Source organism: Kitasatospora herbaricolor (genome assembly GCF_030813695.1).
GTDB classification, from domain to species: Bacteria; Actinomycetota; Actinomycetes; order Streptomycetales; family Streptomycetaceae; genus Kitasatospora; species Kitasatospora herbaricolor.
In genome coordinates this window covers 3,535,446-3,650,788 of the sequence record NZ_JAUSVA010000002.1, presented here as the reverse complement: position 1 = coordinate 3,650,788, position 115,343 = coordinate 3,535,446, and the positions used below count along the sequence as shown (strand labels likewise).

Here is a 115,343-nt window from a genome sequence, read left to right as displayed (position 1 = left end):
ACGGCAACCAGTGGGCCTGGCTGGGCGACCCGGAGGCCGGCGACGCGGTTGTCACCGGCTCGCACCTGGACTCGGTGCCGGACGGCGGCGCCTACGACGGCCCGCTCGGCGTGGTCTCCTCCTTCGCGGCGGTGGACGAGCTGCGCTCGCGCGGGGCGGAGCTCCGCAGGCCGCTGGCCGTCGTCAACTTCGGGGACGAGGAGGGCGCGCGGTTCGGCGTCGCCTGCATCGGCTCCCGGCTGAGCGCCGGCGTGCTCTCGCGGGAGCAGGCCTTCGAACTGCGCGACGCCCGGGGCACCCGGCTGCCGGACGCGATGGAGAAGGCCGGCTACGACCCGGCCGCGATCGGCGCGGACACCGATCGGCTCGGCCGGGTCGGCGCGTTCGTCGAACTGCACGTCGAGCAGGGCCGCTACCTGACCGAGGACCAGCCGGTCGGCGTGGCCGGCGCGATCTGGCCGCACGGCCGCTGGCGGTTCGACTTCCACGGCGAGGCCAACCACGCCGGCACCACCCGGATCGAGGACCGCCGCGACCCGATGCTCAGCTACGCGAGCACGGTGCTGGCCGCGCGCGAGCGGGCCCGCTCGGCGGGTGCGCTGGCGACCTTCGGCAAGGTCGCGGTCGAGCCGAACGGCACCAACGCGATCGCCTCCCTGGTCCGGGGCTGGCTGGACTCCCGGGCGGCCGACGAGGCCACCCTGCAGCGGGTGGTCGAGGAGATCACGGCGGCGGCCGTCGAGCACGGCGGGCGGGACGGCGTCCGGGTCGAGCTGACCCGGGAGTCGTTCACCCCGGTCGTCGAGTTCGACCAGGCGCTGCGCGACCGCCTGGCCCGCACCCTCGGCGGGGTGCCGGTACTGCCGACCGGCGCGGGACACGACGCCGGAATCCTGGCATCGGCCGTGCCGACCGCCATGCTGTTCGTACGTAACCCCACGGGCGTCTCGCACTCCCCGGCCGAGCACGCCGAGGAGGCCGACTGCCTCGCCGGGGTGGCCGCGCTGGCACACGTACTGGAGGACCTGGCGTGTCGGTAACCTTCTGGGCGCAGTACGCCTGGCTCCCGCACGTCAACGGCCCGGTGGTCGAGCGGGACGTGCTGATCAGCACCGTCGACGGCGGCCGGATCGCCAAGGTCACCCCGGACAGCGGGCCCTGCCCGTCCGGGGCCGTCCGGCTGGAGGGGCTGCTGGTGCCCGGCCAGGCGAACGCCCACTCGCACGCCTTCCACCGGGCGCTGCGCGGCACCGTCCAGGTCGGCTCCGGCACCTTCTGGACCTGGCGCGACACCATGTACAAGTTCGCCTGCGCGCTCGACCCGGACAGCTACCTGGCGCTCGCCACCGCCGTCTACGCCGAGATGGCGCTGGCCGGGATCACCGCGGTGGGGGAGTTCCACTACCTCCACCACGCGCCCGGCGGCGACCGCTACGACGACCCCAACGCGATGGGCGAGGCGCTGATCGAGGCGGCCGCCCGGGCCGGCATCCGGATCACCCTGCTGGACACCTGCTACCTGGCCTCCGGCTTCGGCACCGAGCCGACCAAGCCGCAGCTGCGGTTCAGCGACGGTGACGCGGACGCCTGGGCCGCCCGCGCGCAGGCGCTGAAGCCGCGCGAGCACGCCAGGATCGGCGCGGCGGTGCACTCGGTGCGGGCGGTGCCGGCCGACCAGCTGGGCACCATCGCGCACTGGGCGTCGATGCGCCGGGCGCCGCTGCACGTCCACCTCTCCGAGCAGACCGCCGAGAACGACGCCTGCCTCACCGCGCACGGCGTCACCCCGACCCGGCTGCTCGCCGACCACGGCGTGCTCGGCCCGCGCACCTCGGCGGTCCACGCGACCCACCTGACGGACGAGGACATCCGGCTGCTGGCGGACTCCTCCACCACCATCTGCATGTGCCCGACCACCGAACGGGACCTCGCGGACGGCATCGGCCCGGCCCGCCGGCTCGCCTCGGCCGGCTGCCCGGTCAGCCTGGGCAGCGACAGCCACGCGGTGATCGACCCGTTCGAGGAGGCCCGCGCGCTGGAGCTGAACGAGCGGTTGCGCACCCGGACCAGGGGCCACTGGACGGCCAACGCGCTGCTCCGGGCCGGCAGCGAGGACGGTCACGCCTCGCTCGGCTGGCCGGAGGCCGGCCGGATCGAGGTGGGCGCCCTCGCCGACTTCACCGTCCTCGCGCTCGACTCGGTCCGCACCGCGGGCCCGCCGGCCCGGCTCGGCGCCGAGACGGCGGTCTTCGCCGCCTCGGCCGCCGACGTCCGGCACGTGGTGGTCGGCGGGCGGCAGATCGTCCGGGACGGCGTGCACCAGCTGGTGCCGGACGTCCCGGCGGCGCTGCGCGACTCGATCGCCGCGCTGAGCTCCTGAAGACGCCCCGGGGCCGGGGGCGGGGGCCGACCCCGCCGCCCGCCCCCGGGGCCACCACCTCGAAAGGGCTCCTGTGAGCACCCAGAGCACCTCGACCGCACCGGGCTCCCCGGCGGCGCCGAGCACCCTGATCACCGGCATCGGCAGCCTGGTCACCAACGACACCGCGCACGGGACGGGCCCGCTCGGGCTGCTCACCGACGCGGCCGTGGTGATCGACGCGGGCACCGTCGTCTGGGCCGGCCCGGCCGGCGCGGCGCCGGCCGCGGACGAGCGGTTCGACGCGGGCGGCCGCGCCCTGCTGCCCGGCTTCGTCGACTCGCACGCGCACCTGGTCTTCGCCGGCGACCGGACCGCCGAGTTCAACGCCCGGATGTCCGGGCAGGCCTATTCGGCGGGCGGCATCCGCACCACCGTCGCCGCGACCCGCGCGGCCACCGACGCCGAGCTGGACGCCAACCTGGCCCGCTTCGTCCGCGAGGCGCTGCGCCAGGGCACCACCACGATCGAGTGCAAGTCCGGCTACGGCCTGACCGTCGAGGACGAGGCCCGGGCACTGCGGATCGCGGCCGGGCACACCCCGGAGACCACCTACCTCGGCGCGCACGTGGTCGCGCCGGAGTTCGCGCAGGACCCGGCCGGCTACGTGGACCTGGTCACCGGGGAGATGCTGGACGCCTGCGCCCCGTACGCCCGCTGGGTGGACGTGTTCTGCGAGAAGGGCGCCTTCGACGGGGACCAGGCCCGGGCCGTCCTGACGGCCGGCGTGGCGCGTGGCCTGACCCCCCGGGTGCACGCGAACCAGCTGTCGTACGGCCCCGGCGTGCAGCTCGCGGTGGAGCTGGGCGCTGCCTCCGCCGACCACTGCACCCACCTGACCGACGAGGACGTGGCCGCGCTGGCCGGCTCGGCGACGGTGGCCACGCTGCTGCCCGGCGCTGAGTTCTCCACCCGCGCCGCCTACCCGGACGCCCGCCGGCTGCTGGCCGCCGGCGCCACCGTCGCGCTCTCCACGGACTGCAACCCGGGCTCCAGCTTCACCAGCTCGATGGCCTTCTGCGTCGCCGTCGCCGTCCGTGAGATGGGGATGACCCCGGACGAGGCCGTGCACGCGGCGACGGCCGGCGGCGCCCGGGCGCTGCGCCGCTCGGACGTCGGCCTGATCGCCCCGGGCGCCCGGGCCGACCTGCTGCTGCTGGACGCGCCCTCGCACGTCCACCTGGCCTACCGGCCGGGGGTGCCGCTGACGGCCGCCGTCTGGCGGGCCGGGGTGCGCGAGCTATGACCCGCGGCGCACCGCCGCGGTACGCGGGAGGGCCGGTACGGACGGATCCGTACCGGCCCTCACGCGTGGGTGCGTGCACGTGCCGTCAGTGCACGTCGCCCATCATCCGGACCACGTTCTTGCGGTACATCGTGAGCGCGATGCCCGCGATCACCGCGAGCACGCCCTGCGAGGCGAAGTACCAGGTGGAGCCGGTCGCGTCGCCGACCAGCAGCTGCATGATGGCGGCCATGCAGTCGCCCGCGGTGACGGCGAGGAACCACAGGCCCATCATCTGGCTGCCGTACTTGGCGGGGGCCAGCTTGGTGGTGACGGACAGGCCGACGGGGGAGAGCGTCAGCTCGCCGACGGTCTGGATCAGGTAGACCATCGCCAGCCAGAGCGGCGAGACCTTGGCGCCGCCGGCGGCCGCGCCCATGGCCAGCATCATGACCAGGAAGGACGCGCCGATCAGCAGCAGGCCGAAGGCGAACTTCATGGTGGTGCTGGGGTTCTTCCCGCGGCGCGAGAGCCAGACCCAGAGCCAGGCGAAGACCGGGGCCAGCGCCATGATGTAGAGCGGGTTGAGCGACTGGAACCAGCTGGACGGGAAGTCGAAGCCGAACAGCGTGGAGGCGGTCGAGTCGGTCGCGAAGATGTTGAGCGTCGAGCCGGACTGGTCGTAGATCATCCAGAACACGGCGGCGGCCACGAAGAACCAGATGAAGCCCTTCATCTTGGACTGCTCGGCCTCGTCGAGGTCCTTGTCCCGCTTGATCCGGGCGAAGTAGAGCACCGGGACGGCGATGCCCGCGATCGACAGCGGCCAGATCACCCAGTCGACCGACATCCGGCCGGACAGCGTGACGACGCCGAAGAACACCACGGCCAGGGCCGCCCAGAGCGCCGCCTTGCGGAACACGGCGGTCTTCTCGGCGGGCGTGATGGGCGAGGCCACCACGTCGCTGCGGGCGCTCAGGTGGCGGGTGCCCAGCAGGTACTGGCCCAGGCCGAGCGCCATGCCGACGCCGGCCAGCGCGAAGCCGAAGTGCCAGCCGATGTTCTGGCCGACGGTGCCGATCACCAGCGGGGCCAGGAAGGCGCCGAGGTTGATGCCCATGTAGAAGATGGTGAAGCCGCCGTCACGACGCGGGTCGTTCGGCCCGTCGTACAGGTGGCCGACCATCGTCGAGATGTTGGCCTTCAGCAGGCCGGAACCGACGGCGATGAGGGCCAGGCCGGCGAAGAAGGACGCGGTGGACGGCACGGCCAGCAGGAAGTGGCCGACCATGATGATGCCGCCGCCGACGGCCACCGTCCTGCGGGCGCCCCAGAAGCGGTCGGCGAGCCAGCCGCCGGGCAGGGCGAGCAGGTAGAGCATCGCGTTGTAGACGCTGTAGATCGCGGCGCCGACGGCGGCGGTGTACCCGAGCCCGCCCTCGGAGGTGCCCGCGACCAGGTAGAGCACCAGCAGGGCGCGCATTCCGTAGAAGCTGAAGCGTTCCCACATCTCGGTCATGAAGAGGGTGGCAAGGCCTCGGGGGTGGCCGAGGAAGGTCTTGCCGCCGGGGGACGTCGGGCGCTGTACGCCGACGTCCAGGGTCGATGACGCCATGAGTAGAGGTTCCTTGCTGCGGGGGACCCGTCCGCCGAGGGTGGTGGACTGGACGGGGACCAAACCACTGTACGTGTGCGTTTTTGGCGACATCGGCTGACAAATCACACCGGAAAGGTATGGAGAAGGCAAAGTCCCCCACCGCTTCGCCTCGTCTATCGATGGTAAACGCGAGAATCTTCCTTGGAAATCAAGATCAAATAGTAAAATGTTCGATGAAGGGCCGAAGGGTGCCGTCAAGCCCGATCATGCGCGGACTCCGGGAGATGATCACTCTCTGTGAAACACCTCACAGGGTCAACGCGGAGTGCCGGGCGGACTACGATCGCCCCATGACCTGTGTGCTTCTCGCCGAGGACGATCCGGCGATCTCCGAACCGCTGGCCCGGGCCCTGCGACGCGAGGGCTACGAGGTGCTCGTCCGCGAGGACGGCCCCGCCGCGCTGGCCGCCGGCCTCACCGAGGAGGTCGATCTCGTCGTCCTGGACCTGGGCCTGCCGGAGATGGACGGCCTGGAGGTCTGCCGCCGGCTGCGCGCCGACGGCAAGAGCTGCCCCGTGCTGGTGCTCACCGCGCGCGCCGACGAGGTGGACACCGTGGTCGGCCTGGACGCCGGCGCGGACGACTACGTCACCAAGCCGTTCCGGCTCGCCGAGCTGCTGGCCCGGGTACGGGCCCTGCTGCGCCGCGGCAACGTCGACCAGCTGACCACCGGCGCGCACGGCGTCAAGATCGACATCGAGTCGCACCGGGCCTGGCTCGGCGAGGAGGAGCTGACCCTCTCCGCCAAGGAGTTCGAGCTGCTGCGGGTGCTGGTCCGGGACGCCGGCCGGGTGGTCACCCGCGAGGAGATCATGCGCCAGGTCTGGGACACCACCTGGTGGACCTCCACCAAGACCCTCGACATGCACATCTCCTGGCTGCGCAAGAAGCTGGGCGACGACGCGGCCAACCCCCGCTACATCGCGACCGTCCGCGGCGTGGGCTTCCGGTTCGAGAAGAACTGACCGCCCGCCGGGGCCCGGCGCCGGGCCCCCGCCCCGCAGGACGGGGACGACCGAGTACGAGCCCGGGCCGGCCGGCCCGGACCACCCCAGGAGCAGCAGCGTGAAACGCCGGATGATCAACTCGCTGCTGGGCGTGGTCCTGGTGGTGGTCGTGGTGTTCTGCGTCCCGCTCGCACTGGTCGAGAAGCGCACCATCGTCAACTCCGCCCAGGACCGGGTGGAGGCGACGGCGGCCCGGGTGCTGGCCCTGGTCGAGGACCGGCTGGCGGCGGGGGAGCCGGTCTCCGGCGACAAGTTCGCCAACCAGGTCACCGACGGCAGCTACGTCGAGGTGGACATCCCCGGCCAGGCGGTGGTCTCCACCGGCACCCGCCCGGCCGGGGACCACGTCCTCAAGGCCGTCGACAAGGGGGCCAGTGGCGAGACGGTGATCGTCGAACAGTCCCGCGCCGACGTCGACCACGAGATCGCCAACATGCTGCTGCTGCTCGGCGTGGTCGCCCTGCTGGCCGTCCAGGCGGCCGTCGCCCTCGCCGTCTGGCAGGCCAAGCGCCTGGCCCGGCCGCTCACCGACCTCGCCGAGACCGCCGAGCGGCTCGGCTCGGGCGACCCCCGCCCCCGCGACCGCCGCTACGGCGTGCCCGAGCTGGACCGGGTGGCCGAGGTGCTCGACCTCAGCGCGGAGCGGATCGCCCGGATGCTCACCGCGGAACGCCGGCTCGCCGCCGACGCCTCCCACCAGCTGCGCACCCCCCTCACCGCGCTCTCGATGCGGCTGGAGGAGATCACCGCCGTCGCGGAGGACCCGGAGACCGTCAAGGAGGAGGCGACCATCGCCCTCCAGCAGGTCGAGCGGCTCACCGACGTCGTGCAGCGGCTGCTGACCAACCAGCGCGACCCGCGCAGCCCGGCCGCGGTCTCCTTCGACCTGGACGAGGTGATCAAGCAGCAGGTCGAGGAGTGGGCGCCCTCCCTGCGCGGCACCGGCCGGCTCCTGGAGATTGACGGCCTGCGCGGGGTCGCGGCGGTCGGCACGCCGGGCACGGTCGCCCAGGTGCTCGCCACGCTGATCGAGAACTCGCTGATGCACGGCGCGGGCACGATCACCCTGCGGGTCCGGCCGTCCGGCACCACGATCGTGGTGGAGGTCCAGGACGAGGGACCCGGTGTCCCGCCGGAGCTCGGCAACCGGGTCTTCGAGCGCGCGGTCAGCGGCCGCAACTCCACCGGCATCGGCCTGGCCGTGGCCCGGGACCTCGCCGAGGCGGACGGCGGCCGGCTGGAGCTGCTCTCGCTGCGGCCGCCGGTGTTCGCGCTCTTCCTCGGGCGCAGTCACAAGGAGGACGCCTAGGGCTGTCGGAGACAGCCCGGGCGGATCCGGGTGCAGGCCGGGTCAGACCCGGCCCGCTGCGCGCGGACACCGGACCGCAGGTGCTCCTGGTGCCGGGCCGCTCAGCGCGCCGCGAGCCGCTCGGCGGGGGCGGGGGCGGGGGCGGGGGCGGGTACGGGACCGGCGGCGACCGGGCCGGCCTGGCCCTCGGCGCCCAGGTCACCGGGTTCGCCGAGCTGCGGGCGCGGCAGCGCCACCTCCTCGGGCTTCGGGATCTCGGGGATCGCCTTGAAGACCCAGGTGCGGTACGAGAAGAACCGGAACAGCGTGCCGAGGCCCGTACCGACGACCTTCGACAGGTTGAAGGCGAGAATGCCGGTCAGGCCGAGGGTGTACCTGGTGAACCAGCCGGTGCCGACCTCGATGGACATGCCGATGCCGCTGAAGATGAGGAACAGGGTGATCTCGCGGCGGCGCGAGGCCGCGTCGCTGTCGCGGTAGACCCAGTAGCGGTAGCCGAGGTAGTTGGTGGCGATGGCGACGGCGATGCCGATGGCCGAGCAGCGCACGGGCGCCCAGCCGGTGAGGTGCAGCACGGCGTTGGAGACGCCGAAGTTCACGACGACGCCGACCAGTCCGACGATGCCGAACTTGACCACTTCACCTGAGATGCCGCTCAGCCGTTGGCTGAGGGAAGGTCGCGAGGGGGCGGTCGTCGTCATACCCGGCTGTCTCCTGTGCCTGCGGACGAGAGGTACCTGCGCGGTCGCGCAGCACTCCGTGAACCCACCGCACACATGATCCGATCAGCGTGCTCCGGGACCCAGCGATCCAGGCTACTCGCTTCAGCCATGTGGCTCAGCAGGGCCTCGGCCGGGGAACGCCCGGCCGCCCGGCCGCCGGGGCCCGCGGGAGACCTGTCCATCGGTCCTCACCGGCCCGGATATCCTTGCAGGGTGACTTTCCCGGGCAAGGCGAATTTTCCAGTGGTGGGCGTGATCGGCGGCGGGCAGCTGGCCCGCATGATGCACCAGGCGGGCATCCCGCTCGGTGTGCGCTTCAAACTTCTCGCCGACACCCCTCAGGACTCGGCCGCGCAGGTGGTCTCCGACGTCGTCCTCGGTGACTACCGCGACCTCGACACCCTGCGCCGCTTCGCGGCCGACTGCGACGTGGTCACCTTCGACCACGAGCACGTCCCGACCGAGCACCTGCGGGCGCTGCAGGCCGACGGCATCGCCGTGCGGCCCGGCCCCGACGCGCTGGTGAACGCCCAGGACAAGGGCGTCATGCGGGCCAAGCTCGACTCCATCGGCGCGCCCTGCCCCCGCCACCGCCTGGTCGCCGACCCGGCCGACGTGACCGCCTTCGCGAACGAGGGCGCCGGCTACCCCGTCGTCCTGAAGACCGTCCGCGGCGGCTACGACGGCAAGGGCGTCTGGGTCGTCGACGACGAGGAGCAGGCGCACGCGCCGTTCCTGGCCGGCGTTCCGGTGCTGGCCGAGGAGAAGGTCGACTTCCTGCGCGAGCTGGCCGCGAGCGTGGTGCGCTCGCCCAGCGGCCAGGCCGTCGCCTACCCGGTGGTGGAGAGCGTCCAGGAGAACGGCGTCTGCGCCGAGGTCACCGCGCCCGCCCCGGACCTCGACCCTGCGATGGCCGCCGAGGCCCAGGCGCTCGCCCTGCGGATCGCCGGCGACCTGGACATCACCGGCCACCTCGCGGTGGAGCTGTTCCAGACCCGCGACGGCCGGATCCTGGTCAACGAGCTGGCGATGCGCCCGCACAACTCCGGCCACTGGACCCAGGACGGCTCGGTCACCTCGCAGTTCGAGAACCACCTGCGGGCCGTCCTCGACCTGCCGCTCGGCGACCCCCGCCCGCGCGCCCGGTGGACCGTCATGGTGAACGTCCTCGGCGGCGACTACCCGGACATGTACCACGCCTTCCTGCACTGCATGGCCCGCGACCCCGGGCTGCGGATCCACATGTACGGGAAGGACGTGAAGCCCGGCCGCAAGGTCGGCCACGTCAACGTCTTCGGGGACGACCTCGACGACGTCCGCGAGCGCGCCCGCCACGCGGCCGCCTACCTGCGAGGAACGATCACCGAATGAGCAACCCCGCTGCTCCCGTCGTCGGCATCGTCATGGGCTCGGACTCCGACTGGCCCGTCATGGAGGCCGCCGCCCAGGCGCTCGACGAGTTCGAGATCCCGTACGAGGTGGACGTCGTCTCCGCGCACCGGATGCCGCGCGAGATGGTCGCCTACGGGGAGAACGCCCACACCCGCGGCCTGAAGGCGATCATCGCGGGCGCCGGCGGCGCCGCCCACCTGCCGGGCATGCTCGCCTCGGTCACCCCGCTGCCGGTGATCGGCGTCCCGGTGCCGCTGCGCTACCTGGACGGCATGGACAGCCTGCTGTCGATCGTGCAGATGCCCGCCGGCGTGCCGGTGGCGACCGTCTCGGTCGCGGGCGCCCGCAACGCCGGCCTGCTGGCCGTCCGCATCCTGGCCGCGTTCGACCCCGAGCTGACCGAGCGGATGACCGACTTCCAGGCCGAGTTGAACAGCCAGGCCACCGAGAAGGGCAAGAAGCTGCGCGCCAAGGTGGCGGGCTCCACCGCCTTCGGTTTCGGGAAGTAGCTCTTCGGGATACAAGAGGTCATATGACTTCTGAGCAGATCCCTGGGCAGGCCGACGGGCAGAACGACGGACCGGCGCCGGCCGGCGGCCGGGCTCCGACGCCCGGCACCGCCCCGGCGGGCCCGCCCGCCCCGGAGCTGGTCGAGCAGGCCAGGGCGCTGCTCCGCGAGACCCCGGTGGTGGACGGTCACAACGACCTCCCCTGGGCGATGCGGGCCCAGGCCGGCTACGACCTGGACGCCATCGACCTGGCCGCCGACCAGCGCGTCCGGCTGCACACCGACCTCGCCCGCCTCGCCGCGGGCGGGGTCGGCGCCCAGTTCTGGTCCGTCTACGTCCGCTCCGACCTGGCCGGCGACCACGCCGTCAGCGCCACCCTGGAGCAGATCGACTTCGTCCGGGCGCTCACCGACCGCTACCCGGACCGGCTGCGGCTCGCCCTCACCGCCGACGACATGGAGACGGCCCGCGCGGAGGGCCGGATCGCCTCGCTGATGGGCGCCGAGGGCGGCCACAGCATCGACTGCTCGCTGGCCACCCTGCGCGCCCTGCACCAACTGGGCGTGCGCTACCTGACGCTCACCCACAACGACAACCTGCCGTGGGCCGACTCCGCCACCGACAAGCCGGTGGCCGGCGGACTCACCCGCTTCGGCGAGGAGGTCGTCCGCGAGATGAACCGCCTCGGCATGCTGGTCGACCTCTCGCACGTCTCGGCCGACACCATGCGGGACGCCCTGCGGGTGAGCGAGGCGCCGGTGATCTTCTCGCACTCCTCCGCCCGCGCGGTCTGCGACCACCCGCGCAACGTCCCCGACGACGTGCTCGCCCAGCTGCCCGGCAACGGCGGCCTGGCGATGGCCACCTTCGTCCCCAAGTTCATCCTGCCCGCCGCCATCGAGTGGACCCTCGCCGCCGACGAGAACATGCGCGCCCACGGGTTCCACCCGCTGGAGACCACCCCGGCCGCGATGGACCGCCAGCGCGCCTTCGAGGCGGCCAGCCCCCGCCCGGTCGCCACCCCCGCCACCGTCGCCGACCACCTGGACCACATGCGCGAGGTGGCCGGCATCGACCACATCGGCATCGGCGGCGACTTCGACGGCACCGCGTTCGTCCCGGCCGGCCTGGACGACGTCGCCGGCTACCCGAACCTGATCGCCGAGCTGCTCCACCGGAGCTGGTCGGCGGCCGACCTCGCCAAGCTCACCTGGCACAACGCCGTCCGCGTCCTGCGCGACGCCGAGGACGTCGCCCGCGGGCTGCGGCGCACCCGCCGGCCGTCCATCGCCACCATCGAGCAGCTCGACGGGCGCGCGGCGGCCTGAGGGCGGCGCGGCGGGTCGTACCGCCGTTGCGGCTCCGCCCGGGCCGCTGCCCCGGAGTGCGTCCCCGTCCCCGGACAGCCGTCCGCCCCGGGCCGGCGCGGGCCGACGTGGTGTCGGGGTGCGCCGTCCTGGGGCGGGGTCGGGTGGGGTGCGGTGTGGGGGAGCGGGAGAGGCCCGCGTCGTCACCGTGGTTACTTGGGGTCGCGGTTGAAGGTGGTGGTGGACCAGCGGTAGCCGAGGGCGGTGAGGGTGAGGGACCAGGCGATGGTGAGCCAGCCGTTGTTGCCGATGGGGGTGCCCAGGAGCAGGCCGCGGAGGGTTTCGATGGCGGGGGTGAAGGGCTGGTACTGGGCGATGGGTTGGAACCAGCCGGGCATGGAGTGCAGGGGGGTGAAGGCGCTGGAGATGAGGGGCAGCAGGATCAGGGGCATGGCGCTGTTGCTTGCGGCTTCGGCGTTGGGGCTGGCGAGGCCCATGCCGACGGCGATCCAGGTGAGGGCGGTGGCGAAGAGGATGATCAGGGCGAGGGCGGCGAGCCATTCCGGGGCGGTGGCGTGGGTGGGGCGGAAGCCGATGGCGAGGGCGACGGCGCCGACGAGGACGACGCCGGTGACGGACTGCAGGACGCTGCCGGTGACGTGTCCGATCAGGACGGAGGGGCGGTGGATGGCCATGGTGCGGAAGCCGGCGATGATGCCCTCGTTCATGTCGGTGGCGACGGAGACGGCTGCGCCGATGACGCTGCTGCCGATGGTCATGAGCAGGATGCCGGGGACGACGTAGGCGATGTAGGCGGAGCGGCCGCCGCCGCCGGGGCCCAGGCCCGCGCTCATGGTGTTGCCGAAGATGTAGACGAAGAGCAGGAGCAGCATCACGGGGGTGAGCAGCAGGTTGAGGGTGAGGGAGGGGTAGCGGCGGGCGTGCAGGAGGTTGCGGCGCAGCATGGTGCGGGAGTCGCGGACGGCGAGGGTGAGGGTGCTCATCGGGCGTTCTCCTGGGTCTGGTTGTCGCGGCCGGCCTGGCCGGGGACGGTGGGCTTGGGGGTGTTGGGGGTGTTGGGGGTGGTGTCGGTGAGGGCGAGGAAGACGTCGTCGAGGTCGGGGGTGTGGACGGTGAGTTCGTCGGCCTCGACGGCGGCGGTGTCGAGGTGGTCGAGGAGGGTGCGCAGGTGGCGTTGGCTGCCGTCGCCGGGGTTTCGCAGGGTCAGGGCGTCGTCGTCGCGGGCGGCGTCGGGCAGGGCGAGGGTGGCGCGCCGGTAGGTGTCGGGGTCGGTGAAGCGCAGGCGGACGTGGCCGCCGGGGATCTGGCGCTTGAGTTGGTCGGCGGTGCCTTCGGCGGCGATCTTTCCGTTGTTGAGGACGGCGATGCGGTCGGCGAGCTGGTCGGCCTCTTCCAGGTACTGGGTGGTGAGCAGGACGGTGGTGCCGGCGGCGACGAGGTCGCGGATGATCTGCCACATGGTGTGGCGGCTGCGGGGGTCGAGGCCGGTGGTGGGCTCGTCCAGGAAGATGATCCGCGGGTTGCCGACCAGGGTCATGGCGATGTCCAGGCGGCGTTTCATGCCGCCGGAGTAGGTGGAGGCGGGCTTCTTCGCGGCGTCGGTGAGGTCGAAGCGCTCCAGGAGGTCGGCTGCGGTCCGGCGTCCTTCGGTCTTGGTGAGGTGGTGCAGGTCGGCCATCAGGAGCATGTTCTCCTCGCCGGTGATGAGGCCGTCGACGGCGGAGAACTGGCCGGTGACGCCGATGGTGGCGCGTACCGCCTGGGGGTGGGTGGTGAGGTCGTGGCCGCCGACGTGGGCCTGGCCGCCGTCGGCGGTGATGAGGGTGGAGAGGATGTTGACGGTGGTGGTCTTGCCGGCGCCGTTGGGGCCGAGCAGGGCGAGGACGGTGCCGCGGGGGACGGTGAGGTCGATGCCGTCCAGGACGGTCTTGTCGCCGTAGGACTTGCGCAGCCCGTTCGCCGCGATGGCCAGGTTGGTCATGAGAAGTCGCTCCTTCGGGAGGCTGGGGGCGGGCGGAGACTGCGGGTTCAGAGGCTGCGGGCGGTGATGTCGCCGTAGGCGGTGGTCGCGTGGACGGTCAGCTCGGGGGCGCCGGTGTTCTGCAGGGCGTTGTGGATCCGGCCGGAGGAGGTGCCGGCGTCCAGGGCGGCGCTGACCCCGCGGGCGGCGCCGATGGTGATGTCACCGGCCTCGGTACGCAGTTCGACGGTGCCGCGGACCGCCTCGGTGATCGTGATGTTGCCCTGCTGGGTGCTGATCCGGGCGGGGTCGCCGAGGCGGCCGACGGTGATGTCGCCGGCCTGGAGGGTGAGGTGGGCGCCGGCGGTCTCGTCGAGCTTGAAGGTGCCCTGCGCGCCCTCGTAGGTGACATCGCCGAGGCGTCCGACGCCCCGCAGCTCGCCTGCGGCGGTCTTCGCCCGGACGTGGGAGCCGGCGGGGAGCTGCACGGTGACCTCCACGGACCCGGAGTTGCCCACGATCCGGTTCTTCGCCGGGGCGGCCTCGATGTGCAGGGCGCCGTCGGTGTAAGTGACGGTGACCTGCTCGGCGGCCTTGACGTCCCGGCTCTTGCCGGGCTCGGCGGGAAGGACCTCGACCGTGGTGTCGGTGCGGTCGGCGGCGATGAAGCGGATCCGTCCGGCGGGGATGTCGAGGGTCGCGGTGATCGGGGCGGGGGTGTCGAACTTCAGCATCTCGCTGTCTCCTTCGTCAGGCGGGCTCTTCGTCGACCCGCTGTTTCCGATGAAGGAAAAGCTACGTTGCATTCACGGACCTGGCAACACAGTCGTTGCGCAAAAAGCCCATCACTGCAGGCAGATGCCGCTATTTCATTGCAATGGTCTCGCGGATAATGCAACGCACCCCGGCCGTTGCGTTGCAATGGAATGGACGTGAACGCTAAGCGCGGGTATCAAGGGAGCTGGAGGTTCCCCTGCATCACTCGTTACCCGGTGCCCGTCGTCGACCGTGGAGGACGGAGCCTCGATGGGCGCCGTCTGCCCTGCTCAGGGAACCGCTCGGCACCGGTGGTGCGTCCACCGGTCCGTGTCCCAAGCGCTCTCTCTGCTCCAGACGGCTTCCGTCGACGACGACGCCGGCGCGATCGTCGGCTGCCTCGCCTTCGTCGGCCCGGTTGTCGCACCGGTCCTCTTCCTGATCGGTGCCCTCGTGGTCGTGCGCCGGGTACTGCGTGCCCGTGGCGAATCGCGGCCGCCCCTCGACGCCGGAACGCTCCTCCGACTGTCCCTGCTGGGGCTCACCGCGGCGTACTGGGCGGCCAGCACCGGCCTGATGTCAGGTCCCGGGTGGATGTCAGCCAGCGAGTACTGCAACGCCCGAGGCTTTCCAGCAGATCGGATCACCACCCGGACTTTCCCGCTGAGCATGCGCTGCGGCCCAGGCGGCGAGCTGGTCCCGTCCTGGGTCAACCCGATGCTGGTGGCCGGTCTGACTCTCGCCTCGGCTGCCCTCGCCGCCGCCGCCCTCAGGGCGTACCTGGGCCTCCTGAGCCGCGCTCGCCTCCACCGCGACCGGTCGGTGTCACCCTTCGGGCGCCTCGGAAGGCGGTGACGTTGCTCCGCCGGGCGAGTGGCTGGTGCCGCCGGCTCAGGTGCCCGCCGGGGCCACCGTCGGGGGCGATCCGGGTGCGGAGGTCCAGGGCTTCCTGCCGGCATCGCAGTGGTAACAGCGGGCGGTCACGCCGTCCCGGTTGTACCACTCGTGCGCGCCGCAGTCCCGCTTCCCCTTCGCTGCGAACCCGCGCTCCAGCAGGAACCACGGCAGGGCCCTGCGCAGGCGCGTACGCCACCGGTATCTGCCCGTCCGCATCAAGAGGGGCAGGCTGGCGCGACCGGCGCGGGCTTGATGCCGAAGACCGGACATCGCGCCGCCCTGCACGGGCCCCGTGGGCCGTGGCGGGGGTCTGCCTCGCTGCCTCCGGGCGCCATCCGGCAGCGTGTCGAGTCCAATCATGCCTTGTCAGCGGGGTCTTGCGGTAGGACCGAGAGCACGTCGGTCCGATCTTGTCCGGGCTCTCGCCGGCCCTCAGACTCGACCCATCCACCTCGATCCCACGTGCCGCCTTCTCCTCCCGGAGAGGCCGGTGCGTCCGTCGCGCTGCCCTGGCGTCGGCGGGTACGGCCTCGGGGTGGGGGCGACGAGGGGGATGAATGAATCACGACATGGTGCTGCGGACCCGGGTGCTGCTGCTGGACGAGGGCCGGCTCAGCCCGATGGTGGAGCTGCGGGCCTTCCGCCTGATGGCCTCGGTGAGCCCGGCCGCCTACCTGCCGAAGCTCTCCCGGGCACTGGTGGCGTCCAGCAGCGGCCTGAAGCGCTGGGCGCGGCCGGAGCAGTGGCCGGCGTTCCTGGAGGAGGCCGTGGCGGTGGCCGAGCGGATGGACGTCTCCGATCCGCTGCGCGCGGACGTCCTCTTCGAAGCCCGGGACGCCCACCAGGCCCACTTGCGCGCGGTGGGGCGGTCGTCGGAGGGTCTCCCGGCGGTCGTGACGGCCACCGGGGCTGGCCGGACGGAGAGTGGCGGGCAGTAGGGCTACCGGCCGGCGGGGAGGGCGGGCCTCCCCGCCGGCCCGCTGCCCTGCTAGGCCCGGGTCGGGCTGACCCGGACCGCGTGCAGGCGGCCCTCCATCCGGAACGACAGGACCAACTCGCCGTCCCGGTCGAGGTGTTCGGTGACCCGCTGGACGGCGTTCGGGCGGGTCAGGAAGTACTGGTAGGCGTCGTACTGGGTGGCTCCGAGCGGCAGCGTACGCAGCGAACTCCACAGCGCGGCCAGGGCGTCGGCGAGATGCTCGAAGGTCGCGGGCGGCGTCACGTCCTCGATCTCGACGGTGACGGGCGCCGGCGGCGGGACGCTGTTCCTGCTCACGGCCGGCCCCCGGCGGTCGTCGCCCTCGCTGTCGCCACCCAAGCCTTGCACCGGTACCGGCCGAGGGGCGGGAGGTGGCCGCCGAGATCGCCGACGCCGGGTCTGGGCCTGAGCGCACGGATGCGGTGGTCGAGGAGCTGCGACGGTAGGCGGTCGGGAGGATCGGCCGGCCCGGGAAGGGAGTTGGTGGCCGGACGCGGGACGGCCAAGGCCCGGAGCCGGGTCGCGCTCTCCTTTGCCAACTGCACTTCCACCCACGTCTTCTTCCCGGAGTTCAGCCGGATGGAGCCCCGTCGCAGCGCCAACGCGTCGACCAGGAGCAACCCGCGTCCGCCCTCGTCCTCCGCCTCGGGCTCGCGCTGCTGCGGTTCGGTCGGATTGGCGTCCTCGACCGTGAGGACGACCGTGCCGTCCTCGGTGCCGATGAGTTCGACGGTGGTGGTCTCCGCCTTGCCGTACCGCACCGCGTTGGTCACCAGTTCGGAGACCAGCAGTTCGATGACCGCCCGGTCGTCCGGATCCAGTTCCCCCAACCAGGTACCCAGTTGGGCCACGGCGAGTCTTCGGGCGACGGCGACGGACGACTCGGACGCGGGTAGGCGGAAGCGGTTCTGGGGCATGGCGGATCCTCCTGGCCGGTGGCTGGTGGGGTGAATGCTGGGCGCGAAGTGCCAGTACGAGCAGCAGCAAGCGGTCGCCTCAGTCGTAGGCAAGCAGGCGCGGCAGAGCGGCACCTGCTCAGTCACTGTGAGCAGTTCCTTGGTTACAGGAAGCATGGGGCCTGGTCACCCTTGCTCGCAACATAGTCAGCGAAACTTGAATATATTCAAATCGAACCTCATTTCGGCTTCCCGAGAGGTCAGTTGTCGGTGGCGCGCATGCCTGTGTGCCGTGCAGACTGGTCCACTGACAGACCAGGAGGGGCAGAGTATGGCGCTGACGCCGACCGTTCGCCGGAGGCGACTCGGGATCGAACTTCGCCGTCTCCGAGAGAAGCAGGGGCTGACGGCCGAAGCAGCGGCCGAGGCCACGGGGATGAGCCAGCCAAAGATCGCCCGCATCGAGAACGCTCGTGGGGCCGCGAAAGTCGAAGACGTCATCAAGCTGCTGGATCTCTACGCGTGCGATGACAAGAACCTTCGAGCCGGCCTGATCGAGATCACCAAATCGGGCAGCACTCGCGGCTGGTGGCTGAGCTACCGCGACGCGATCACTCCAGTTGCGACTGATCTCATCACCTTGGAGACGGAGGCGGCCACCTTCAAGACGTACGAGGCCGCGTTCATCCCTGGGCTGTTCCAGACCGCCGAGTACGCACGCTTGATCATCGAACGGTTGCGTGCCCAGGTAGTAGGCACTGTCGAGGACCTCGTCCAGGTGCGGATGGCTCGTCAGTCCGTTCTTACTAAACCGAACCCTTTGGAGGTCTGGGCGGTTGTGCATGAGGCGGCCTTGTGTGCTTTCGCCAGAGAGCCCGACATCATGCGGCCTCAGCTTGACCGAATCCTGACGCTCGCGCGGCTGGCCAATGTGAATGTGCAGGTCATGCCCATCGGCGCGTCTGCTCATCCGGGCATGGCCGGGTCCTACTCGCTGATCGGATTTCCGCGGCGACCCGAGCTGGATGTCGTTCTGCTCGAAGGAATGATGAGCAGCTTCTGGGTGGAGGAGCCGCACGATGTCGACTACTACAGGGCCAAGTTCACGGAGATCACGGCTGAAGCCATGAGTATCGACGACTCGATCGCCTTCATCACCGCACAGAGAGACAAGATCAATGACCTTCTACCGCAACGCTGAGGCCACCGGATTCGCCTTCCGTTCGTCCACATACAGCGGCGGCAACGGCGACAACTGCCTCGAATGTGCTGTCGGCATGCCGGGTGAGACGGCCGTCCGCGACAGCAAGAACCCCGACGGCCCCGCGCACCGCTACCCCGCGCAGGTCTTCGCGGACTTCGCGCGGGCCGTCGGCACCGGGGTGCTCGTCCGGGTCGACAGCTGAGGGCAGTGCTCGCGGAGGTGGCCCGGCACCGGAACCTCCGGCGCGGGGCCGCCTGCCGCTGAATCGTTCCTCCGGCTGTCGTCTCAACCCTCGCCGGTGGTCAGGCTCCTGGCGTCCGGCACCTGCTCGACAGGCAGCCGGACGCCCCGCCTGCCGTCGTGGAGCCAGTCGAAGGCCCATTCGGCGGACATCAAGGCGCCCTCCTGCCAGCCGGGGAGGGCGGAGACCTGGTCGCCGATCACCATGAAGGTGTCCCGGCCCTGCGGGTAGATCAGCGTCGAGTACAGCGCCTTGTGCTCCACGACCCTGGGGTTCCAGTCGGCCCAGGCGCCCAACTGGTACGGGACCTTGTGCCAGGCGACCGACAGGCCCAGGGCGTCGGGCACGATCGCGTTGCTCGCGAACTCGTCGTGCAGCTTCGTGGCCGCGACCCGGGCCACGCTCAGCCGGTCCTCGTGCGGGCGGTCGCCGAAGGTGCGGGCGCTCCCGTACGAGTTGTAGGCGCCGATCAGGATGCCCTTGTCGGCGGGCGAGAAGTAGTCGTGGGACGGGTACCAGATCTGCGAGATCTCGTGGTCGATCCAGCTGATGCCGCCGAAGATCTGGTACCGCTCGCCCTCCCAGAAGCGCCGGTCGGCCTGCCAGCCGAGCTTGCAGGCGGCGGCGAAGGGGGTGTCCTGGACGGCCGACCGGAAGTCCTCCGAGAAGCCGTGCAGGGTGACCTTCCGCCGCAGCACCGGGATCGGGATGCCGCTGAGGCAGAGGTCGAACCGTCCGGTGCGGGCCGCGCCGCCTTCCGTCCAGCCGACGATCACCCCGTCGCCGTCCAGTTGGATGTCCGAGACCGGCGCGTCGGTCCTGACCGTCCCGCCCGGCAGCGCGGCGGCCGCGTGGCGCCAGACCGTGTCCATGCCGTCGACCGGCTGGAACGAGGTGGTGTGGCAGTACAGGTTCGCGTCCTGCTGGACGCCGTGCTTCCAGAACTCGCTGGCCAGCAGGTCCGCCAGGGGCAGCGGGTCGGCGGGCTCCTCCATCTGCCGGACGGTCAGGGGTTTGGCCAGGCCGGAGCGGGTGGAGCCGGTGTACGTCCGGTCGGCCCGGAGGGCGCCGAACTGGGTGAGCAGGCCCACGTACTGCGTGCGCTGCTCGGAGGTGAGCCCGTCCCCGGCCTCGGTCCCCTGCTGGACGACGGCGGCGAGGGCCGCGGCGAGGTGCCCGCGGGTGTCGTTGACGATCCGGCGGTGGTGCCGGGGGCCGCCGCGCCACGCCCTGTCGGTCTGGTAGAGGTTGGCCGTGCTGGTGTGGATGTAGGGCTCCAGCGGCACCCTGAGCCGGCGGCAGAGGTCGATGACCCGCTGGTGCATGTAAGGGATCCGGCCGGCACCGAGGTTGACGTAGAGGCCCTCGTCGAAGCCGCAGGTCTGGTGCCGGACCGAGCCGTCGGCCCATTCCTCGGTGCGCCGGTCGCCCCGGCGGGCGGTGAGGGTGCGGCCGCCGACCCGGCCGGTGGCCTCCAGGACGGTCACCCGATAGCCGGCCTCGGTGAACCTGAGCGCGGCCGCCAGGCCGGCCGGGCCCGCGCCGAGGATCGCCACCGTCCTCCCGTCGCCAGCCCTGCTCGCGGACGGCGCAGCCGCCGCTGCGCCGGGGACGGGCCCCGCGGCGGTGGCGGGCACGGCCCCGAGCATGACCTGCTGGAGCAGGTTCGCCGAGGCGGCGGCCCCGGCCGCCGTCAGGAAGGTGCGGCGGGACGTTCCCGGCTCCGGCTGGTCCATCGGATGCTCCTTCGGTGAGTGCCGATCGTTCGGGTGCGAGGAGAGTGCGGGCCGAGTACGCGAACGGGCGGGTGCGGGTGCGGGTGCGGTGCGGGTGCGGGTGCGAGCGCGCGGCGGACCGCGGCCAGGACCGACCAGGCCTCATCCGCGTCCCGCGGGCCGGCCGGGCGCGCCTTTCACTCAGCGTGACGACTCGGTTGCATCATGACAGGCGAGGGCGCAGTCACAGCGGCTCCGACGGGGCGGGCTGCGGCCGGATCGGAGCATCGAGATGCCGAACGAGATCAACCGAGGGCCGCTGCCGGACCCGTGGCGGCCGGTCAACATCACCGTGCCGGTGACGGTCGCCAACGACTTCGACCAGATGCAGAGCGTCATCAAGGACGTGATGACGCAGCTGGGCTGCCCGACCTGTCACTCCGGCCGTGACCTGCGGATCAACATCGCCACGGACTTCGTGGTGAACCCGGCCGGCCAGGTTCATCAGGCCGTCGGCTTCTCCTTCGGCGGCTAGCCGGCCATGACGCGTCTCGGCGTGGGACTCACCTACGTACCCGGCCTCGACCGGATCACCGACGCCTGCGCCGACCTGCTGGACGTCGTCGAGGTGGAACCGCAGACCCTCTGGCGCTCACGCACCGACGGCGGCATCACCCTCGACGAAGAGGCACTGCGCAGGATCGCCGACCTGCCCGGTGCCCGGCTGCTGCACGGCGTCGGCAACCCCGTCGGGGGCTGCCGGCCGCCGGACCGCGGGCACATCGCCCTGGTCGGGGAGCTGGCCGAGCGGCTCGGCGCGCCCTGGGTGAGCGAGCACCTGGCGTTCAACCGGGTGGGTGGCCCGGGGGAGGGGTTCCGTACCGGCTTCATGCTGCCGCCGTGCCCGACCCCGGGCGGCAGCCGGCGCGGGATCCGGTCGGTCCGGACGATGGCGGCGGCGCTCCCGGTGCCGCTCGCCGTCGAGATCGGCGCCAACTACCTGCGGCCGCGTCCGGGGGAGCTGTCCGACGGGGAGTTCGCCAGGCGGGTGGCCGAGGGCAGCGGCTGCGGGCTGCTGCTCGACCTGCACAACGTGCTGGCCAACGAACGCAACGGCCGGGGCGGCGTGGACGAGGTGCTGGCCGCCCTGCCGCTGGAGCGGGTCTGGGAGGTTCACCTGGCCGGCGGCACCGAGTACCGCGGGTACTGGCTGGACGCCCACAGCGGCCTCCCCGACGAGGAGCTGACCGCCCTCGCCGAACGGATCCTGCCCCGGCTGCCCGCGCTCCGGGCCGTCCTGTTCGAGGTGACCCCCTCGGCGGTGCCGCAGCTCGACCCGGCGGCAGTCCGGGAGTTGCTGGCCAGGATGCGCGCGATGTGGCCGGACGGCGCCCCGCTGCCGCCGCTGCGTCCGCTGCCGCCGGTGCTGCCCGGGCAGTCCCCCCGGTCGCCGGCCGGCCCGAGCCCGGGCGGCGCGTACGGCTCGTACGGCGGCCCGGCGGACCGTGTGGACCCGGAGGAGTGGGAGGAAGCCCTGGGCGGCCTGGCGATCGGGCGCGAGCCCGGCAACGCGCTGGCCCGGGAGTTGGCCGAGGACCCGGCGATCGGGCTGATCCGCGACCTCGTCACCGAGTTCCGGGGCAGCGCCCTGGCCGGATCCCTCCGCTGGACGGTGCGACTGCTCCTCCTCAGCGTCGGCGGGCCCGGGACGCGCGAGCTGCTCGACGGCTATGTGCTCGCCTGCCCGCCGCAGCTCTTCGCCACCGAGGAGGCCTTCGCCTTCGCGGCCCACCTGCGCCGGCTCCGGCCCCGGGTCCGCTGGCTGGAGGACGTCCTCGAACTTGACCTGGGCCTGATCAGGGCTCAGATCGACGGACAGCCGTGCACCGTCCGCCTCGGCACCGATCCCACCGCCCTGATGGCCGACCTGGGGGCCGGCCGGCTCCCGGTCGACCCCCCGCGCGGCACCTTCCGGGTGCGACTGGTGGACGACAGCCGCCCCGCCGCCGGTGCGGCCTCCGGGTCGGTGGACCCGTCCGCCCCGGCACTCCCCGGCTGACCGCCCCGGCACCCCTCCGAGGAAGCCCCGGGCCACCTCGGGGCGGGCGGGCCCGGCCGGGTGGAGCCTACGGCTGGTAGCCGATGTCGAACTCGCCGTCGGCGGCGCCCAGTCGGAACGCCTCCCACTCGCCCTGGGTGAAGACCAGCACCGGGCCGTCGGGGTCGGCGCCGTTGCGCATCGCGATGTGGTCGTCGACGAAGGCGATCTGCGGGCCGTCCGACTGGCCGGGGGCGGCGAGCCAGATCGCGTCCGTCAGGTCGAGCGTCGGCTTCGGCGAAGTCGCTTCCGTCATCGTGCTGGTGCTCCTGGTGGTAGGTCCGAGGGCGGGCGAGGCGCCGGCCTCAGAGCAGCGGGATCTCGATCGCGGGGCAGCGGTTCATGACCATCTTCAGACCGGCCTCGGTGGTGCGAGCGTAGGCGGCCTCGTCCACCACGTCGAGCTGGAACCAGACGGCTTTGGCGCCGGCGGCCACCGCCTCGTCCGCCACCGCGCCGGCCAGCGAGGAGTTCACGAACACGTCCACCACGTCGACCGGGAACGGCACCTCGGCGAGGGTCGCGTAGCCCTGCTCGCCGAGGACGGTCTCGGCCTTGGGGTGCACCGGCACGACCCGCTTGCCGTAGCGCTGCAGCACCCGGGCCACCCCGTACGCCGCGCGGGCGGTGTTGTTGGACAGGCCGACCACCGCCCACACCTCGCCCGTGCCGGTGAGGATCTCGCGGACCGTCGCGTCGTCTCCGTAGCTCGTCATGCCTGCTGCAACGGACCGGCCGCCGTGGCAATTCCGGCTCCGGCGAAGAGGTCCCCCTTACGGGGGAAAGGACAGGAGAGCCCGCCCCGACCCGGTCGGGACGGGCTCTCCCCGCTCACCCACGAGTTCCTCGCGGCGTGCTCGCGACGGCTACGCCGTGACCGCCTCGACCCCGAGGGCGCCGCCGAGCAGCTCCAGGTCCATGGCACCGATCCGCAGCCGCAGTTCGGTCTGCGCGCCCCGGACGGTGATCACATCGGTGAACCGGCGGGTGAGGGGCGGTGCGACCTGCTCCCACACCAGGCCGACCGGGCCTTCCAGCGGCTGGGACTTCCCGGCCAACGGGCGGTACGCCAGCAGGGCGCCGCCCGCACCGTCCGGACGCAGCAGCAGGAACCCGGGAGCGGGACGGGCGCCGCCCTCGAACTGGACCATCAGGTGCAGCCCGGCGCCCCCGCGCAACCGCGCCAGATCCTGCCCGGCGGTGTGCGGCCGGGCCAGGCCGAGCAGCCGGGCCAGCCGGTCGAAGCGCCCCTGGCGGGCCGCCGCGGTCGGCTGGGTGCCCTCGACGTGCGGCATCGCGCTCGGGGGGAGGGTGGCCTTGCCGAGCGAAAGGGCCGGCATCCACACCAGGACGAACAGCAGGGTGAGCACGACGCCGAGCCCGTAACCCTCGATCGCCTCACCGACCCCGAAGCCGAGCGCGGCGACGATCAACGTCCCTACCAGTGCGACGAGTTGGAAAAGTCTGCCGTTCGCCATCGAAATCTCTCCAGAAGCCTGACGCCGTCGTGCGTCGCAGATCACAAGAGATTACGCGGCCCCGTTCCGCCGATCGTCGGGGGCCGGGCCGTCCCACGGGACGGCCCGGTGCCCGGCCGACGACGCATGATTCACCCGGCCGGCTCCGCCGGACAGCCCTAGCTCGGGCGCCCCATCGCCCGGTACGTCCAGCCGGCCGCCCGCCAGGCGGCGCCGTCCAGCACGTTGCGGCCGTCCAGCAGGCGGCGCTCGGCGACCACGGTGCCCAGCTCCGCCGGGTCCAGCTCGCGGAACTCCTGCCATTCGGTCAGGTGCAGCACGACATGGGCGCCGTAGGCGGCCTCCATCGGGCTGTCCGCGTACGCCAGGCTGGGGAACATCTTGCGGGCGTTGTCCATCGCCTTGGGGTCGTAGACCGTGACCTGGGCGCCCTGGAGCTGGATCTGCGCGGCGACGTTCAGCGCGGGGGAGTCCCGGATGTCGTCCGAGTTGGGCTTGAAGGCGGCCCCGAGGACGGCCACCTGGCGGCCCAGGAAACCGCCGCCGCACTGCTCGCGGGCCAGCTCCACCATCCGCGAGCGGCGCCGCATGTTGATCGAGTCGACCTCCCGCAGGAAGGTCAGCGCCTGGTCGGCGCCCAGCTCCCCGGCCCTGGCCATGAAGGCGCGGATGTCCTTGGGCAGGCAGCCGCCGCCGAAGCCGAGCCCGGCGTTGAGGAACTTGCCGCCGATCCGCTCGTCGTAGGAGAGGGCCTTGCTGAGCTGGGTGACGTCGGCCCCGGCGCTCTCGCACACCTCGGCCATCGCGTTGATGAACGAGATCTTGGTGGCCAGGAAGGAGTTCGCGGCGGCCTTGACCAGCTCCGCCGTGGCGAAGTCGGTGACCACGAACGGGACGCCCTCGGCGATCGGCGTCGCGTACACCTCGCGCAGCAGCTCCTCGGCCCGCTCGCTGCGGGTGCCGACCACGATCCGGTCCGGGTGCAGGGTGTCGCCGACGGCGAAGCCCTCCCGCAGGAACTCCGGGTTCCAGGCCAGCTCGGCCCCCTCCCCGACGGGGGCCAGCGCGGCCAGCCGTTCCGCGAGACGGCTCGCGCTACCGACCGGCACGGTGGACTTGCCGACCACCAGGGCGGGGCGGGTGAGGTAGGGCGCGATCGAGTCCACGGCGGCGTCGACGTAGCTCATGTCGGCCGCGAACTCCCCCTTGCGCTGCGGGGTGTTCACGCAGATGAAGTGGACGTCGCCGAACTCGGCGGCCTCCTGCGGCGAGGTGGTGAACCGCAGCCGCCCGGACGAACCCTCGTGCCCCGCGACGTGCTTGAGCAGCAGCTCGGACAGCCCCGGTTCGTACATCGGGATCCGGCCGGCGGTCAGCGTGGCGATCTTGTCCGGGTCGATGTCCAGGCCGAGCACCTCGAAGCCGAACTCCGCCAGGCAGGCGGCGTGGGTGGCACCGAGATAGCCGGTGCCGATCACTGAGATGCGGAGGGCCACGGGTTCCCCTTTGCGGAATTTGGGACCTGTCGGGTGTCGCTGAGCGCGGGACGCAAGGACCGATGCTATCCGCACGCGGAAGCGGCGGAGCCGGCCGTGTCGCGGCGGGGACAAAACCGGGAAATCCGCCCGTTCCGTTCACCCGCTGTACGCCCCGCGTACCGGCGCGGTGACGAAGGCCCGTGCCGGTCGGGCCCGGTGACGCGGCCGCCGCACCGCCGCAGGACGGTCGGGCCTCACCGGTCCGGCGGGATCCACACCGATTCCCACCCCGATCCTCACCAGGGGCGCCCATGGGCCTGCTGTGCGCCGCCCCCGGTGCCACGGTGCGCCGCCGTCCCGGTACGGAGTGTCGCGCATGTCACGTGCGGCCTGGGCAAGGGGCAACCCTAGAATTAGGATCTACTTAACGGTAATTAACTAAACGAGCGAGGCATCATGGCGAGCAGCGCAGGAGCGGACTTCGATCTCTTCCGGACCACCGAGGAGCACGACATGCTCCGGGAGGCGGTGCGCTCGCTGGCCGAGGCGAAGATCGCTCCGTTCGCGGCCGAGGTGGACGAGCAGGGCCGGTTCCCGCACGAGGCGCTGGAGGCGCTGCAGGGCAGTGACCTGCACGCGGTGCACGTGCCGGAGGAGTTCGGCGGTGCGGGGGCGGACGCGCTGGCGACGGTGATCGTGATCGAGGAGGTCGCGCGGGTCTGCGCGTCGTCCTCGCTGATCCCGGCGGTCAACAAGCTCGGTTCGCTGCCGGTGCAGCTGTCCGGTTCGCCGGAGCTGAAGGCGAAGTACCTGGGTGCGCTGGCGCGCGGGGAGGGCATGTTCTCGTACTGCCTGTCGGAGCCGGACGCGGGCTCGGACGCGGCGGGGATGAAGACCCGTGCGGTGCGCGACGGTGACTTCTGGGTGCTCAACGGTGTGAAGCGGTGGATCACCAACGCCGGCGTCTCGGAGTTCTACACGGTGATGGCGGTCACCGACCCGGAGAAGCGCTCCAAGGGCATCTCGGCGTTCGTGGTGGAGAAGGGCGACGTGGGCGTGACCTTCGGCGCCCCGGAGAAGAAGCTCGGCATCAAGGGCTCCCCGACCCGGGAGGTGTACCTCGACAACGTGCGGATCCCCGCCGACCGGATGATCGGCGAGGAGGGCACCGGCTTCGCCACCGCGATGAAGACCCTCGACCACACCCGGGTCACCATCGCCGCGCAGGCGATCGGCATCGCCCAGGGCGCCCTCGACTACGCCGCCGGCTACGTCAAGGAGCGCAAGCAGTTCGGCAAGCCGATCGGCGACTTCCAGGGCGTGCAGTTCATGCTCGCCGACATGGCGATGAAGCTGGAGGCCGCCCGCCAGCTCACCTACGCCGCCGCCGCCCGCTCCCAGCGCGTCTCGCACGGCGGCGCCCACGAGGACCTCACCTTCTTCGGCGCCGCCGCCAAGTGCTTCGCCTCCGACGCCGCGATGGAGATCACCACCGACGCCGTCCAGCTCCTCGGCGGCTACGGCTACACCCGCGACTACCCGCTGGAGCGGATGATGCGCGACGCCAAGATCACCCAGATCTACGAGGGCACCAACCAGATCCAGCGCATCGTCATGGCCCGCAACCTCCCGTAACCGGGCCCGAACGGGAACCGGAACCGGAACCCGAGCCGCAACCGGCGACGGAACCGCACCACCGCACCCCAACGCCCGAGGGCGCCTCCACCAGGAGGCGTCCTCGGGCGGGTTCGGAGACCGTCCGGGCTACTTGGTGTCCGGCACCGCCGTGTCGTTCTTGAAGGCGTCGAAGACCTGCTTGGCCTTCGCCGAGTCCCACTTCACCGCGGACTCGCCGGTCGGGGTGCGGAAGTCCGGGTTGGCGATCGGGACGGTGATGCTCTTCCCGCCGCCGCCGTTGACGTCCTTCATGGCCAGGAACAGCGAGCCGAGGTCGGTCAGGCCGGCGTCCTCGTCCACGATCAGGGTGCCCAGGCCCGAGCTCACCAGCGGGTAGAAGGTGAACGGGTTGAGCAGGGTGGCCGGCGAGGCGGCCTGCTTGGCGAGCGCGCCGAGGAACTTCTGCTGGTTGCGCATCCGGCCGAGGTCCTGGTCGGCCATCTGGTGACGCTGCCGGACGAAGGCCAGCGCCTGGGTGCCGGTGAGGGTCTGCCGGCCCGCCTTGAGGTCGAGGCCGGAGTCCTTGTCCTTGACGTCCTGCTCGATGGTCATCTCGACGCCGCCGACGGAGTCCACGATCCCCACGAAGCCGGCGAAGCCGATCTCCGCGTAGTGGTCGATCCGGATGCCGGTGTTGGTCTCCACGGTCTGCGCGAGCAGCTTGCCGCCGCCCGCCGCGAAGGCCGCGTTGATCTTCGAGGTGCTGGCCTTGACCGTCTTGCCCTTGTCGCCGGGGTGCTCGGGGATCGGTACCCAGGAGTCGCGCGGGATGCTCATCAGGGTGTTCCCGTTGTCCCCGACGTGCAGGATCATCATCGAGTCGCTGCGCTTGCCGCCGGCGTGGCCGGTGTGCAGGTCGTTCTCCTGCGAGTCGCTCAGCCCGTCACGGCTGTCCGAGCCGACGATCAGCCAGTTGGTGCCCTTCCCGGCCGCGGGTCTGCCGGGGTAGTCGGTCAGCACGTTCTCGTGGTTGAGCTTGGAGTCCGCCCAGAACCACGTCCCGACGGTGGTCACCATCAGGGCGACGACCAGCGCGAGGACCGTCACCTTGATCTTGCGGCGACGCGGCCACCGGGAGCGGGCGGCGGACGGCTGCGCGCCGCCCGGGCCTATCGGCCCGCCGGACCCGCCCGGACGCTGCGGCGGCACCCCGCCCGGCCGCGGCGGCTCGGCCCCCTGGCCCTGCGCCGGGCCCTGGCCCTGGCCGGAGGGCGCACCGTACCCGGACGGCGGCCCGTACGACGGCGGCGGGCCGTACCCGGCCGGCTGCGCCGGACGCTGCGGCGCGGCCGCCCCCGGGCCGCGCGGGTTCAGCGAGGCCGGCAGCGGCGGCTCGGCCGCTCCGCCACCCTGCCCCTGCGGGCCGTTCCCGTTGCCGTACGGGGTCCCGCCACCGCCGCCCGGGCGGCCCTCCTGCCACGTGTTCATGTGGGAGAGGATGCCCGAACCCGGGGCGGTGGACTCCCCCGGGGGGCCCGACCAGGCCTCTTGTAGCCGATTTGATGCAGATCCCGGATCGTCCCGGCGTATGTTCACCAGCTGGAACGAACCTTGACCGGTTCGGACGCTGCGTGTTTGCATGAGTGGCATGGAGCAGCGATGGACCCTCACGCGTCGGCGGCACGTCGACCTTCAGCGTGTGTCCTGTTCGCTGTGTCGTGGCTGACCGCTCGCCACCGTTCAACCCTCTCGCAACCCTCTGATCCCGCCACCGTGCGCCCTCGGCCCTGAGTCGTCGACGGGCCGGTGCGCGGTCCCGCTTCCCACCCGGTGCCACCCCACGGCGCCGCCCTGCCCCGAGGTGAACTCCATGGCCGTCGTCCTGTCCGTCTCCGGTTCCCCGTCCCGCACCTCCCGCACCACCCGGCTGCTCCGGCACGTCGACGCCCGCCTCGCCGGCCGCGGCCACGAGGTGGTCCCGTTCGAGGTGCGCAGCCTGCCCGCCGAGGCCCTGCTGGCCGGCGACACGTCCCGTCCCGAGATAGCCGCCGCGCTCGAACTCTTCGCCGCCGCGGACGGCGTGGTGATCGGCACGCCGGTCTACAAGGCCGCCTACTCGGGCCTGCTGAAGACCCTGCTGGACGTTCTGCCGCAGTACGCGCTGGCCGGCAAGGCCGTCCTGCCGCTCGCCACCGGCGGCTCCACCGCGCACGTCCTCGCGGTGGACTACGCGCTGCGCCCGGTGCTCAGCTCGATGGGCGCCGGCCACATCACCCAGGGCTGGTTCGTGCTGGACCGCCACATCACCGTCCGCGAGGACGGCACCACCGCGATCGAACGCGAGACGGACGTGCTGCTCACACCGGTGGTGGACGGCTTCGCGCGGGCGCTGGAGCAGCGGGTGGAGCCCGCACTCACCCACTGACGCACCGTCACCGGCGCCGCCCGCCGGGGCCGGACCCTGAGCCGGGAGGCGGGGACCCCTAGGGGGAGGGGCCCCGCTTCCCGTACATCTGAGGTTGGGCGGCTTCCTCCCGGCGGATGACGAGACGTTCCCCGAGAACTCCTAACGTGGTCCTTATCCCCACCCGGTACCGGAAACGGCACCACCGAGGTGGGGCTAACCCCCGGTCGCACACACCCCCTGCCACCATGTCCGCGGACATCCGGCACGGGACAGACTCGGGGGCAACGGGCGGGCACACATCTTTAGGAGAACCCAGTGACGACGGCAGCAGCGGCCGTGTACGACCCCCAGATTCCCGGCGGAGCGTCCGCCGTCGCCGCGTCCGCGCGGCAGGTGACCAAGGCGTACGGAGCCGGGGAGACCCGGGTCACCGCACTGGACTCGGTCGACGTGGACATCCAGCGCGGCAGGTTCACCGCGATCATGGGCCCCTCGGGCTCCGGCAAGTCGACCCTGATGCACTGCCTGGCCGGGCTGGACACCGTCTCGGAGGGCCGGATCTGGATCGGCGACACCGAGATCACCGGCCTGAAGGACAAGCAGCTGACCAAGCTGCGCCGGGACAAGATCGGCTTCATCTTCCAGGCCTTCAACCTGCTCCCGACGCTCAACGCGCTGGAGAACATCACGCTGCCGATGGACATCGCCGGCCGCAAGCCGGACGCCGCCTGGCTCGACCAGGTCGTGCAGACCGTCGGCCTGGCCGACCGCCTCAAGCACCGGCCGACCCAGCTCTCCGGCGGCCAGCAGCAGCGCGTCGCGGTCGCCCGCGCACTGGCGGCCCGCCCCGAGATCATCTTCGGTGACGAGCCCACCGGGAACCTCGACTCCCGCTCCGGTTCCGAGGTGCTGACCTTCCTCCGCCGCTCGGTCGACGAGCTCGGCCAGACCATCGTCATGGTCACCCACGACCCGGTCGCCGCCGGCTACGCGGACCGCGTGCTCTTCCTCGCCGACGGCGTGATCGTCGACGAGATGCACGCCCCGACCGCCGACTCCGTCCTCGAACGCATGCGCCGCTTCGACGGCAAGCGCACCAGCTGAGCCCGGGGGATACGGACCGATGCTTCTCAAGACCTCACTACGGAGTTTCCTCGCCCACAAGGGGCGCATGATCCTCTCGCTCATCGCCGTCGTCCTGTCGGTGGCCTTCGTCTCCGGCACGCTCGTCTTCTCCAACACCGCCACCAGCACCTTCGACCGGCTGTTCGCCTCGACCGCCTCCGACATCTCCGTCCAACCGCCGAAGAGCCAGTTCGGCGCGGACGACGAGGACCAGCGCGGCAGGGCGTCGACCGTCCCGGTCGACACCCTGCAGAAGATCACTGCCACGCCCGGCGTGAAGCAGGCGGTCGGCCAGGTCTTCGTCCAGAACGCCGTCCTGGTCAATCCGACCACCAACAAGACGGTCGGCCCGACGACCGGTGCCCCCACCCTCACGGGCAACTGGGCGGACACCCCGCGCAACTCGGTCGAGATCACCTCCGGCCACGTGCCGCAGGGCGCCGACCAGATCGTGCTGGACGCCGACACCGCCAAGAAGGCGGGTCTGGGCCTTGGCAGCTCCCTGCGGGTCATCACCACCGACGGCAAGCACGACTTCACCATCGCCGGGATCGCCACCTTCAAGACCACCAACCCGGGTGCCGCGCTGGCCTTCATGGACACCGCGACGGCGCAGAAGGTGCTGCTCGGCGAGACCGCCTACACCTCGGTCGAGGCGTACGGCGACGGCACCCGGACGAATGAGCAGCTCAAGGCCGATGCGCTGGGCACGCTGGGCGGCAGCTACCAGGTGAAGACCGCGGCCGAGCAGAAGGAGGAGAACAACAAGGACGTCGGCTCCTTCCTCGGCTTCATGAAGAACGCCATGCTCGGCTTCGCCTTCGTCTCGGGCGGGGTCGGTCTGTTCCTGATCGTCAACACCTTCTCGATGCTGGTCACCCAGCGCACCCGGGAGATCGGGCTGCTGCGCGCCGTCGGCGGCAGTCGCAGTCAGGTCAACCGCTCGGTGCTGGTGGAGGCGCTGATCCTGGGTGTGCTCGGCTCGACGATCGGCATCGGGGCGGGCGTCGGCCTGGCCGCCGGCCTGATCCAGCTGATGAAGGCCGTCGGCATGAACCTCAGCGCCGCCGACCTGCAGATCACCGCCGAGGTGCCGATCTACGGCTACGGACTCGGCGTGATCGTCACTCTGGCGGCGGCCTGGTTCCCGGCCCGCCGGGCCAGCAAGATCACCCCGATCGCGGCCCTGAACGACCACGGCACTCCGACCGAGGGCCGCTCCAACATCGTCCGTACGATCATCGGCCTGGTGCTGACCGTCGCCGGCGGTGGCCTGCTGGTGCTCGCGGCCCAGGCCGAGAAGGCGGCCACCGGCGGCCAGTACCTGGGCCTGGGCGTGCTGAACACGCTGGTCGGAGTGATCGTCCTCGGCCCGCTGCTGGCCACGACCGTGGTCCGGGTGCTCGGCGCCCTGCTGCCGATGCTGTTCGGTCCGTCCGGCAAGCTCGCCCAGCGCAACGCGATGCGCAACCCCCGCCGCACCGGCGCCACGGCCGGCGCCCTGATGATCGGTCTGGCGCTGGTGATCGGCGCCTCGGTCTTCACCTCGTCGGCGATCAAGTCCACCAACGACCAGATCGACACCTCGGTCGGCGCGGACTACATCATCTCGGGCGGCCGGACCGGCCTCAGCGCCGAGATGGTCGACGCCGCGAAGAGCACCCCCGGCCTGGATCACGTCACCCGGCAGAAGTTCCTGCCGGCCCGCTTCACCACACCGGACGGCAAGACCAAGGAGGACGGCGTCTCGGCGGTCACCGCCGCCTTCACCGACGATTTCCGCCTCCCGGTCAAGTCCGGTGAGCCGAACTCCGTCAAGCAGGGCTCGCTCGCCGTCGGCGAGGACTACGCCAAGGACCACGGCCTCAAGGTCGGCGACCGGATCACCGTCGACTACGGCAAGGGCCGCACCCAGTCCCTGCCCGTCGGTGTCATCATGACCAAGGGCAACTCGCTCTTCGACGGTGCCACCTTCGCAAACCTCGACACCGTCGCGCAGGCCGTGCCCGCCGCCGACCAGCCGCTCGACGCCGTCATCTTCGGCAAGGCCGCGCCCGGCGCGGACGTCGCCAAGACCCTGACTGCGCTGGAGGACTCCCTCAAGGACTACCCGCAGCTCACCGTCAAGGACCAGGCCGGCTACAAGGACCTCGTCCAGGGGCAGGTCAACACCCTGCTCTACATGATCTACGGCCTGCTCGGCCTGGCGATCATCGTCGCGGTGCTCGGTGTGGTCAACACCCTCGCCCTGTCGGTGGTCGAGCGGACCAGGGAGATCGGACTGCTGCGGGCGATCGGGCTCTCCCGCCGCCAGCTGCGCCGGATGATCCGCCTGGAGTCGGTGGTGATCGCCGTGTTCGGTGCCGTCCTCGGCACCGGCCTCGGGCTCGCCTGGGGCATCACCTCGCAGAAGGTGCTGGCCAGCAACGGCCTGGCCACCCTGGCCGTCCCGGCCGGGACGATCGTCGCCATCCTGCTCGCCTCGGTCCTGGTCGGTCTGATCGCGGCCCTCGTCCCGGCCTTCCGGGCCGGTCGGATGAACGTCCTGGCGGCCATCGCCACAGACTGACCCGTTGTCAAAAAGGGGCCGGGTGCGACGCACCCGGCCCCTTCGCGTGCTCCGGCCCGCATCGCCGTCCGCCCGACCCCTTCGCCGGGACCGCCCGGCCCGCCTGAGAGCATCGACGCATGCCCAGTCCCGACATGAGCGACCCGGGCCTGCCCGGCCCGGGCGGGCCGTCCCCGGCCCTGCCGGCCGCGCCGCCGCTCACCTCCGCCGCCGCCGCCCGCTGGCGGGCCGCCCGGACCTCCTGGCCACCGGAGCGGCGACGACTGGACAGCCGCCTGCTGGCGCTGGTGCCCGTCGCCTTCATCGTGCTGGCCACCGCGCTGGAACCGGTCGCGAGCGCCTGCACCGCGGCGCAGCCCTGCGTGCAGTCCTGGTCGAGCGCCCTCGCGACCTTCTCGGTGTTCGCGGAGGTGGTCCTGCTGCTGGCCCGGCCGCGCGGGCTGGCGCTCGTCCCGGTCGCGGTGGCGGCCGGGCTCTGGTACCTGCCCGGCGGCCTGGAGAACGAGGTCTGCCGCTGGACGGCGCTGGCCTGCCAGGGGTTCCTGGCCCTCGTCCTGATCGGCGCGGAGCTGGGCCGGCGGCGGGCCCGGCACCAGCTGGACGTCCTGATGGGCACCCCCGAGCCCTACCCCTGGACGCTGGCCGGCGTGCCGTCCCCGGTGCCGCCGCCGGCCCGCCGCGGCGGGCGGCGCCTGCTGGGCCGGCTGCTGGTCGCGGCCGGTGTGCTGCTGGCGCTGACCGGGCTGGTGCGCCAGGCGCAGAGCGACCACCGGGCGGACGGCGCGGCGCGTGTCCCGGGCACCGTGCTCTCCGTCGACGAGCCGTCCGGCACGGCCCGGATCGGCTACCGGCTGCCGGCCGGGGACGCGGCCCGGGCGGAGGCGGCCGCGGGCGACGCCGGGCGGTCCGCGGGCGGCCGGCCGGACCGCGAGTTCGAGGCGGACGTCCTGTGGAGCCCGCTGCCCGTGGCCGGCGAGGCGGTGCCGCTGCTGGTCGACGGCGAGGACTGGGTGAGGATCGAGGGCCAGCCCTACGACCCGACCGACCTCGCCTTCGCCGGAGCGCTGCCGGCGCTGCTGGGCGCCCTGCTGCTGGGCTCGGCGAGCCGCTGGGTGCGGATCCGGCGGGGCCTGGGGGAGCCGTGCGCGCCGGCCCTCGCGGTACTCGTCCAGCCGGACGGCAAGGGCAGTCTGCTGGTCGGGCCGGTGGACGGCGACGGCACGGGGGAGGGCCGGCCGCTGTGGCGGCTGCGGGCCGCCGAGTCGTACGCGTGGAGCGAGCGCCGCGGCTGGCGCGAGGACGAGCCACGCGACGGCGGGGACGACGAGGACGGCGAGAAGTACGACGAGTACGAGGAGGAGTACCCGCAGGAGCCGGGGGAGCAGGTGCCGGCCGCGCTGCCGGAGCACGCCGCCGCCGTCTTCGAGGCCGTCAACCGTCCCGTGCCCGCGGTGCTCTACCGGGGGCCCGACGGGCCCTACGCGCAGCTGCTGGTCCGGCCCGGGATGGCGCCGGACGGGCCGGAGCCCGGCTGGCTGGCCGTGGTCTGCCGGGAGGGCGTGCTGGCGCCGCGGCGCGGCCCGCGCCACCGGCACTACCTGGAGGACGAGCTGGCCGTCCCCGCGCTGGCGGCGCGGACGATCGCGGCCGCCCCGGCGGACGGGCCGCCGCTGCCCGCGCAGCGCTGGGAGATGCCGCTGGCCCTGCGGCTGGCGGCCGGGCCGCTGGTGGCCCTGGCGATGGCCGCACTGGTGGACCTGCTGGGCTCGCGCTCCTGGGGCACCGGGCTGGTGCACCCGCTGCTCGCCGGCATACCCGTCTTCCTGGCCGCCGCCGGCGCGCTGACCTGGCAGGCGGCGATCGACGGGCGCGGGGTCGCGGTGGTCTCCGGGATGACCCGCCGGTTCGTCCCGTGGGACCAGGTCAACGCGGCGGCCGTGCACCGGCACCGGCTCGCCGTCCAGCTCACCGACGGCCGGGAGCTGCGGATCGGCAGCCGGCCGGCCCGGCTGCTCAGCCGCCACCTCGGCGGCCCGTACGACCCGGAGGCGGTCGCCACGGCCATCGCCACCGCGGCCCACCGGCCGGCCCGCCGTCCGGGCGCGGCCCTGCGCGAGCGGCTGGTCAGCCCGCAGCTGCTGGTGAACAGGGCGGCGCTGACCGGGTACATCGTGTTCGTGATCGCCCGGTTCGCGTTCTGAGCGGCTGAGCGGCTGCCCGGCTGAGCGACTGCCCGGCCGTCCGGCTGCCCGGTCGGGCGGCTGTCCGGCGCTGCCGCAGGTCGCCGCGGGCGAAGGCGCCCCCGGAGGCTCAGGGGCAGGTGATCTCGGCGGCCGTGGCGGCGCCGCCTGCGGCGGAGGGCGCTGCGGCTGCGGCTGCGGGGGCGGTGGCGGCCGGCGTGGCCGCGGCGGGAGCCGCGGCTCCGGGCCCGGGGGGAGCGGCCACGCCCTGGTAGTCGCTGCCCGCCACCACCTGAAGAGTCCCGCCCAGCCCCGGGACGGCGACCAGCTCCGCGCCCGGCAGCGCGGCCGCCAGGGTGCGTGCCGACTCGTCCCAGCGCGGGTCGTGGCGGACGACCGTCCGGGCCGCCGTCTCACCGGCCGACGCGTTGGCCGGGGCGCCGGTGGTGGCGAAGCCGGCCCGGCGCAGGTCGGCGTCCACCCGCGCGCCGAGCCCGGCGACCCCGGCGCCGTTGAGCACCTGGACGTGCACCTGTTCGGGCGGAACGGCGGGCGCGGGGGCGGCCGGCGGAGCGGCGCCGGCGGGGGCCGGGGCCGCCGCGGCGGACGGCGGTGCGGCGGGGGCGGCCACCAGCGGCCGCCCGGCCCGGACGGCGTCGAACAGGGCCTTGGCGCCCGCCTGGTCCCAGAGCACGGTCGATCCCCAGCCCGGCACCTGGTGGTCCAGGACGCCCAGCGGGACGGTCGCGAAGTCGGTGTTCCCGGCGGACAGCCCCCGCAGCCGGGTGGCCAGCGTGACCAGCTCGCCGACGTCGAGGTCCTTGTCGGCCTTGACGGAGCCGAGCACGCCGTCCGTCAGCCGGGCCAGCTTCACCGGGTTGAGGAGGGTCCCCGAATCGGTCGCCCGGTGCAGCAGCTGCGCCATGAACCGGTGCTGCCGGTGCATCCGCCCGAGGTCCGCGCTGCCGTCCACGTACCGGGCCCGGACGTACTTGAGCGCGCCCGCGCCGTCCAGGGTGGTGGTCCCGGCCGGCAGGTCCAGGCCGGAGTAGTCGTCCTTGAGCGGCTTGGAGGTGCAGACCGGCACCCCGCCGAGGGCGTCCACGGTGGAGACGAAGCTGACGAAGTCGAGCTGCAGGTAGTGGTCGATCCGCAGGCCGGTGTTCTGCTCGACCGTCCGCACGGCCAGCTGCGCGCCACCCATCCCGTACGCCGCGTTGATCTTGCCCTTGCCGGCCGGGACCTCCTTGTGGGTGCTCTGGTCCTGGTGCGCGGGGATGTCCACGTAGGAGTCGCGCGGAAGGCTGATCACGCTGGCGCGGCCGCCGTCCCCGGCCAGCTGGACGATCATCATGGTGTCCGTGCAGTGGCAGGACTTCCCGCCCGCGTGCAGGACGTTCTTGAGCGTCTCCTCCGGGATGCCCTCCCGGTCGTCGGTGCCGACCACCAGGAAGGTGGTGGCGCCGTCGTCGGCCGGGCGGGCCCGGTCGCCGCTGAAGGCGTCCACCCGCTCCACGGCGGAGCCGAGCCCGTTCAGCACCGCCCAGCCGCCGCAGGAGGTGGCCAGCACGGCCAACGCGGCGCCGCCGGCCAGCCGCCGGGTCCAGCGGCGGTGCGGCACGGGCGAGGCGGGGTACGGGGACGAGGGCATCCTCCCGATGGTATGCGTGCGTGCGGCCGCGTCCGGTGAGGGCACGCCGGGCTCGCCGGGGCGGGCAGGCACCTGCCGGAACCCCGGATCTCGGGCGGGGTTCGCAGGAGTGCCAGGACCGGGACGAGACTGGGACCCACCTGCACCGGTACGGTTGGCCTCGATGAACACCAAGGCTGCTGAGGAGCTGCCGGCGGTCTCCGTGATCATGCCGGTGCTCAACGAGGAACGACACCTTCGCACCGCTGTCCGGCACATCCTGGAACAGGACTACGCCGGCCCGATGGAGGTGGTGATCGCCCTCGGTCCGTCGAGCGACCGGACCGACGAGATCGCCGCCGAACTCGTCGCGGAGGACTCCCGGGTCCGTACGGTGCGCAATCCCACCGGACGCACCCCGGCGGGGCTGAACGCCGCGATCCGCGGGTCCAGCCACCCGATAGTGGTACGGGTCGACGGTCACGGGCTGCTCACGCCCGGATACATCACCACGGCGGTGCGGCTGCTGGGCGAGATGGAGGCCGCCAACGTGGGCGGCATCATGTTCGCCGAGGGTGAGACGGAGTGGGAGAAGGCGGTCGCCGCGGCCATGACGTCCAAGATCGGCGTCGGCAACGCGGCGTTCCACACCGGCGGCCTGGCCGGCCCGGCCGACACCGTCTACCTGGGCGTCTTCCGGCGCGAGGTGCTGGAGCGGCTCGGCGGCTACAACGAGGAGTTCGTCCGCGCCCAGGACTGGGAGCTGAACTACCGCATCCGCCAGGACGGCGGCCTGATCTGGTTCACCCCGCAACTGCGGGTCACCTACCGCCCGCGACCGTCCGTCCGGGCGCTGGCCAAGCAGTACAAGGACTACGGCCGCTGGCGCCGGGTCGTCACGCGCTACCACCGGGGCTCGGTCAACCTGCGGTACCTGGCCCCGCCGGCCGCCTTCCTGGCGGTGGTGCTGGGCCTCGCGCTGAGCGCCGTCCACCCCGCCTTCCTGGCGCTGCCGGCCGGCTACCTGCTCGGCATCCTCGGCGGAGCGGTGACCGAGGGCCGCGGCCTCTCCTTCAAGGCCCGCGCGCAGCTGCCGGTGGCCTTCGCCACCATGCACCTCAGCTGGGGCTTCGGCTTCCTCACCTCGCCCCGGTCCCTGGCCCGCAAGGTCATCGGGAGCCGCCCGCCGGCCAGTACGGCGACGACGGTCCGGCCGGCCGAGACGGGCTGAGGCCCGGCCGTCCGGGTTGTTGCAGGGCCGCTGAAGGGCCACCGACGGTCGCTGCGGGGTCCTTGAAGGGCCACCGAGGCCCCTCCCGGTCCGTTCCCGGGCCGGGACGCCTCAGCGGACGAAGGTGCCGAACCTGGCGCCGCCCGAGCAGGCGGTCTCGTCGCCGGTGTGCACCGAGGCGTCGCCGGGCACGGCGGTCGGCACCGGGGCCGGCCCCGCCCCTGCGCCCGGGGCGCCGGCCCGGTAGTCGGCGCCGAGGGTGACCAGGACGCTCCGGCCGCCGCCCTCGGCGGCCACGGCGGACTCCGGCAGGCCGAGCGCCCGGGCGACGGCCTCGGCGGCGCCCTTGCGGTCGGCCTGGCCGTACCGCACGGTGCTGGCGGCGACCGGCTGAGGTGTGTTGCGGCCGAGGGCGGCCGGGTAGCCGAGCCCGGTGAGGGTCTTCTGCGCCGAGGTGGCCAGTCCCGGGGTGCCGACACCGTTGACCACGGTCACGGGGACCGTGGACGGAGCGGCGGGCGGTGCGGCGGGCGGTGCCGAACCGACGGGCGCGCCGGGGGCCGGTGCGGTGGCGGCGGCTGCGCCGGCGGCCGGTTCCGGTGCCTGGTCGGGGCCGCCGGTGAGCGACTTGTCGGCGCGGATCAGGGCGAACAGCTGGTCGGCGGCCGGCTGCGCCAGGCGGTCCTTCTGCCGCAGGTCCCGGTCGGGGTCGTCGGCGGTGTACTCGACCGGCGGCTGGGCGAAGGCGACCTCGGCCGGCTTGATGTTCTTCAGCTCGGAGGCCAGCCCGACCAGCTTGGTGGTGCCGGCTATCGCGTCGTCCACGGTGATCGACCGGGCGGCGGCCTCGATCACCGGGAAGGCCTTGGTCGGGTCGAGCAGGGTGCCCCGGTCGGTCAGCTTGCGCAGCAGCGAGGAGAGGAAGTCCCGCTGCATCGAGAACCGGCCGACCGCGGTGCCGTCCTGCACGGCGTGCCGGGTCCGGACGAACTGCAGGCCCTGCTCGCCGCTCAGGTGGCTGCGGCCGGCGGGCAGGTCGAGGTGCGAGTCGCCGTCCTTGATCGGCCGGCAGAGGGTGACGTCCACGCCGTCGACGGCGTCCGTGAGGTCCTTGACGCCCTGGAAGTTGACCACCGCGAAGTGGTCGATCTTCAGGTTGGTGACGGACTGCACGGTGTCCTGCACGCAGCCGGGGCCGCCGCGGCCCATGGCCTCGTTGAGCGGGCGGTGCTTCACGGCCGGGGCGGTCAGGCCGCTCTGCGGGTCCTTGCAGGCGGGCAGGTCGATCAGGGTGTCCCGGGGGAGGTCGAGGGCGACGGCCGAGCGACGGTCCGGGTAGACGTGCAGCACGATGTTGACGTCGTTGTTGCCCCGGCCGACGTTCTGCCGGTCGCCGTAGGCGCCGCCCAGGTCCTTCCGGCTGTCGGTGCCGATGATCAGGATGTTCATCGCCGTCCGGCCGTGCTCGTCGGCGGCGCCGCCCGGCGGCGGCGCGTTGCCGGCGCCGAGCGGCGCGTGCTGGATGTTGGCGTCCAGGTGCCGGATGTAGAGGTAGGCGCCGGCGCAGCCGCCGACCAGGGTGAGACCGGTGACCAGGGCGACCGGCCGGAGCCAGCGGCGGCGCGCGGGGCGTTCGGCGGCGGGCCTGCGGCGGTGGCCCGGCCTGGCCGGTGCGTGTACTGCCATGGCGGTGCGCCACCCCTCGCGACCGTGGCCCCTGATGGGCCGTCCGGAGGGGAACCTACCGGAGGTCACGACAGATGATCGGATGTGTTACATAGTCAGAACAATTCCCGGAGGGCTACTTCGCGCAGAGGCCGGCGTCGTCCGCCTCGACCCGCTGCAGGTCCTTGGGGGCCTCAGCGGGTACCGCGGCCGCCGCGGTGGCGGCCGTAACGTCCTTGCCGAGCAGCACGACCAGCGGGTCCTTCGCCCCGGCCCCCGGCTCCTCCTTGAGCGCCGTCGCCGGCAGGCCGAGGGCGGTGGCCAGCGCGGCCGCCTGGCCGGCCCGGGCGGCCGGGTAGCCGATCGAGCTGGCCGACGTCGCGCCGGCGTTGGCGGCGGTGGCGGCCCTGGTGAAGCCCGCGGCCCGCAGCCGGTCGACGGCCTGCTGCGCCTGCCCGGGCGTCCCGGTGCCGTTGCGCACGGTGACCGGAACGGTCTTCGGGTCCACCACCGGTGCGGCGCTCGCCGAGGGCGTCGGGGCGGCGGCCGGGCCGGTGGCCGGGGGCGCGGCCGGGCCCTGCGCGGCCGGGGCGTCCGTCAGCGAGCGGTCGCCGGCCACCATGGAGAACAACTGGCCGGCGTCCGGCTGCTTGAGCGCCAGCCGGTTCTTGTCCTGCGGGTCGTCCAGCACCGGCACGGTGGCGAAGGTGATGTGCTTGGTGTCCACCTTGCTCACGTCCAGCGCGAGGTTCTTCAGGTGGTCGACGGTGTTCAGCCCCGAGTCGACCGTCAGCGCCTTGGTGGCGGCGTTCGCCAGGTTCCACAGCTTGGCCGGGCTGGTCAGGGTGTCACCGCTCTTGACCGCGCGGATCATCGAACTCAGGAACTGCTGCTGCAGCGGGATGCGGGTCAGGTCACCGCCGAGGCCCACGGCGTGCCGGGTGCGGACGAAGGCCAGTGCCTCGTCGCCCTGCACCAGGTGCTTGCCCTTGGTCATCCGCAGGTGGGAATCCGGGTCGTTGATGTCCTTGGCGGCGCAGACCTCCACACCGCCGACGGCGGTGGAGAGCGTCTTCACCGCGTCGAAGTTGACCATGACGAAGTGGTCGATCCGAATGCCCGTCAGCTTTTCGACGGTTTTCCAACTGCAACCGGGATCGCGGCCGTCCTGCCCGAGACTCGTGTTGAACATCGCCCGGGCCTCGCCGGGAATCCGCTTGTCGCCGCTCTGGCAATCGGGGATCTGCACCATCAGGTCGCGCGGGATGCTCATCACGGTCGCGTTGCTGCGGTCCTTCGCGATGTGGAACAGCAGCGTGGTGTCGGCGTGCCCGGCACTGCCCGCGTCGCCGTACGAACTCCCGAGGCCCTCGCGGCTGTCGGTGCCCAGCACCAGGATGTTCATCGCGTCGCCGGCCGGCTGGGGGCGCTCGGCCTCGTCGCCCAGCTGGACCTTGACGGCGGTGATGTTGTTGTTGAAGTGCTCGTACAGGTACAGCGCGCCGCCGCAGCCGGCCACCAGGACGAGCGCGGCGGCCCCGGCCGTCCACTTCAGCGCCCGGCGCCGGCGGCTCCGGGCCGTGCCGGCCCCGCGGCGGCGGGCGGCCCGCCCGCCCGGCGGCGGGGCGTCCGGGAGCGGCCCGGCGGGCGCGGCGCGCGGTCCGGGCACCCGCGGGGCCAGGTCGAGCCGGTACTGACCGGTGTCCGGGTCCAGCACCCACCGGTCCGCGGGGTCGACCTCCTGCGGGGTTCCCTGCACGACTGTCTCCCTCCCCGGGCGCGGTGGACGGCACGTGGTTCGTGGCCGACCCGGACACCCTAGACGAGCCCGGCGGGGGGTTTGAACAGACTGTGATCTCTGCCATGCCCTTTATTACGGGCATTCACGGACAAAGCCCTGAACATTCCGTCCGGCCGCTGCCCGCGACTTCAGGAATTGGACTCTTTCGGGGATTTCCGCCCGCCGGGCTGACGAACTCCTGGCGGGACCGTTCCGGTACGGAACGTGGTCAGTGCATGACGCAGCCGTCCGCGTCCGCCGTCCTGCCCTCGAAGACGGGCGGGGCGCTCGGGCTCGGGCCCGGTGAGGCGACCGACCCGAAGGCCGCCCGGTCGGGCGGGCCGCCGGCGGCCTGGGCGCCCGGCGAGGCCCCGGCGTCAGAGCCCGGCGGCCGGACGGTGAGCAGCCGGTCCTCGCGCAGCTCGGTGAAGAGCTGGGCGGTCTGCGGCTGCACGAACTCGTCGCGGTCCGGATCGGGCCGGTAGGGGCGGCGCGGCGCGGTCAGGAAGACCACGTTCGCGGGTTGCATCGAGCGCAGGTCCCAGGTCAGGTCGTACAGCGCCCCGAGCGAGGACAGGCCCTCGTCGGCCTCGACCGACGAGGTGGCCGCGTCCAGCACCGGCCAGAGCCTGGCCGGGTTCAGCAGCACCCCCTGCGACTGGACCTTGCGGATCAGCGAGGCCAGGAACTGCTGCTGACGCCCCATCCGCTGGGTGTCGCTGCCGTCCCCCAGGCTCTCGCGCGCCCGTACGTACCCGAGGGCCTGCTCGCCCCGCAGGGTCTGCCGACCGGCCGGCAGGTCGAGCTTGGCGTCCTTGTCGTGGATCGCCTGCGGGACGCAGACCTCCACCCCGCCCACCGCGTCGACCATCGCCTTGAAGCCGGTGAAGTCCAGGATCATGTGGTGGTCGATCCGGATGCCGCTGAGCTGCTCCACGGCGCGGATCGAGCAGGCCGGCCCGCCGGTCTCGAAGGCCGCGTTGAACTGGACCAGCCGGGTGCCGGTCCGGGTGCCGTCCGGCAGCTCGCAGGACGGGACGGTCACCATCACGTCGCGCGGGATGCTGACCGCCGTCGCGTGCCGGCGGTCGGCCGCGATGTGCAGCAGGATCGTGGTGTCGGAGCGCCGGCCGCCGGCCGAGCCGTACGCGGCGTTGGCGCCCGTCCGGTCGTCGCTGCCGATCAGCAGGATGTTCTCGGCGCCCCGGGCGCCGGCCGTGCGGCTCGGACGCTCGGCCTCCAGCTTGGCCAGCAGCCGCTGGGTCGCGGTGTCCGTCCTGATGTTGCCGTCGAGCTTGCGGTACGCGATCCACACCAGGGCGCCGCAGGCGAGCAGGACGAAGGCGAGGGCGCCGGCGATGATCAGCAGCCATCGCCGGCGCCCTCGGCCGGGCTTCCTCTGTCCGGGTGCAGTCGGGGAGTCCTGGGTGTGCTCGTCCTCGGCCATGGCAGGGATGCCTACCCGCCGGCCCGGGGGCGCCGGGTCACCCCAGGCGCAGAGTCACCCGTTCGGAGTCGGTCCGCTTCTCCCACTGATCGGCCGTCAGCGACCCGGAGTTGCGGCACAGCACCACCGAGGCGCCGACCGCCAGCGGGGCCAGCAGGCCGGCCTCCAGGCCGGACCAGTCCTCGTAGCTCAGGGTGGAGAGCACCCGGTCGCCGGGGCCGATGCCGAGCCGGGCCGCGCCCTCGCGGGCCAGCTGGACGGTCTGCTCGCCGGTGAGCTTCAGCGGCAGGCCGTCCACCGTGGTCTCCAGTGCGGGGGCGTCCGGCGGCACGGGGGAGTACGGCGCGAAGCGGTCGCCCTGACCGGGGACCTCGGCGGCGTAGTCCAGGAACCCGTCCGGCCGCTGCGGGAAGCGGCCGCCGAGCGGGCGCAGCGCCAGGGCCACCCGTTCGCCGGTGCAGGCCTGGGCGGCCTCCAGGCCGTCCGGGCCGCTGACCACCAGGTCGGCGTCGGCGGGGTCGCCGCCGGGGGCGGCCGTCACCCCGACCGACCAGCAGGCCAGCAGCCAGACGGCGCTCTGCCAGTGGGCGGGGAGGAGGAGCGCGGCGCGGTCGTCGGGCCCGGCGTTCAGCTCGTCCTGGAGCAGGTTGGCGGTCTTGGCGACCCAGTTGTCGAAGGTCCGGGCGGAGAGTTCGACTCTCTCGCCGGTCGCGTCGTCGTAGAAGGTGACCAGCGGGAGTGAGGGATCCGCAGCGGGAGTGCCACCTCGCAGATATGCGTGCAGCAGCTCGACAGGGGTGCGGGCATCGGCAGCGAAAGGCGCAGTCATGGTGCGCCCCAGCCTACGGCCTAGGGGGGCGCCACCGGGAGGGGTGACGGGCCCCCCGGGAGGCGGCGTCGCGTCAGGAACCGGTGCCCGGCCCGGCCCGGGGCGCCCTCCGGCGGATGTGATCTTGGGCACCCGGTCGCCCCGGGGCGTGCCGGGCGGGCGGACCGGCGGCGCGAAGGCCGCCGTGGACGGCGCGCGTCCGCTCCGCGCGCCGAGGAACGCCGCTCGACGCCGCCGCTCGACGCTCGACGCCGCCGCCGCTCGACGCCGCCGCGGGCAGCCGCCCGCCCGCGCGCTCCTCCCGCGCCCGGTGTCCGGCACCCCTCCGGCCGGGACCGCCGGGACGGCACCCCTCCGGCCGGGACCGCCGGGACGGCTCAGCCGACCGGGCCGGGGGTGCGGGCGGCCAGCGCCCGCAGCTCCGCGGTCAGCGCCGCCGCCAGATCGGGGCGCCCGCCGAAGCGGGCCGGGGTCTGCTGCAGCAGGGCGATCCGCCAGCCGGCGCCCCGGTTCACGGCGATCACCGTGTGCAGCGCGTTGAGCGCCGGATCGATGTCCTCCGCCTCCGGCGGCACCAGGCCCGCCACCGCGTCCAGCAGCGCCGCCCCGGGGGCCAGCGGGCGGACCCTGCGCACCCTCGCCACGTACTCCGCCGGCTCGCGCTCGGCGAGGATCCGGCCGAACTCGGCGGCGATGGCGGACCTCCCCACGTACCGGCTCCCGTCCGGGCCGATGGCCTCGCCGTCGCCGGCGAAAGGGCCCGCGAAGGCCGATCCGTCGCCCGTGTTCCAGCCGTCCAGCATCCGGTGGTAGAGCCCGCGGACGGCGCTCTCGTCGGCGTGGGACAGCTCCGGCAGCCGCGTATCGTTCATAGGTCCATGGTCGGCGAAGGTGACCCGGCGGGACAGCGGAGCGGGGGCCGGCGGACGGCCCGGCACACGGGAGGCGGCTGCGGTGACGGAGGAGGCGGTACGGCGCTGGCGGCCCGGATTCCCGGTCGACCCGGTCCGCGCCCTGCTGCCGCTGCGCCGCGGCCCGGCCGACCCCTCGTACCGCCGGACCGGCGACGGCGCCGTCTGGCGGGCCTCCCGCACCCCGGCCGGGATCGGCACCCTACGGGTGCTCGGCCGCCCGACGGCCGGCGAGGTCGAGGCGCGGGCCTGGGGGCCCGGCGCCGGGTGGCTGCTGGAACAGCTGCCCGCGCTGCTCGGCGCGGAGGACGACCCCGCCGCCCTGGTGCTGCCCCCGGGGCCGCTGCGCGACGCCCAGCGCCGGCTCGCCGGGGCCAGGCTGGGCCGGACCGGGCTGGTGATGGAGTCGCTCGTCCCGGCGGTCCTGGAGCAGAAGGTCACCACCGACGAGGCCTACCGCGCCTGGCGGGTCCTGCTGCGCGACTTCGGGACCCCGGCCCCCGGGCCGGCCGAGGGCATGCGGGTGCCGCTGTCCGCCCGCGAGTGGGCGATGCTGCCCAGCTGGGAGTGGCACCGGGCCGGCGTCGACCCGAAGCGCTCCGCCACCGTGGTGCGGGCGGCCCGGCTGGCACCCCGGCTGGAGGAGGCCTCCGGCCTGGCCCACCAGGAGGCCTTCGCCCGGCTGACCTCGGTGCCCGGCATCGGGGTCTGGACGGCCGCCGAGACCCTGCAGCGCAGCAACGGCGACCCGGACGCCGTCTCGGTCGGCGACTTCCACCTGCCCAACCTGGTCGGCTGGGCGCTGGCCGGCCGCCCGCGCAGCGACGACACCCAGATGCTGGCGCTGCTGGAGCCCTACCGCCCGCAGCGCCACCGGGTCTGCCGGCTGCTGCTGGCCACCGCCGGCCACGCCCCGCGCTACGGCCCGCGGCTGGCGCCGAACGACCACCGGGGCCGGTGAGGCGGCCGCACCGACCCCGGGGCCCCCGCTCGCCGGCGGGCCCGCCCGGGGTCAGCGCACGGTGACGAAGGCGTCCGCGCTGCGGGCCGGCCGCTCGCGCGGGGCCTCGGCGGGGCGGCCGACGGCGACGGCGCCCATCGGGTCCCAGTCGGGGGGGAGGTCGAGGACGGCCCGGACGGTGTCCCGGCAGAACATGGTGGACGAGACCCAGGCCGAGCCGTAGCCCTCGCCGGTGAGGGTGACCAGCAGGTTCTCCACCGCGGCGCCGATCGCGACGGTGAACATCTCTCGTTCGGCGGCGGCCCGGCGCCGGTCCGGGTAGGCGTGCGAGCCGTCCATCACCAGGCAGGGCACCACCAGGTAGGGCGCGTCGCGCAGGACGTTGCCGCGGGCGGTGCGGCGGGCGATCCTCGCGTCGTCCCAGCCGTCGAGTTCGCGCAGGTCCTGCTGCCAGGCGGCGAGCATCGCGTCCAGCAGCCGGGTGCGGACCTCGGGGCTCTCCAGCAGGACGAAGCGCCAGGGCGTGGTGTGGTGCGGGGCGGGCGCGGTGACGGCGGCGGCCACCGCCCGGCGGACGGCCGCCGGGTCGACCGGCTCGGCGGTGAAGGAGCGGATGGTGCGCCGCAGGGTGACGGCCTGGCGCAGCGCCTCGGAGGTGCCCAGCCGGAACATGTCGTCGGCGGCCGCCCGGACCATCGGGCGGGCACCCGCGCCGTCCTCGGCGGTGACCAGGCCGGCCAGGCCCCGGACGACGGCGACCGGCGTCCCGGTGGCCTTGCCCTTGACCAGGTCGCCGGCGGCGGCGAGCTCGTCGGCGGTGGCGGTGACGGTCAGTGCCAGCTCGTTGCCGTGGCTGTCGGTGCGGCCCCGGTGGTCCTCCAGGACGGGCAGGCCGGCGGCCCCGATCGCGACGTCGGTCAGGCCGTTGCGCCAGGGCCGGCCGAAGGTGTCGGTGACGACGACGGCGAGCCGGCGGCCGGTCAGCTGCTGGAGCCGGGCGCGCAGGGCGCGGGCGGAGGCGTCCGGGTCCTCGGGGAGCAGCAGCACCGTGCCGGGCGCGGTGTTGGAGGCGTCCACGCCGGCGGCGGCCATCACCAGGCCGTTGCGGTTCTCGACGATCCGGGCGGGGCCGCGCCGGGCCACCACCCGGACGGTCTCGGCGTCGATGGCGGCCTCGCGGTCGGCGGCGCGCAGCAGCCGGCCCTCCGCCTTGCTGACGATCTTGGAGGTGACGAGCAGGATGTCGCCGTCCTCGAAGTCACCGGCCTTGGCGATCAGTTCGGCGAGGTCGGAGTCCGTGTCGATCTCCGGCAGGCCGGTGACGGGCAGGACGTGCAGGCTCACCGGCGCACCGACTCGGCCAGCGCCAGCGCCTCGCGGGCCATCGCCGCCGTCGCCCCGGTGTCGGTCATCAGCAGCGGGACGGCCCGGCAGCTGATGCCGGCCGCCTCGACGGCGGCCACCGATCCGGCGTCGGCGGTGTCGACCAGCCAGCCGTCGATCAGGCCCTCGGCGGCCCGGGCGCCGTAGTGCAGCGCCACCGCGTCGGCGGTCGCCTCGACGCCGACGGCCGCGAGCACCTTGTCGGCCATGCCACGCACCGGGGCCCCGCCGATGATCGGGGAGAGCCCGACGACCGGGGCGGACGCCGCGCGGACGGCCTCCCGGATCCCGGGCACGGCCAGCACGGTGCCGATGCTCACGACCGGGTTGGACGGCGGGAAGAGGATCACGTCGGCGGCCGCGAGGGCCTCCAGCACACCGGGCGCGGGCTTCGCGGTGTCGGCGCCCACCGGGACGATCGCCTCGGCGGCGACGGCGGCGTGCAGCCGCACCCAGTACTCCTGGAAGTGCACCACCCGCGGGCCCTGCTCGTCGGTGATCCGGACGTGCGTCTCCACCCGGTCGTCGCTCATCGGCAGCAGCCGCACGCCGGGCTGCCAGCGGTCGCAGAGCGCCTCGGTGACGGCGCTCAGCGGGTAGCCGGCGCCGAGCATCTGGGTGCGGACGATGTGGGTGGCGAAGTCACGGTCGCCGAGCCCGAACCACTCGGGCCCGACGCCGTACGCCTTCATCTCGTTCTTGATCGACCAGGTCTCGTCGGCGCGTCCCCAGCCCTGTTCCTCGTGGATGCCACCGCCGAGGGTGTACATCACGGTGTCCAGGTCCGGGCAGACCTTCAGCCCGAAGAGGTGGATGTCGTCGCCGGTGTTGCCGATGACGGTGATCTCGTCCGCGGGGGAAACGATCTCCTTGAGGCCGCGCAGGAAGCGCGCTCCGCCGATTCCGCCTGCCAGTGCCACGATGCGCATGCGCCCATCCTGCCAGGCGGACGGGGCGTCAGTGGGCCCCGGCCGGGTCCGCGCTCTGCTGCGCGGGCTGCTTCACCGGCTGCGTCTCGGGGACGACGGGCGCGCCGTACTGGTGCATCTCGGTCAGACCGGGCGAGTAGAGGTGGATGCTGACGGCGGGTTCGAGCGAGGCGTTGACCACCTCGTGCAGGTAGCCGGAGGAGAACACCCGCTGCCCGCCCGGGCGCAGGGTGCGCGCGCCCTCGCCGGCGTGCGTGAGCGAGCGCTCGACGAGCTCGCCGCCGACCACGCTCATCACGCCGGAGGAGTCGCCGTGGTCGTGGAAGCCGCTGCTCTGGCCGGGCAGCCAGCTGAGCAGCCAGACCTCGTAGCCCGGGCCGGTCTCCAGCCGGGCGTACCAGCGGGTCAGCGCGTCGTAGCGGACCAGCGGCTCCCAGCGGGCCCGGTCGGCGGCGATCTCGCGGACGAGCTGCGCGTACCCGGCGACGGTGGTGGGGTGCTGGGGCAGGTCGGTGCGGGCCAGGTGCGGGAAGGCCAGCGGGTCGCCGGCGATGGAGACGTCGCTCAGGCCGTCGGCCCAGGGGCGGACGGGCTCGGCGGCGGGGGAGGGGAGGAGGGCGGCGAGGGAGGCCCCGGGTCGGCGGGCGTGCTTGTTGCGGTCGCGGTTCCGCTTGCGGATGCGGTTCATTCGCATGGGATCGTCCTCGGAATGCGGCTGGTTCGAACGGGGATCAGCCGGTTCCGCGGGGGTCCTGGGGCGGGAGCGCGCGGGCGGCCTCTGTGGTCCTGGGCGGCGCGCGGTGGGACGCGAGCGCCTAGATACAGCAGGAACAGAGGCGACAACAGTGGGAAGAGTTCGCGGCACGGCGGAGCTCGGCCTGGCGGCTCCGGGGGGCGGCGGACTCTGACATGGGAGCAAGCAGACCGCAAGAGGGGTGCGTGTGTCAACCTGCGGGACCGGACATTGGGTGGGCATAGCCCATGAACCACCGAATGGGGTGATAAATCACCCTCTATGTTTCGATGTGAAGATCGCCGGGAAGGCAGCCCGATGACCGGTTCGGACGGGTACCCGCACCCGGAGCCGGTCCCCCGGAACCCTTGCCGGCCGACGGACGTCCCTCCCCGTGAGGGATGGTCAAGATCGAGGCTGCCCCTGGTGACCGGGGCCCAGCGGGTCGACGGTTGCGGATGGTTCGGCGGCATCCGGGCGACATGTTCCCTATGTCCGGATATGTACACTATTCGTAACGGCTTGGTGCCGGGGAGTGAATCCTGGACCCAATACCAGAGCTCGGCTTGACTGGGCCAGAGTGACGCAACTGTAATTTCACTCGTGTCGTTCAGCCGCACTCAGCAGCGGCAACACGGGGACGCCAAGAGGGGCAGAGGAGGCGCGCCACATGAGCGAGCTCTTTGAGCTGTTGATCGGTGAGGGCATCGAGGAGGAAGAGGAGGAGTTCGGTTGGCAGGAGCGCGCTCTGTGCGCGCAGACCGACCCCGAGTCCTTCTTCCCGGAGAAGGGCGGCTCCACCAGGGAGGCCAAGAAGGTCTGCCTCGCCTGCGAGGTCCGCTCCGAGTGCCTGGAGTACGCCCTCGCCAACGACGAGCGGTTCGGGATCTGGGGTGGTCTCTCCGAGCGCGAGCGCCGGCGGCTCAAGAAGAGCGCGGTCTGAGCCGACCCGGCCCCGGACCCGGCGGCGTCCACCGCCTCCAGCGGCCCGCCGACCACCACGACAGTTGCGCCGGCGCCCCACCACATGGTGGGGCGCTCCTGCGTTCCCGGCCCCCTTTGCACGGACACCGCTGACACCGGCGCCGGCGAGAGCCGTTAGTGTGGTGCGCCATCCGGGTGCCTCTGCTCCCGGCCCGCGCACCGCCGCCCGCCCCGGCCGTCGAACGGCTCGCCCGGACCGGTACCGCGCACCACCTGCCGTGCACCGGCTGCATCCACCGGCTGCATCCACTGAAAAACTGGGGCCAGCGCACTCGATGACTGTCTACAGCCACCAGAGCGGCTTCTCAGCTGCCAGGCCGCCCGCGTACCCGCGCCACCTGGTCACCGCCGTGATCGTCTCCCACGACGGCGCCCGCTGGCTGCCGCAGGCCCTGGCCGGCCTGCTCGGCCAGGACCGTCAGGTGCAGCGCATCCTCGCCGTCGACACCGGCTCCACCGACGCCTCCCCGCAGCTGCTCGCCGACACCCTCGGCGACTGGCTCCCGGAGAGCGGCCCGCTGATCCTCGGCCGCCGGGCCGGCTTCGGCACCGCCGTCGCCGACGCGGTGTTCAACAGCCCGCCGCTGCGCCCCGAGGACCTTCCCTACAGCCTGGACCCCTCCGGCTACGACCCCGTCACCGGCGGCTGGGACGACTTCGGCGACCCGCTCGGCACCGAGGACGAACTCGGCCGCGGCGGCCCCCGGGAGACCCAGCCGGTCGAGTGGCTCTGGCTCCTGCACGACGACTGCGAACCGCAGACCGACGCCCTGCGCCGGCTCCTCCAGGTCGCCGACTCCACCCCCACCGCCGCCGTCGTCGGCCCCAAGCTGCGCAGCTGGTACGACCGCCGCCAGCTGCTGGAGGTCGGCGTCAGCATCGCCCGCTCCGGCCGCCGCTGGACCGGCCTCGACCGCCGCGAGCAGGACCAGGGCCAGCACGACCAGGTCCGGCCCGTCCTCGCCGTCTCCACCGCCGGGATGCTGGTGCGGCGCGACGTCTTCGAGGACCTCGGGGGCTTCGACAAGGCGCTCCCGCTGATGCGCGACGACACCGACTTCTGCTGGCGCGTCAACGCCGCCGGCCACCGGGTGGTGATCGCCCCCGACGCCGTCCTGCGGCACGCCGAGGCCGCCAGCCGCGAGCGCCGGGCCATCGACTGCGCGTCCGCCCACCCGCACCGGGTCGACAAGGCCGGCGCCGTCTACACGCTGCTGGCCAACTCCAAGGGCCTGCTGCTGCCCTACGTCCTGCTCCGGCTCGTCCTCGGCACCCTGCTGCGGGTCTTCGCCAACCTGGTCGGCAAGGACCCCAAGCAGGCCTTCGACGAGATCGCCGGCCTGGGTCACGAGCTGATCCGGCTGCCCCGGCTCCTGCTCGCCCGCAAACGCCGGGCCAGGACCAGGGCCGCCGAACCCGGCGACGACCGCACGCTGTTCCCCGCCCCCGGCGCCACCGCCCGGCTCGCCGTCGAGGGCGCGATCAGCTCCCTCGGCATCGGCGGCGCCGACGACTCCGGCGCGGGCCGGCACGGCTCGGTCGAGGCCGGCCCCGGCGACGAGGACTCCGAGGACCTGGTCGTCGAGCAGTTCGCCCTGATCAAGAAGCTCGCCCGGCGCCCCGCGCCGGTGCTCTTCGCCGGACTGCTGCTCTTCGCCCTCGCCGCCTGCCGCCCGCTGTTCGGCAGCGGCTACCTGCTCGGCGGCGCCCTGCTGCCCGCCGCCGACGGCGCGTCAGGCCTCTGGGGCATGTACGCCGGCTCCTGGCACCCCGTCGGCACCGGCTCCACCGCCACCGCCCCGCCCTACCTCGGCGTCCTGTCGGTGCTCTCCTGGCTGCTGTTCGACCACGCCGACCTCGCACTGACCCTGCTGGTCGTGCTGGCCGTCCCGCTCGCCGCCGTCAGCGCCTACCTGGTCTCCCGACCGCTGCTGGACTCCAAGCTCGTGCGCGCCTGGGCCAGCGCCACCTACGCCCTGCTGCCCGCCGCCACCGGCGCGCTCGCCCAGGGCCGGATCGGCACCGCCGTCCTCGCCGTGCTCCTCCCGCCGCTGGCCCGCGCCGCGGCCATCACCGTCGGCCTCGGCATCCGCGCGGAGACCGCCGCCAAGGGCGCCCGCCCCGGCTGGCGCAGCGCCTGGATGACCGTCCTGCTGCTCACCCTCGCCACCGCCTTCGTGCCGCTGGCCTGGGCCCTGGCCGTCCCGCTCGGCCTGGCCGCGCTCGCCACCGCGGTGGCCCGCGGCGGCGCCTTCGGCTCCGGCCTGGACGCGCTGCGGCTGCTCGGCCTGCGGGTGCTGGTCATCCTCGGGATGCCGGTGCTGGTGCTCGCGCCCTGGTCGCTGCACGTCCTCGCGCACCCCTCGCGGCTGCTGCTGGAGGCCGGGCTGCCCGGCCCGAACGGCCACGCCGCGACGCCGCTGGGCCTCGTCCTGGCCAACCCCGGCGGCTCCGGCGTCCCGCCGGTCTGGCTGTCGGCCGGCGTGGTGATCGCGGCGCTCGCCGCGCTGCTGCGCGCCGACCGCCGCCGGGCCGTGCTCGCCGCCTGGGGCGCCGCCGCCGCCGGCATGGTCTTCGCCGTCGCGGTGGCCGGCAGCGCCGTCACCCCCGCCTCCGGCGGCGCGGCGGTGCCCGCCTGGGCCGGACCGGCCACCCTGCTCACCGGGCTCGCGCTGCTGGCCGCCGCGGCGATCGGCGCGGACGGCGCCAACGCCCGGGTCGCCGGCATCGCCTTCGGCTGGCGCCAGCCGGTCGCCGCGCTGGTGGTCGCCGCCGCCGCGCTGGCCCCGCTCGGCACCGGCCTCTGGTGGGCCGTCACCGGCGCCGACGGGCCGCTGCGGCGGGTCGCCGCGGCCGCCCAGGTGCCCGCCTTCATCGCGGAGGAGGCCGGTACCACCGACCGCTCCCGCACCCTGGTGGTGACCGGTGACGCCGACGCCGCCGCCGTGCGGTTCGCGCTGGTCCGCGGCGCGGGCCTGAGCCTCGGCCAGGCCGAGGGGACGGTCGCGGCGGGCTCGCCCACCGGCAACGGCCTGAACACCGTGGTCGGCAACCTGCTCGCCGGCTCCGGCGCCGACCAGGCGAGCGCACTGGCCGGCTACGGCATCGCGTACGTCCTGGTCGAGGACCCGATGATCGCCAAGGCCAGGGAGGTGCTGGACGCCACCCCCGGTCTGACCAAGGTCAGCCAGGACGCGGGCACCGCGCTCTGGCAGGTCGGCGGTGTCCCCGCGACCCGCGCCGTGATCACCGCGCCCGGCACCGTCCCGGTGGCGGTCCCCTCCGGCGAGCGCGACATCGCCACCACCGTGCCGTCCGGCCCCGAGGGCCGGGTGCTGCGGCTCGCCGAGCAGGCCGACCCCGGCTGGACGGCCACCGTGGACGGCAGCTCGCTGGAGCCGGTCACCGTGGACGGCTGGGCCCAGGGGTTCAAGCTCCCGGCCGGCGGCGGCAAGCTGTCCGTCACCCGCGAGTCGAGCCTGGCGCACACCGGCTGGATCTGGGCGCAGCTGCTGATCGGCCTGACCGTCCTGGTGCTCGCCCTGCCCGGGCGCCGCAACCACAACGACGACGACCTCCCCGAGGAGGTGGTGGCCGCCGCCGCGCTGGCCGCCGCCGCCCAGGCGCAGGCACCCGCCCCCGGCAGCCGCCGGGCCCGCCGGATGGCCGAGCGCGGCGAGGGGGGCGACGGGGCCGGGGACGACACCGGCGTGTACGAGGGCGGTGCCGGCATCCCGGCGCAGCCCGCCGGCGCGCCCGAGCCGTTGCGCGCCGCCGAGGTCGCGGCCCAGCAGGGCGGCGATCCTTACACCGACGCCTACGCCGACCCCTACCAGGAGCAGGCGTACCAGCAGGCCGACCCGTACAGCTGGGACCCGTCCCAGTCCGCCGGGCCCGGCCGGCAGGGCGGCGGCTACTCGTACGACCAGCAGCAGCCGGCCGCCGCGCCCTACGGGGGGCAGGACGGCTACCAGCAGCAGCCCTACCAGCAGGGCGGCTACGACCAGTACCAGCAGCAGTACGGCTACGACCCCTACCAGCAGCAGCCGGGCGACCAGCAGCAGCCCTGGGTGCCGGGCCAGCCGCAGGGCGATCCCTACTACGACCCCAACGACCCGGACAACCGGGACCACCAGGGCCGCCCCTACCCGCACCACAACGGATCGGGGAGCTGACCCGCGATGAAGAAGCCCACCTTCAAGACCTCTTCCGCCAAGACCCCTTCGGCCAAGGCCTCCCCGGCGCCCGCCGGCGGCCCGGACGCGCCGGACGGCGCGGTGCCCGCCCCGGCGGACGGCGCAGCCGGCGTCACCCGCACCACGCAGTCGCTGCTGGCGGCCGCCGTGGTGCTGGCCGCGGTGTTCGGCATCGCCGAACTGCGCCCGCCGGCCGTCGCCGAGGGCGCGGCCGCCTCCGCGAGCAGCGCGCAGGTCGAGCGCACCGCGCTGGTCTGCCCGCAGCCCCTGCAGGGCCTGACCGGCACCACCACGCTGACCGCCTTCACCCCGCCGGGGGCCACCGCCGCCGGCGGCAACGGCTTCGCGGCCGACCTCGTTCCGCCGCCGGCCGCGCCGACGGCCGCCCCGTCCGCGTCCGCCCCGGCGACCCCGGCCGCTGCCCCGGCCGCGCCGGCCGCCGCCCCGGTCACCGACGCACCCCCGGCCGACGCCCGGCTGGCGCTCGCCAAGCCCGGCGTCCCGGTGGCGGCCCCGGCCGCCAACGGCGACACCGCGCCCGGCAGTTCCGCCACCGCGACCGGCGGGTACGCCCCCGGCTTCACGGTCGGCCAGACCACCACCGTCACCGACCAGCGCGGGCTGGGCCTGTCCGGCGTCACCTGCGGCGTGGCCGGCACCGGCTTCTGGTTCGCCGGCGCCAGCACCCTCGACGGCCGGACCGACTACGTCAGCCTCACCAACCCCGGTTCGGTCGCGGCGGTGGTCGACCTCAAGCTGTACGGCGACAAGGGCAAGATCGACAACGAGGCGGCCACCGGCCTGACCCTCGCCCCGGGCGCCTCGCAGTCCGTGCTGCTCTCGACCCTGAGCAAGGGGCCGGTCGCCGACCTCGCGGTGCAGGTGGTCGCCCGCAGCGGCCGGGTCGGTGCCGCCCTGCACGCCGCCGACGGCAGCAAGGGCGCGGACTGGGTGCCGGTCTCGGCGGCCCCCGCGCCCGTCCAGGTGCTGCCTGGCCTGCCCGCCGACACCGCCTCGGCCCGCCTGGTGGTGGCCGCCCCCGGTGACGACGACGCCGACCTGAAGATCGAGCTCTCGGGCAAGAACGGCTGGTTCACCCCGGCCGGCAACGAGTCGATCCACGTCAAGGCCGGCATGGTGGCCGCCGTCGACCTCGGCAGGGTCACCCGGGACGAGGTCGCCTCGCTGCGGGTGTCGCCCAGCGACGAGAAGCACCCCACCCCGGTGGTGGCCGGACTGCGGGTGGACCGCGCGGACAAGGGCAAGTCGGACGCCGCCTGGCTGGCCGGAGCGGTGCCGGTCGGCAAGCGGGCCACCGTCGCCGACAACCGGTCCAAGGCCGGCACGCTCTACCTGACCTCGACCGGCGAGGCCGCGACCGTCCGGGTCACCTCCTCGGCGGGCAGCGGCGGCGGCACCCCCGCGACCCAGGACGTGCAGATCCCGGCGGGCGGGACGGTCGGCCTGCCGGCCCCCGAGCCGGCGGGGCTGAACGGCACCTTCGCGATCACCCTGGAGACGGTCTCCGGCGGCCCGGTGGTCGCGGCCCGGATGCTCGCGCTGCCGCTCAAGGACGTGCCGATGTTCACCATCCAGTCCTTCGCCGACGACCGCAGCACGGTGAGCGTGCCGCGGGCCGCCCAGGACCCGGGCCTGCTGGTCCGCTGACGTCTCCGGCGGACGGACCTGGTGGGGCCGCCCGGCCGGGCGGCCCCACCCGCGTCACCCGGGCGCTTGCGCCCGCCCGGGCCGACGGGTCATTCCTCGTCGTAGCGGGGGTCGATGGCGTCCGGCGACATCCCCAGCAGGTCCGCGACCTGCTCGATCAGGATCTCGTGCACCAGCGCCGCCCGGTCCTCGCGCGACTTCGCCCGGATCTCCACCGGCCGCCGGTAGACCACGATGCGGCTCTTGCGCCCCTGCTTGGCCGGCTGCAGCCGCCCGAGCGGCACCCCGCCCTCCGGGTCCGCCTCGCCCTGCCCGGGCTGCGGCACCTCCTGGACGGCGAACTCCACGTCGATCAGCTGCGGCCAGCGCCGCTCCAGCCGCTCCACCGACTCGCGCACGTAGTCGTCGAAGAGTTCGGATCGGGTCAGCGAGATCGGCACCTGAGGCGGCGCCAGCGGGCCGCGCAGGCCCCGGCCGTGCCGGTCGCGGTGCCGGGGCCGGCGCGCGGGGCCCGGTGATGACTGAGGTGCGGAGCTCTCCATATCACCGTCGAGCGTAGTCCTTGCACGCTCCGAAGTGGACCACCTCGGCGGCAACTCACCGCCGCGCCCGCCACGACACGTGGTACTCGCCGGGGGCGGGTCTTCGCTCCCCGGCGGCGAGTGCGGTACCGTCCACCCTCGTGAGCTCTGTACGTCGTTGTTCGCGGACCGCGTGCGGCCGACCGGCCGTCGCGACGCTGACGTACGTCTACGCGGACTCCACGGCCGTCCTCGGCCCGCTCGCCACCTACGCCGAGCCGCACTGCTACGACCTGTGCGCCGAGCACGCCGAGCGCCTCACCGCCCCACGCGGCTGGGACGTCGTCCGCCTCGCCGCCGAGGCCGGCCCGCTCCGCCGCAGCAGCGACGACCTGGAAGCCCTCGCCAACGCCGTCCGCGAGGCCGCCCGCCCGCAGGAGCGCACGCCCCGTCAGGGCCGCGGCCCCGAGGGCGATCCCACCGAGGCCGGCCGCCGCGGCCACCTGCGGGTGCTCCGCTCGCCCGAGAACTGACCGCCGGCCCTACCCCGCCCGCTCCGGCCGGAAACCTCCCGGCCACCGTGTCCCGGTACGCTGCCCTGACCCAGTACCCGCTACCCGCGGCGACCGGACGTATCGTGACCAGGGGCCGAGCGGCCCGCAGACCGGAAAACTCAGGGTGGAGCCGTAGTGCGTGACCTCAAGCAGCTCGTGAAGGCGTACGACGTCCGTGGCGTCGTGCCGGACCAGTGGGACGAGAGCCTGGCACGCGCCTTCGGTGCCGCATTCGTCCGGGTCACCGAGGCGGCCGCGATCGTCGTCGGCCACGACATGCGCCCCTCGTCCCCGTCGCTGAGCCGCGCCTTCGCCGAGGGCGCGGCCGCCTACGGCGCCGACGTCGTCGAGATCGGCCTCTGCTCCACCGACCAGCTGTACTACGCCAGCGGCAAGCTCGACCTGCCCGGCGCGATGTTCACCGCCAGCCACAACCCGGCCGAGTACAACGGCATCAAGCTGTGCCGCGCGGGCGCCGCCCCGGTCGGCCAGGACACCGGGCTGACCGAGATCCGCGAGCTGGTCGAGTCCTGGACGGCCGAGGACGACACCGTCACCGTCCCCGCCGTCGACGTCAAGCCCGGCGCCCTCTCCACCCAGGACAGCCTGCGCGGCTACGCCGACCACCTGCTCGGCCTGGTCGACCTCACCGCCGTCCGCCCGCTCAAGGTCGTGGTGGACGCTGGCAACGGCATGGGCGGCCACACCGTCCCCACCGTCTTCGACGGCCTGCCGCTGGACCTCGTGCCGATGTACTTCGAGCTCGACGGCACCTTCCCCAACCACGAGGCCAACCCGCTCGACCCGAAGAACCTGGTCGACCTGCAGGCCAAGGTCCGGGAGACCGGCGCCGACATCGGCCTGGCCTTCGACGGCGACGCCGACCGCTGCTTCGTCATCGACGAGCGCGGGGAGCCCGTCTCGCCGTCCGCGATCACCGCCCTGGTCGCGGCCCGCGAGATCGCCCGCGCCCGGGCGGCCGGCGAGGAGAAACCGACGATCATCCACAACCTCATCACCTCCTGGACCGTCCCCGAGGTGGTCCGCGAGCTCGGCGCCGAGCCCGTCCGGACCCGGGTCGGCCACTCGTTCATCAAGCAGGAGATGGCCGTCACCGACGCCGTCTTCGGCGGCGAGCACTCCGCGCACTACTACTTCCGCGACTTCTGGCGCGCCGACACCGGCATGCTGGCCGCCCTGCACGTGCTGGCCGCGCTCGGCGGGCAGGACGGCACCCTCTCCGCGCTGACCGCCGAGTACGACCGCTACGCCGCCTCCGGCGAGATCAACAGCACCGTCGCCGACCAGGCCGACCGGGTCGCCGCCGTCCGCGCCGCCTACAGCGAGCTGCCGGGCACCACCGTCGACGAGCTCGACGGCCTCACCGTGGCCGGCCCGGACTGGTGGTTCAACCTGCGCGCCTCCAACACCGAGCCGCTGCTGCGCCTGAACGCCGAGGCCAAGGACGCGGCCAAGATGGCCGAGGTCCGCGACGCCGTGCTGGCCATCGTCCGGGCCTGACCGGGACCCGTGGGGCGTCCGGCACCGGGCGCCCCCGGTCCTCCGGCGGCCTGACACCGCGACGGCTGACACCGTCACGGCCTGGCCCCGGCTCTGACCTCCCAGGTGCCCCGGCCGGTAGGGTTGCTACCGGCCGGGGCACCGCTCTGCCGCCCCTCCCCGCGAGATCTGGAGCCTGACGCCCAATGAAGCTGGAACCCTTCCTGCTGGAGATCCTGGTCTGCCCCGAGTGCCGGGCCCCGCTCACCGAGGGCGGCACCGAGGAGCAGCCCGAGCTGCTCTGCACCGGCGACAGCTGCGGCCTGGCCTACCCCGTCCGGGACGGCATCCCGGTCCTGCTGGTCGACGAGGCCCGCCGCCCGGCCTGAGGCCGGCCCGCAGGCCCTCATCCGGAGATCCGGGCGCCCCGCGCCCGACACCGGGCCGCCCCACCCCGTCGGTAGCACCACGTCCTCGGCCGGAGGCCAGCGCATGCTCGACGACACCCTGCTCGACGACCCGGACGCCCTCCGGCGAGCCGACCGCGACCACGCGCTGCTCGCCCTCGCCGGGGCCGGCGCCCGGGTGCGCACCGCCCTGCGGCTCGCCGACGCCGCCGGGGTCGCCGCGCTGCGGCCCGACGGCCGGCCGCGCGGCGTCCTGGTCGCCGGCCACGGCAGCGCCCTGCTGGCCGGCGAGATCGTGGCGGCCCTGGCCGGCACCGCCTGCCTGGTCACCGGCCTGCCCCCGGCCGACGCCGGGTCGCTCGCCCGCGAGGACCGCCGCCTGCGGGTGCCCGCCTTCGCCGCCGGGATGACCTGGCAACTCCCCGGCTGGGCCGGGCCGATGGACCTCCTGGTGATCGCCTCCGCCGACGGCGGCGAGCGCGGCCTGATCACGCTCGCCGAGCAGGCGTACGCGCGCGGGTGCTCGATCGTGGTGATCGCCCCCGAGGGCAGCGGCCTGGCCGACGCCGCCCTCCAGGTCCGCGCGCTGCCGCTGCCGTACGTCCGGCCGTCGCTGCCCGAGCAGGAGGACCCGGCCACCGGTCGGCCGACCGCCGAGCCGGACCTGCCCGCCGAGGACCCGGGCGCCCTCTGGGCCTTCCTCGCGCCGCTGCTCGCCCTCACCGAGAAGACCGGCATCACCCAGCTGCCACCCGGCTCGCTGCCGGCCACCGCCGACCGCCTGGACGAGAGCGCCGTGCGCTGCCGTCCGGACGCCGCCGCCTACACCAACCCGGCCAAGAGCCTGGCCGCCCGGCTCTCGGGCACCGTGCCGCTCCTCTGGGCGGAGGGGCCGCTGGCCGGCGCCGTGGCGGCCCGGTTCGCCGCGCTGCTCGCCGACCGGGCCGGCCGCCCGGCGCTCGCCGGGCTGCTGCCGCAGGCGCTGCTCGCCCACCGGGGTATGTTCGTCGGCCAGTTCGGCGGCGGCTCCGACCCGGACGACTTCTTCCGCGACCGGATCGACGAGCCGGACCCGCTGCTGCTCCAGGTCCTGCTGCTGCGCCACACCCCCGGCCGGTCCGGTGCGCCGGCGGAGCCGGGCGAGGGCGCCGACGACGAGGCCCCGTACGAGCAGCCCGCCGACGACGAGGCCCCGCGCGGCGTCGCCGTCTCGCGCGCCCACCGGCTGGCGGCCGCCCACGAGGTGCGGCTGACCGAGTACGCCAGCGGCCGCACCGACCCGCTGCACGCCCTGGCCGACCTGGTCGCGCTGACCGACTTCGCCGCCGTCTACCTGGGCCTGGCCGCCACCCGCGGCTGACCCGGCCGGGGCCGGCCCGCCCCGGCCGTCCGCCGCCCCCGGTGGCGCAGGCGCGGCCCGGCGTCCGCCCGGTGCGGCCCGAGGGGCGAACCAAAGCCCGGCCGCCGTACCCGGGCGGGATACCGTATGCGCTCGACAGCAGAGCAGCGCAGGCCGTAGCACCGGCCCCGTCGGAGGGAACGAACCCGAGCATGAGTACCGAAGGCGGGACCAAGGCACTGGTGGCGGCGCTGTCCGCGAACCTGGCGATCGCGGCGGCCAAGTTCACGGCCTTCGGCTTCACCGGCTCCTCCTCGATGCTCGCGGAGGGCGTCCACTCGGTGGCCGACTCCGGCAACCAGGTGCTGCTGCTGATCGGCGGTAAGCGGGCCCGTCGCGAGGCGGACGAGGAGCACCCCTTCGGCTACGGCCGCGAGCGCTACATCTACGCCTTCCTGGTCGCCATCGTGCTGTTCAGCGTCGGTGGCCTGTTCGCCGTCTACGAGGGCTACGAGAAGATCCACGACCCGCACGAGCTGCACGGCTGGTACTGGGCGGTCGGCGTCCTGGTCTTCGCCATCCTGATGGAGGGCTGGTCGTTCTGGACGGCCATCAAGGAGTCCGACAAGGCCAAGGGGAAGCTCGGCTGGGTCGAGTTCGTCCGCCGGGCCAAGGCGCCCGAGCTGCCGGTCGTCCTGCTGGAGGACACCGGCGCGCTGATCGGCCTGGTGCTCGCGCTGTTCGGCGTGTCCCTCACGGTGATCACCGGCAACGGCGTCTGGGACGGCATCGGCACCCTCTGCATCGGCATCCTGCTGGTGGTCATCGCGGTGGTGCTGGCGATGGAGACCAAGTCGCTGCTGCTCGGCGAGTCGGCCGACCGGGAGAGCGTGCAGCGGATCCGCGAGGCGCTGGTCGACCACGACTCCGTCACCCGGGTGATCCACATGCGCACCCTGCACCTCGGACCCGAGGAACTGCTGGTCGCCGCCAAGATCGGGGTCAACGCCGAGGACAGTGCCGCCCAGGTGGCCGAGGCGATCGACGCGGCCGAGGCCCGGGTCCGGCGCGCCGTCCCGATCGCCCGGGCGATCTACCTGGAGCCGGACGTCTACGACGCCGCCAAGGCCGCCGCCGGTGACGACCCGCTGGCCACGCCGGGCGGCCCGGGGCCGGACACCACCCACTGACCCACCGCCGGGCCGCCGCCGCACCCCCGCCGCCGCACCCCCGCCGCCGCACCCCCGCCACCGTCCGTCGGCGGCGCCCGTCAGCACCACCCGAACCGGCCCCCGCGGCCGGGTTCCCCGGCCGGATCCGGCCGTACGGAGCCCGGTCGCGGGGGCCGTCGGTGTAGATTCGTCACAGTGCCAAACGTCGCTGCTGATGGCGGTCGATCGGTCACGGCGGTCCAGCCGCCCTGTCCGGTCGAGGGAGAGAGGTCCTCCGACGGATTGTGCCGCGCAGCAGGTCCGGCCCGGCCGGTGCCTGTGGCGATGCCGCGCACCCGTGGCCCCGCCGTGCCGCGACGCACACCGGACCTTGGCCCGCATTCCCCCATCCACGCAGCGAGGAGCAGACGCATGTCGTCGAACACCACCGGTGACTTCAAGGTCGCCGACCTCTCCCTGGCGCCGTTCGGCCGCAAGGAGATCCAGCTGGCCGAGCACGAGATGCCCGGCCTGATGTCCATCCGCGCGGAGTACGCCGCCGCGCAGCCGCTGGCCGGCGCCCGGATCACCGGTTCGCTGCACATGACCGTGCAGACCGCCGTCCTGATCGAGACCCTCACGGCGCTCGGCGCCGAGGTCCGCTGGTGCTCCTGCAACATCTTCTCCACCCAGGACCACGCGGCCGCGGCCATCGCGGTCGGCCCCGAGGGCACCGTCGAGAACCCGGCCGGCGTCCCGGTCTTCGCCTGGAAGGGCGAGACCCTGGAGGACTACTGGTGGTGCACCGAGCAGGCGCTGACCTGGCCCGACGGCCAGACTCCCAACATGATCCTGGACGACGGCGGTGACGCCACCCTCCTGATCCACAAGGGAGTCGAGTTCGAGAAGGCCGGCTCCGCGCCGGACCCGTCGACCGCCGACAACGACGAGTTCCGGATCATCCTGGAGCTGCTCAACCGCACCCTCACCGAGTCGCCCAGCAAGTGGACCGAGGTCGCCGCCACCATCAAGGGCGTCACCGAGGAGACCACCACCGGCGTCCACCGCCTGTACGAGATGCACCGCGACGGCAAGCTGCTGTTCCCGGCCATCAACGTCAACGACGCCGTCACCAAGTCGAAGTTCGACAACAAGTACGGCTGCCGCCACTCGCTGATCGACGGCATCAACCGCGCCACCGACGTGCTCATCGGCGGCAAGGTCGCGGTCGTCTGCGGCTACGGCGACGTGGGCAAGGGCTGCGCCGAGTCGCTGCGCGGCCAGGGCGCCCGGGTGATCATCACCGAGATCGACCCGATCTGCGCCCTGCAGGCCGCGATGGACGGCTACCAGGTCACCACCCTGGACGAGGTCGTCCCGATCGCCGACATCTTCATCACCACCACGGGCAACAAGGACATCATCCTTGCCTCGCACATGGAGCAGATGAAGCACCAGGCGATCGTCGGCAACATCGGCCACTTCGACAACGAGCTGGACATGGCCGGCCTGGCCAAGCTCCCCGGCGTGGTGAAGACCGAGGTCAAGCCGCAGGTCCACGAGTGGCGCAAGGCCGACGGCCGCACCATCATCGTGCTCTCCGAGGGCCGCCTCATGAACCTGGGCAACGCGACCGGCCACCCGTCCTTCGTGATGTCCAACTCCTTCGCGAACCAGACCATCGCGCAGATCGAGCTCTTCACCAAGACCGCGCAGTACCCGGTCGGCGTGTACGTGCTGCCGAAGCACCTGGACGAGAAGGTCGCCCGCCTGCACCTGGACGCGCTGGGCGTCAAGCTCACCGTCCTGACGCAGGAGCAGGCCGACTACATCGGCGTCCCGGTCGAGGGCCCGTACAAGGCGGACCAGTACCGCTACTGATCGAGGCGGACCGGTACCCCTGCTGATCACGGCAGGCCGGTGCCCCCGCTGATCCCCGGGCCCCGACGTCCCGCCGCGCGGCCGCGGGCGTCGATCAGCCCCGACCCGTCCGGCCGGTGCCCCAGTGGGCGCCGGCCGGACGCGTTGGCGGGCGGTGCGTGGTGCGCGGCGGGCGGTGGTCCGTGGCCGGTGGGCGGCCCGCCGCGGCCCGCGACGTAGGCTTCGGTCCATGCCCAACGGCCGGTACTCGCTCCACACCTCCGCAACCCCTGGCCACGACCACGTCCTGCTCGGCGAGGAGCGGTTCAGCTGCGCCCCCGGCCCGGCCGGCTGGCGCTACGTCTCCAAGACCTACGGCCCCGACGGCAGCACCCTCGGGACCGTCGACCTCACCCTCGACTCGCGCTGCCGCCCGCTGCGGCTCGAAGTCCGCGCGGGCGGCTGGCAGGTGCGCGGCGGTGCGGTGGACGGCGTGGCCTGGGTCCGGACCGACGCCGCCGACCCCGCCGGCCGGCACGCGGTCGAGGGGCACGACCGGGCGCACGGCTTCGCCGGCCGCTCGCCCGCCTTCCTGGTCGCCACCGCGCGGATGCTGCGGCTGCGGGAGGGCGCGAGCACCCGGGTCCGGCTGGTCGGCTTCAGCGACCCGGTGCTGGCTCCGCGCACCTTCGACCAGGGCTGGCTGCTGGAGGGCACCGAGACGCACCCGACCGACTCCGGCCCGTTGCTGGTCGAGCGGTACCGGGTCAGCGACCTGGAGACGGGCGAGCAGCAGGTGGTCCACCTGGCCGGTGACGTGGTGCTGGCGGCCCCGGGCATCGAACTGGAGGAACTGGCCTCGCCGCCCAACGCGTGGCCGGCCGAGTTCACCGGCTGACGGGCCGACCGGGCGACGCGCTGCCCGCGGGCCGGGCGGGACCCGGAGGAGACCGGGCGGGACCAGGGCGGGAGCGGGGGAGCGCTCAGGCTGGCGGGGCGAAGCCGCTGTCCGTGGCCGGCCGGGAATCCGGGGCCGGCGCCGCCGGCTGCGGGGACGCGGTCACGGGTGCGGCCAGGGGTGCGGCCAGGGGTGCGGTCACGGGTGCGGTCACGGGTGCGCTCGGGGCCTGCTGGGCGGGGACGGCTGCCTGTCCGTACGGCGGCTGCCCGTACGGCGGAGGTGCGTACTGCGCGTACTGGGGTGCCGCCGGCTGCCCGGGCAGGGGCTGCGCGGCGTACGGCGGCGCGCCGTGGGGCTGGGGGGTGTGGTGCTGTGCGCCGTACGGCTGTCCTGCGAACGGGGGCGCGGGGAAGGGCTGTCCCGGGTAGGGCTGCCCGCCGGGGCCCGCACCCCAGGGGGACGGCTGCGCGGCGCCCGGACCGGTCGCCCGGGCCCACTCGCGGCGCTGCCGCTCGGCCAGCACCGCACCGAGATAGGCCGCCGGATGCACCCCGACGGGGGCCGGGTGCCCGGTGCTCGCGACGAGGTCGGCGGTCAGCCGGATGGCCATGGACTGCGCGATCTCCGGGTCCAGCTGCGTCAGCCGGCCCAGGAACTGCCGCACCGCGAGCCAGAGGCCCTCCGGGACGGCCGACAGGTCGAGCGCCACCAGCTCGCCGCCCAGCGCCTGCATCAGCTGCGGCGGCAGCGGCGGCAGGTTGACCCCGCCCCGGCCCGCCCCGGGCACCCGCTCACGTACCACCAGGGTGCCCGCGAAGACGTCACCGAGCCGGCGCCCGTCCTGGGACACCAGTGAGCAGACCACCGCCGGCACCCCGCTGAGCGAGACGATCTCGAAGAAGCCGATCAGGCCGCGCACCAGCGCGTGCCGGAACCGCACCGGACCGCCGTCCCGCCGTACCACCCGCAGGCCGAACGCCAGCTTGCCGAGCGAGCGTCCGCCGGACAGCGTCTCGATCATCACCGGCAGCCCGACCAGGAAGAACACCGTCATGGCGAGCATCGTCGCGACCGCGGCCGCCGTGTCGAGGTCCGGCGCGACGAAGGCGAGGACGAAGATCGCCAGCAGCAGGCCGCCGCACTGCACCAGCAGGTCGAGCGCGACCGCCAGCGCACGACTGGGGAGCTTCGCCGCCCGCAGGCCGAGGACGACCGCCTCACCCGTCACCAGGTCGCTCACAACACCCGTCCGTTCCACTGCGTCGCCGACGGGGACGAGGACCGTCCGAGCGGCCCGCGCAGACCGGCCCCCGAGATCCCTTGGTCTGACGCCCGCCAACATACGGGGAGCCGTGGCCGCCCGGGAAGTGCGATTCGCCGCCCCCTGCGGACGCCGGGCCGGCCTCTGGCAAGCTAGCCCCCGCCCGGCCTTCTTCACCGCAGCACCAGCACCGCCCGGGGGCGGGCCGTTCCGCGGCCCTCCCCGTCCCGGCCCGGGCTCGCGCCCCGCCCGTCATCCCCGTTCTCCGCCTCCTCCCGCCGAACCTGGAGCGTGCCGCATGGACCTGGACGTCTTCGTCACCACCCACCAGGGGGAGTGGGCCCGACTGGACGCCCTCAGCCGGTCCCGCCGGCTCACCGGGGAGCAGGCCGACGAACTGGTCACCCTCTACCAGCGGGCCACCGGGCACCTGGCCAAGGTCCAGGCCGCTGCGCCCGACCCCACCCTCGAAGGGCGGCTCACCACCCTGGTCGCGCGCGGCCGCGACGCCGTGACCGGCAGCCGGAGCAGCGGCTGGCGCGACGTCGGCCGCTACTTCGTGGTCAGCTTCCCCGCCACGCTCTACCGCTCGCGCCGCTGGTGGGTGCCGGTCGCCCTGGTGTCCCTGCTCGGTGCGGCCCTGGTCGCCTGGTGGGTGGCCAACCACCCCGAGGTCCGCGACAGCCTCGCCGCGCCCGCCCAGCTCCACGAGATGACGAAGCCCGGCGGCGCCTACGAGGCGTACTACTCGGACCGCCCCGCGAGCTCCTTCGCCGCGCAGGTCTGGACGAACAACGCCTGGATCGCCGCGCAGTGCCTGATGTACGGCATCTTCTTCGGCGTCCCGGTGCTCTGGGTGCTGGCCGGCAACGTCGTCAACCTGGGCCTCGGCATCGGCCTGATGGCCTCGGCCGGCCGGCTGGACCTCTTCCTCGGCCTGCTGCTGCCGCACGGCCTGCTGGAACTCACGGCCGTCTTCGTGGCCGCCGGCCTGGGCCTGCGGCTCGGCTGGACGATCATCGACCCCGGCCCCCGGGACCGCCGGACCGCCCTCGCCGAGGAGGGTCGGTCCATCATCGGCGCCGTCATCGGCCTGACGGTGGTGCTCTTCGTGAGCGGTCTCCTGGAAGCCTTCGTCACTCCTTCCGGGCTGCCGACCTGGGCACGCATCACCATCGGAGCCGTCGCCGAGGTGCTCTTCCTCGCCTATGCGCTGGTACTGGGCCGCAGGGCCGCGGCCGACGGCGAGTACGGCGACGTGGACGCGGCCGACCGGGCGGACCTGCAGCCCGTGGCCGCCTGAGGCGGATGTGCTGATCAGCCCTCTGACCTGCTAGTCTTCCTGCATCCCGCACGAACCGTTGACGTGGTCCATGGGGGCTAGTAGACTCAAACGGTTGCGTCGGACTGGACAAAGGTCGGGCGCGGGCGCTAGTGTCCACGACACCGCCAATTCGGGCCAGAATCCATTTACGGATGCCTGCTCGATTCGGTAAATCCCGGAACTGAGCACACCGAAACCTTTGATAGGCTTCGGAGCGAAGTTGAAGGAAAGCCCCCTCAGCGGGAATTCGGAGAAACAAGCGCCGGTCAAACCGGCCGAGCGGATCTGATAAGCTGAGAACACGAAAGAACGAAGCGCCCGGAGAGTTCACGAGAGTGGCTCGAAGGAAGTGTCCGTTCCTTGAGAACTCAACAGCGTGCCAAAAGTCAACGCCAAATATGTTGACATCCCCGGCCTCGATCTCTGATCGGGGTTGGAGATTCCTTTAGTAACAAAACACTAGCGAGGACGCAGTGCGCGGGGCCGCCCTATTCCGGTGGTTGCCGTGCCGCTCAACGCGAGTGGCTCGCCGGATTACCGGCAGACATTCACGGAGAGTTTGATCCTGGCTCAGGACGAACGCTGGCGGCGTGCTTAACACATGCAAGTCGAACGGTGAAGCCCTTCGGGGTGGATCAGTGGCGAACGGGTGAGTAACACGTGGGCAATCTGCCCTGCACTCTGGGACAAGCCCTGGAAACGGGGTCTAATACCGGATATGACCTTCCTCCGCATGGGGGTTGGTGTAAAGCTCCGGCGGTGCAGGATGAGCCCGCGGCCTATCAGCTTGTTGGTGGGGTAATGGCCTACCAAGGCGACGACGGGTAGCCGGCCTGAGAGGGCGACCGGCCACACTGGGACTGAGACACGGCCCAGACTCCTACGGGAGGCAGCAGTGGGGAATATTGCACAATGGGCGAAAGCCTGATGCAGCGACGCCGCGTGAGGGATGACGGCCTTCGGGTTGTAAACCTCTTTCAGCAGGGAAGAAGCGCAAGTGACGGTACCTGCAGAAGAAGCACCGGCTAACTACGTGCCAGCAGCCGCGGTAATACGTAGGGTGCGAGCGTTGTCCGGAATTATTGGGCGTAAAGAGCTCGTAGGCGGCCTGTCGCGTCGGATGTGAAAGCCCGGGGCTTAACCCCGGGTCTGCATTCGATACGGGCAGGCTAGAGTGTGGTAGGGGAGATCGGAATTCCTGGTGTAGCGGTGAAATGCGCAGATATCAGGAGGAACACCGGTGGCGAAGGCGGATCTCTGGGCCATTACTGACGCTGAGGAGCGAAAGCGTGGGGAGCGAACAGGATTAGATACCCTGGTAGTCCACGCCGTAAACGTTGGGAACTAGGTGTTGGCGACATTCCACGTCGTCGGTGCCGCAGCTAACGCATTAAGTTCCCCGCCTGGGGAGTACGGCCGCAAGGCTAAAACTCAAAGGAATTGACGGGGGCCCGCACAAGCAGCGGAGCATGTGGCTTAATTCGACGCAACGCGAAGAACCTTACCAAGGCTTGACATATACCGGAAACGGCCAGAGATGGTCGCCCCCTTGTGGTCGGTATACAGGTGGTGCATGGTTGTCGTCAGCTCGTGTCGTGAGATGTTGGGTTAAGTCCCGCAACGAGCGCAACCCTTGTTCTGTGTTGCCAGCATGCCTTTCGGGGTGATGGGGACTCACAGGAGACTGCCGGGGTCAACTCGGAGGAAGGTGGGGACGACGTCAAATCATCATGCCCCTTATGTCTTGGGCTGCACACGTGCTACAATGGTCGGTACAAAGGGCTGCGATGCCGCGAGGCGGAGCGAATCCCAAAAAGCCGGCCTCAGTTCGGATTGGGGTCTGCAACTCGACCCCATGAAGTTGGAGTTGCTAGTAATCGCAGATCAGCATGCTGCGGTGAATACGTTCCCGGGCCTTGTACACACCGCCCGTCACGTCACGAAAGTCGGTAACACCCGAAGCCGGTGGCCTAACCCGTAAGGGGAGGAGCCGTCGAAGGTGGGACCAGCGATTGGGACGAAGTCGTAACAAGGTAGCCGTACCGGAAGGTGCGGCTGGATCACCTCCTTTCTAAGGAGCACATGGCCAGACTTGAGCGAATGCCTCAAGTTGGTTGCTCATGGGTGGAACGTTGACTATTCGGCACGGTTCGGTCTCATCGACCGTAAGTACTGCGCTTCGGCGCGTGGAAAGCATCTGATGGGGTTGGGTCGTGTCGGGCACGTTGTTGGGTCCTGAGGGAACGGCCGTATGGTCGTTGCTTCAGTGCCGGTCCTACTTGATGATCCTCGTTTCGGGGGTTTGATGGTGGGTGACTGGTCGTTGTTTGAGAACTGCACAGTGGACGCGAGCATCTGTGGCCAAGTTTTTAAGGGCGCACGGTGGATGCCTTGGCACCAGGAACCGATGAAGGACGTGGGAGGCCACGATAGTCCCCGGGGAGCCGTCAACCAGGCTTTGATCCGGGGGTTTCCGAATGGGGAAACCCGGCAGTCGTCATGGGCTGTCACCCATACCTGAACACATAGGGTATGTGGAGGGAACGCGGGGAAGTGAAACATCTCAGTACCCGCAGGAAGAGAAAACAACCGTGATTCCGGGAGTAGTGGCGAGCGAAACCGGATGAGGCTAAACCTGATACGTGTGATACCCGGCAGGGGTTGCGTATGAGGGGTCGTGGGAAAGTTCTTCAGTCGTCTGCCGGCGGCTGGGTGAGTCAGAAACCGTTGGTGTAGTCGAAGGACATGCGAAAGGTCCGGCGTAGAGGGTAAGACCCCCGTAGACGAAATATCAGCGGCTCACTTGAGCTTCTCCCAAGTAGCACGGAGCCCGAGAAATTCCGTGTGAATCTGGCGGGACCACCCGCTAAGCCTAAATATTCCCTGGTGACCGATAGCGGATAGTACCGTGAGGGAATGGTGAAAAGTACCGCGGGAGCGGAGTGAAATAGTACCTGAAACCGTGTGCCTACAAGCCGTGGGAGCGTCGGACATGCAGCTTGCTGTGTGTCTCGTGACTGCGTGCCTTTTGAAGAATGAGCCTGCGAGTTTGCGGTGTGTAGCGAGGTTAACCCGTGTGGGGTAGCCGTAGCGAAAGCGAGTCCGAATAGGGCGTTTCAGTTGCATGCCCAAGACCCGAAGCGGAGTGATCTAGCCATGGGCAGGTTGAAGCGGAGGTAAGACTTCGTGGAGGACCGAACCCACCAGGGTTGAAAACCTGGGGGATGACCTGTGGTTAGGGGTGAAAGGCCAATCAAACTCCGTGATAGCTGGTTCTCCCCGAAATGCATTTAGGTGCAGCGTCACGTGTTTCTTGCCGGAGGTAGAGCACTGGATAGGCGATGGGCCTCACCGGGTTACTGACCTTAGCCAAACTCCGAATGCCGGTAAGTGAGAGCGTGGCAGTGAGACTGTGGGGGATAAGCTCCATGGTCGAGAGGGAAACAGCCCAGAACACCGACTAAGGTCCCTAAGCGTGTGCTAAGTGGGAAAGGATGTGGAGTCGCAGAGACAACCAGGAGGTTGGCTTAGAAGCAGCCACCCTTGAAAGAGTGCGTAATAGCTCACTGGTCAAGTGATTCCGCGCCGACAATGTAGCGGGGCTCAAGCACACCACCGAAGTCGTGTCATTGCAGCAACAGGGCCAACGCCTGCTGTGATGGGTAGGGGAGCGTCGTGTTCCGGGTGAAGCAGCGGAGGAATCCAGTTGTGGACGGGACACGAGTGAGAATGCAGGCATGAGTAGCGATACAAGAGTGAGAAACTCTTGCGCCGATTGACCAAGGGTTCCTGGGTCAAGCTGATCTGCCCAGGGTAAGTCGGGACCTAAGGCGAGGCCGACAGGCGTAGTCGATGGACAACGGGTTGATATTCCCGTACCCGCTTTGAAGCGCCAACGTCGAACCTCTGAATGCTAAAGCCGCGAAGCCGGCCCGGAGTCTTCGGACAATGGGACGTGGTGGAGCCGCTGACCCAACAGGGTAGTAGGTGAGCGATGGGGTGACGCAGGAAGGTAGTCCAGCCCGGGCGGTGGTTGTCCCGGGGTAAGGGTGTAGGCCGAGTGATAGGCAAATCCGTCACTCATTGAGGCTGAGACCTGATGCCGAGCCGATTGTGGTGAAGTGGATGATCCTATGCTGTCGAGAAAAGCCTCTAGCGAGTTTCATGGCGGCCCGTACCCCAAACCGACTCAGGTGGTCAGGTAGAGAATACCGAGGCGTTCGGGTGAACTATGGTTAAGGAACTCGGCAAAATGCCCCCGTAACTTCGGGAGAAGGGGGGCCGGAACTGGTGATCGGATTTACTCCGTGAGCTGGGGCCGGCCGCAGAGACCAGCGAGAAGCGACTGTTTACTAAAAACACAGGTCCGTGCGAAGCCGTAAGGCGATGTATACGGACTGACGCCTGCCCGGTGCTGGAACGTTAAGGGGACCGGTTAGTCGAGATTCGTCTCGGCGAAGCTGAGAACTTAAGCGCCAGTAAACGGCGGTGGTAACTATAACCATCCTAAGGTAGCGAAATTCCTTGTCGGGTAAGTTCCGACCTGCACGAATGGCGTAACGACTTCTCGACTGTCTCAACCATAGGCCCGGTGAAATTGCATTACGAGTAAAGATGCTCGTTTCGCGCAGCAGGACGGAAAGACCCCGGGACCTTTACTATAGCTTGATATTGGTGTTCGGTTCGGCTTGTGTAGGATAGGTGGGAGACTTTGAAGCAGCCACGCCAGTGGTTGTGGAGTCGACGTTGAAATACCACTCTGGTCGTGCTGGATGTCTAACCTGGGTCCGTGATCCGGATCAGGGACAGTGTCTGGTGGGTAGTTTAACTGGGGCGGTTGCCTCCTAAAGAGTAACGGAGGCGCCCAAAGGTTCCCTCAGCCTGGTTGGCAATCAGGTGTTGAGTGTAAGTGCACAAGGGAGCTTGACTGTGAGACCGACGGGTCGAGCAGGTGCGAAAGCAGGGACTAGTGATCCGGCGGTGGCTTGTGGAAGCGCCGTCGCTCAACGGATAAAAGGTACCCCGGGGATAACAGGCTGATCTTCCCCAAGAGTCCATATCGACGGGATGGTTTGGCACCTCGATGTCGGCTCGTCGCATCCTGGGGCTGGAGTAGGTCCCAAGGGTTGGGCTGTTCGCCCATTAAAGCGGTACGCGAGCTGGGTTTAGAACGTCGTGAGACAGTTCGGTCCCTATCCGCTGTGCGCGTAGGAATATTGAGAAGGGCTGTCCCTAGTACGAGAGGACCGGGACGGACGAACCTCTGGTGTGCCAGTTGTCCTGCCAAGGGCATGGCTGGTTGGCTACGTTCGGGAGGGATAACCGCTGAAAGCATCTAAGCGGGAAGCCTGCTTCGAGATGAGTATTCCCACCTCCTTGAGAGGGTAAGGCTCCCAGTAGACGACTGGGTTGATAGGCCGGATGTGGAAGCCCTGTAAGGGGTGGAGCTGACCGGTACTAATAGGCCGAGGGCTTGTCCTCAGTTGCTCGCGTCCACTGTGTTGTTCTGAAACAACGACCCCACATCAGGTCACGATGTGGTGCGGTGACAGTTTCATAGTGTTTCGGTGGTCATAGCGTGAGGGAAACGCCCGGTTACATTCCGAACCCGGAAGCTAAGCCTTACAGCGCCGATGGTACTGCAGGGGGGACCCTGTGGGAGAGTAGGACGCCGCCGAACAATCATTCCGAAGAACCCCCACCCGATTCCGGGTGGGGGTTCTTTGCGTTGGTGCGGGATACGATCGCGGTATGGCAAGACCTGGCCCCAAGGCCCACCCCGAACCCCAGCCGCGTACCGAGCCCTTCAGCTTGTCGACCGACCCCTTCGCCCTGGAGACCTCGCACGAGGTCGCCGGCCTGTACCTGGCACCGCCGGAGCGGGTCCTGGCCCTGCACGTGGACGCGGAGACGCTGCTGCGGCCCAAGCTCCGGACCGCGTTGGAGACCCTGAAGGACGAGCCGCTGCCGGCGGCCGTCACCGACCTGCTCGCCGGCCTGGACAGCACCAGCGACACGGTCTCCGGCACGCTGCACCGCCGGCGCCGCGGTGTCGCCTTCCGGCAGTACCTGGCCAGGCTGGACAAGGAGCTGCCCGAGGGCGGCGAAGTCCACCTGATCTGCGACAACTACTTCACCCACAAGTCGCCGACGGTCATCAACTGGCTGCGGGTGCACCCCCGGTTCGTCATGCACTTCGCGCCGGACGAGTCCGCCTGGCTGGCACACGTCGAGCGCTGGTTCGCCTACCAGGCGGCGCGTGAGGGGTTCCACGGGGACAAGTCCTCGGCGGCCGCGCTGGCGCAGGGTGTGTCCGACTGGCGCGACCGCGCCGGACAGGACGTCGGGGACGAGGAGGACGGCAACAGCGGCGTCCACGTCTGGGTGAAGCCGCGCTACTAGGGTGAAGCCGCGCCAATGGGCGGGCGTGCTCCGCGCGGGCCGGACGGCGGGTTCGGGTTCCCCCGGCTACAGCCGGCCGGCCGCCTTCAGGGCCAGGTAGGCGTCGGCGAGGGCCGGGGCCAGTGCGGTGGGCGGAGCGTCCAACACCGTTGCGCCGAGCCGGGTCAGCCGTTCCGCGGTGTGGCGCCGGTCGGCGCGGGTCTGCTCGGCGGCAGCTGCCGCGTAGACGGCGTCCACGGTACCCCGGCCGGCGGCCAGCTCGTCCAGGTACGGGTCGGCGACCGAGGCCAGCACGACCTCGTGGCGCTTGGTGAGCAGCGGCAGCAGGGGGAGCAGGCCGTCCTCGACCGGGGCCGCGTCCAGGCCGGTGAGGATGACGATCAGCGACCGGTGCGGGGCCATCCGCAGGGCCGTGGAGACCAGCGAGCGCATGTCGGTCTCGAACAGCGCGGGCTCCAGCACGGCCATCGCGTGGGTGAAGGCCGGCAGGATCTCGGACGGCGAGCGGCCGGCCACCGAGGCCCGTCGGCGGACGTCCTGGGCGAGCAGGTCCACCCGGTCGCCGGCCTTGGTGGCCAGCGCGGTGAGGAGCAGGGCGGCGTCCAGCGAGGCGTCCAGCCGTGGTGCGTCGCCGACCCGGCCGGCCGAGGTGCGGCCGGTGTCGAGGGCGATCAGGATGTGCCGGTCGCGCTCGGGCCGCCAGGTGCGGACGGCCACGGTGTTGCGGCGGGCGCTGGCCCGCCAGTCGATCGAACGGACGTCGTCGCCGGGCAGGTACTCGCGCAGCGAGTCGAACTCGGTGCCCTGACCACGGGTCAGCACCGAGGTGCGGCCGTCGAGTTCGCGCAGTCGGGCGAGCCGGGACGGCAGGTGCTTGCGGCTGTTGAACGGCGGCAGCGCGCGGACCGTCCACGGCGCCAGGTGGGAGCCCTGCCGCCCCGCCAGCCCGAGCGGACCGAGCGAGCGGATCGTCACCTTGTGCGCGTGATGGTCGCCGCGCCGGGTGGGGGTCAGCAGGGTCGTCGCCCGGCGCCGTTCGCCGGCGGGCACCACCAGGGAGTGCCGGGAGGCCGCGAGCGCGGTGCCGGGGCGCCAGGCCGACGGCGGCCAGGCGTCCCGGACGGTGGCCCGGAGCGGGCGGCCCGACCGGTTGGTGACGGTGAGTTCGACGGCGGCGGGCTCACCCAGCCGGACGGCCGTGTCGCCGGCGCGGCCGATCCCCAACGTGCGGACCGGCGCGGCCAGCAGCAGATCGGCCAGCACCGCCACGAACAGGGCACCGGTGACCGCCCCGATCCCCGCCCAGGACGGCAGCACCAGGCCGACGACGAGCGCGCCGAGGGCGGCGAGCAGGGCGGTGCGCCCGGTGACGGCCATGCGGGGACTCCCTAACAGGTGGTGAGGTGGTGGCGGGTCAGCGCGGTGCGGGTGTCTGGGCCAGGACGGCCTGGATCACCGAGTCGGCGGTGACCCCCTCCATCTCGGCCTCGGCGCGCAACTGGACCCGGTGCCGCAGCGCGGGCAGCGCGAGGGCCTTCACGTCGTCGGGGGTGACGAAGTCACGTCCTGCCAGCCAGGCCCAGGCGCGGGAGGCGCCCAGCAGGGCGGTGGCACCACGCGGGGAGACCCCCATGGACAGGGACGGCGACTGCCGGGTGGCCCGGCACAGGTCGACGATGTACGCGAGCACCTCGGGGGAGACGGTGACCTTCGCGATCCGGGCCTGGGCGGCGACCAGGTCGGCGGGGCCGGCCACCGGGCGCACGCCGGCGGCGGTGAGGTCCCGCGGGTCGAAGCCGGCGGCGTGCCGTGCCAGCACCTGGAACTCCTGGTCCCGGGAGGGCAGCGGCAGGATCAGCTTCAGCAGGAAGCGGTCGAGCTGGGCCTCGGGGAGCGGGTAGGTGCCCTCGTACTCGACCGGGTTCTGGGTCGCGGCGACCAGGAACGGCACCGGGAGGGCCCGCGGGAGCCCGTCCACCGTGACCTGGCGCTCCTCCATGGCCTCCAGCAGCGCGGCCTGGGTCTTGGGCGGGGTGCGGTTGATCTCGTCCGCGAGCAGCAGGTTGGTGAAGACCGGGCCGGGCTGGAAGGAGAACTCGGCGGTGCGGGCGTCGTAGACGAGCGAGCCGGTGACGTCGCCGGGCATCAGGTCGGGGGTGAACTGGATCCGCTTCGTCTCCAGGCTGAGGGCCGTGGAGAGGGTGCGGACCAGCAGGGTCTTCGCGACGCCGGGGACGCCCTCCAGCAGGACGTGGCCGCCGCAGAGCAGGGCGACGACCAGACCGGTGACGGCCGCGTCGTTGCCGACCACGGCCTTGGCGATCTCGGAGCGCAGGGCGGTGAGCGCCCGGCGCGGGTCGTCGTCCGCCGTGCCGGTGGCGGTGAGGGGGGTGGTGGCGGTGGCCTGCTCGGTCACGGCTGTCGTACCTGCCTTTCAAGGGCGTCCAGGTCGTCGGCGAGCCGCAGCAGCGCGGCGTCGTCGGTGGGGGCCGGGCCGTACAGCAGGAACTGGACGGCCGCGGCGGTGCTGTCGCCGGCGAGCCGGTCGGCGACGGCCGCGCAGAGCGCGACGGGGTCGGGGGCGCCGTGCAGCAGCGGGACGCCCAAGGCCGGCGCCAGCCGGGTGGACGCCGCCCGGCGCAGTGCGTCGGCGGCCCGGCCGCGCGCCCTGGCCCGCCGGTAGAGCCTGGCCCGGCCCTCGGTGGTCTCGGCGGCCCGGACCACGACGGGCAGGTTCTCGGCGACCACCGGGCCGAGCCGGCGCGCGCGCCAGGCGGCGGCGAGCAGGGCGGCGACGGCGAGCTGCAGGCCGGCCCAGTACCAGCCCTCGGGGATGAAGTCGGTGAGCTCCTTCTGCCGGTCGGCCGGGGTGGGGGCGCTGTAGTCGGGCAGGAGCCAGGTGAGCCGGGGCCGGGAGCCGAGCAGGCCGAGGGCGAGGGAGGCGTTGCCCTCCTCGTCGATCTTGTCGTTGGTGAGGAAGGCGCCGCTGCCGAGGACGACCACGTCCGTGCCGCCGGCGGCGGGCTCCTGGACCAGCGGGTAGGCGTTGTGCCGCGGGTAGCAGCCGGTGCCCTTCGGGCCGGGCCGGTAGAGCAGGCCGCCGAGCTGGGCACTGCCGGCCCGGACGGCGTCGGGCAGCGAGCAGGCCGCCGGGGTGGTCGCCGGGGCCACGTAGTCCTGGAGGTCGCCCCGGCCGGACGGGGCGACGGTGGGGGCGAGCAGGTCGAGGGTCTCGCTGCCGGGGGCGATCAGCACCAGCCGGGAGTGCCGGGCGGCGGCGAGGGCGCGCAGCTGATCGGCGGTGAGGCGGTCGGGCTCCGGCACCACGAAGGTCTCGGCGCCGGCGGCCGGGGCAGCCGGGTCGGTGGTGGTGCCGGTGCCGAGGCCCTGCTGCTCCAGCAGCCGGACGACGGCGTGGGTGCCGCCCGGGTCGGTGGAGCGCGGGTCCAGCGGGGGGTAGCTGTCCTCGCCCTTGAGGCCGGCCAGCAGCAGGCCCGTGACCATCAGCACGGCGCCGGCGAGCAGGAACCAGCGGGAGCGCAGCCAGAGGGTGCGGGGGCTCGGCGTCAGGCTGGTGCCCGGGCCTTCGCCGGGCGCGCCGGCCGCCGTGCTGTCGCCCGTGTCGTCCGGCAGGCCCGTCGGCAGGCCCGCTGCCGGGGCCGCGGCGGCGTCCCGGGCCGGTGCCTGGAGGGTCGGCGGGGCGGGTGCCGCGGGCGCCGGCTGAGGGGCTTGAGGGGCCTGGGCGGCCTGGGGGACCTGCGGGGCCTGGCGGGCCGGTGGGACGTCCGGTCCGGTGGCCGGCGCGGGCGTGCCGGTGCTGGTCATACCGCGCCCTCCGGGGCCGGGGCGAGGGTGGGACGGGTGCGCTCCAGCGCCTGGTCGAGATCGCTCAGCAGCTGGTAGGCGCCCTGGTCGGCGGCCCGGTCGCCGTAGGCGATGGTGTCGAAGGTGCGGGCGGCCGTGGTGAGGGCGGCGGCGTGCGCGGGCAGGGCGCGGCCGGCCTCGGCGGCCGCCTCGTCGGCGGTGCGTCCGGGGCGCGGGTCGAGCAGGGTGCGCTCCTCGAGCGAGCGGACCAGGGCGCGCATCTGGTCCCGGACGGCTTCCGTCCAGCGTCCGGCGGCCGCGTGCGCGCGGGCCTCGGCCCGGTACTGGTCGGCGGTGCGCGGACCCCGGGTGTCGAAGAGCCCGGTGGCGCTGCGGGCCGCGCGGGCGGGTGCGCCGAGCCGCCACCAGACGGCGGCGACGATCACCAGGGCGACGACCAGGAAGAGGACCAGGCCGGTGGTTCCGCCGGTGGCGCTGCCGACGCCCTCCAGCGCCTTGGAGATCTGCTCCCAGAACCAGTCGGAGATCCGCTCCAGCAGGCTCGGGTCGTGCCGGTGGTAGGCGGGGTTGAGCAGTTCCTGCCGGGCGGCGTCGCGGGCCGGGTCGCGCGGGACGGTGACCGGGGCGCCGCCGGCCAGCAGCGCCCCTTCCCCCCAGGTGGTCATCCGGTCAGAGCCTCGCCGCTGCCGGATCGCCGCCGTCGGTCGGTCCGGCCGGTCCGGCGGGCTCGACGGGGCCGGGTTCGGCCAGGCCGGCCGCCCGGGTCAGCTCGATGTCGAGGGCCTCGCGGCGGATGCGCTGGTCCACGTAGATCAGCACGTTGATGGCGGCGCCGGCCGGGATGGTGATGGTGCCGCCGATCACGCCGCCGACGGCGATCACGACCAGGGCGGCGGGTGGCAGCGCGGGGTCCAGGCCGGTGGTCAGGGAGTCCCCGAAGAGTTCGTCCCCGGCCATCACCACACCGACGATGCTGAACGGCATCTCGATGATCCCGGCGATGATGCTGACCAGGACGGAGCCGAGCGCGCTGATGCCGAAGACCCGCCACCAGGAGCCCCGGACCAGCCGCCGGGAGCGGGAGAAGGCGGCCCGGATGCCCTGCTTCTCCAGCATCAGGGCGGGGGCGGCGAGGCTCAGCTGGACGGTGATCCAGCCGGCGGCCAGGACGCCGGCGACGACGACCACGGCGAGCAGCACGACGAGGCCGGGGTTCGGGTCGGGCCGGCTGGCGATCAGGTAGCCGATCAGCGGGGCGGCGGCGACCAGGACGATCCCGAGCATGATCAGGGCGTTGAGCAGGGTCAGCCCGAGCAACTGGAGGACCCGGGGCCGGGCGTCGCGCCAGGCCTCGCCGACGGTGACCGCCCGGCCGAGGATGGCCCTGCTGACCACCATGGTGAGCAGCGCGGTGGCGACCACCCCGATGAGCAGGGTCAGCGGCACCGAGACGAGGGCGGAGACCACCGGCAGCACGCTGTCCGGGTTCTGGTAGGACTGCCACTGGATGAGCACGACGATGGTCTGCTGCAGCACGGCGAGCCCGAGCGAGATGCCGAGCGTGGTGCGCCAGTGCCGGCGGACGGTGGAGAACGCGCCGTCCAGGATCTCGCCGACGCCCAGCGGGCGCAGCGGGATGACGCCGGGCTTGGGGCTCTGCGGCCAGCCTCCGGGTTGTCCGCCCCAGGGTTGTCCGCCCCACGGCTGGCCGCCGGGCGCGCCGCCCCACGGCTTCGGGCCGCCGGGCGGGGGGCCGCCGTAGCCGCCGCCCCAGGGCGGCGGGGTGCTCCCGTGCGGTGACGACTGCCCGGGCACGGTGGGTGCGCCGGCCGGCGGCCGGCCTTCCTCGCCGGGCTGCTCGGACGAGCTGGGCGGTGCCCAGCCCGGGGTGTCGGTCATCACTTGCTCCTGGGAGGGGCTCGGTTCACAGGCCGGATCGGCGTCCTGCGCCGCCCATCGTGCCATGGTGGGTGCGGACGCCCCAGGGGTATCCGGTTGCTGATCGACAACAGGCCGCCCGGGACGGGTGAGCTGTCGCCATTCGTCCGGTTTGGACGTTTTTCGGTGGAGGAGAAGGCGAGATATGGGACCACTGTGCTCCAGGTCACATTCCGGTAATGAGAAGATGGACGCATGAAGGGACGCGTCCTCGTCGTTGATGACGACTCCGCACTGGCCGAGATGCTCGGCATCGTGTTGCGTGGTGAAGGTTTTGAGCCGTTTTTCGTCGCCGACGGGGACAAGGCGCTAGCCGCGTTCCGGGAGACCAAGCCCGATCTGGTCCTGCTGGACCTGATGCTGCCCGGCCGTGACGGCATCGACGTCGCCCGGCAGATCAGGGCCGAGTCCGGGGTGCCGATCGTCATGCTCACCGCGAAGACCGACACGGTCGACATCGTGGTGGGCCTGGAGTCCGGTGCCGACGACTACGTCGTCAAGCCGTTCAAGCCCAAGGAGCTGGTGGCACGGGTGCGGGCCCGGCTGCGGCGGGCCGAGGAGCCGACGCCGGAGCAGCTGACCATCGGCGATCTGGTGATCGACGTGGCCGGGCACTCGGTCAAGCGGGACGGGCGGGGCATCCCGCTGACCCCGCTGGAGTTCGACCTGCTGGTCGCGCTGGCCCGCAAGCCCTGGCAGGTGTTCACCCGCGAGGTGCTGCTGGAGCAGGTCTGGGGCTACCGGCACGCGGCCGACACCCGGTTGGTGAACGTCCACGTCCAGCGACTCCGTTCCAAGATCGAGAAGGACCCCGAGCGGCCCGAGATCGTGGTGACGGTGCGGGGCGTCGGCTACAAGGCCGGGCCCAGCTGACGTGATGTACGAGGCTGACAACTCCCCGCCGGGCACGGACGCCGACGGGGAGGCCGCCGTGCGCGGGGACGTGCTGAGCTCCACCACCGAGGGCCGCCGCCCCCGGCGGGGTCCGGCCGCCCTGCTCGCGATGGTGGCGCGTCAGCTGCGCCGCCCGCTGATGCGGGTGACGGCGCTCTACCGGCGCTCCATCCAGCTGCGGGTGGTCGCGGCGACGCTGCTGCTCTCCGTCACCGTGGTGCTGGTGCTCGGTGTCGTCGTCGTGGCCCAGGTCCGGGCCGGTTTGCTGGACACCAAGAAGCTCTCGGCCCGCAGCCAGGCCGGCGGCGGGTTCCAGAGCGAGCAGAAGAAGATCAACGAGGCCGTCGCGCTCAAGTCCAAGGCCGGCAGCACGGGCGATCCGACCAACGACGAGATCGGCACCTGGCTGCTCAAGCAGGTCTCCGACCTCGCCATCAGCGGCCAGGGCCTGTACTCCGTGATCGCGATGGTGCCCTCGACCGGCGCCCACGTCTCGGCCAAGAGCTCCGACCTGCTCGGCCCCCGCTACTCCGGGGACATCCTGCCGAGCAGCATCCCGGCGGCCCTGCGCGAGCAGGTCGCCGCCGAGCCCGGCGCCTCCTTCGAGAAGCCCACCGTGATCGACCGCTCGGCCGACGGCGGCTCCGACCCGCGCCGGGACCCGGGCCTGGCGATCGGCAAGCAGTTCACCGGCCCGGGCGACATCGAGTACCAGCTCTACTACGTCTTCTCCTTCGAGCAGGAGAGCAAGACCCTCGACCTGGTCACCGGCACCCTGGCCACCGCCGGGCTGTTCGTGGTCATACTGCTGGTCGGCATCGCCTGGCTGGTGGTGCGCCAGGTGGTCACGCCGGTCCGGATGGCCGCCGGCATCTCCGAGCGGCTGGCCGCCGGGCACCTGGAAGAACGGATGAAGGTCACCGGCACCGACGACATCGCCCGCCTCGGCGACTCGTTCAACCGGATGGCGAACGGCCTGCAGGCGCAGATCCGCCAGCTGGAGGAGCTGTCCCGGGTGCAGCGGCGCTTCGTCTCGGACGTGTCGCACGAGCTGCGCACGCCGCTCACCACCGTCCGGATGGCCGCCGACCTGATCTACGACAGCCGGGAGGACCTGGACCCGATGGCGGCCCGCTCCGCGGAGCTGCTGCAGGGCCAGCTGGACCGCTTCGAGTCGCTGCTCGCGGACCTGCTGGAGATCAGCCGCTTCGACGCCGGCGCCGCGATCCTGGACGCCGAGCCCGTCGACCTGCGCGACATCGTCGCCCGGGTGGTCGAGGCCGCCGACCCGCTGGCCCAGGCCAAGGGCAGCGCCGTGGTGATCCGCGGCGACGGCGAGCCGGTCGTCGCCGAGGTGGACTCCCGGCGGATCGAGCGCATCCTGCGCAACCTGGTGGTCAACGCGCTGGAGCACGGCGAGGGCCGGGACGTGGTGATCAGGCTCGGCTCCGCCGAGGGCGCGGTCGCGGTCGGCGTCCGGGACTACGGCATCGGCCTCAAGCCCGGCGAGGCGTCCCGGGTCTTCCACCGCTTCTGGCGGGCCGACCCCTCCCGGGTGCGGACCACCGGCGGCACGGGCCTCGGCCTGTCCATCGCGGTGGAGGACGCGCACCTGCACGGCGGCTGGCTGCAGGCCTGGGGCGAGCCCGGCGGCGGCTCGCACTTCCGGCTGACCATGCCGCGCACCCGCGGCGGCGAGATCAACCGTGCGCCGTTCCGGCTGGAGCCGGAGGACTCGCGCAACAACCGGGGCCTGGGCTCCACCGGTACGCCGTACCGCCGGGCCTCGCGCCCGGCCGGTGCGACCGCGCTGACCGCGGCCGGCGAGCCGACGATCGTGCCGGAGACGCCGGACGGCGGCTCGACCGGGTTCGGCAGCGGTCTCGGCGGGGTGCTGAGCATCGGCCCCGGTCTCGGCGGCCGCCGGGCACCCGAGGCGCCGCGCTCGGACCCCTCGGACGTCAGCACCGCCGGGGCGGGATACGGTGCCACCGGCGCCCAGATCGTCGTCGACCGGACGGTCGCGATGCCCTCGGTGGCGCAGCGCACCTCCGGTCCGGACGCCGACGACGGCGACGACGGCACGCAGGGCGGCAACAGCAGGGCCGGGACGGACACGGAGGGGGCGCGGCGTGCCAGGGACCAGCAGCACGGGGGCTGACCCGCGCCGGGCCGCGGTGGCCGGGGCCGTGCTGGCCTCGCTGCTGCTGGGCGGCTGCGCGGCCATGCCGGACTCCGGACCGGTCAGCAAGGTGGAGTTCTCCCAGGGCGCCGCCGACAAGAACCTGCAGGTCCGGGTCTTCCCGGTGGCGCCCTACAAGGGCGAGGAGCCGCGCCGGCTGCTGGCGGGCTTCCTGGACGCCTCGATCGCCGACGAGGAGGGGTATGACACCGCCAAGAAGTACCTCACCGAGGGCGCGCACAGCCGGTGGAACCCCGAGGCGGGCATCACCGTGCTGGCCGGCGACCCGACGTACAGCGGCGGCCAGGAGGTCAAGGAGGGCGACACCACGGCGGCCCTGACCGCCTCGGGCACCCAGATCGCCAAGGTGGACGCCCGGCACACCTACCGCTACGCCGACGGCGAGACGAAGGCGGATTTCACCTTCGTCAAGGAGAACGGCGAGTGGCGGATCGACCGGCTGCCGGACGGGCTGCTCGTCAACCAGACCAACTTCCGCAACAGCTACCGGCAGTTCTCCCGCTTCTTCTACACCGGGTCCGACCCCTCGCTGCCGACCGCGCGCGAGGTGCTGGTCGCCGACCCGATCTACCTGCGCCGGCGAATAGACCCGCTGGCCGCCGCCGCCAAGGCGCTGGCCGGGGGCCCCTCCGAGTGGCTGGCCCCGGTGGTCAGCACCACGCTCGAAGGCGTCGCCGTGAAGCAGGTGACCGTCGACGACAGCAAGGTCGCCCGGGTCGAGGTCGAGGGCTCCGACCTCGGTGGCCGGCCGCAGTTCTGCCAGCGGATGGCGGCGCAGTTCTTCTTCACCCTGGCCGACCAGGGCAAGGGCCAGATCGACCGGCTGGAGCTGCGGAGCGGCAGCGGCTCCTGCTCGACCAGCAGGTCGCTCGCCGAGCAGGTCGCGCCGGGCAGCCTGGCCGGCGGGTCCACCGCCACCCGGCAGTACTACCAGCGCCACGAGACCGGGCAGCTGATGACCGCCGCCGACCAGGGCGAGGGCACCCCGGTGCCGGGTGAGCTGGGCAAGGTCCCGCCGCCCGGCCGCGCGCCGCTCGGGGCGCTCGCCGTCCGCCGGGACGGCCAGCGGGCCGCCGTCGTCAGCGGCGACGGGCAGCAGTTGTTCACCGTGAACATCACCGACGGCAGCACCCTGGGCCAGGCGGTGCTCACCAGCGCCGGCCACCCGGCCCGGCCGGAGGACGGCCTGGCCTCGCCCAGCTGGGACGGCCGGGGCGACCTCTGGGTGGTGGACCGCGCCGCCGCCACCCCGCGGGTGGACATGATCCGCGAGAACCGGACGGTCGCGGTCCCGGTGGACGACCTGGGCGGCCGGACCGTCCAGAGCCTGAAGATCTCCTCGGACGGCGTCCGGGTCGCGCTGGTCCTGAAGGACGAGACCGGCGCCCGGAGCCTGGCGCTGGGCGTGGTGGTGCACACCGGCACGCCGGGCACGCAGCAGGTGCGCATCTCGGGGCTGCGCACGATCGCGCCGCTGCTGGCCGAGGTGGCCTCGGTGTCCTGGGCGGACACCGACCAGCTGCTGGTGCTCGGCAAGGAGAAGGACCGCCTGCAGCCGCTGTACTCCATCAGCACGGACGGCTCGCAGAGCGCCGACGCCCCGCTGCAGGGCGGCGAGATGGCCACGGTGGCCGCCTCGGAGGGCCGGGAGAACGGCAGCGTTCCGCCGGTGCTGGCGGTGCAGGCCACCGAGAGCAAGATCTACCGGCTGATCGGCAACCAGTGGCGGGAACTCGTCCTGCCGTACACCGCGAGTTCCTTCATCTACCCGGGGTGACCGGCGCCCCGCCGGCGGGCGGTTCGCCGCCGGTGGGGGCGCCGTGGTCCGGCCGGGCACCGGTGGGCGGCCGGCGCAGGCCGGCCGCGGCCACCGTGGCGGCGGCGCTCGGCGGTGCCCCGGCCCGGGCCAGCGCATGGGCGGCCTCGCCGAGGCTGGCGCCGGTGGTGACCAGATCGTCGACCAGGACGAGCCGGCAGCCCGCGCCGAGCCGGCCCGTACGGTCCTCGGCCGCGCCCGGCCGGCCCGACCGCGGGTGACCGGCGCCCGGCCGGCCGGGCGCGGGGTGATCCGTCGTCGGCTGACCGGCCGTCCGCTGACCCGGCGCCGGGTGACCGGTCGTCGGCCGACAGGGCGCCAGCCGCCCCGCCAGCCGGGCCGGTACGGTCAGCGCGCCGTCCAGGTTGCGCCGTCGCGCGGCGGCCGAGAGCCCCGACTGGTCGGCCACCGGGCGGGTGTGCCGCAGGACGGGCGCGACCGTCGCGGGCCTGCCGTCCCGTCGCAGTGAGCGGGCCGCCGCCCGGGCCAGCCGCAGGGTCGGGTCGTGCCCGCGGGCCCGGACCGACCCGCGGGTCGAGGGCACCGGGACCAGCAGCACCGGGCAGCCGGCGCCGTCCGGGCCGAGGGCCGAGCGCACGGCGGCGGCCAGCACCTCGCCGAGCGGGACCGCCAACGGCAGCGCGCCGCGTTCCTTGTGGGCGAGCAGCAGCCGGCGTACGGGGCCGGCGTACGGCGCGGCGGCGTGCACGGCGGGTACGGAGCTGTGCACGGAGGCGAAGGCGGTGGCGCCGGGCCGGGCGGCGGTCAGGGCGGCCCGGCAGGAGGGGCACAGCGGGATCCGGCCGACTCCGCAGCCCGCGCAGGGGGCCGGCAGCAACAGGCCCAGCAGGGCGCTGAACAGGGGCATTGCTCCTCCTGACCGCTGGCAGGCACGGAGAGTGAGGCCAGAATGAGCCGTCCGAGTGGAGTTGTCGAGGTGTTTACCCGTATTTCACCCGCAGGGGGGTAGGCAGGGTGCAACAGCTTTACAGCCAGCCCGGCCGCGCTAGGTTCGAACCGTTCCGTCCCGCTGAAGAGGCGAAATCCCCGTGTGAGGTGTTCCATGAGGCTCCAGGGGGTTTCAAGCGTCCCTGGTGGGGAGGAAGTGAGGTGAGGGCCAGTCGCGCTCGCCGCCCGCGGCGACGCGGAGGCCGGCAGAGAATGGGCTGGTCCGGCTGGGTCTCAGCCCGATCCGGTAGTCAATCCGGGTCGGCGTCAGCACGAGGGATCGGAGTTCTGCGTGGACATCGTCGTCAAGGGCCGCAAGACCGAGGTGCCCAAGAGGTTCCGCGAGCACGTGGCCGAGAAGCTGGAGAAGGTCCAGAAGTTCGACGGCAAGGTGATCAGCCTCGACGTCGAGGTGTCCAAGGAACACAACCCGCGCCAGGCCGACCGGTCCGAGCGGGTGGAGATCACTGTCCGTACCCGTGGCCCGGTGATCCGGGCCGAGGCCGCCGCCGCGGACCCCTACGCGGCGCTCGACCTGGCCTCGGCGAAGCTCGACGCGCAGCTGCGCAAGTCCGCCGACCGGCGACGCGTGCACAAGGGCGGCAACGGCCGTACCCCGATCAGCGTCGCGGAGGCGACCGCCGCGCTCGCGGCCCTGCCGGAGACCGAGAAGGTCGACAACGGCGCCAACGGGGCGGTCCGCAAGACCAAGATGGGATCCCTGGAGGTGGAGGGCGACGGTCCGCTCGTCGTCCGCGAGAAGACGCACCCCGCCGCACCGATGGCGCTGGACCAGGCGCTCTACGAGATGGAGCTGGTCGGCCACGACTTCTACCTCTTCGTGGAGAAGGACAGCGGCCTGCCGAGCGTGGTCTACCGCCGGCACGGCTACCACTACGGTGTCATCCACCTCAAGGCCGACGGCAACGCCGTCGCCGGTGAGGCCGGCGGCGCCGGCGGCGCGATCGGTGGCCCGGACGACGAGGACTGACGGGTCGCAGCCCTGAAGGAAGTGCGGGTGACCCCGGCGGCCGGTGCCGCCGGGGTCACCCGCGAGCGGGCCCTGGAGGCCGCCTCGGCGCCCCTCGTGACCGAAGCGGAACCGGGCCGACTCGGAGTGTGATCGGGGACCGCGTCATCCGTGGAATGATTGGCGCGACGACGACCGGCGACGGGGGAGGAGCGGATGGGGGATCATTTCGGGCTGGGGCCCGCCGGTGGGCCGGTCCCGGGGGTACCCGCGGGTGCGGGGGAGGCCTTGGAGCCCGATTACTCCCCTCGCAGGGGGGAGCCGATCCGCGTCCTGGTGGTCGACGACCACGCCCTGTTCCGCCGCGGCCTGGAGATCGTGCTGGCCGAGGAGGAGGACATCAAGGTCATCGGCGAGGCGGGGGACGGCGCCGAGGCCGTGCTGAAGGCCGCCGACCTGCTGCCGGACATCATCCTGATGGACGTCCGGATGCCGCGCCGCAGCGGGATCGAGGCCTGCACCGCGATCAAGGACGTGGTGCCCAGCGCCAAGATCATCATGCTGACGATCAGCGACGAGGAAGCCGACCTCTACGAGGCGATCAAGGCCGGGGCCACCGGCTACCTGCTCAAGGAGATCTCCACCGACGAGGTCGCCACCGCCATCCGCGCGGTCGCCGACGGCCAGTCCCAGATCAGCCCCTCGATGGCGTCCAAGCTGCTCACCGAGTTCAAGTCGATGATCCAGCGGCGCTCCGACGACCGGGACCTGGTCCCCGCGCCCCGGCTGACCGACCGGGAGCTGGAGGTGCTCAAGCTGGTGGCGACCGGGATGAACAACCGGGAGATCGCCAAGGAGCTCTTCATCAGCGAGAACACCGTGAAGAACCACGTCCGCAACATCCTGGAGAAGCTGCAGCTGCACTCCCGGATGGAGGCCGTGGTCTACGCGATGCGGGAGAAGATCCTCGAAATAGGGTGACCGCCCGCGGTCCCGTCCGTCCTCGCCCCCCGCCCGCGCCCGCCGCCCCTCCCCGGGGCATCAGCCGCCCAGGAGCTTCTCCAGGGCCGGGCGCAGCGACTCGTCCGCGAGGGCCTCCACCCGGACGCCGTCGCAGCCCACCCAGTCGGCGGCCTCGCGCAGCGCACGGGCCAGCGGCTCCACGTACTTCGGTGCCTCCAGGGAGATCTGACGGGCCACCAGGACGCGCCCCTCGCGCGCCGGGTCCACCCGGCCGACCAGCCGGCCGCCGGCCAGCAGCGGCATGGCGAAGTAGCCGTGCACCCGCTTGTGGCGGGGCGTGTACGCCTCCAGCCGGTGCGCCATGCCGAAGATCCGCTCCGTCCGGGCGCGGTCCCAGACCAGGGAGTCGAACGGGGAGAGCAGGGTGGTGCGGTGGCGCCCGCGCGGTTCGGCGGCGAGCGCCGCCGGGTCGGCCCAGGCGTCGGCGGGAGCGCCCTGCGGGCCCCAGCCGGCGACCCGCACCGGCACCAGGCCGGAGTCGGCCAGCACCGCGTCCACCTGCTCGGCCTTGAGACGGTGGTAGTCCGTGAGGTCCGTCCTGGTCGCGACCCCGAGCGCGGCGCCGGACTGCGCCACCAGGGTGCGCAGGCACTCGTGGTCGTCCGGGTCGCGGCCGAACAGCTCGGCCGGGACGGCCCGTTCGGCGAGTTCGTAGACCCGCTTCCAGCTGCGCCGCTCGGTGCAGACCACGTCGCCGAAGGCGAGCGCCCGCTCCACCGCGATCTTGGTGTCGGACCAGTCCCACCACTCTGCCGTCCGCTTGGCGCCGCCCAGCTCGGTCGAGGTCAGCGGGCCCTCGGCGCGGAGCTTGTCCAGCACGCCCCGGTACGTCCGGGGGGTGACCTGGTGGCCCCAGAGGTTGCCGCGCGCGCGGTAGGCGCGGCGGCGGAAGGCGAACAGCGGCCACTCCTCCACGGGCAGCACGCAGGCCGCGTGCGACCAGTACTCGAAGCTCGTGCCGCCGCCCCAGTAGGCCGCCTCCACGGCGGGCCGGCCGACCGCGCCGAGCCGCGCGTACGGGATCAGTTCGTGCGAGCGGGCCAGCACGGAGATGGTGTCCAGCTGGACGGCGCCCAGGTGCCGCAGCACCCCGCGGACCCCGCCCCGGCGGTCCGGCGCCCCGAGCAGGCCCTGCGCTCGCAGGGCGATCCGGCGGGCCTCGTCGGCGGTCAGCGTGGTGACGGTCATGCCTGGCAGCGTAGGGGGCGCCACCGACAACGGACCGGCCCGGTGACCGGTTTGACCCGGTAGGCAGGGCTATCGGGGGAAGTGCTCTCAGGGGTGACACGGGAATAGCGTGCTGACGCACCTCCCGGGGCATTGGACTCCTCGCATACGATGGCCCGTGCGGTGGGGTGGACCCCCCGTGCAGTCGTCCAGTGCCAATACAGGCAAGGAGCCCGCTCTAGTGTCCGTCTTCGACAAGATCCTGCGCGCCGGCGAAGGCAAGATCCTTCGCAAGCTGCAGCGGATTGCTGCCCAGGTCAACTCCATCGAAGAGGACTTCGCCAACCTCACCGACGCCGAGCTGCGCGCGCTGACCGACGAGTACAAGCAGCGCCTGGCGGACGGTGAGAGCCTGGACGACCTCCTGCCCGAGGCGTTCGCGACCGTCCGCGAGGCGGCCAAGCGGGTGCTCGGCCAGCGGCACTACGACGTCCAGATCATGGGCGGCGCGGCGCTGCACCTCGGCTACGTCGCCGAGATGCGCACCGGTGAGGGCAAGACCCTCGTCGGCACGCTCCCGACGTACCTGAACGCGCTGACCGGCAAGGGCGTTCACCTGATCACCACCAACGACTACCTCGCCGAGCGCGACTCGGAGTGGATGGGCCGGGTGCACCGCTTCCTCGGCCTCGAGGTCGGCGTGGTGCTGGGCAACATGACCCCCGCCGAGCGCAAGCGCCAGTACGGGATGGACATCACGTACGGCACCAACAACGAGTTCGGCTTCGACTACCTGCGCGACAACATGGCCTGGTCGAAGGACGAACTCGTCCAGCGCGGCCACAACTTCGCGGTGGTCGACGAGGTCGACTCGATCCTGATCGACGAGGCCCGTACCCCGCTGATCATCTCCGGCCCGGCCGACCAGGCGACCAAGTGGTACGCCGACTTCGCCAAGCTGGTGCAGCGCCTCAAGATCGACCGTGACTACGAGGTCGACGAGAAGAAGCGCACCGTGGGTGTCCTGGAGGAGGGCGTCTCGCGGGTCGAGGACTACCTCGGCATCGACAACCTCTACGAGTCGGTCAACACGCCGCTGGTCGGGTTCCTGAACAACGCCATCAAGGCCAAGGAGCTCTACAAGGCGGACAAGGACTACGTCGTCATGAACGGCGAAGTCATGATCGTCGACGAGCACACCGGCCGCATCCTGGCCGGCCGCCGCTACAACGAGGGCATGCACCAGGCGATCGAGGCCAAGGAGGGGGTGGAGGTCCAGAACGAGAACCAGACGCTGGCCACCATCACCCTGCAGAACTTCTTCCGCCTGTACGACAAGCTCTCGGGCATGACCGGTACCGGCACCACCGAGGCCGCCGAGTTCCACCAGATCTACAAGCTCGGCGTGGTGCCGATCCCCACCAACAAGGATCCGCGCCGCATCGACCAGCCCGACCTGATCTACAAGTCGGAGCCGGCCAAGTTCGCGGCCGTGGTCGAGGACATCGCGGAGAAGCACGAGAAGGGCCAGCCCGTCCTGGTCGGCACCGTCTCGGTCGAGAAGTCCGAGTACCTGTCGCAGGAGCTGCGCAAGCGCGGCATCCCGCACGAGGTGCTGAACGCCAAGCACCACGAGCGCGAGGCGCAGATCGTCGCGCAGGCCGGCCGCAAGGGCGCCGTCACCGTCGCCACCAACATGGCCGGCCGTGGTACCGACATCATGCTCGGCGGCAACTCCGACCACCTGGCGGCGGCCGAGCTGGCGCAGCGCGGGCTCACCCCGACCGACACCCCGGACGAGTACGAGGCGGCGTTCCCGGAGGCGCTGGAGAAGGCCAAGGCCTCGGTCAAGGCCGAGCAGGAAGAGGTCCGCGAGGCCGGCGGCCTGTACGTGCTGGGCACCGAGCGGCACGAGTCGCGCCGCATCGACAACCAGCTGCGCGGCCGCTCCGGCCGTCAGGGCGACCCGGGCGAGTCCCGGTTCTACCTCTCGCTGGGCGACGACCTGATGCGCCTGTTCAAGGCCGGCATGGTCGAGCGCGTGCTGTCGATGGCGAACGTCCCGGAGGACGTGCCGATCGAGTCGAAGATGGTGACCCGGGCGATCGCCTCGGCCCAGACCCAGGTCGAGCAGCAGAACTTCGAGATCCGCAAGAACGTCCTGAAGTACGACGAGGTGCTGAACCGCCAGCGCGAGGTCATCTACGGCGAGCGCCGCCGGGTCCTGGAGGGCGAGGACCTCCAGGAGCAGATCGGCCACTTCATGGACGACACCGTCGAGGCCTACGTGAAGGCCGCGACCGGTGAGGGCTTCGAGGACGACTGGGACCTCGACAAGCTGTGGACCGCGCTGAAGCAGCTCTACCCGATCACCCTCGACCTGGAGGAGCTGGAGGAGGAGGCCGGCGGTCCCGCGGGCCTGACCTCCGAGTTCCTCGTCCGGGCCGTCCAGGAGGACATCCAGGCCCAGTACGGCGCCCGCGAGGACCAGCTCGGCGCGGAGATCATGCGTGAGCTGGAGCGCCGCGTGGTGCTCTCCGTGCTGGACCGCCGCTGGCGCGAGCACCTCTACGAGATGGACTACCTCCAGGAGGGCATCGGCCTGCGGGCGATGGCCCAGCGCGACCCGCTGGTCGAGTACCAGCGCGAGGGCTTCGACATGTTCACCGCCATGATGGAGGGGATCAAGGAGGAGTCCGTCGGCTACCTGTTCAACCTGGAGGTCCAGGTCGAGCAGCAGGTCGAGGAGGTCCCGGTCGCGGACGGCGAGATCTCGCTGGAGAAGGAGAGCCGCCCGGAGATCAAGGCCAAGGGCCTGGAGGCGCCGAAGCCGCAGCGGCTGCACTACACCGCTCCGACGGTCGACGGCGACGACACGGTGATCGAGGGCGACTTCGAGGACCTGGTGGAGGACGAGGGCGACGGCCTCACCCGGGCCGAGCGCCGCAAGGCCGCCAAGTCGGCCAAGGGCCGCCGCCGCAAGGCCTGACGCGGATCAAGCAGGGCGCCGCTCCCCGTTTCGGGGGGGGCGGCGCCCTGCGTCGTTCCCGGGGCCCAGGTGTCCGGCCCGGAGGGCGGGTGTTCAGCGGGCCTCGACGGCGGCGCACTGCCACTGGCCGGTGCGCCGGTGCCGCTCCAGCCGGAAGGCCACCATGTGGTGCCGTGGGCCCAGCTCGACCCGGACGCACGCCTCCACGACCTCCGCCGAGGGCGCGCTGTCGTGCACCCGGCCCAGCCGGGGGCGGGTCACGGTGCCGCGCGGGCGCAGCGGACCGGAGCGGACCAGTGCGGTGAGCCCGCCGTAGCCGTCCAGGGTGGTGTGCCGCTGGAGCTGGCCGGCCGGCCGGACGCCGGTGAGCACCTCGACCAGTCGTAGGGCGAAGCGGGCGGCCAGCTCGGCCCGGACGGCCCGCTCGGCGCCGGTGCCGCTCCCGCGCCCCGGCGTGCCGTGGGCGGCCGGGGCGCAGGCCGCCCGGGGGTGCCGGGGGTGGCGCGGCGCACCGGGGCGGTGCGGGGCCGGTCCGTCGGGCGCGGCGGTGGCGTGCTGCTGGGCGGGCGTGTGCCGCGGGGCGCGGTGCCGGTCGGGTCGCGGCCGGGGGCCGGGTGGGGCGTGCTCCTGGCCGGGGGTCTCCCGGAACCGGCCCTGCGGGTCGGCGCCGTGCGGGACGTGGCCGGGGGATTCCTGCCGTCCGGGCTCGTGGCGGTGGGGCTCGTGGCGGCGGGGCTCGTGCTGCCGGGCGAGCGGCCGGACGCGTGGGGTGCGGACGGCGGGTGGGAGCGGGTGGGCCGGCCGGACGGCGCTGTGCGGGGAGGCTGAGGACTCGATCATGCGCGGTACCCCCGGTTCGGACGGGACGGGCAGGACGGGCGGGACGGGCGGGCCTGCCCGGGCGGGGCCCGGCAGGCGGGGTGCGGCCGTTCGCCGTGGGCCGCAGTCCTGGTATCGGCGTCCGGAGCGCGGGGGAGAGCGGCCGCGCGGCCGCCCGACCGGCCCGTGCCGGTGTCACCTATCCGGGTGACGCGGCCCGGCCCCGTGGGCGGCCGGCCACGGCCCCCGGTAGCCGGGTTGACGCCCCCGGCGGGCGGGGAGTGAACCCGAAGGGGGACGGTCCGTCCTGTTGATTCTGTGCGGCCGATCGCGCGTTGCGGGAATGCTACTGACCGGTAATGCGCAGGATCGGGACGGGGACCCGCAGCGAGTCCCCGTTGGAGACGAGGGGCGGCAGGCCGATGGTGACGCAGGCTTCGACGAGCGACGGCAGGACGGCGGCGGTGCCCGCCGGGGACGGGGTGCGGCGCGGCCTGGTGCTCGGCGGCGGCGGCATGCTCGGGGCGGCCTGGACGATCGGCGCGCTCTGCGCCGTCCAGGAGGCTACCGGCCGCGGGCCCGGGCAGGCCGAGGTGATCCTCGGGACCTCCGCCGGCGCGATCCTCGGCGCGCTGCTGGCCGGCGGCGTGGGTGCCGAGGAGCTGCGGGACCACCAGCGCGGGCTGCCGATCACCACCGGGCCGCTGGCCGGCGTGGACTTCGACTACGACACGGCGGCCGGCGGCGCCGTACCGCTGCGCCCCCGGCCCGGCATCGGCTCGCCCGGCCTGCTGCGGGACGCCGTCCGCCACCCGCGCGAGTACCCCTGGCTGACCATGGTGTCGGCGGTGGTGCCCACCGGCCGCGGCTCGGTGGCGCCGGTCGGCGACCTGATCCGCTCCCTGCCGGGCCTGGACGGCCCGGCCCGGGCCACGCCGCTGCGGGTGGTGGCGGTGGACTACCGCACCGGCCGCCGGGTCGTCTTCGGGGACCAGGGCGCGCCCCCCGCCGAGTACGCCGAGGCGGTGATGGCCTCCTGCGCGATCCCCGGCTGGTTCGCCCCGGTGGAGGTGGCCGGCGGCCCCTACGTCGACGGTGGCTGCTGGTCGGCGACCAACGCGGACCTGATGCTCGGACGCGGCCTGGACGAGGTCTACGTGCTCGCCCCGATGGCGCTGCGGCTGCACCCGCGCGGCCGCGCCGAGCCCGGCCGGGGCACCCTGGCCGCCCTGCGGGAGTGGCGCGAGCGGGACCGCCCCCGGGGCGTGCTGGCCCAGCTGGTGAGCCGCTACCGGCGCTCGGTGACCCGGCAGATGCTGCGCGAGGCGCGGCTGCTGCGGGCCACCGGGGTCCGGGTGCAGTTGCTCGCGCCGACCCTGGAGGACCTGGCGGTGATGGGGCCCAACATGATGGACCCGGCCCGTCGCGGGGAGGTGCTGGAGACCGCGCTGCGCACCAGCCGGGTCGCGCTGGCCGGCGTGCGCTGAGCCGCTGGCGCCCGGCGGGCGGCCCCCGCGCGGGCCCGTGCGCCCCGCCCGGGCGCCCGGGGCGCGGTGGCGGTGGCGAACGGCGGGTACGAACGGGATGTAGCGGCGATCACCCGCGCCGTATTCTCTGTCTAGCCGTTCCGTCCCAGCCGTCCGAGAGCCGTGCTGTACGAAGACCTGGAGAGTGCCCCGATGCGCGTGTACGTGCCCACCACCTTGAACGGCCTGGCGGCGGCGCACCCGGGCGGCGCGTTGGAGCAGTCGGCGGCGTACGCCGTGACGCCCGCGCTGCGCGAGTGGTACGTCAGCGACGACCTGGAGGAGCTGGAGTACGCGGCACTGAACCGGGCCGCCCAGTCCTCGCTGCGCCTGCTCGCCGCCGACCCCGGGGCCCCGCGCCGGCGCGTGGTGCTGGCGCTGGACGTGCCGGACTCGGCGGTCCGGCCGTTCGCCGGCGACGAGTACCAGGACCAGGCCTCGCTCGGCCAGGTGGTGCTGGCCGGCCCGGTGCCGCTGGCGAAGGCCGCCGCCGTGCACGCCGACGTGGCCGACCAGGACGTGGTCGAGGACGTCGCGGCGGCGGTGGCGGCGATCACGGCCGCCGACGCCGGCGACCAGGACGCCCAGTTCACCGTGGACGGCGCCGAGGACCACGACCTGCTCTGGTTCGCCACCCAGGAGATCGCGTCCCTGCTGGCCTGACCCCGGCGGGGCACCCGCGGCGGCCCGGCGCGGGTGCCCCGCCCCCGTCACTTCCGGTCCGCCGGGTGCTCCGGTTACCGTTCCGAGGTGCGCACTCATATCGTCTGGGACTGGAACGGCACGCTCTTCCACGACATGGAGGCGGTGCTCGGAGCGAGCAACGCCGCTTTCGCGACCCTCGGCATCGCCCCGCTGAGCCTGCAGGAGTACCGGGAGCAGTACGAGATCCCGATCCCGCGGTTCTACCAGCGGCTGCTCGGCCGGCTGCCCAGCGAGGCCGAGTGGATCCTGCTCGACGACGCGTTCCACGACCGGTACCACGAGCTCAGCCCGGCGTGCGGGCTGACCGAGGGCGCGCTCGGGCTGCTGAGCGCCTGGGGCGAGTCCGGCCACAGCCAGTCGCTGCTGTCGATGTACGAGCACGACCGGCTGGTCCCGGTGGTCGAGCGGTTCGGGATCAGCGGGCACTTCGTCCGGGTCGACGGGCGCAGCGGTCCGTCCGGCGGTCAGAAGGCCACCTACCTGTCGCGGCACCTGGCCGCGCTGGGGGAGCGGGTCGACCCGGCGCGCACGGTGCTGATCGGGGACGCCGCCGACGACGCGCTGGCCGCGCTGAGCGTCGGGGCGCACGCCGTGCTCTACAGCGGCGGCTCGCACACCCGCGAGAAGCTGGAGCCGGTCGGGGTGCCGGTGGTCGACAGCCTGGCGGAGGCGGTGGAGCTGGCCGGCCGGCTGGCGGCCTGAGCCGGGGGCCGCGGCGGCCGGCCGGTGCGGGGCGGTCGCCAGCCGCTCGCACGCCTGACGGCGTGTCCGGTGCCACGCGTCCGAGGGCGTGTCAGACCGGGCCGAACGGTGCGGAACTGGTCAATCTGGTTTGACGCCACCCCCGGCGCGCACCAGAGCGAGCGGAGCCACCATGCCCATCGACGCAGTGACCCAGGTCCCGACCCCGGTCAACGAACCGGTGCACGGCTACGCGCCCGGCAGCCCCGAGCGGGCCCGGCTGGAGCGCAAGCTCGACGAGATGGCCGCCGAGACCGTCCCGCTGCCGATGACCATCGCCGGTGAGCAGCGCTTCGGCGGCGGCGAGCGGATCGACGTCGTCCAGCCCCACCACCACGCCGCCAAGCTCGGCGTGCTCGGCAACGCCACCCGGGAGGACTCCCAGCTGGCGGTCGACGCCGCGCTGGCGGCCGGTCCGGCCTGGCGCTCGCTCTCCTTCGACGACCGGGCGGCGGTGTTCCTGCGCGCGGCCGACCTGCTGGCCGGTCCGTGGCGCGAGACGCTCGCGGCGGCCACCATGCTCGGGCAGTCCAAGACCGCCCAGCAGGCCGAGATCGACTCCTCCTGCGAGCTGGTCGACTTCTGGCGCTTCAACGTCCACTTCGCCCGGCAGATCCTGGCCGACCAGCCGCTCTCCTCACCGGGGGTGTGGAACCGCACCGACCACCGGCCGCTGGAGGGCTTCGTCTACGCCGTCACGCCGTTCAACTTCACCGCGATCGCCGGCAACCTGCCGACCGCGCCGGCGCTGATGGGCAACACCGTGGTGTGGAAGCCGGCCCCCACCCAGACGCTCTCCGCCCACTACCTGATGCGGGTGCTGGAGGAGGCCGGGCTGCCGCCCGGGGTGATCAACATGGTGACCGGCGACGGCCTCCAGCTGTCCCAGGTGGCCCTGGCCAACCCGGCCCTGGCCGGGTTGCACTTCACCGGCTCCACCGCCACCTTCCAGTCGCTGTGGAAGACCGTCGGCGCCAACATCGGCAGTTACCGCGGCTACCCGCGGATCGTCGGCGAGACCGGCGGCAAGGACTTCCTGCTCGCCCACCGCTCCGCCGACCCCGACAGCCTGCGGACGGCGCTGGTCCGCGGCGCCTTCGAGTACCAGGGCCAGAAGTGCTCGGCGCTCTCCCGGGCCTACCTGCCGCGCAGCCTCTGGCAGAGGATCAAGGACGAGTTCCTGGCCGAGGTGGACGCGATCACCGTCGGCGACGTCTCCGACTTCAGCAACTTCATGGGGGCGCTGATCGACCGGCGGGCGTTCCGCAAGAACCAGGCCGCCATCGACCGGGCCGTCCAGGACCCGACCGTGGAACTGGCGGCCGGCGGCCAGTACGACGACGCCATCGGCTGGTTCGTCCGGCCGACGGTGCTGGTCTGCGGCGACCACCGCAACGAGATCTTCCGGACCGAGTACTTCGGGCCGATCCTCGCCGTGCACGTCTACGAGGACGCCCGCTGGGACGACGTGCTGCGCCGGGTCGACTCGGGCTCGCCGTACGGGCTGACCGGCGCGGTGATGGCGCGGGACAGGTACGCCGTCGCGCAGGCGGTGGAGGAGCTGCGGTTCGCGGCGGGCAACTTCTACATCAACGACAAGCCGACCGGCGCGGTGGTCGGGCAGCAGCCCTTCGGCGGCGGCCGGGCGTCCGGCACCAACGACAAGGCCGGCGCGGCGCAGAACCTGCTCCGCTGGACCTCGGCCCGGTCGATCAAGGAGACCTTCGTGCCGCCGGCCGGGTACCGCTACCCGCACATGGGCTGAGCGCCCGGTGGCGGGCGGCCGAACCCGCGGTGACGGCCGGCCGTACCGGAGCACGGCGGCGCCCGGGCTTTGGACAAGGTGTCCAGGACGGACCGATCTTCCTGCGGGTTTGTGCCTCCCTGTCCCCTGACACCTTCGTTTCCTCCCGTTAGGCTGGCTGACGTCGTCGGGTTGGCTCCGCAGGCCAAAACATCGTCTCTTACCCGTTACAAGGGCATTTCATGCGTGCCATGGAAGCCTTTCGGCCGGACGGTGCGGCAGGATTGCGGAAGACCCGGCGGTGCACACCCACACACCACCGAGTCACGCAACGGCGCGCGACAGGAGCCAAACAGCCATGCAGACCAAGCTGGACGCAGCCAAGGCCGAACTGCTCACCAAGGCAGCAGCAGCCGCTGAGAACAGCCAGGTGGGGGGAGCGGCGCCAGGGGAGGGTCTGAGCAACGGTGCTCTGACCGCGTACCTGCACCACTACTACCTCCACACCGCCCCCGAGGACCTGATCAGCCGGGACCCGGTCGACGTGTACGGGGCCGCCGCCTCGCACTACCGCCTCGGGCTCAAGCGGCCCCAGGGGACCGCCGAGGTCCGGGTGCACACCCCGAGCGTCGAGGAGAACGGCTGGTCCTGCGGCCACACGGTGGTCGAGGTCGTCACCGACGACATGTCCTTCCTGGTCGACTCGGTCACCAACGAGCTGTCCCGCCAGGACCGCGCGATCCACATCGTGATCCACCCCCAGCTGGTCGTCCGCCGTGACATCACCGGCAAGCTGCTGGAGATCCTGGACATCGACGCCTGCTCGCGCAGCCAGGCCGCCGGCGCCGAATGGCCCGCCGACGCCGTGGTCGAGTCCTGGATGCACATCGAGATCGACCGCGAGACGGACCGCGAGGACCTCCGCGCCATCGAGTCCGACCTGCGCCGCGTCCTCGGTGACGTCCGCGAGGTCGTCGAGGACTGGTCGAAGATGCGCGAGTCCGCGCTGCGACTGGCCGACGAACTCGCCGAGCAGCCCCCGGCCCACCTGCCCGAGCAGGAGGTCGGCGAGGCCTGGGAGCTGATGCGCTGGCTCGCCGACGACCACTTCACCTTCCTCGGCTACCGCGAGTACGACCTGGTCGAGCACGAGGGCGAGGAGGTGCTGCGCGCCGTCGCCGGCACCGGCCTCGGCATCCTGCGCTCCGACCCGCTCAGCCACGACACCGACCACCACCCGGTCAGCGAGGCCTTCGGCCGGCTCTCCGCGCCGGTGCGCGCCAAGGCGCACGAGAAGAAGCTGCTGGTCCTCACCAAGGCCAACAGCCGGGCGACCGTGCACCGCCCCGCCTACCTCGACTACGTCGGCGTGAAGCGCTTCGACGCCAACGGCGAGGTGATCGGCGAGCGCCGCTTCCTCGGCCTGTTCTCCGCCGCCGCGTACACCGAGTCGGTCTCCCGCATCCCGGTGGTGCGCCGCAAGGTGCAGGACGTGCTGAACGCCTCCGGCTTCTCCAGCGACAGCCACGACGGCCGCGACCTGCTGCAGATCCTGGAGACCTTCCCCCGGGACGAGATCTTCCAGACCCCCGCCGAGGAACTGCTCCAGATCGCCACCAGCGTGCTCTACCTCCAGGAGCGCCGCCGGCTGCGGCTGTTCCTGCGCCAGGACGAGTACGGGCGCTACTTCTCCGCGCTGGTCTACCTGCCGCGTGACCGCTACACCACCCGCATCAGGCTGCGCCTGATGGACATCCTGATGCAGGAGCTGAACGGCGCCGCGATCGACTACACGGTGTACGCCACCGAGTCGGTGCTGACCCGCCTGCACTTCGTCGTCCGGGTCACCCCCGGCAGCGAGCTGCCGTACCTGTCGGACGCCGAGGTCGAGCGGATCGAGGGCAAGCTCGCCGAGGCCGCCCGGTTCTGGATGGACGGCTTCAACGACCAGCTGCACGTCGAGCTGGGCGAGGAGCGGGCCGCGGACCTGTCCCGCCGGTACGCCAACGCCTTCCCCGACGGCTACCGCGCCGACTTCACCGCCCGCACCGCCGTCGCCGACCTCAAGCAGATCGAGTCGCTGGCCGGCGAGGGCGACTTCCGCCTGAACCTGTACCAGCCGGTGGGCGCGGGCGACGACGAGCGCCGCTTCAAGATCTACCGGGTCGGCGGCCCGATCTCGCTGACCGAGGTCCTGCCCGTCCTGCAGCGGCTCGGCGTCGAGGTGCTCGACGAGCACCCGTACGCGCTGACCCGCTCGGACCACAGCACCGCCTGGGTGTACGACTTCGGCCTGCGGCTGCGCGAGGGCACCGAGCTGACCGACGAGGCCCGCGAGCGCGTCCAGGAGGCCTTCGCGGCCACCTGGACCGGCCAGGCCGAGAACGACGGCTTCAACGGCCTGGTCCTGACCGCCGGGCTGACCTGGCGCCAGGCGATGATGCTGCGCGCCTACGCCAAGTACCTGCGCCAGGCGGGCAGCACGTTCTCCCAGGACTACATGGAGGACGCGCTCCGCAACAACGCCCACACCACCCGCCTGCTGGTCAACCTCTTCGAGGCCCGCCTGAGCCCCAGCCACCAGCTGGGCGCGCTGGAGCTGACCGAGGGCATCGTCGAGGAGCTCTCCGGCGCCCTCGACGAGGTCGTCTCGCTGGACGAGGACCGCATCCTGCGCTCCTTCCTGCACCTCATCCAGGCGACCCTGCGGACCAACTTCTTCCAGCACTCCTCCGAGACCGGCGACTGGCACCGCTACGTCTCGATGAAGTTCGATCCCAAGGCCATCCCGGACCTGCCGGCCCCGCGCCCCGCGTTCGAGATCTGGGTCTACTCCCCGCAGGTCGAGGGCGTGCACCTGCGCTTCGGCAAGGTAGCCCGCGGCGGGCTGCGCTGGTCCGACCGGCGCGAGGACTTCCGCACCGAGATCCTCGGCCTGGTCAAGGCCCAGATGGTGAAGAACACCGTCATCGTCCCGGTCGGCGCCAAGGGCGGCTTCGTCGCCAAGCAGCTGCCCGACCCGTCGGTGGACCGCGACGCCTGGCTGGCCGAGGGCATCGCCTCGTACAAGACCTTCATCTCGGCGCTGCTCGACATCACCGACAACCTGAAGGCCGGCGAGGTCGTCCACCCGCAGGACGTGGTCCGCCACGACGAGGACGACACCTACCTGGTGGTCGCCGCCGACAAGGGCACCGCGACCTTCTCCGACATCGCCAACGGCGTCGCCGAGTCCTACGGCTTCTGGCTGGGCGACGCGTTCGCCTCCGGCGGCTCGGCCGGCTACGACCACAAGGGCATGGGCATCACCGCCCGCGGCGCCTGGGAGTCCGTCAAGCGCAACTTCCGCGAGCTGGGCCACGACACCCAGAGCGAGGACTTCACCGTCGTCGGCATCGGCGACATGTCCGGTGACGTGTTCGGCAACGGCATGCTGCTCAGCGAGCACATCCGCCTGGTCGCCGCCTTCGACCACCGGCACATCTTCCTCGACCCGAACCCGGACGCCGCCGTCTCGTACGCCGAGCGCCGCCGGCTCTTCGACCTGCCCCGCAGCTCCTGGGACGACTACGACAAGTCGCTGATCTCCACCGGCGGCGGCGTCTTCCCGCGGAGCGCCAAGTCCATCCAGCTCAGCTCCCAGGTGCGGGCCGTGCTCGGCATCGAGCAGGCCCGGCTCACCCCGGCCGAGCTGATGAAGGCCATCCTGCAGTCGCCCGTCGACCTGTTCTGGAACGGCGGCATCGGCACCTACGTCAAGGCCTCCACCGAGACCAACGCCGAGGTCGGCGACAAGGCCAACGACGCGATCCGGGTCAACGGCAGCGACGTGCGGGCCCGGGTGGTCGGCGAGGGCGGCAACCTCGGTTGCACCCAGCTCGGCCGCATCGAGTACGCGGCGAGCGGCGGCCCCGAGGCCACCGGCGGCTGGATCAACACCGACGCCATCGACAACTCGGCCGGCGTCGACACCTCGGACCACGAGGTCAACATCAAGATCCTGCTCAACCAGGTCGTCGCCGACGGCGACATGACGGTCAAGCAGCGCAACAAGCTGCTCGCCGAGATGACCGACGAGGTCGGCCACCTGGTGCTGCGCAACAACTACGCGCAGAACGTGGTGCTGGCCAACGCCGTCGCGCAGGCCGTCAGCATGGTCAACGTCCACTCCCGGATGATCAACCGGCTGGAGGCCGACGGGCAGCTCGACCGGGCCCTGGAGTTCCTGCCCGCCGAGCGCCAGATCCGTGAGCGCCAGCAGAACGGCCGCGGGCTCTCCCAGCCCGAGCTGTCCGTCCTGCTCGCCTACACCAAGATCACCCTGGCCGACGAGCTGCTCGCCACCGAGCTGCCCGACGACCCGTACTTCCGCACCGCCCTCCAGGAGTACTTCCCCAGCGCCCTGCGGGCCCGCTTCGGCGAGGCGATCGACGCCCACGCCCTGCGCCGGGAGATCATCACCACCCTGATCGTCAACGACACGATCAACCGCGGCGGCTGCACCTTCGCGTTCCGCCTCCGCGAGGAGACCGGCGCGACGTACGAGGAGATCGCCCGGACCCACACCGCGGCCCGCGCCGTCTTCGGCCTGGAGGAGATCTGGGCCGAGATCGAGGGCCTGGACACCAAGGTCTCCGCCCGGGCGCAGACCCGGATGCGCCTGCACTCGCGCCGCCTGGTCGAGCGCGCCACCCGGTGGATGCTCAACAACCGCCGCCAGCCGCTGGACATCGCCGGCACCATCGAGTTCTTCCACGACCGCGTGAACCAGGTCTGGGGCTCGCTCCCCAAGCCGCTGCGCGGCGAGGACCTCGTCTGGTTCGAGCACGTCTACAACGAGCTGGCCGAGGCCGGCGTCCCGGAGGGCCTGGCCACCCGGATCGCGGGCCTGTCCTCGACCTTCCCGACCCTCGACATCACCGAGGTCGCGGACCGCTCCGGCAAGGACGTCGCCGAGGTCGCCGACCTCTACTACGACCTCGCCGACCGCCTGCAGATCACCCACCTGCTGGACCGCATCATCGAGCTCCCGCGGGTCGACCGCTGGTCCTCGATGGCCCGCGCGGCCATCCGCGAGGACCTCTTCGCGGCCCACGCGGCGCTCACGGCCGACATCCTGGCCTGCGGCGGCGAGGGCGCCACCCCCGAGGAGCGCTACACCGCCTGGGCCGAGCTGAACGCCACCCTGCTCAACCGCGCCAAGAGCACCCTCGACGACATAAGGGGTTCGGACAACTACGAGCTGTCCAGCCTCTCGGTCGCGATGCGGGTGATCCGCACGCTGCTGCGCACCGGTTCGATGCGCTGAGGCGGACGGTGTGAGGCCCGACGACGGGCCTGACGGGTGAGGGCGGGACCGCACTGCGGTCCCGCCCTCACCCGTTGTGCGCGTCCGGCCGGCCCCTCCCGCCGCGGTCCGCCCCGGCCGGATCCGCCACCATGTCCCGGGGCGGGCGATCGCGGGGCGGCCCGGAACCGCCGTCGCCGCGGCGCCCGCCGGGGCCGTCGGTGTGGCCCGGATCACACGGAACCCGCTCGCCGGGGCGGACAGGTAGGGGTGTGGAACTGTCACTACGGTCCCGGCTGCGAGCCGGGGACCAGAGCGCGCTGGGGGAACTGTTCGACGAACAGGCACGGGACCTGTACCGGTACGCGGTGCGGGCGTCGGGGGACTGGGCGACGGCCGAGGACGTCGTCTCCCTGACCTTCCTGGAGGCCTGGCGACTGCGCGGGAAACTGCGCGAGGAGGGGGAGAGCGTACGGCCGTGGCTGTTCGGGATCGCGGCGAACGTGCTGCGCAACACCGCGCGGGCGGCCCGGCGCCATCAGGCGGCGCTGGCCCGGATGCCGGCCCGGGAGGTGGTGCCCGACTTCGCGGACGAGCTGGTGGGCCGGCTCGACGACAGCGCGGAACTGGCGGCGGCGCACCGGGCGCTGGCCAGGCTGCGGCGCGGGGAGCGGGAGGTGTTCACCCTCTGCGTCTGGGCCGGGCTCGACTACGCGGGGGCGGCGCAGGCGCTGGGGGTTCCGGTGGGGACGGTGCGCTCCCGGCTTTCGAGGGCGCGGACCCGGCTGCGGAAGCTCGCGCAGGAGGAGTTGGCCCGGGCCCGGATCGGGACGGAACCCGGTGACGGCAGCGGACAGGTACAGGGTGGCCGCAGGGAAGCGGCCCGGTCGATGCGGGAGAAGAGCCGATGAACGCCAAGCGCGACACCGACGAGCGCGCGGAGCTGAGCAGCCTGCTGCCGGCCCCGGCGCGACCGGAACTCACCGCGGACCGTCACCAGCTGTTGAGGGGACACCTGATGAACGAGATCACCGAGGCCGCGCGTCCGGCCAGGGCCGCGCGCGGCTACCGCAAGCTCGGCTGGATCGCGATGCCGGCGATGGTCGGCGGGCTGGCGCTGGCGCTGGTGCTGGGCACCGGCGGCAACGGCGCCACCCCGGGGCCGGCGCAGGCTGGCACGACGCGGTCGGCCGCGCCGCAGCCGGACGGCGCGGGGCAGTCCGGCGGCGCGAAGGCGCCGATCCTGAACGCCGTGCCGGCGAGCGCCGTCGAGCTGCTCGGCCAGGCGGCCCAGGCCGCCGCGAAGAAGCCGGCCGACCAGGTGAAGGACGGCCAGTTCGTCTACGTCAAGACCTTGGTCTCCGGTGTCGAGTACAGCGGCCCGGACGGCTCGGTGGCGACCGTGCGCCCGCTGCACCCCCGGGAGATCTGGCTCTCGGTGGACGGCGGCAAGCCGGGGCTGCTGGTGGAGCAGGGGCACCCGGCCTCGGGCAAGGACGGCAAGCCGGGCCGGCCGGACGGCGGGACGGAGCTGCCGCCGGTCGCGCACCCGAGCCTCGACGCGCCGACGTACCGCTTCCTGGAGAAGCTGCCCACCGACGCCGACGCCCTGCTGCAGCAGATCCGCGCGGCGAACGGGCCCGGGAAGAGCCCGGAGCACGCCGACAGCCTGGCCTTCAAGATGATCGGCGAGCTGCTGATGGAGCAGATCACCCCGCCGGCCGTCCGGGCGGCGCTGTACCAGGCCGCCGCGAGGATCCCGGGGGTGACGCTGACCCCCGACGCGGCGGACGCGGCGGGCCGGCACGGGGTGGCGGTCGGATTCGCGGTGGGCGACAGCCGGATCGAGTGGATCGTCGACCCCGGCGGCTACGAGCTGCTCGGGGTGCGGCAGGTGCTGCTGAAGGACGGCCCGCTCGGCAGGAAGGGCGACGTGGTGGCGCCGAGCTCGGTGGAGGTGCGTGCCGTCGTCGACAAGGCCGGGGACGTGCCCGGCAAGCCGGGGGACCAGGGCCGGAGCTGACCGGGTGAGGGCGGGGCGGACGCGGCCGGAGGGGGGCCGCGCCCGCCCCGTCGTCGTGTCCGGCCGGGCCCTGTCCGGCGGGCCGCCCGGCCGGCCCCCGCCGGGTGCGGTCAGCGGCCGGCGGCCCGTTGCAGCGCGCTGGCCAGCAGGGCCAGGTCGGTCGGGCCGTTGCCCAGCTCCCGGACGGGCCGGCGGGCCGGCGGGGCGCCGAGCTGCGCCGGGTCTATCGCGACCACGGTGGGCCGCAGGGTGGCCGTCCGGGGGATGCGGCCGCTGATCCGGGCGGTCTGGAAGGCAGACACCCCGCCGTCCGGCAGCCGCAGGTAGCCCCGGCCGGGGGTGTCCTCGTCGAGCGCGGCGGCGTCGCCGAGGTGGATCAGCAGGTCGGAGTCGGACGGGTACTCGGTGCGCAGGGCGATCCGCAGCAGGGCGGCCTCGTCCACCTCGGTGCCCGCCGTCTCCTCGGGCTGCCCGGTGGTGACCACCAGGTGGATGCCGAGCGGGCCGCCGCGCCGGGCCACGGCGGCGAAGGCCCGGGCCAGCGGGCGGCCGGCGGGGGAGGTGGGGGCGAGCAGCGCGTCGTAGTCGTCGACCGCGACGATCAGCCGGGCGGGCGGTTCGGCGGCCCCGCCGGCGGGGGGCCGGGCCGAGCCGCTGCGCGGGCGGCCGACCTTGGCGCCGGGCTCGCCGCCGGCCGGGAAGGCCGCCCCGGCGGCGCCGACGGCGGCCGAGCTCAGGGCGGCGCTGCTCAGGGCTGGTACGGGGGTGCTCCGGTCGCCGTCCTCGTCCGGGCCGGCGTCCAGGGCGCGGGCGCCCAGGCCGTGTCCGTCCAGGATGCGGGCGGCGTGCCAGGAGGCGAAGTCGAGCCCGTCGAAGAGCTGCTCCCGCCGGGTCAGCTCGTCGAGCAGGGCCTCGGCGGTCAGCAGCGCCTGCCGGGGGTCGGCGGCCGCGTTCACATGGGCGGTGACGTGCGGCAGCTCGGTGCAGCCGCGCAGGCCGGACTGGTCGTCGCCGTCGGCCGGGGCGCGGCCCTCGATCACCGTCACGGTGAGCCGGTCGGGGCGTTCGGAGACCGCCAGCGAGGCGATCAGGGAGCGCAGCAGCTCCGTCTTGCCCGCGCCCTTGGCGCCGCCGGCGAGCAGGTGCGGGCCGCCCGGGTCGGGGGAGGGCAGGGTCAGTTCGGGGTCGGCGAGGTCGACGGCGCAGAGCTCGTCGCGGGTGGTGCCGATCAGCGCGGTCGCGGTGGCGATGCCGGTGGGCAGTGCCTGCCAGCGGGCGGAGAGCTTGGCGGGGGTGACGCTGTCGAGCTGGAGCAGGTCCAGCAGGCGCAGGGACTCGGGGAGCGGGCCGCGGGTGGCGGGGGTGGCCTCGCGCAGCGGGGCCAGGAGCCGGGCGAGGCGCTCCGCCCACGGGTCGGAGACGGCGTCCAGCGAGACGTCCTGGACGCTCTCGCGGCCGCCGGCCACCGGCCGGTCGAGGGTCAGGTGGGTGCCGACCTCGCCGGTGATCACCGCGGTGGCGCCCAGGCCGGCGGGCAGCAGCTCGGGCCGCTCGGCCAGGCAGACCGGGAACACACCGACCGCCGGGCCCTGCCGCAGCAGCAGCTCCAGGGCCTGCCGGGCGGGCTCGGTGCCGGGCACGCCGTCGACCAGGACGACGGTGGCGGGCAGTCCGGCGCCGCTGTCGGGGGCGGAGAGCCGGGTGGTCAGCTCGGTCAGGCGGGCGGTGGCCTGCTCGTCGTCGAGGCCCAGCAGCAGCCGGCAGTCCTGCCCGTGCTGGGGGCGCAGGTGCGGCAGCCAGAGGGCCCAGGCCCAGGTGTCGGCGCGGTCCTGCGGCGGGCGGGCGGCGTCGGAGTCGACCACCACCAGGCTGAGGCCGGTCGGCGGGTGCAGGGCGGCGAGCTGGGCGACCACGGCCCTGGTGAGTGCGTCGAGGCGGGCGCGCGGGCCGGCCAGGCCGAGACTGCCGGCCGTCTGCAGGTCGAGGGTGACGGGGACGGCGGGCAGCAGGGTGCCGGGCGCGGTGCCGGGGCCGCCCGGCCGGTCGCCGGTGCCCAGGCGCAGCGTGAGCGCGTCGGGGTGGGAGGGGCCGCGCTCCCAGAGCCGGGGGCCCGGGCCGAGCGCGTTGAGCAGCAGGGTGGCGAGGTCGGGCCAGCGTTCGCGCTGGTTGGCGGCCTGCCGGGTGCGGGCGGCGCTGTGCTGCTGGGCCGCGCTGTCGCGGCCGGCGTCGGCGGGGGCGGAGCCGCGGCCGAGGCGGCGGGAGAGCAGGGCGCGGGCCCGGCCGGCGGCGGGCGCCTCGGGGGCCGCGGGCGGCTCGGGGGCCGGCTGCGCGGGTTTGGCGGCGAGCGGCGCGGAGAGCTGGAGGTGGCCGAGGCCGTCCGGGAGCGCGGACCGGGCGGGTGGCCCGGCACCCTCGGGGGCGTCCGCCCCGGCGGCGCTGACCTGCAGGGTGGACTCGCCGAGCCGCAGCAGGCCGGGCTCGCCGAGCGGGACGGCCTCCTCCGGGCTGATGAAGCGGCCGTCCAGGGTGGTGCCGTTGGTGGAGGCCAGGTCGCGGACGGTGACCGTGCCGTCGCTCTCCAGGTGCAGGGCGAGGTGCAGCCGGGAGACGTCCGGGTCGTCGAGCGGGACGTCGGCCTCGCTGGAGCGGCCCACCGTGATCTCGCGGCCGTGCAGCCGGTGGACGCCGCCGGCGTCCGGGCCGCCGGTGACCCGCAGCTCGGCGGCGGCCGGGTCGGGGGTGTCGTCGTCGGTGGCGGACGGGTCGGGTTCGCCGAGGCTGAGGACGGCGCCGTCGAGCAGCGGGGGGTGGCCGATCAGGGCGTGCTCGTCCACCCGGCGCGCGCCGGCGTACAGATGCACGTGGGTGGCGGCGCGCGGGCCGCGTACGCCCACGGCGCCCGCGAGAGCGCCCGCGACGGCGCCGAGCGCCGTGCCGACGGGGGCGGTGACCAGCACGTCCACGGAGGGAATGGCGGACCCGGCGACTGCCGGGCCGCTGCGCGGTCGGAGGACGGTCAGCCGGATCTGCATCTCGCCCGCGGTCCCTTCTGCTGGTACTGACGCCTGGTGCCGAATGCGGGCCGCCGTCCGCCCGGCGGGCCGCCGGAGGTCTGCTGCCTGCGTGCTGTCGTGCTGACCCCTGCCCGGTGCCGTCGTGCCCGGCCCGGGCGGCGGGCCGGGCCTGGTGGCGCCGCCGCCGTCGGTACGGGCGGCCGCGCCGGCCTTTGGGCCACAAGAGTGGTCAGCTCATCCTGCCATCCATCACCGACAGTCCGCGCACGGTACCGGATTTGACGATCTTGCGATCATCGCCATGGTGGAGGCGACGGGCAGTCAGGTCAACCGCCGGGGCGCCGGGGGCGTCCTCACCGGTGGAGGCGCCCGTCGGCGGGCCCCGCGGGACGGCCCCTACGGGATGTCCCCGAGGCCCCGCGTGGCGGGCGGTCCGGACACATCGGAAACACGATCGGACACCGTTAGAGTGGCCGGAACACGGGCCCGGCAGGCTCACCGCACCGGCGGGGAGCGTCCCGCGGCGAGCGGCGCGGCGAGGAGTGCGACAGGTGCGGCCAGTCGGCAGCAAGTATCTGCTTGAGGAGACCCTCGGACGGGGGGCCACCGGAACCGTGTGGCGTGCCCGGGTGCGCGAGGACGCCGTGGTGCCCGGCAGCGAGCCGGGCCAGCTGGTCGCGATCAAGGTGCTCCGGGAGGAGCTGGCGGCCGACCCGGACGTCGTGATGCGCTTCCTGCGGGAGCGGTCCGTCCTGGTGCGGCTCAGCCACCCCAACATCGTCCGGGTCCGCGACCTGGTGGTGGAGGGCGAGCTGCTGGCCCTGGTGATGGACCTGGTCGAGGGCCCGGACCTGTTCCACTACCTGCGCGGCAACGGGCCCTTCAGCCCGATCGCCGGCGCGCTCCTGATGGCCCAGATCGCCGACGCGCTGGCGGCCAGCCACGCCGACGGCGTGGTGCACCGCGACCTCAAGCCCGCCAACGTCCTGCTGGCCACCGTCCGGGTCGACGGCGTCGAGCAGATGCACCCGATGCTGACCGACTTCGGCATCGCCCGGCTCGCGGACTCCCCGGGGATCACCCGGACCCACGAGTTCGTCGGCACCCCCGCGTACGTCGCGCCCGAGTCCGCCGGCGGCCGGCCGCAGACCTCCGCGGTGGACGTCTACGGCGCCGGGATCATGCTGTTCGAGCTGGTCACCGGCCGTCCGCCGTTCCAGGGCGACGGCCCGCTGGCCATCCTGCAGGCGCACCTCGCGCAGGAGCCGCAGCGCCCCTCGACCATGCCCGAGCCGCTCTGGACGGTGATCGAGCGCTGCCTGCGCAAGGACCCGTCGCAGCGGCCGAGCGCCACCTCGCTGGCCCGCGCGCTGCGGGTGGTCGCGGCCGGGATCGGCGTGCACGCCTCCCCGGCGGCGGTGGACGAGGCCCTCGCGGTCGGCGCCCTGCTGCTGCCGGACCCGCAGCCCGCCCCGGTGGCCGGCGAGGACGTCACGGTGCCCGGCCTGCCGGGCGCCCCCGCTGCCCCGTTCCTGCCGCCGCCGGTGCCGGCCGGGTCGGCCGACGCCACCCAGGTGCTGCCGGCCGGGGCGTTCGGCGCCGCCGGTGACGGCGGTTCGGCGGCCACCCAGGTGCTGCCGCCCGCCGGCGGGTACGGGTCGGCCGACCGGACCCGGATGATGCCGCCGCTGGAGCCCCCGGCCCCGCCGGCCGGGCCGCCCGCGCCCGGCCAGGGGTCGGAGAGCCCGCACCCCTGGCAGACCCAGCTGCGCGCCGCCCGCGACCGCAACCAGCAGACCGAGATCGGCTACCTGGACCCGGAGGAGCTGCAGGCGCCCCAGGTGGCGCCGCAGCCCTACCAGGCCGGCCGGCAGCAGCCCCCCGGCGGCCAGTACGGCCCCCCGCCCGGTCAGGGGCAGCAGCAGGGCTACCGGCAGGACCCGCGGCAGGGCGGCGGCCAGGGTGGTGGGCAGGAGCGCCGGCAGGGCGGCTACGCCCAGCGTCCGCCGGTGGCGCCCCCGCCGTACCAGGCGTACCAGCCGGGCCGCCCGCCGCAGGGCGGTCAGCAGCAGTACCAGCAGCCGCAGCAGTACCAGCAGCCTCCGTACCAGCAGCCGCAGGGCCCCCAGCAGGGCCGGCCGCAGGGGTACGGCCGCCAGGACGGCGGCCGGCAGCAGTCCCCGGCGCCGCAGGGCGGCGGCTACCAGGCCGCGCCGCAGGGCGGCCAGGGCGCGCACCCGCCGGCCCCGCCCGCGGTGCCGCGCCGGTCCGAGCCGCCGGCCCCGCAGCGCCGGGAGCAGCCGCCGGCCCGCCGCGAGCCCCCGGTCCGCGAGCCCGCGCCCGAGCGGGAGCCGCGCCGGCGCAGCCGCAACCGGATGTACATCCCGGGCCTCGGCTGTCTCAAGGGCTGCCTGATGGTGCTGGTGGTGCTCGCCCTGGGTGCGGCGGCGCTGTGGAACTTCACCCCGCTGCCCGAGTACTGGGCGAACGTCCAGACCTGGTTCGGCGACGCCAGCGACTGGGTCACCACCACCTGGAAGTCGTTCGGCGGCTGACCCGGGCGCGCGCCCGGGCCCGCGGCCGCCCGCCCGGGCCCGCGGCCGCCGTCCGGTCCCGTCCGGCGCCGCCCGGTCCCGTCCGGCACCTGCCGGTGGCGGACGGGAGGAGCGCCGGGAGGAGCGGCCCGGGTCGGCCGCGGGAGCACGACAGGAGCGGTTCGTGGACCGTCCGGCCCGGAGCCGGCACGGCCCGGCATTGCCGACATGTCGACACTTCACGATATTTCCCGCCAAGTACCGCCTGCCGGAACGCCCGCGGCGTCCCCCGGCGGCGGTCCGGACGCGTAGGTTGGTCGCTGACGCACCGACCTACCGAGCGCACAGCGTCCCTCCGTGCGCTCCCGCCGCCCACGGAGCAGCATTGGCACGCAAGATCGGCAGCCGGTACACCGTCCACCAGGTGATCGGCCGGGGCTCGGCCGGGACGGTCTGGCTCGGCGAAGGCCCGGACGGCCCGGTGGCGGTCAAGCTGCTGCGCGAGGACCTGGCCTCCGACCAGGTGCTCGTCGGCCGCTTCGTCCAGGAACGCGCCGCCCTCACCGGCCTCGACCACCCCCGGGTGGTCGGCGTGCGCGACATGGTCGTGGACGGCGACGACCTGGCCCTGGTGATGGAACTCGTCCAGGGCACCGACCTGCGCTCCCGGCTGGAGCGCGACGGCGTGCTGCCGCCGCAGGCCGCCGTCTCGGTGATCGCCGACGTCGCCGACGGCCTGGCCGCCGCCCACGCCGCCGGGATCGTCCACCGGGACGTCAAGCCGGAGAACGTCCTGCTCGACCTGGCGGCCCCGCCCGGCCCCGGCGGCGCCCCGCGCGCCAAGCTCACCGACTTCGGCATCGCCCGGCTGGTCGACGCCCCGCGCCGGACCAGGGCGACCCGGATCATCGGCACCCCGGACTACCTGGCCCCGGAGATCATCGAGGGCCTGGAGCCGCGCGCCGCCGTCGACATCTACGCCCTGGCGACCGTGCTGTACGAGCTGCTGGCCGGCTTCACGCCGTTCGGTGGCGGGCACACCGGCGCGGTGCTGCGCCGGCACGTGACCGAGAGCGTGCCGCCCGTCCCCGGCCTGCCGGACGGCCTGTGGCGGATCATCGCCGAGTGCCTGGCCAAGGCCCCCGCCTCCCGGCTGCGTGCCGCCGAGCTGGCGGACCGGCTCCGCGAGCAGCTGCCCGCGCTGGCCGGACTGCCCGGCATCGTGGTGCCCGCCCAGGGCCGTGCGCCGGTCGAGGAGGCGCTGACGCCCGCCGAGGCGGTGTACGCCGAGGTGGACGCCGGCACCGGCACCCACAAGCGCCGGCGCGGCCCGGCCGTCCCGCTGGTGCCCGGCCCGTCCCCCGACTCCACCCGGGACACCCACACCAGCCTGCGCCGGCCGTCCCCGCAGGAGCTCGCCTCGTACGCCGCCGAGTCGCGGGCCCAGCGCACCGCGGCCGTCCCCGCCGGGCACCGCAAGGGCCGCCGCGCGCTGGTGCGCCGGCGCCGGCTGCTGGCCGTGCTGCTGGCCGTGGTCCTGCTGCTGGCCGGCGCCGCGGCGGCCTGGACGGCCTTCGCCGCCGAGCCCCCGGCGGGGCCCGGCGCGGCCCCGGGCTCGGGGGCCGGGACGCACGCCGGGGTGCGGCCGGGAGGCCCGCAGCCCCCGGTGTCGTCGAACGCCCCCCGCTAACCATTAGGCTGGTGGCGTGGCAGCCGTCGATCCTTCCGAAGAAATCAAGTCCCTCGAAACGACCATGGGGTCCATCGAGGCCGTCCTCGACCTGGAGAAGATCCGGGCCGACATCGCGCGTCTGGAGGAGGAGGCAGCCGCCCCGAACCTGTGGGACGACCTGGCCAACGCGCAGAAGATCACCAGCCGGCTCTCCTTCCTCCAGGGCGAACTGCGCCGGGTGGGGAACCTGCACAGCCGGGTCGACGACCTCGCGGTGCTGTTCGAGCTGGCCGAGGCCGAGAACGACGCGGACACCCGCGCCGAGGCCGAGGCGGAGCTCGCCTCGGTCAAGAAGGCCGTCGAGGAGCTGGAGGTCCGCACCCTCCTGTCCGGCGAGTACGACGCCCGTGAGGCCCTGATCAACATCCGGGCCGAGGCCGGTGGCGTGGACGCCGCCGACTTCGCCGAGCAGCTGATGCGGATGTACCTGCGCTGGGCCGAGCGGCACGGTTACCCGACCGAGGTCTACGACACCTCGTACGCGGAGGAGGCCGGCATCAAGTCCGCGACCTTCACCGTGAAGGCGCCGTACGCCTACGGCACCCTCTCGGTCGAGCAGGGCACCCACCGCCTGGTGCGCATCTCGCCGTTCGACAACCAGGGCCGCCGCCAGACCTCCTTCGCGGGCGTCGAGGTGCTGCCGGTCGTCGAGACGAGCGACCACGTGGAGATCGACGAGACCGAGCTGCGGGTGGACGTGTACCGCGCGTCCGGCCCCGGCGGCCAGGGCGTCAACACCACCGACTCGGCGGTGCGCATCACCCACCTGCCGACCGGCACCGTGGTCTCCTGCCAGAACGAGCGCTCGCAGATCCAGAACAAGGCCTCGGCGATGAACGTCCTCCAGGCCAAGCTGCTGGAGCTGCGCCGCAAGGAGGAGCGGGCCGCGATGGACGCCCTCAAGGACAGCGGCAGCTCCTGGGGCAACCAGATGCGCTCGTACGTGCTGCACCCGTACCAGATGGTCAAGGACGTCCGGACCGAGTTCGAGGTCGGCAACCCGCAGGCCGTCCTGGACGGGGACATCGACGGCTTCATCGAGGCCGGCATCCGTTGGCGCAAGCAGCGGGAGACGGCGGAGTAGTCGTCCGGCCGCGGATCCGGTCCGCGTAACGACGGGAGGGCCCCGACGGCGATGCCGTCGGGGCCCTCCCGTCGTTACGGTGTCAGGTCCGCTGCCGGGTTGCCCGCCCGGGCCGCTCCGCCCGGCCCTTTCGGGCCGGATGCCCCGGTCCTTCGGGCCGATCCGCTCCGGGACCGGTCAGGCCAGGGCCTGCCGGGCGATGAACGCCACCGCGAGCAGGCCCGCGATCAGGGCGAGCAGCATCGCGGGGGAGAGCGCGGCCAGCGGCCCCTGCTGCTCCTGCAGTCGGGCCCGGTTGGCGCGGCAGACCGGGCAGCGGCCGTCGCTCACGCGGCCGTTGCAGTTGGCGCACACCAGATGGTCGCAGGTCATGCGATCTCCTCCTCGCTGCTACAGCCAACGCGCCGGACGGGGCTTTGGTTCCTTATCGTGCCCTGTACGGGGTAGCGGCCAACCGCGGCCGCTGCCTCCACTCTGCCAGGTTCCCGGCGGGAAGGCCCCCGGGCTGTGAGATCGCTCGCAATTTTCGGGGTATAGCCGGACATTCTCCACCAATTCTCCGGCTGTGTCCCGGGCTGCCCTGCGGGCCCGCGGGCGCTTCGCGTATGGTCCCAAGCCGAGGGAGTGGCGTACCGCACTCCCGCCGCCCGCCCCGGGCCGGACGCCGGGGGTGGTACCGACCGAGGAACGGCGCCGCAGGGTCGCGTCCTCCGGCCCCGCAGTTCGGGATCCGGGGGCCCGGCAGAGCAGGTCGTCATTCCACCTAGGATGGCCTCCGTGATGCAGCCGTGATCCGATTCGACAACGTCTCCAAGACCTATCCCAAGCAGAACCGTCCCGCCCTGTCGGACGTCTCGCTAGAGATCGAGAAGGGCGAGTTCGTCTTCCTGGTCGGCTCCTCCGGCTCGGGCAAGTCCACCTTCCTGCGCCTGTGCCTGCGCGAGGAGCGGCCGAGCACCGGCGAGGTGCACGTCCTGGGCAAGGACCTCGGCAAGCTGTCCAACTGGAAGGTGCCGCACATGCGCCGCCAGCTGGGCACCGTCTTCCAGGACTTCCGCCTGCTCCCCAACAAGACGGTCGCGCAGAACGTGGCCTTCGCCCTTGAGGTGATCGGCAAGCCCAAGAGCGCCATCAACAAGGTGGTGCCCGAGGTGCTGGACCTGGTCGGCCTCGGCGGCAAGGAGGACCGCATGCCCGGCGAGCTCTCCGGAGGCGAGCAGCAGCGCGTGGCGATCGCCCGGGCCTTCGTCAACCGCCCGATGCTGCTGATCGCGGACGAGCCGACCGGAAACCTCGACCCGCAGAACTCCGTCGGCATTATGAAGCTGCTCGACCGGATCAACCGAACCGGTACGACGGTGCTGATGGCCACGCACGACCAGGCCATCGTCGACCAGATGCGCAAGCGCGTCATCGAGCTCGACAAGGGGCTGCTGGTCCGCGACCAGGCCCGCGGCGTCTACGGGTACCAGCACTGATCCCGTAGGCCGCCGGCCCAAGTTGCCCGACCAGCCTTGACCCTGGAGTTGGAAACGCATGCGCGCCCAGTTCGTCCTGTCGGAGATCGGCGTCGGTCTCCGCCGCAACCTGACGATGACCATCGCCGTCGTCGTCAGCGTCGCGCTCTCGCTCGCCCTCGCCGGAGCCAGCCTCCTCGTCCGTGACCAGGTCAACTCGATGAAGGGTTACTGGTACGACAAGGTCGAGGTGAGCATCTACTTCTGCACCAAGGCCGACGCCGCGCACTCGCCGCAGTGCGTCAACGGCGCCGCCACCGACCAGCAGATCGCCGACGTCAAGACGGCGCTGGACAAGATGCAGGTGGTGCAGACCTCGGCGTTCGAGAACTCCGCCGACGCCTACAAGCACTGGAAGGAGATGAACCCGGACAACCCGCTCATCTCCGTCCTCGGGCCGGAGGCCATCCCGCAGTCCTGGCGGGTGAAGCTGGTCGACCCCACCAAGTACGACGTGATCCAGAGCGCCTTCGCCGGCAAGCCCGGCGTGAAGTCGGTCGAGGACCAGCGCAAGATCCTGGAGAACCTCTTCGGGCTGCTCAACGGCCTGCAGACGGCCGCCTTCGTGATCATGGTGCTGATGCTCTTCGTGGCCCTGCTGCTGATCGTCAACACCGTCCGGGTGTCGGCCTTCAGCAGGCGGCGCGAGACCGGCATCATGCGCCTGGTCGGCGCCTCGAACTTCTACGTCCAGATGCCGTTCATCGCGGAGGCCGCGTTCGCCGCGCTGCTCGGCGCGGCGATGGCCTCCGGCCTGCTGCTCGGCGGGCACTTCTTCGTCCACAGCTGGCTCGCCGACCGGGTGCAGTTCATCCACTTCATCGGGCTCTCCTCGGTGCTGGCGGTGATCCCGCTGCTGGTGGTGGTCGGCATGGGGATGGCCGCCGTCGCCGCCTTCTTCACCCTGCGCAAGTACCTCAAGGTCTGAGACGCGGATCACAGCACCACCCCCGACGACCCCGGACGGCACCGCGCCGCCCGGGGTCGCGGCGTCCCCGGTTGTCCGACCGGGCGGCCGGTTCCGCCCCCGGCCCGCGAAGCTGCGCCTAGACTCCGATGCCATGTCAGAAACTCCGCGCCACCTCAGCGGTACCGTGCTGCGTCATTCGAGCACGCTCAGCCTGGTGCTGGGCGCGGTGCTGCTGGCCGGCGCCGCATCCGGGGCGTGGGGCGACCCGCCCGCCGCCCCGCCGGCGCTCTCGGCCGACGCCGCCCCCGTGCCGGCCCCCGGCCAGGACCCGGCCGGCGCCACGCTCTCGCCGCAGCAGGCCGAGGGCCTGCTCGGCGCCAACGGCGACCGCTGGGGGGCCTACTACAGCGCCCAGGAGTACGCCGACTTCAGCCGGGGCCTGGACGGCCGTTACCTCGGCGTGGGCCTCTCGGTGGGCCGGGGCCAGGACGGCGTGACCGCCGTGTCCCAGGTGCAGGCCGAGGGGCCCGCCGCGGCGGCCGGGATCGCCCCCGGCGACCGGCTGCTGAAGATCGGCCCGGAGCAGGCGGACCACCTGCCGGTCACCGAGGTGGTGGCCCGGCTGCGCGGGCTGGAGGGGGAGCGCCGGGTCGGCTCCAGCGTCACCCTCGCCGTCCAGCACCGGGACGGCGAGGTCCGGGAGGTGGCGCTGCGCCGGGCGCTGCTGGAGAGCCGGCAGGTCGCCGTGGACCGGACCGCCGACGGGGTCGTGCGGATCGCGGTCGGGGCCTTCACCAGCGGCGTGGCCGACCAGGTGCGCGCGGCCGTGCGCGGCGCGCACGCCGGTGTGGTGCTCGACCTGCGCGGCAACTCGGGCGGGCTGGTCGAGGAGGCCGTCGGCACCGCCTCGGTCTTCCTGGACGGCGGCCCGGTCGCCTCCTACCAGGACCGCGCCGAGCGGCGCGAGCTGACCGCCGCGCGCGGCGGCGACACCCGCACGCCGCTGGTGGTGCTGGTGGACGGCGGCACCATGAGCGCCGCCGAACTGCTCACCGGCGCGCTGCAGGACCGCTGCCGCGCCGTCGTGGTGGGCACCCGCACCTTCGGCAAGGGGACCGTGCAGCAGCCCAGCCGGCTCGCCGACGGCTCCGTCCTGGAGCTCACGGTCGGCCGGTACTACACGCCCTCCGGCCGCTCCC

At 73.0% G+C, this 115,343-nt stretch carries 87 protein-coding genes and 3 rRNA genes (2 of these 90 cut by a window edge); 56 read left to right on the top strand and 34 right to left on the bottom strand.

Features of this window, described 5'->3' with window-relative positions; translation table 11 throughout:
* The 3 genes from J2S46_RS16240 to hutI all read left to right on the top strand — a co-directional run.
* A protein-coding gene (locus J2S46_RS16240) for an allantoate amidohydrolase (protein WP_191289794.1) crosses the window boundary here: on the top strand, window positions 1-1,040 show its 3' portion. 145 nt of this gene lie to the left of the window's left edge; the window shows 1,040 of its 1,185 coding nt (coding positions 146-1,185); its start codon lies off the left edge, out of view; the stop codon is at window positions 1,038-1,040.
* On the top strand, window positions 1,031-2,380 hold the full coding sequence (locus tag J2S46_RS16235) for a formimidoylglutamate deiminase (protein ID WP_191289764.1): 1,350 nt from the start codon (window positions 1,031-1,033) through the stop codon (window positions 2,378-2,380). The genes J2S46_RS16240 and J2S46_RS16235 overlap by 10 nt, the downstream gene beginning before the upstream one ends.
* A gap of 73 nt (window positions 2,381-2,453) precedes the next feature.
* The gene (hutI, locus tag J2S46_RS16230; RefSeq protein ID WP_191289765.1) at window positions 2,454-3,665 is read left to right on the top strand and encodes an imidazolonepropionase; all 1,212 of its coding nucleotides are present in this window, start codon (window positions 2,454-2,456) and stop codon (window positions 3,663-3,665) included.
* Window positions 3,666-3,750: 85 nt separating this feature from the next.
* Here hutI and J2S46_RS16225 read toward each other — a convergent pair whose 3' ends face one another.
* Window positions 3,751-5,259: a peptide MFS transporter gene (locus J2S46_RS16225; RefSeq protein WP_191289766.1), complete on the bottom strand. Its 1,509-nt coding sequence runs from the start codon at window positions 5,257-5,259 to the stop codon at window positions 3,751-3,753.
* Window positions 5,260-5,591: 332 nt separating this feature from the next.
* Here J2S46_RS16225 and J2S46_RS16220 point away from each other — a divergent pair, with 332 nt between their 5' ends.
* Both J2S46_RS16220 and J2S46_RS16215 read left to right on the top strand, forming a co-directional pair.
* Window positions 5,592-6,266 carry a response regulator transcription factor gene (locus J2S46_RS16220; RefSeq protein ID WP_073924168.1) on the top strand — a complete coding sequence of 225 codons (675 nt, stop codon included), beginning with the start codon at window positions 5,592-5,594 and terminating at the stop codon, window positions 6,264-6,266.
* A gap of 100 nt (window positions 6,267-6,366) precedes the next feature.
* Entirely contained in the window at window positions 6,367-7,617 is a 1,251-nt protein-coding gene (locus J2S46_RS16215) for a sensor histidine kinase (protein ID WP_191289767.1), read from the top strand.
* 101 nt (window positions 7,618-7,718) lie between these two features.
* Here J2S46_RS16215 and J2S46_RS16210 read toward each other — a convergent pair whose 3' ends face one another.
* Window positions 7,719-8,318 (bottom strand): GtrA family protein, encoded by a 600-nt coding sequence (locus J2S46_RS16210; RefSeq protein WP_191289768.1) that lies wholly within the window; start codon window positions 8,316-8,318, stop codon window positions 7,719-7,721.
* 300 nt (window positions 8,319-8,618) lie between these two features.
* On the opposite strand from J2S46_RS16210, the gene J2S46_RS16205 reads away from it, so the two are divergent.
* From J2S46_RS16205 to J2S46_RS16195, 3 genes are read left to right on the top strand one after another with little or no spacing between them, the layout of a single operon-like run.
* Window positions 8,619-9,710, top strand: coding sequence for a 5-(carboxyamino)imidazole ribonucleotide synthase (locus tag J2S46_RS16205; RefSeq protein ID WP_229912666.1), 1,092 nt, complete (start codon window positions 8,619-8,621; stop codon window positions 9,708-9,710).
* Window positions 9,707-10,240 (top strand): 5-(carboxyamino)imidazole ribonucleotide mutase, encoded by a 534-nt coding sequence (gene purE, locus J2S46_RS16200; protein WP_073924164.1) that lies wholly within the window; start codon window positions 9,707-9,709, stop codon window positions 10,238-10,240. Before J2S46_RS16205 ends, purE begins: the two co-directional genes overlap by 4 nt.
* A gap of 23 nt (window positions 10,241-10,263) precedes the next feature.
* Window positions 10,264-11,568, top strand: a complete 1,305-nt coding sequence (locus tag J2S46_RS16195) for a dipeptidase (RefSeq protein WP_191289769.1) — start codon at window positions 10,264-10,266, stop codon at window positions 11,566-11,568.
* 191 nt (window positions 11,569-11,759) lie between these two features.
* Here J2S46_RS16195 and J2S46_RS16190 read toward each other — a convergent pair whose 3' ends face one another.
* Genes J2S46_RS16190 through J2S46_RS16180 form a run of 3 tightly spaced genes read right to left on the bottom strand, consistent with a single transcriptional unit; the run spans window position 11,760 to window position 14,262 of the window.
* A complete protein-coding gene (locus J2S46_RS16190; protein ID WP_307350325.1) occupies window positions 11,760-12,551 on the bottom strand; it encodes an ABC transporter permease in 792 nt (263 codons plus the stop codon).
* Entirely contained in the window at window positions 12,548-13,549 is a 1,002-nt protein-coding gene (locus J2S46_RS16185) for an ABC transporter ATP-binding protein (protein ID WP_307350323.1), read from the bottom strand. The genes J2S46_RS16190 and J2S46_RS16185 overlap by 4 nt, the downstream gene beginning before the upstream one ends.
* A gap of 47 nt (window positions 13,550-13,596) precedes the next feature.
* Window positions 13,597-14,262, bottom strand: coding sequence for a DUF4097 family beta strand repeat-containing protein (locus J2S46_RS16180; RefSeq protein ID WP_307350320.1), 666 nt, complete (start codon window positions 14,260-14,262; stop codon window positions 13,597-13,599).
* 352 nt (window positions 14,263-14,614) lie between these two features.
* Between J2S46_RS16180 and J2S46_RS16175 the strand changes: the two genes are divergently transcribed.
* Together J2S46_RS16175 and J2S46_RS16170 are read left to right on the top strand one after the other, a co-directional pair.
* Window positions 14,615-15,139 (top strand): hypothetical protein, encoded by a 525-nt coding sequence (locus tag J2S46_RS16175; RefSeq protein WP_191294750.1) that lies wholly within the window; start codon window positions 14,615-14,617, stop codon window positions 15,137-15,139.
* A gap of 599 nt (window positions 15,140-15,738) precedes the next feature.
* On the top strand, window positions 15,739-16,119 hold the full coding sequence (locus J2S46_RS16170; RefSeq protein WP_191294752.1) for a hypothetical protein: 381 nt from the start codon (window positions 15,739-15,741) through the stop codon (window positions 16,117-16,119).
* 50 nt (window positions 16,120-16,169) lie between these two features.
* On the opposite strand, the gene J2S46_RS16165 is transcribed toward J2S46_RS16170, so the two are convergent.
* Both J2S46_RS16165 and J2S46_RS16160 read right to left on the bottom strand, forming a co-directional pair.
* Window positions 16,170-16,457, bottom strand: a complete 288-nt coding sequence (locus tag J2S46_RS16165; RefSeq protein WP_191294753.1) for a hypothetical protein — start codon at window positions 16,455-16,457, stop codon at window positions 16,170-16,172.
* The gene (locus J2S46_RS16160; RefSeq protein WP_191294754.1) at window positions 16,454-17,077 is read right to left on the bottom strand and encodes an ATP-binding protein; all 624 of its coding nucleotides are present in this window, start codon (window positions 17,075-17,077) and stop codon (window positions 16,454-16,456) included. Before J2S46_RS16160 ends, J2S46_RS16165 begins: the two co-directional genes overlap by 4 nt.
* 310 nt (window positions 17,078-17,387) lie before the next feature.
* Here J2S46_RS16160 and J2S46_RS16155 point away from each other — a divergent pair, with 310 nt between their 5' ends.
* Window positions 17,388-18,257: a helix-turn-helix domain-containing protein gene (locus J2S46_RS16155; protein ID WP_191294755.1), complete on the top strand. Its 870-nt coding sequence runs from the start codon at window positions 17,388-17,390 to the stop codon at window positions 18,255-18,257.
* The gene (locus J2S46_RS16150) at window positions 18,235-18,462 is read left to right on the top strand and encodes a DUF397 domain-containing protein (RefSeq protein ID WP_191294756.1); all 228 of its coding nucleotides are present in this window, start codon (window positions 18,235-18,237) and stop codon (window positions 18,460-18,462) included. The genes J2S46_RS16155 and J2S46_RS16150 overlap by 23 nt, the downstream gene beginning before the upstream one ends.
* Before the next feature lie 83 nt (window positions 18,463-18,545).
* On the opposite strand, the gene J2S46_RS16145 is transcribed toward J2S46_RS16150, so the two are convergent.
* Window positions 18,546-20,237 carry a flavin monoamine oxidase family protein gene (locus tag J2S46_RS16145; RefSeq protein WP_191294757.1) on the bottom strand — a complete coding sequence of 564 codons (1,692 nt, stop codon included), beginning with the start codon at window positions 20,235-20,237 and terminating at the stop codon, window positions 18,546-18,548.
* A 271-nt stretch (window positions 20,238-20,508) separates the two neighbouring features.
* Between J2S46_RS16145 and J2S46_RS16140 the strand changes: the two genes are divergently transcribed.
* Both J2S46_RS16140 and J2S46_RS16135 read left to right on the top strand, forming a co-directional pair.
* Window positions 20,509-20,751: a hypothetical protein gene (locus J2S46_RS16140; protein WP_191294758.1), complete on the top strand. Its 243-nt coding sequence runs from the start codon at window positions 20,509-20,511 to the stop codon at window positions 20,749-20,751.
* A gap of 6 nt (window positions 20,752-20,757) precedes the next feature.
* Window positions 20,758-22,275: an MbnB/TglH/ChrH family RiPP precursor modification enzyme gene (locus J2S46_RS16135; RefSeq protein ID WP_191294759.1), complete on the top strand. Its 1,518-nt coding sequence runs from the start codon at window positions 20,758-20,760 to the stop codon at window positions 22,273-22,275.
* A 67-nt stretch (window positions 22,276-22,342) separates the two neighbouring features.
* On the opposite strand, the gene J2S46_RS16130 is transcribed toward J2S46_RS16135, so the two are convergent.
* From J2S46_RS16130 to J2S46_RS16115, 4 genes are all read right to left on the bottom strand, one after another.
* Window positions 22,343-22,570, bottom strand: a complete 228-nt coding sequence (locus J2S46_RS16130; protein ID WP_073924148.1) for a DUF397 domain-containing protein — start codon at window positions 22,568-22,570, stop codon at window positions 22,343-22,345.
* Window positions 22,571-22,619: 49 nt separating this feature from the next.
* Window positions 22,620-23,030, bottom strand: a complete 411-nt coding sequence (locus J2S46_RS16125) for a CoA-binding protein (RefSeq protein ID WP_073924147.1) — start codon at window positions 23,028-23,030, stop codon at window positions 22,620-22,622.
* A 150-nt stretch (window positions 23,031-23,180) separates the two neighbouring features.
* Window positions 23,181-23,792, bottom strand: coding sequence for a hypothetical protein (locus tag J2S46_RS16120; RefSeq protein ID WP_191294760.1), 612 nt, complete (start codon window positions 23,790-23,792; stop codon window positions 23,181-23,183).
* Between the two features lie 158 nt (window positions 23,793-23,950).
* Complete coding sequence (locus tag J2S46_RS16115; RefSeq protein ID WP_073924145.1) at window positions 23,951-25,288, bottom strand: UDP-glucose dehydrogenase family protein; 1,338 nt, start codon at window positions 25,286-25,288, stop codon at window positions 23,951-23,953.
* Window positions 25,289-25,726: 438 nt separating this feature from the next.
* Between J2S46_RS16115 and J2S46_RS16110 the strand changes: the two genes are divergently transcribed.
* Window positions 25,727-26,905: an acyl-CoA dehydrogenase family protein gene (locus tag J2S46_RS16110; protein ID WP_307350310.1), complete on the top strand. Its 1,179-nt coding sequence runs from the start codon at window positions 25,727-25,729 to the stop codon at window positions 26,903-26,905.
* Window positions 26,906-27,034: 129 nt separating this feature from the next.
* On the opposite strand, the gene J2S46_RS16105 is transcribed toward J2S46_RS16110, so the two are convergent.
* Complete coding sequence (locus J2S46_RS16105) at window positions 27,035-28,375, bottom strand: LCP family protein (protein ID WP_191294247.1); 1,341 nt, start codon at window positions 28,373-28,375, stop codon at window positions 27,035-27,037.
* Window positions 28,376-28,526: 151 nt separating this feature from the next.
* Here J2S46_RS16105 and J2S46_RS40865 point away from each other — a divergent pair, with 151 nt between their 5' ends.
* The 5 genes from J2S46_RS40865 (at window position 28,527) to J2S46_RS16085 (ending at window position 35,189) form a co-directional block, all read left to right on the top strand.
* Complete coding sequence (locus J2S46_RS40865) at window positions 28,527-28,613, top strand: putative leader peptide (RefSeq protein WP_353652345.1); 87 nt, start codon at window positions 28,527-28,529, stop codon at window positions 28,611-28,613.
* 144 nt (window positions 28,614-28,757) lie between these two features.
* Window positions 28,758-29,312 (top strand): NADPH-dependent FMN reductase, encoded by a 555-nt coding sequence (gene ssuE, locus J2S46_RS16100; protein ID WP_191294248.1) that lies wholly within the window; start codon window positions 28,758-28,760, stop codon window positions 29,310-29,312.
* Between the two features lie 297 nt (window positions 29,313-29,609).
* The gene (locus J2S46_RS16095; RefSeq protein ID WP_190215221.1) at window positions 29,610-30,398 is read left to right on the top strand and encodes an ABC transporter ATP-binding protein; all 789 of its coding nucleotides are present in this window, start codon (window positions 29,610-29,612) and stop codon (window positions 30,396-30,398) included.
* A 19-nt stretch (window positions 30,399-30,417) separates the two neighbouring features.
* Entirely contained in the window at window positions 30,418-32,988 is a 2,571-nt protein-coding gene (locus J2S46_RS16090) for an ABC transporter permease (protein WP_191294249.1), read from the top strand.
* Window positions 32,989-33,107: 119 nt separating this feature from the next.
* The gene (locus J2S46_RS16085) at window positions 33,108-35,189 is read left to right on the top strand and encodes a hypothetical protein (protein WP_191294250.1); all 2,082 of its coding nucleotides are present in this window, start codon (window positions 33,108-33,110) and stop codon (window positions 35,187-35,189) included.
* Between the two features lie 109 nt (window positions 35,190-35,298).
* On the opposite strand, the gene J2S46_RS16080 is transcribed toward J2S46_RS16085, so the two are convergent.
* On the bottom strand, window positions 35,299-36,819 hold the full coding sequence (locus J2S46_RS16080; protein WP_191294251.1) for an LCP family protein: 1,521 nt from the start codon (window positions 36,817-36,819) through the stop codon (window positions 35,299-35,301).
* Between the two features lie 163 nt (window positions 36,820-36,982).
* On the opposite strand from J2S46_RS16080, the gene J2S46_RS16075 reads away from it, so the two are divergent.
* Entirely contained in the window at window positions 36,983-38,029 is a 1,047-nt protein-coding gene (locus J2S46_RS16075; RefSeq protein WP_073926821.1) for a glycosyltransferase family 2 protein, read from the top strand.
* 111 nt (window positions 38,030-38,140) lie between these two features.
* Here the strand turns inward: J2S46_RS16075 and J2S46_RS16070 are convergent, their stop codons facing one another.
* From J2S46_RS16070 to J2S46_RS16050, 5 genes are all read right to left on the bottom strand, one after another.
* Window positions 38,141-39,715, bottom strand: a complete 1,575-nt coding sequence (locus tag J2S46_RS16070; protein WP_191294252.1) for an LCP family protein — start codon at window positions 39,713-39,715, stop codon at window positions 38,141-38,143.
* Window positions 39,716-39,830: 115 nt separating this feature from the next.
* Complete coding sequence (locus J2S46_RS16065; RefSeq protein ID WP_191294253.1) at window positions 39,831-41,453, bottom strand: LCP family protein; 1,623 nt, start codon at window positions 41,451-41,453, stop codon at window positions 39,831-39,833.
* Window positions 41,454-41,703: 250 nt separating this feature from the next.
* Window positions 41,704-42,921 carry an LCP family protein gene (locus J2S46_RS16060; RefSeq protein ID WP_191294254.1) on the bottom strand — a complete coding sequence of 406 codons (1,218 nt, stop codon included), beginning with the start codon at window positions 42,919-42,921 and terminating at the stop codon, window positions 41,704-41,706.
* A gap of 37 nt (window positions 42,922-42,958) precedes the next feature.
* Window positions 42,959-43,750, bottom strand: coding sequence for a TIGR03089 family protein (locus tag J2S46_RS16055; protein WP_191294255.1), 792 nt, complete (start codon window positions 43,748-43,750; stop codon window positions 42,959-42,961).
* 377 nt (window positions 43,751-44,127) lie between these two features.
* On the bottom strand, window positions 44,128-44,622 hold the full coding sequence (locus J2S46_RS16050) for an SgcJ/EcaC family oxidoreductase (protein ID WP_191294256.1): 495 nt from the start codon (window positions 44,620-44,622) through the stop codon (window positions 44,128-44,130).
* An 82-nt stretch (window positions 44,623-44,704) separates the two neighbouring features.
* Between J2S46_RS16050 and J2S46_RS16045 the strand changes: the two genes are divergently transcribed.
* A complete protein-coding gene (locus J2S46_RS16045; RefSeq protein WP_191294257.1) occupies window positions 44,705-45,622 on the top strand; it encodes a DNA-3-methyladenine glycosylase family protein in 918 nt (305 codons plus the stop codon).
* Between the two features lie 51 nt (window positions 45,623-45,673).
* Here the strand turns inward: J2S46_RS16045 and J2S46_RS16040 are convergent, their stop codons facing one another.
* Genes J2S46_RS16040 through J2S46_RS16030 form a run of 3 tightly spaced genes read right to left on the bottom strand, consistent with a single transcriptional unit; the run spans window position 45,674 to window position 48,628 of the window.
* Window positions 45,674-46,966: a coenzyme F420-0:L-glutamate ligase gene (locus tag J2S46_RS16040; protein WP_191294258.1), complete on the bottom strand. Its 1,293-nt coding sequence runs from the start codon at window positions 46,964-46,966 to the stop codon at window positions 45,674-45,676.
* The gene (gene cofD / locus J2S46_RS16035; RefSeq protein WP_191294259.1) at window positions 46,963-47,934 is read right to left on the bottom strand and encodes a 2-phospho-L-lactate transferase; all 972 of its coding nucleotides are present in this window, start codon (window positions 47,932-47,934) and stop codon (window positions 46,963-46,965) included. The genes J2S46_RS16040 and cofD overlap by 4 nt, the downstream gene beginning before the upstream one ends.
* A 28-nt stretch (window positions 47,935-47,962) precedes the next feature.
* On the bottom strand, window positions 47,963-48,628 hold the full coding sequence (locus J2S46_RS16030) for a cysteine dioxygenase (protein WP_229913358.1): 666 nt from the start codon (window positions 48,626-48,628) through the stop codon (window positions 47,963-47,965).
* A gap of 709 nt (window positions 48,629-49,337) precedes the next feature.
* On the opposite strand from J2S46_RS16030, the gene J2S46_RS16025 reads away from it, so the two are divergent.
* The 3 genes from J2S46_RS16025 to J2S46_RS16015 all read left to right on the top strand — a co-directional run bounded on the left by J2S46_RS16025 (window position 49,338) and on the right by J2S46_RS16015 (window position 55,515).
* Complete coding sequence (locus J2S46_RS16025; protein WP_073926812.1) at window positions 49,338-49,610, top strand: WhiB family transcriptional regulator; 273 nt, start codon at window positions 49,338-49,340, stop codon at window positions 49,608-49,610.
* A 316-nt stretch (window positions 49,611-49,926) separates the two neighbouring features.
* The gene (locus J2S46_RS16020) at window positions 49,927-53,826 is read left to right on the top strand and encodes a glycosyltransferase family 2 protein (protein ID WP_191294260.1); all 3,900 of its coding nucleotides are present in this window, start codon (window positions 49,927-49,929) and stop codon (window positions 53,824-53,826) included.
* A 6-nt stretch (window positions 53,827-53,832) separates the two neighbouring features.
* Entirely contained in the window at window positions 53,833-55,515 is a 1,683-nt protein-coding gene (locus J2S46_RS16015; protein WP_229913359.1) for a DUF5719 family protein, read from the top strand.
* Window positions 55,516-55,604: 89 nt separating this feature from the next.
* Here J2S46_RS16015 and J2S46_RS16010 read toward each other — a convergent pair whose 3' ends face one another.
* On the bottom strand, window positions 55,605-56,057 hold the full coding sequence (locus tag J2S46_RS16010; RefSeq protein WP_190215236.1) for a metallopeptidase family protein: 453 nt from the start codon (window positions 56,055-56,057) through the stop codon (window positions 55,605-55,607).
* A gap of 140 nt (window positions 56,058-56,197) precedes the next feature.
* On the opposite strand from J2S46_RS16010, the gene J2S46_RS16005 reads away from it, so the two are divergent.
* From J2S46_RS16005 to J2S46_RS15975, 7 genes are all read left to right on the top strand, one after another.
* Window positions 56,198-56,569 (top strand): DUF3499 domain-containing protein, encoded by a 372-nt coding sequence (locus J2S46_RS16005; RefSeq protein ID WP_073926809.1) that lies wholly within the window; start codon window positions 56,198-56,200, stop codon window positions 56,567-56,569.
* Window positions 56,570-56,725: 156 nt separating this feature from the next.
* Window positions 56,726-58,111 (top strand): phosphomannomutase/phosphoglucomutase, encoded by a 1,386-nt coding sequence (locus J2S46_RS16000; RefSeq protein ID WP_191294262.1) that lies wholly within the window; start codon window positions 56,726-56,728, stop codon window positions 58,109-58,111.
* 185 nt (window positions 58,112-58,296) lie between these two features.
* Window positions 58,297-58,479: a Trm112 family protein gene (locus J2S46_RS15995; protein ID WP_073926807.1), complete on the top strand. Its 183-nt coding sequence runs from the start codon at window positions 58,297-58,299 to the stop codon at window positions 58,477-58,479.
* 103 nt (window positions 58,480-58,582) lie between these two features.
* Entirely contained in the window at window positions 58,583-59,857 is a 1,275-nt protein-coding gene (locus tag J2S46_RS15990; protein WP_191294263.1) for an SIS domain-containing protein, read from the top strand.
* A 191-nt stretch (window positions 59,858-60,048) separates the two neighbouring features.
* Entirely contained in the window at window positions 60,049-61,026 is a 978-nt protein-coding gene (locus tag J2S46_RS15985) for a cation diffusion facilitator family transporter (protein WP_191294264.1), read from the top strand.
* A 393-nt stretch (window positions 61,027-61,419) separates the two neighbouring features.
* A complete protein-coding gene (ahcY, locus tag J2S46_RS15980) occupies window positions 61,420-62,868 on the top strand; it encodes an adenosylhomocysteinase (protein ID WP_191294265.1) in 1,449 nt (482 codons plus the stop codon).
* Between the two features lie 229 nt (window positions 62,869-63,097).
* Window positions 63,098-63,745, top strand: coding sequence for a hypothetical protein (locus tag J2S46_RS15975; RefSeq protein ID WP_191294266.1), 648 nt, complete (start codon window positions 63,098-63,100; stop codon window positions 63,743-63,745).
* Window positions 63,746-63,830: 85 nt separating this feature from the next.
* Here the strand turns inward: J2S46_RS15975 and J2S46_RS15970 are convergent, their stop codons facing one another.
* Window positions 63,831-64,988: an RDD family protein gene (locus J2S46_RS15970; protein ID WP_191294267.1), complete on the bottom strand. Its 1,158-nt coding sequence runs from the start codon at window positions 64,986-64,988 to the stop codon at window positions 63,831-63,833.
* A 319-nt stretch (window positions 64,989-65,307) separates the two neighbouring features.
* Here J2S46_RS15970 and J2S46_RS15965 point away from each other — a divergent pair, with 319 nt between their 5' ends.
* The 5 genes from J2S46_RS15965 to J2S46_RS15945 all read left to right on the top strand — a co-directional run bounded on the left by J2S46_RS15965 (window position 65,308) and on the right by J2S46_RS15945 (window position 72,735).
* The gene (locus tag J2S46_RS15965; RefSeq protein ID WP_191294268.1) at window positions 65,308-66,312 is read left to right on the top strand and encodes a stage II sporulation protein M; all 1,005 of its coding nucleotides are present in this window, start codon (window positions 65,308-65,310) and stop codon (window positions 66,310-66,312) included.
* 568 nt (window positions 66,313-66,880) lie between these two features.
* A 16S ribosomal RNA gene (locus J2S46_RS15960) occupies window positions 66,881-68,404 on the top strand.
* Between the two features lie 288 nt (window positions 68,405-68,692).
* Window positions 68,693-71,814, top strand: a 23S ribosomal RNA gene (locus J2S46_RS15955).
* Between the two features lie 82 nt (window positions 71,815-71,896).
* Window positions 71,897-72,013, top strand: a 5S ribosomal RNA gene (gene rrf / locus J2S46_RS15950).
* The 16S, 23S and 5S rRNA genes sit together here, the layout of an rRNA operon.
* Window positions 72,014-72,084: 71 nt before the next feature.
* Window positions 72,085-72,735: a transposase gene (locus tag J2S46_RS15945; protein WP_191290139.1), complete on the top strand. Its 651-nt coding sequence runs from the start codon at window positions 72,085-72,087 to the stop codon at window positions 72,733-72,735.
* A 66-nt stretch (window positions 72,736-72,801) separates the two neighbouring features.
* Here the strand turns inward: J2S46_RS15945 and J2S46_RS15940 are convergent, their stop codons facing one another.
* The 5 genes from J2S46_RS15940 to J2S46_RS15920 form a co-directional block, all read right to left on the bottom strand.
* A complete protein-coding gene (locus J2S46_RS15940; protein ID WP_191290138.1) occupies window positions 72,802-74,112 on the bottom strand; it encodes a DUF58 domain-containing protein in 1,311 nt (436 codons plus the stop codon).
* A 37-nt stretch (window positions 74,113-74,149) separates the two neighbouring features.
* The gene (locus J2S46_RS15935; protein WP_229912734.1) at window positions 74,150-75,070 is read right to left on the bottom strand and encodes an AAA family ATPase; all 921 of its coding nucleotides are present in this window, start codon (window positions 75,068-75,070) and stop codon (window positions 74,150-74,152) included.
* Between the two features lie 77 nt (window positions 75,071-75,147).
* On the bottom strand, window positions 75,148-76,560 hold the full coding sequence (locus J2S46_RS15930) for a DUF4350 domain-containing protein (RefSeq protein ID WP_229912724.1): 1,413 nt from the start codon (window positions 76,558-76,560) through the stop codon (window positions 75,148-75,150).
* The gene (locus J2S46_RS15925) at window positions 76,557-77,225 is read right to left on the bottom strand and encodes a DUF4129 domain-containing protein (protein WP_191290136.1); all 669 of its coding nucleotides are present in this window, start codon (window positions 77,223-77,225) and stop codon (window positions 76,557-76,559) included. Before J2S46_RS15925 ends, J2S46_RS15930 begins: the two co-directional genes overlap by 4 nt.
* 4 nt (window positions 77,226-77,229) lie before the next feature.
* Window positions 77,230-78,459 (bottom strand): DUF7847 domain-containing protein, encoded by a 1,230-nt coding sequence (locus J2S46_RS15920; RefSeq protein WP_191290135.1) that lies wholly within the window; start codon window positions 78,457-78,459, stop codon window positions 77,230-77,232.
* 234 nt (window positions 78,460-78,693) lie between these two features.
* Between J2S46_RS15920 and mtrA the strand changes: the two genes are divergently transcribed.
* The 3 genes from mtrA to J2S46_RS15905 are packed head-to-tail and all read left to right on the top strand — an operon-like array spanning window position 78,694 to window position 83,372.
* Window positions 78,694-79,371, top strand: coding sequence for an MtrAB system response regulator MtrA (gene mtrA / locus J2S46_RS15915; RefSeq protein WP_073922994.1), 678 nt, complete (start codon window positions 78,694-78,696; stop codon window positions 79,369-79,371).
* A gap of 4 nt (window positions 79,372-79,375) precedes the next feature.
* The gene (mtrB, locus tag J2S46_RS15910; RefSeq protein WP_191290134.1) at window positions 79,376-81,553 is read left to right on the top strand and encodes an MtrAB system histidine kinase MtrB; all 2,178 of its coding nucleotides are present in this window, start codon (window positions 79,376-79,378) and stop codon (window positions 81,551-81,553) included.
* On the top strand, window positions 81,525-83,372 hold the full coding sequence (locus J2S46_RS15905) for an LpqB family beta-propeller domain-containing protein (protein ID WP_307350295.1): 1,848 nt from the start codon (window positions 81,525-81,527) through the stop codon (window positions 83,370-83,372). The genes mtrB and J2S46_RS15905 overlap by 29 nt, the downstream gene beginning before the upstream one ends.
* Here J2S46_RS15905 and J2S46_RS15900 read toward each other — a convergent pair.
* Window positions 83,356-84,279 carry a ComF family protein gene (locus tag J2S46_RS15900; protein WP_191290132.1) on the bottom strand — a complete coding sequence of 308 codons (924 nt, stop codon included), beginning with the start codon at window positions 84,277-84,279 and terminating at the stop codon, window positions 83,356-83,358. The two genes, J2S46_RS15905 and J2S46_RS15900, sit on opposite strands and share 17 nt — an antisense overlap.
* A 372-nt stretch (window positions 84,280-84,651) precedes the next feature.
* On the opposite strand from J2S46_RS15900, the gene hpf reads away from it, so the two are divergent.
* Both hpf and J2S46_RS15890 read left to right on the top strand, forming a co-directional pair.
* Entirely contained in the window at window positions 84,652-85,350 is a 699-nt protein-coding gene (gene hpf / locus J2S46_RS15895; protein ID WP_191290131.1) for a ribosome hibernation-promoting factor, HPF/YfiA family, read from the top strand.
* 195 nt (window positions 85,351-85,545) lie between these two features.
* Window positions 85,546-86,310, top strand: a complete 765-nt coding sequence (locus J2S46_RS15890; RefSeq protein WP_073922999.1) for a response regulator — start codon at window positions 85,546-85,548, stop codon at window positions 86,308-86,310.
* A 60-nt stretch (window positions 86,311-86,370) separates the two neighbouring features.
* Here J2S46_RS15890 and J2S46_RS15885 read toward each other — a convergent pair whose 3' ends face one another.
* A complete protein-coding gene (locus tag J2S46_RS15885; RefSeq protein WP_191290130.1) occupies window positions 86,371-87,540 on the bottom strand; it encodes a winged helix-turn-helix domain-containing protein in 1,170 nt (389 codons plus the stop codon).
* A 220-nt stretch (window positions 87,541-87,760) separates the two neighbouring features.
* Here J2S46_RS15885 and secA point away from each other — a divergent pair, with 220 nt between their 5' ends.
* Entirely contained in the window at window positions 87,761-90,508 is a 2,748-nt protein-coding gene (secA, locus tag J2S46_RS15880; protein WP_191290129.1) for a preprotein translocase subunit SecA, read from the top strand.
* A gap of 93 nt (window positions 90,509-90,601) precedes the next feature.
* Here secA and J2S46_RS15875 read toward each other — a convergent pair whose 3' ends face one another.
* Window positions 90,602-91,348 carry an Rv3235 family protein gene (locus J2S46_RS15875; protein WP_191290128.1) on the bottom strand — a complete coding sequence of 249 codons (747 nt, stop codon included), beginning with the start codon at window positions 91,346-91,348 and terminating at the stop codon, window positions 90,602-90,604.
* Window positions 91,349-91,749: 401 nt separating this feature from the next.
* On the opposite strand from J2S46_RS15875, the gene J2S46_RS15870 reads away from it, so the two are divergent.
* From J2S46_RS15870 to J2S46_RS15840, 7 genes are all read left to right on the top strand, one after another.
* The gene (locus J2S46_RS15870; protein ID WP_191290127.1) at window positions 91,750-92,814 is read left to right on the top strand and encodes a patatin-like phospholipase family protein; all 1,065 of its coding nucleotides are present in this window, start codon (window positions 91,750-91,752) and stop codon (window positions 92,812-92,814) included.
* A gap of 192 nt (window positions 92,815-93,006) precedes the next feature.
* Complete coding sequence (locus J2S46_RS15865) at window positions 93,007-93,516, top strand: DUF6912 family protein (RefSeq protein WP_191290126.1); 510 nt, start codon at window positions 93,007-93,009, stop codon at window positions 93,514-93,516.
* An 87-nt stretch (window positions 93,517-93,603) separates the two neighbouring features.
* Complete coding sequence (locus J2S46_RS15860; protein ID WP_191290125.1) at window positions 93,604-94,260, top strand: HAD family hydrolase; 657 nt, start codon at window positions 93,604-93,606, stop codon at window positions 94,258-94,260.
* A gap of 178 nt (window positions 94,261-94,438) precedes the next feature.
* Window positions 94,439-96,064, top strand: a complete 1,626-nt coding sequence (gene pruA, locus J2S46_RS15855) for an L-glutamate gamma-semialdehyde dehydrogenase (protein ID WP_191290166.1) — start codon at window positions 94,439-94,441, stop codon at window positions 96,062-96,064.
* A 337-nt stretch (window positions 96,065-96,401) separates the two neighbouring features.
* Entirely contained in the window at window positions 96,402-101,351 is a 4,950-nt protein-coding gene (locus J2S46_RS15850; RefSeq protein WP_191290124.1) for an NAD-glutamate dehydrogenase, read from the top strand.
* 251 nt (window positions 101,352-101,602) lie between these two features.
* Window positions 101,603-102,241 (top strand): RNA polymerase sigma factor, encoded by a 639-nt coding sequence (locus J2S46_RS15845; protein ID WP_191290123.1) that lies wholly within the window; start codon window positions 101,603-101,605, stop codon window positions 102,239-102,241.
* Window positions 102,238-103,353: a CU044_5270 family protein gene (locus J2S46_RS15840; protein WP_191290122.1), complete on the top strand. Its 1,116-nt coding sequence runs from the start codon at window positions 102,238-102,240 to the stop codon at window positions 103,351-103,353. The genes J2S46_RS15845 and J2S46_RS15840 overlap by 4 nt, the downstream gene beginning before the upstream one ends.
* 110 nt (window positions 103,354-103,463) lie before the next feature.
* Here the strand turns inward: J2S46_RS15840 and J2S46_RS15835 are convergent, their stop codons facing one another.
* Complete coding sequence (locus J2S46_RS15835; protein WP_191290121.1) at window positions 103,464-106,385, bottom strand: FHA domain-containing protein; 2,922 nt, start codon at window positions 106,383-106,385, stop codon at window positions 103,464-103,466.
* 533 nt (window positions 106,386-106,918) lie between these two features.
* Between J2S46_RS15835 and J2S46_RS15830 the strand changes: the two genes are divergently transcribed.
* From J2S46_RS15830 to prfB, 3 genes are all read left to right on the top strand, one after another.
* Window positions 106,919-108,922 (top strand): serine/threonine-protein kinase, encoded by a 2,004-nt coding sequence (locus tag J2S46_RS15830; RefSeq protein ID WP_191290120.1) that lies wholly within the window; start codon window positions 106,919-106,921, stop codon window positions 108,920-108,922.
* A gap of 364 nt (window positions 108,923-109,286) precedes the next feature.
* On the top strand, window positions 109,287-110,591 hold the full coding sequence (locus tag J2S46_RS15825) for a serine/threonine-protein kinase (protein WP_191290119.1): 1,305 nt from the start codon (window positions 109,287-109,289) through the stop codon (window positions 110,589-110,591).
* Window positions 110,592-110,607: 16 nt separating this feature from the next.
* Window positions 110,608-111,717 (top strand): peptide chain release factor 2, encoded by a 1,110-nt coding sequence (prfB, locus tag J2S46_RS15820; RefSeq protein WP_191290118.1) that lies wholly within the window; start codon window positions 110,608-110,610, stop codon window positions 111,715-111,717.
* A gap of 177 nt (window positions 111,718-111,894) precedes the next feature.
* Here prfB and J2S46_RS15815 read toward each other — a convergent pair whose 3' ends face one another.
* Window positions 111,895-112,089 (bottom strand): hypothetical protein, encoded by a 195-nt coding sequence (locus tag J2S46_RS15815; RefSeq protein WP_073923012.1) that lies wholly within the window; start codon window positions 112,087-112,089, stop codon window positions 111,895-111,897.
* A gap of 416 nt (window positions 112,090-112,505) precedes the next feature.
* Here J2S46_RS15815 and ftsE point away from each other — a divergent pair, with 416 nt between their 5' ends.
* From ftsE to J2S46_RS15800, 3 genes are all read left to right on the top strand, one after another.
* The gene (gene ftsE, locus J2S46_RS15810; RefSeq protein WP_073923013.1) at window positions 112,506-113,195 is read left to right on the top strand and encodes a cell division ATP-binding protein FtsE; all 690 of its coding nucleotides are present in this window, start codon (window positions 112,506-112,508) and stop codon (window positions 113,193-113,195) included.
* Window positions 113,196-113,253: 58 nt separating this feature from the next.
* Entirely contained in the window at window positions 113,254-114,162 is a 909-nt protein-coding gene (gene ftsX / locus J2S46_RS15805; protein WP_191290117.1) for a permease-like cell division protein FtsX, read from the top strand.
* A gap of 133 nt (window positions 114,163-114,295) precedes the next feature.
* Window positions 114,296-115,343, top strand: the 5' portion of a protein-coding gene (locus J2S46_RS15800) for a S41 family peptidase (RefSeq protein ID WP_191290116.1). The gene runs 101 nt beyond the window's last position; 1,048 of the gene's 1,149 nt are visible here — the first part of the coding sequence; the start codon lies at window positions 114,296-114,298; its stop codon lies beyond the right edge, outside the window.

Coding starts and splice junctions, on each gene's coding strand:
- J2S46_RS15870 (WP_191290127.1), top strand. CDS start 91,750: ATGGTGACGCAGGCTTCGACGAGCGACGGCAGGACGGCGGCGGTGCCC.
- J2S46_RS40865 (WP_353652345.1), top strand. CDS start 28,527: ATGAGTGGCATGGAGCAGCGATGGACCCTCACGCGTCGGCGGCACGTC.
- J2S46_RS15940 (WP_191290138.1), bottom strand. CDS start 74,112: ATGGCCGTCACCGGGCGCACCGCCCTGCTCGCCGCCCTCGGCGCGCTC.
- J2S46_RS16070 (WP_191294252.1), bottom strand. CDS start 39,715: ATGGCAGTACACGCACCGGCCAGGCCGGGCCACCGCCGCAGGCCCGCC.
- J2S46_RS16140 (WP_191294758.1), top strand. CDS start 20,509: ATGCCGAACGAGATCAACCGAGGGCCGCTGCCGGACCCGTGGCGGCCG.
- ahcY (WP_191294265.1), top strand. CDS start 61,420: ATGTCGTCGAACACCACCGGTGACTTCAAGGTCGCCGACCTCTCCCTG.
- J2S46_RS16125 (WP_073924147.1), bottom strand. CDS start 23,030: ATGACGAGCTACGGAGACGACGCGACGGTCCGCGAGATCCTCACCGGC.
- J2S46_RS16105 (WP_191294247.1), bottom strand. CDS start 28,375: ATGAACACGTGGCAGGAGGGCCGCCCGGGCGGCGGTGGCGGGACCCCG.
- J2S46_RS16010 (WP_190215236.1), bottom strand. CDS start 56,057: ATGGAGAGCTCCGCACCTCAGTCATCACCGGGCCCCGCGCGCCGGCCC.
- ssuE (WP_191294248.1), top strand. CDS start 28,758: ATGGCCGTCGTCCTGTCCGTCTCCGGTTCCCCGTCCCGCACCTCCCGC.
- J2S46_RS16085 (WP_191294250.1), top strand. CDS start 33,108: ATGCCCAGTCCCGACATGAGCGACCCGGGCCTGCCCGGCCCGGGCGGG.
- J2S46_RS15815 (WP_073923012.1), bottom strand. CDS start 112,089: ATGACCTGCGACCATCTGGTGTGCGCCAACTGCAACGGCCGCGTGAGC.
- cofD (WP_191294259.1), bottom strand. CDS start 47,934: ATGCGCATCGTGGCACTGGCAGGCGGAATCGGCGGAGCGCGCTTCCTG.
- J2S46_RS16015 (WP_229913359.1), top strand. CDS start 53,833: ATGAAGAAGCCCACCTTCAAGACCTCTTCCGCCAAGACCCCTTCGGCC.
- J2S46_RS16170 (WP_191294752.1), top strand. CDS start 15,739: ATGAATCACGACATGGTGCTGCGGACCCGGGTGCTGCTGCTGGACGAG.
- J2S46_RS16210 (WP_191289768.1), bottom strand. CDS start 8,318: ATGACGACGACCGCCCCCTCGCGACCTTCCCTCAGCCAACGGCTGAGC.
- J2S46_RS15925 (WP_191290136.1), bottom strand. CDS start 77,225: ATGACCACCTGGGGGGAAGGGGCGCTGCTGGCCGGCGGCGCCCCGGTC.
- J2S46_RS16135 (WP_191294759.1), top strand. CDS start 20,758: ATGACGCGTCTCGGCGTGGGACTCACCTACGTACCCGGCCTCGACCGG.
- mtrB (WP_191290134.1), top strand. CDS start 79,376: ATGTACGAGGCTGACAACTCCCCGCCGGGCACGGACGCCGACGGGGAG.
- J2S46_RS15930 (WP_229912724.1), bottom strand. CDS start 76,560: ATGACCAGCACCGGCACGCCCGCGCCGGCCACCGGACCGGACGTCCCA.
- J2S46_RS16190 (WP_307350325.1), bottom strand. CDS start 12,551: ATGAGCACCCTCACCCTCGCCGTCCGCGACTCCCGCACCATGCTGCGC.
- J2S46_RS15965 (WP_191294268.1), top strand. CDS start 65,308: ATGGACCTGGACGTCTTCGTCACCACCCACCAGGGGGAGTGGGCCCGA.
- J2S46_RS15835 (WP_191290121.1), bottom strand. CDS start 106,385: ATGCAGATCCGGCTGACCGTCCTCCGACCGCGCAGCGGCCCGGCAGTC.
- J2S46_RS16050 (WP_191294256.1), bottom strand. CDS start 44,622: ATGAACGATACGCGGCTGCCGGAGCTGTCCCACGCCGACGAGAGCGCC.
- J2S46_RS16145 (WP_191294757.1), bottom strand. CDS start 20,237: ATGGACCAGCCGGAGCCGGGAACGTCCCGCCGCACCTTCCTGACGGCG.
- J2S46_RS16025 (WP_073926812.1), top strand. CDS start 49,338: ATGAGCGAGCTCTTTGAGCTGTTGATCGGTGAGGGCATCGAGGAGGAA.
- J2S46_RS16090 (WP_191294249.1), top strand. CDS start 30,418: ATGCTTCTCAAGACCTCACTACGGAGTTTCCTCGCCCACAAGGGGCGC.
- J2S46_RS15840 (WP_191290122.1), top strand. CDS start 102,238: ATGAACGCCAAGCGCGACACCGACGAGCGCGCGGAGCTGAGCAGCCTG.
- J2S46_RS16195 (WP_191289769.1), top strand. CDS start 10,264: ATGACTTCTGAGCAGATCCCTGGGCAGGCCGACGGGCAGAACGACGGA.
- J2S46_RS16075 (WP_073926821.1), top strand. CDS start 36,983: ATGAACACCAAGGCTGCTGAGGAGCTGCCGGCGGTCTCCGTGATCATG.
- J2S46_RS16150 (WP_191294756.1), top strand. CDS start 18,235: ATGACCTTCTACCGCAACGCTGAGGCCACCGGATTCGCCTTCCGTTCG.
- J2S46_RS16080 (WP_191294251.1), bottom strand. CDS start 36,819: ATGCCCTCGTCCCCGTACCCCGCCTCGCCCGTGCCGCACCGCCGCTGG.
- J2S46_RS15995 (WP_073926807.1), top strand. CDS start 58,297: ATGAAGCTGGAACCCTTCCTGCTGGAGATCCTGGTCTGCCCCGAGTGC.
- J2S46_RS15900 (WP_191290132.1), bottom strand. CDS start 84,279: ATGCCCCTGTTCAGCGCCCTGCTGGGCCTGTTGCTGCCGGCCCCCTGC.
- J2S46_RS16130 (WP_073924148.1), bottom strand. CDS start 22,570: ATGACGGAAGCGACTTCGCCGAAGCCGACGCTCGACCTGACGGACGCG.
- purE (WP_073924164.1), top strand. CDS start 9,707: ATGAGCAACCCCGCTGCTCCCGTCGTCGGCATCGTCATGGGCTCGGAC.
- J2S46_RS16225 (WP_191289766.1), bottom strand. CDS start 5,259: ATGGCGTCATCGACCCTGGACGTCGGCGTACAGCGCCCGACGTCCCCC.
- J2S46_RS15885 (WP_191290130.1), bottom strand. CDS start 87,540: ATGACCGTCACCACGCTGACCGCCGACGAGGCCCGCCGGATCGCCCTG.
- J2S46_RS16185 (WP_307350323.1), bottom strand. CDS start 13,549: ATGACCAACCTGGCCATCGCGGCGAACGGGCTGCGCAAGTCCTACGGC.
- J2S46_RS16155 (WP_191294755.1), top strand. CDS start 17,388: ATGGCGCTGACGCCGACCGTTCGCCGGAGGCGACTCGGGATCGAACTT.
- J2S46_RS15990 (WP_191294263.1), top strand. CDS start 58,583: ATGCTCGACGACACCCTGCTCGACGACCCGGACGCCCTCCGGCGAGCC.
- J2S46_RS15850 (WP_191290124.1), top strand. CDS start 96,402: ATGCAGACCAAGCTGGACGCAGCCAAGGCCGAACTGCTCACCAAGGCA.
- J2S46_RS15875 (WP_191290128.1), bottom strand. CDS start 91,348: ATGATCGAGTCCTCAGCCTCCCCGCACAGCGCCGTCCGGCCGGCCCAC.
- J2S46_RS16160 (WP_191294754.1), bottom strand. CDS start 17,077: ATGCCCCAGAACCGCTTCCGCCTACCCGCGTCCGAGTCGTCCGTCGCC.
- J2S46_RS16205 (WP_229912666.1), top strand. CDS start 8,619: ATGATGCACCAGGCGGGCATCCCGCTCGGTGTGCGCTTCAAACTTCTC.
- J2S46_RS16110 (WP_307350310.1), top strand. CDS start 25,727: ATGGCGAGCAGCGCAGGAGCGGACTTCGATCTCTTCCGGACCACCGAG.
- J2S46_RS15865 (WP_191290126.1), top strand. CDS start 93,007: ATGCGCGTGTACGTGCCCACCACCTTGAACGGCCTGGCGGCGGCGCAC.
- J2S46_RS15945 (WP_191290139.1), top strand. CDS start 72,085: ATGGCAAGACCTGGCCCCAAGGCCCACCCCGAACCCCAGCCGCGTACC.
- J2S46_RS16180 (WP_307350320.1), bottom strand. CDS start 14,262: ATGCTGAAGTTCGACACCCCCGCCCCGATCACCGCGACCCTCGACATC.
- J2S46_RS16220 (WP_073924168.1), top strand. CDS start 5,592: ATGACCTGTGTGCTTCTCGCCGAGGACGATCCGGCGATCTCCGAACCG.
- J2S46_RS16060 (WP_191294254.1), bottom strand. CDS start 42,921: ATGGCCGAGGACGAGCACACCCAGGACTCCCCGACTGCACCCGGACAG.
- J2S46_RS16020 (WP_191294260.1), top strand. CDS start 49,927: ATGACTGTCTACAGCCACCAGAGCGGCTTCTCAGCTGCCAGGCCGCCC.
- J2S46_RS16030 (WP_229913358.1), bottom strand. CDS start 48,628: ATGCGAATGAACCGCATCCGCAAGCGGAACCGCGACCGCAACAAGCAC.
- J2S46_RS15985 (WP_191294264.1), top strand. CDS start 60,049: ATGAGTACCGAAGGCGGGACCAAGGCACTGGTGGCGGCGCTGTCCGCG.
- J2S46_RS16120 (WP_191294760.1), bottom strand. CDS start 23,792: ATGGCGAACGGCAGACTTTTCCAACTCGTCGCACTGGTAGGGACGTTG.
- ftsX (WP_191290117.1), top strand. CDS start 113,254: ATGCGCGCCCAGTTCGTCCTGTCGGAGATCGGCGTCGGTCTCCGCCGC.
- J2S46_RS15890 (WP_073922999.1), top strand. CDS start 85,546: ATGGGGGATCATTTCGGGCTGGGGCCCGCCGGTGGGCCGGTCCCGGGG.
- J2S46_RS15920 (WP_191290135.1), bottom strand. CDS start 78,459: ATGACCGACACCCCGGGCTGGGCACCGCCCAGCTCGTCCGAGCAGCCC.
- mtrA (WP_073922994.1), top strand. CDS start 78,694: ATGAAGGGACGCGTCCTCGTCGTTGATGACGACTCCGCACTGGCCGAG.
- J2S46_RS16055 (WP_191294255.1), bottom strand. CDS start 43,750: ATGACTGCGCCTTTCGCTGCCGATGCCCGCACCCCTGTCGAGCTGCTG.
- J2S46_RS15975 (WP_191294266.1), top strand. CDS start 63,098: ATGCCCAACGGCCGGTACTCGCTCCACACCTCCGCAACCCCTGGCCAC.